Annotated in this window: 120 protein-coding genes and 3 pseudogenes (1 of these 123 running past the window's edge); 69 read left to right on the top strand and 54 right to left on the bottom strand. The window is 47.0% G+C overall.

Annotation, left to right across the window (positions count from 1 at the left end; all coding sequences use genetic code 11):
* Window positions 1–673, top strand: partial view of an IS110 family RNA-guided transposase gene (locus tag DSM107010_RS00575; protein WP_106165820.1) — the 3' portion only. It extends 569 nt beyond the left edge of the window; only the last 673 of its 1242 coding nucleotides appear in the window; the start codon falls outside the window, past its left edge; the stop codon is at window positions 671–673.
* 65 nt (window positions 674–738) lie between these two features.
* On the opposite strand, the gene DSM107010_RS00570 is transcribed toward DSM107010_RS00575, so the two are convergent.
* The 3 genes and pseudogenes from DSM107010_RS00570 to DSM107010_RS39255 all read right to left on the bottom strand — a co-directional run bounded on the left by DSM107010_RS00570 (window position 739) and on the right by DSM107010_RS39255 (window position 2801).
* Window positions 739–1419: a hypothetical protein gene (locus DSM107010_RS00570; RefSeq protein ID WP_106165821.1), complete on the bottom strand. Its 681-nt coding sequence runs from the start codon at window positions 1417–1419 to the stop codon at window positions 739–741.
* A 653-nt stretch (window positions 1420–2072) separates the two neighbouring features.
* Window positions 2073–2195 (bottom strand): hypothetical protein, encoded by a 123-nt coding sequence (locus DSM107010_RS41910; protein ID WP_258183761.1) that lies wholly within the window; start codon window positions 2193–2195, stop codon window positions 2073–2075.
* Window positions 2192–2801, bottom strand: a pseudogene (locus DSM107010_RS39255) (RecB family exonuclease). The gene DSM107010_RS41910 and the pseudogene DSM107010_RS39255 overlap by 4 nt, the downstream one beginning before the upstream one ends.
* Before the next feature lie 303 nt (window positions 2802–3104).
* Here DSM107010_RS39255 and DSM107010_RS00560 point away from each other — a divergent pair.
* Window positions 3105–3539 carry a GFA family protein gene (locus DSM107010_RS00560; RefSeq protein WP_106165822.1) on the top strand — a complete coding sequence of 145 codons (435 nt, stop codon included), beginning with the start codon at window positions 3105–3107 and terminating at the stop codon, window positions 3537–3539.
* 277 nt (window positions 3540–3816) lie between these two features.
* Here the strand turns inward: DSM107010_RS00560 and DSM107010_RS00555 are convergent, their stop codons facing one another.
* Window positions 3817–4776, bottom strand: coding sequence for a hypothetical protein (locus tag DSM107010_RS00555; RefSeq protein WP_106165823.1), 960 nt, complete (start codon window positions 4774–4776; stop codon window positions 3817–3819).
* Between the two features lie 53 nt (window positions 4777–4829).
* On the opposite strand from DSM107010_RS00555, the gene DSM107010_RS41905 reads away from it, so the two are divergent.
* Entirely contained in the window at window positions 4830–4958 is a 129-nt protein-coding gene (locus DSM107010_RS41905) for a hypothetical protein (protein WP_258183762.1), read from the top strand.
* Between the two features lie 104 nt (window positions 4959–5062).
* Here the strand turns inward: DSM107010_RS41905 and DSM107010_RS00545 are convergent, their stop codons facing one another.
* Complete coding sequence (locus tag DSM107010_RS00545) at window positions 5063–6322, bottom strand: RNA polymerase sigma factor (RefSeq protein ID WP_106165824.1); 1260 nt, start codon at window positions 6320–6322, stop codon at window positions 5063–5065.
* A 274-nt stretch (window positions 6323–6596) separates the two neighbouring features.
* Here DSM107010_RS00545 and DSM107010_RS00540 point away from each other — a divergent pair, with 274 nt between their 5' ends.
* The 6 genes from DSM107010_RS00540 (at window position 6597) to DSM107010_RS38055 (ending at window position 9555) form a co-directional block, all read left to right on the top strand.
* Window positions 6597–7301 (top strand): glutathione S-transferase family protein, encoded by a 705-nt coding sequence (locus DSM107010_RS00540; RefSeq protein ID WP_106165825.1) that lies wholly within the window; start codon window positions 6597–6599, stop codon window positions 7299–7301.
* Window positions 7298–7651: a YciI family protein gene (locus DSM107010_RS00535; RefSeq protein WP_106165826.1), complete on the top strand. Its 354-nt coding sequence runs from the start codon at window positions 7298–7300 to the stop codon at window positions 7649–7651. Before DSM107010_RS00540 ends, DSM107010_RS00535 begins: the two co-directional genes overlap by 4 nt.
* A gap of 41 nt (window positions 7652–7692) precedes the next feature.
* Window positions 7693–8103, top strand: a complete 411-nt coding sequence (locus tag DSM107010_RS00530) for a VOC family protein (protein ID WP_106165827.1) — start codon at window positions 7693–7695, stop codon at window positions 8101–8103.
* Window positions 8104–8169: 66 nt separating this feature from the next.
* Window positions 8170–8571, top strand: a complete 402-nt coding sequence (locus DSM107010_RS00525; RefSeq protein WP_106165863.1) for a GFA family protein — start codon at window positions 8170–8172, stop codon at window positions 8569–8571.
* Between the two features lie 154 nt (window positions 8572–8725).
* Window positions 8726–9244, top strand: a complete 519-nt coding sequence (locus DSM107010_RS00520; protein ID WP_106165864.1) for a DUF1579 domain-containing protein — start codon at window positions 8726–8728, stop codon at window positions 9242–9244.
* A gap of 137 nt (window positions 9245–9381) precedes the next feature.
* Complete coding sequence (locus tag DSM107010_RS38055; protein WP_158631709.1) at window positions 9382–9555, top strand: hypothetical protein; 174 nt, start codon at window positions 9382–9384, stop codon at window positions 9553–9555.
* A gap of 28 nt (window positions 9556–9583) precedes the next feature.
* Here DSM107010_RS38055 and DSM107010_RS00515 read toward each other — a convergent pair whose 3' ends face one another.
* The 5 genes from DSM107010_RS00515 to DSM107010_RS39245 form a co-directional block, all read right to left on the bottom strand.
* Complete coding sequence (locus DSM107010_RS00515; protein WP_106165828.1) at window positions 9584–10189, bottom strand: DUF192 domain-containing protein; 606 nt, start codon at window positions 10187–10189, stop codon at window positions 9584–9586.
* Between the two features lie 94 nt (window positions 10190–10283).
* Complete coding sequence (locus DSM107010_RS00510) at window positions 10284–11954, bottom strand: ATP-binding protein (protein ID WP_106165829.1); 1671 nt, start codon at window positions 11952–11954, stop codon at window positions 10284–10286.
* A gap of 283 nt (window positions 11955–12237) precedes the next feature.
* On the bottom strand, window positions 12238–12714 hold the full coding sequence (locus DSM107010_RS00505; RefSeq protein WP_106165830.1) for a hypothetical protein: 477 nt from the start codon (window positions 12712–12714) through the stop codon (window positions 12238–12240).
* Between the two features lie 459 nt (window positions 12715–13173).
* Complete coding sequence (locus tag DSM107010_RS00500) at window positions 13174–13803, bottom strand: siphovirus Gp157 family protein (RefSeq protein ID WP_127022073.1); 630 nt, start codon at window positions 13801–13803, stop codon at window positions 13174–13176.
* Window positions 13804–13893: 90 nt separating this feature from the next.
* The gene (locus DSM107010_RS39245; protein WP_181246268.1) at window positions 13894–14070 is read right to left on the bottom strand and encodes a hypothetical protein; all 177 of its coding nucleotides are present in this window, start codon (window positions 14068–14070) and stop codon (window positions 13894–13896) included.
* A gap of 539 nt (window positions 14071–14609) precedes the next feature.
* On the opposite strand from DSM107010_RS39245, the gene DSM107010_RS00495 reads away from it, so the two are divergent.
* Window positions 14610–15188 carry a Uma2 family endonuclease gene (locus DSM107010_RS00495; RefSeq protein ID WP_106165832.1) on the top strand — a complete coding sequence of 193 codons (579 nt, stop codon included), beginning with the start codon at window positions 14610–14612 and terminating at the stop codon, window positions 15186–15188.
* 105 nt (window positions 15189–15293) lie between these two features.
* Window positions 15294–15797 carry a methyltransferase family protein gene (locus tag DSM107010_RS00490; RefSeq protein ID WP_106165833.1) on the top strand — a complete coding sequence of 168 codons (504 nt, stop codon included), beginning with the start codon at window positions 15294–15296 and terminating at the stop codon, window positions 15795–15797.
* 106 nt (window positions 15798–15903) lie between these two features.
* Here DSM107010_RS00490 and DSM107010_RS00485 read toward each other — a convergent pair whose 3' ends face one another.
* Genes DSM107010_RS00485 through DSM107010_RS00475 form a run of 3 tightly spaced genes read right to left on the bottom strand, consistent with a single transcriptional unit; the run spans window position 15904 to window position 20372 of the window.
* Window positions 15904–16611, bottom strand: a complete 708-nt coding sequence (locus DSM107010_RS00485; RefSeq protein WP_106165834.1) for a hypothetical protein — start codon at window positions 16609–16611, stop codon at window positions 15904–15906.
* Between the two features lie 48 nt (window positions 16612–16659).
* Entirely contained in the window at window positions 16660–17463 is an 804-nt protein-coding gene (locus tag DSM107010_RS00480) for a hypothetical protein (RefSeq protein WP_106165835.1), read from the bottom strand.
* 53 nt (window positions 17464–17516) lie between these two features.
* The gene (locus DSM107010_RS00475) at window positions 17517–20372 is read right to left on the bottom strand and encodes a DUF3987 domain-containing protein (protein ID WP_127022070.1); all 2856 of its coding nucleotides are present in this window, start codon (window positions 20370–20372) and stop codon (window positions 17517–17519) included.
* 1036 nt (window positions 20373–21408) lie between these two features.
* Between DSM107010_RS00475 and DSM107010_RS00470 the strand changes: the two genes are divergently transcribed.
* The 6 genes from DSM107010_RS00470 (at window position 21409) to DSM107010_RS00445 (ending at window position 27158) form a co-directional block, all read left to right on the top strand.
* Window positions 21409–22467, top strand: a complete 1059-nt coding sequence (locus tag DSM107010_RS00470; RefSeq protein ID WP_106165865.1) for a hypothetical protein — start codon at window positions 21409–21411, stop codon at window positions 22465–22467.
* 453 nt (window positions 22468–22920) lie between these two features.
* A complete protein-coding gene (locus DSM107010_RS00465) occupies window positions 22921–23736 on the top strand; it encodes a nucleotide-binding protein (RefSeq protein WP_106165837.1) in 816 nt (271 codons plus the stop codon).
* Window positions 23737–24489, top strand: coding sequence for a P-loop NTPase family protein (locus tag DSM107010_RS00460; protein WP_106165838.1), 753 nt, complete (start codon window positions 23737–23739; stop codon window positions 24487–24489).
* A gap of 13 nt (window positions 24490–24502) precedes the next feature.
* Window positions 24503–25093 carry a DUF6753 family protein gene (locus tag DSM107010_RS00455; protein WP_106165839.1) on the top strand — a complete coding sequence of 197 codons (591 nt, stop codon included), beginning with the start codon at window positions 24503–24505 and terminating at the stop codon, window positions 25091–25093.
* A gap of 126 nt (window positions 25094–25219) precedes the next feature.
* Window positions 25220–26566: a cytochrome P450 gene (locus DSM107010_RS00450; RefSeq protein WP_106165840.1), complete on the top strand. Its 1347-nt coding sequence runs from the start codon at window positions 25220–25222 to the stop codon at window positions 26564–26566.
* Between the two features lie 7 nt (window positions 26567–26573).
* Window positions 26574–27158, top strand: coding sequence for a TetR/AcrR family transcriptional regulator (locus DSM107010_RS00445; RefSeq protein WP_106165841.1), 585 nt, complete (start codon window positions 26574–26576; stop codon window positions 27156–27158).
* A 339-nt stretch (window positions 27159–27497) separates the two neighbouring features.
* On the opposite strand, the gene DSM107010_RS00440 is transcribed toward DSM107010_RS00445, so the two are convergent.
* Both DSM107010_RS00440 and DSM107010_RS38050 read right to left on the bottom strand, forming a co-directional pair.
* A complete protein-coding gene (locus DSM107010_RS00440) occupies window positions 27498–28232 on the bottom strand; it encodes a response regulator transcription factor (RefSeq protein WP_106165842.1) in 735 nt (244 codons plus the stop codon).
* A 99-nt stretch (window positions 28233–28331) separates the two neighbouring features.
* Complete coding sequence (locus tag DSM107010_RS38050; RefSeq protein ID WP_158631708.1) at window positions 28332–28484, bottom strand: hypothetical protein; 153 nt, start codon at window positions 28482–28484, stop codon at window positions 28332–28334.
* A gap of 848 nt (window positions 28485–29332) precedes the next feature.
* Here DSM107010_RS38050 and DSM107010_RS00435 point away from each other — a divergent pair.
* Together DSM107010_RS00435 and DSM107010_RS00430 are read left to right on the top strand one after the other, a co-directional pair.
* Window positions 29333–30439: a sensor histidine kinase gene (locus DSM107010_RS00435; protein WP_106165843.1), complete on the top strand. Its 1107-nt coding sequence runs from the start codon at window positions 29333–29335 to the stop codon at window positions 30437–30439.
* Window positions 30440–30502: 63 nt separating this feature from the next.
* Window positions 30503–30751 carry a hypothetical protein gene (locus DSM107010_RS00430; protein ID WP_106165844.1) on the top strand — a complete coding sequence of 83 codons (249 nt, stop codon included), beginning with the start codon at window positions 30503–30505 and terminating at the stop codon, window positions 30749–30751.
* Window positions 30752–30802: 51 nt separating this feature from the next.
* Here DSM107010_RS00430 and DSM107010_RS00425 read toward each other — a convergent pair whose 3' ends face one another.
* Window positions 30803–31459: a hypothetical protein gene (locus DSM107010_RS00425; protein ID WP_106165845.1), complete on the bottom strand. Its 657-nt coding sequence runs from the start codon at window positions 31457–31459 to the stop codon at window positions 30803–30805.
* 7 nt (window positions 31460–31466) lie between these two features.
* Window positions 31467–38012 carry a hypothetical protein gene (locus DSM107010_RS00420; RefSeq protein ID WP_106165846.1) on the bottom strand — a complete coding sequence of 2182 codons (6546 nt, stop codon included), beginning with the start codon at window positions 38010–38012 and terminating at the stop codon, window positions 31467–31469.
* Between the two features lie 30 nt (window positions 38013–38042).
* Between DSM107010_RS00420 and DSM107010_RS00415 the strand changes: the two genes are divergently transcribed.
* On the top strand, window positions 38043–38618 hold the full coding sequence (locus DSM107010_RS00415; RefSeq protein WP_106165847.1) for a hypothetical protein: 576 nt from the start codon (window positions 38043–38045) through the stop codon (window positions 38616–38618).
* 229 nt (window positions 38619–38847) lie between these two features.
* Here the strand turns inward: DSM107010_RS00415 and DSM107010_RS00410 are convergent, their stop codons facing one another.
* The 6 genes from DSM107010_RS00410 to DSM107010_RS00390 form a co-directional block, all read right to left on the bottom strand.
* Window positions 38848–40413 carry a relaxase/mobilization nuclease domain-containing protein gene (locus DSM107010_RS00410; protein ID WP_241994066.1) on the bottom strand — a complete coding sequence of 522 codons (1566 nt, stop codon included), beginning with the start codon at window positions 40411–40413 and terminating at the stop codon, window positions 38848–38850.
* A 184-nt stretch (window positions 40414–40597) separates the two neighbouring features.
* Window positions 40598–40729: a hypothetical protein gene (locus DSM107010_RS41900; protein ID WP_258183766.1), complete on the bottom strand. Its 132-nt coding sequence runs from the start codon at window positions 40727–40729 to the stop codon at window positions 40598–40600.
* A 292-nt stretch (window positions 40730–41021) separates the two neighbouring features.
* Window positions 41022–41258, bottom strand: a complete 237-nt coding sequence (locus tag DSM107010_RS00405) for a hypothetical protein (RefSeq protein ID WP_106165848.1) — start codon at window positions 41256–41258, stop codon at window positions 41022–41024.
* Between the two features lie 18 nt (window positions 41259–41276).
* Window positions 41277–41516, bottom strand: coding sequence for an MmgE/PrpD family protein (locus DSM107010_RS00400; protein ID WP_106165867.1), 240 nt, complete (start codon window positions 41514–41516; stop codon window positions 41277–41279).
* Between the two features lie 249 nt (window positions 41517–41765).
* Entirely contained in the window at window positions 41766–42149 is a 384-nt protein-coding gene (locus DSM107010_RS00395) for a plasmid mobilization protein (RefSeq protein ID WP_106165849.1), read from the bottom strand.
* A gap of 1028 nt (window positions 42150–43177) precedes the next feature.
* Window positions 43178–43459 carry a hypothetical protein gene (locus DSM107010_RS00390; protein WP_106165850.1) on the bottom strand — a complete coding sequence of 94 codons (282 nt, stop codon included), beginning with the start codon at window positions 43457–43459 and terminating at the stop codon, window positions 43178–43180.
* 176 nt (window positions 43460–43635) lie between these two features.
* Between DSM107010_RS00390 and DSM107010_RS00385 the strand changes: the two genes are divergently transcribed.
* Complete coding sequence (locus tag DSM107010_RS00385) at window positions 43636–44079, top strand: hypothetical protein (RefSeq protein ID WP_241994065.1); 444 nt, start codon at window positions 43636–43638, stop codon at window positions 44077–44079.
* A 70-nt stretch (window positions 44080–44149) separates the two neighbouring features.
* On the opposite strand, the gene DSM107010_RS00380 is transcribed toward DSM107010_RS00385, so the two are convergent.
* Window positions 44150–45295: a ParB N-terminal domain-containing protein gene (locus tag DSM107010_RS00380; RefSeq protein ID WP_106165868.1), complete on the bottom strand. Its 1146-nt coding sequence runs from the start codon at window positions 45293–45295 to the stop codon at window positions 44150–44152.
* Window positions 45296–45457: 162 nt separating this feature from the next.
* On the opposite strand from DSM107010_RS00380, the gene DSM107010_RS00375 reads away from it, so the two are divergent.
* On the top strand, window positions 45458–45694 hold the full coding sequence (locus tag DSM107010_RS00375) for a hypothetical protein (protein ID WP_106165852.1): 237 nt from the start codon (window positions 45458–45460) through the stop codon (window positions 45692–45694).
* A gap of 214 nt (window positions 45695–45908) precedes the next feature.
* Here the strand turns inward: DSM107010_RS00375 and DSM107010_RS41895 are convergent, their stop codons facing one another.
* Window positions 45909–46031, bottom strand: a complete 123-nt coding sequence (locus DSM107010_RS41895; RefSeq protein ID WP_258183767.1) for a hypothetical protein — start codon at window positions 46029–46031, stop codon at window positions 45909–45911.
* A 116-nt stretch (window positions 46032–46147) separates the two neighbouring features.
* Here DSM107010_RS41895 and DSM107010_RS00365 point away from each other — a divergent pair, with 116 nt between their 5' ends.
* Window positions 46148–47464 (top strand): ParM/StbA family protein, encoded by a 1317-nt coding sequence (locus DSM107010_RS00365; protein WP_127022066.1) that lies wholly within the window; start codon window positions 46148–46150, stop codon window positions 47462–47464.
* Window positions 47465–47585: 121 nt separating this feature from the next.
* On the opposite strand, the gene DSM107010_RS00360 is transcribed toward DSM107010_RS00365, so the two are convergent.
* Window positions 47586–48011 (bottom strand): hypothetical protein, encoded by a 426-nt coding sequence (locus DSM107010_RS00360; RefSeq protein ID WP_106165855.1) that lies wholly within the window; start codon window positions 48009–48011, stop codon window positions 47586–47588.
* A 232-nt stretch (window positions 48012–48243) separates the two neighbouring features.
* On the opposite strand from DSM107010_RS00360, the gene DSM107010_RS00355 reads away from it, so the two are divergent.
* The 4 genes from DSM107010_RS00355 (at window position 48244) to DSM107010_RS00345 (ending at window position 50046) form a co-directional block, all read left to right on the top strand.
* Entirely contained in the window at window positions 48244–48870 is a 627-nt protein-coding gene (locus tag DSM107010_RS00355; RefSeq protein WP_106165856.1) for a type IV toxin-antitoxin system AbiEi family antitoxin domain-containing protein, read from the top strand.
* A gap of 10 nt (window positions 48871–48880) precedes the next feature.
* Window positions 48881–49132, top strand: coding sequence for a hypothetical protein (locus tag DSM107010_RS00350; RefSeq protein WP_127022063.1), 252 nt, complete (start codon window positions 48881–48883; stop codon window positions 49130–49132).
* A gap of 81 nt (window positions 49133–49213) precedes the next feature.
* Window positions 49214–49372: a hypothetical protein gene (locus DSM107010_RS38045; protein ID WP_158631707.1), complete on the top strand. Its 159-nt coding sequence runs from the start codon at window positions 49214–49216 to the stop codon at window positions 49370–49372.
* Window positions 49366–50046, top strand: coding sequence for a Uma2 family endonuclease (locus DSM107010_RS00345; protein ID WP_106165858.1), 681 nt, complete (start codon window positions 49366–49368; stop codon window positions 50044–50046). The genes DSM107010_RS38045 and DSM107010_RS00345 overlap by 7 nt, the downstream gene beginning before the upstream one ends.
* 13 nt (window positions 50047–50059) lie before the next feature.
* On the opposite strand, the gene DSM107010_RS00340 is transcribed toward DSM107010_RS00345, so the two are convergent.
* From DSM107010_RS00340 to DSM107010_RS00300, 10 genes are all read right to left on the bottom strand, one after another.
* Entirely contained in the window at window positions 50060–50251 is a 192-nt protein-coding gene (locus tag DSM107010_RS00340) for a hypothetical protein (protein WP_106165859.1), read from the bottom strand.
* A gap of 409 nt (window positions 50252–50660) precedes the next feature.
* Entirely contained in the window at window positions 50661–51263 is a 603-nt protein-coding gene (locus DSM107010_RS00335; RefSeq protein WP_106165860.1) for an RES family NAD+ phosphorylase, read from the bottom strand.
* A gap of 3 nt (window positions 51264–51266) precedes the next feature.
* Window positions 51267–51974, bottom strand: a complete 708-nt coding sequence (locus DSM107010_RS00330; RefSeq protein WP_106165861.1) for a hypothetical protein — start codon at window positions 51972–51974, stop codon at window positions 51267–51269.
* Window positions 51975–52185: 211 nt separating this feature from the next.
* Window positions 52186–52674 (bottom strand): hypothetical protein, encoded by a 489-nt coding sequence (locus DSM107010_RS00325; protein WP_127022060.1) that lies wholly within the window; start codon window positions 52672–52674, stop codon window positions 52186–52188.
* A gap of 198 nt (window positions 52675–52872) precedes the next feature.
* The gene (locus tag DSM107010_RS39240) at window positions 52873–53046 is read right to left on the bottom strand and encodes a hypothetical protein (protein WP_199755331.1); all 174 of its coding nucleotides are present in this window, start codon (window positions 53044–53046) and stop codon (window positions 52873–52875) included.
* Between the two features lie 182 nt (window positions 53047–53228).
* The gene (locus DSM107010_RS00320; protein WP_106170909.1) at window positions 53229–53459 is read right to left on the bottom strand and encodes a hypothetical protein; all 231 of its coding nucleotides are present in this window, start codon (window positions 53457–53459) and stop codon (window positions 53229–53231) included.
* A gap of 126 nt (window positions 53460–53585) precedes the next feature.
* On the bottom strand, window positions 53586–54470 hold the full coding sequence (locus tag DSM107010_RS00315; protein WP_106170911.1) for an ArdC-like ssDNA-binding domain-containing protein: 885 nt from the start codon (window positions 54468–54470) through the stop codon (window positions 53586–53588).
* Window positions 54471–54560: 90 nt separating this feature from the next.
* Window positions 54561–54953, bottom strand: coding sequence for a DUF3268 family zinc-finger domain-containing protein (locus DSM107010_RS00310; protein ID WP_106170914.1), 393 nt, complete (start codon window positions 54951–54953; stop codon window positions 54561–54563).
* Between the two features lie 5 nt (window positions 54954–54958).
* Window positions 54959–55489, bottom strand: a complete 531-nt coding sequence (locus tag DSM107010_RS00305; RefSeq protein ID WP_106170916.1) for a hypothetical protein — start codon at window positions 55487–55489, stop codon at window positions 54959–54961.
* A 48-nt stretch (window positions 55490–55537) separates the two neighbouring features.
* A complete protein-coding gene (locus DSM107010_RS00300; protein WP_127022057.1) occupies window positions 55538–56050 on the bottom strand; it encodes a methyltransferase domain-containing protein in 513 nt (170 codons plus the stop codon).
* Window positions 56051–56407: 357 nt separating this feature from the next.
* Here DSM107010_RS00300 and DSM107010_RS00295 point away from each other — a divergent pair, with 357 nt between their 5' ends.
* From DSM107010_RS00295 to DSM107010_RS00280, 3 genes are all read left to right on the top strand, one after another.
* Complete coding sequence (locus tag DSM107010_RS00295; RefSeq protein ID WP_106170512.1) at window positions 56408–56641, top strand: hypothetical protein; 234 nt, start codon at window positions 56408–56410, stop codon at window positions 56639–56641.
* 240 nt (window positions 56642–56881) lie between these two features.
* Entirely contained in the window at window positions 56882–57934 is a 1053-nt protein-coding gene (locus tag DSM107010_RS00290; protein ID WP_106170510.1) for a Fic family protein, read from the top strand.
* A gap of 531 nt (window positions 57935–58465) precedes the next feature.
* On the top strand, window positions 58466–59218 hold the full coding sequence (locus DSM107010_RS00280) for a Uma2 family endonuclease (protein ID WP_199755330.1): 753 nt from the start codon (window positions 58466–58468) through the stop codon (window positions 59216–59218).
* A 67-nt stretch (window positions 59219–59285) separates the two neighbouring features.
* Here DSM107010_RS00280 and DSM107010_RS40880 read toward each other — a convergent pair whose 3' ends face one another.
* Complete coding sequence (locus DSM107010_RS40880) at window positions 59286–59438, bottom strand: hypothetical protein (protein ID WP_206751807.1); 153 nt, start codon at window positions 59436–59438, stop codon at window positions 59286–59288.
* A 303-nt stretch (window positions 59439–59741) separates the two neighbouring features.
* Entirely contained in the window at window positions 59742–60725 is a 984-nt protein-coding gene (locus DSM107010_RS00270) for a tyrosine-type recombinase/integrase (RefSeq protein WP_127022054.1), read from the bottom strand.
* 251 nt (window positions 60726–60976) lie between these two features.
* On the opposite strand from DSM107010_RS00270, the gene DSM107010_RS00265 reads away from it, so the two are divergent.
* Both DSM107010_RS00265 and DSM107010_RS00260 read left to right on the top strand, forming a co-directional pair.
* The gene (locus tag DSM107010_RS00265; protein ID WP_039710331.1) at window positions 60977–61537 is read left to right on the top strand and encodes a hypothetical protein; all 561 of its coding nucleotides are present in this window, start codon (window positions 60977–60979) and stop codon (window positions 61535–61537) included.
* Window positions 61524–62198, top strand: a complete 675-nt coding sequence (locus DSM107010_RS00260; RefSeq protein ID WP_127022051.1) for a hypothetical protein — start codon at window positions 61524–61526, stop codon at window positions 62196–62198. Before DSM107010_RS00265 ends, DSM107010_RS00260 begins: the two co-directional genes overlap by 14 nt.
* Before the next feature lie 200 nt (window positions 62199–62398).
* On the opposite strand, the gene DSM107010_RS00255 is transcribed toward DSM107010_RS00260, so the two are convergent.
* A complete protein-coding gene (locus DSM107010_RS00255; protein WP_127022048.1) occupies window positions 62399–63352 on the bottom strand; it encodes an AraC family transcriptional regulator in 954 nt (317 codons plus the stop codon).
* Window positions 63353–63568: 216 nt separating this feature from the next.
* Between DSM107010_RS00255 and DSM107010_RS00250 the strand changes: the two genes are divergently transcribed.
* The 13 genes from DSM107010_RS00250 to DSM107010_RS00200 all read left to right on the top strand — a co-directional run bounded on the left by DSM107010_RS00250 (window position 63569) and on the right by DSM107010_RS00200 (window position 76341).
* On the top strand, window positions 63569–64690 hold the full coding sequence (locus DSM107010_RS00250) for an alpha/beta hydrolase (protein WP_127022045.1): 1122 nt from the start codon (window positions 63569–63571) through the stop codon (window positions 64688–64690).
* A gap of 43 nt (window positions 64691–64733) precedes the next feature.
* Window positions 64734–65705 (top strand): quinone oxidoreductase family protein, encoded by a 972-nt coding sequence (locus DSM107010_RS00245; RefSeq protein WP_127022042.1) that lies wholly within the window; start codon window positions 64734–64736, stop codon window positions 65703–65705.
* Window positions 65706–65765: 60 nt separating this feature from the next.
* Window positions 65766–66551 (top strand): SDR family oxidoreductase, encoded by a 786-nt coding sequence (locus DSM107010_RS00240; RefSeq protein ID WP_106167100.1) that lies wholly within the window; start codon window positions 65766–65768, stop codon window positions 66549–66551.
* 233 nt (window positions 66552–66784) lie between these two features.
* Window positions 66785–67834, top strand: coding sequence for an NAD(P)-dependent alcohol dehydrogenase (locus DSM107010_RS00235; protein WP_106167121.1), 1050 nt, complete (start codon window positions 66785–66787; stop codon window positions 67832–67834).
* 80 nt (window positions 67835–67914) lie between these two features.
* The gene (locus DSM107010_RS00230; RefSeq protein WP_106167102.1) at window positions 67915–68559 is read left to right on the top strand and encodes a TMEM175 family protein; all 645 of its coding nucleotides are present in this window, start codon (window positions 67915–67917) and stop codon (window positions 68557–68559) included.
* Window positions 68560–68629: 70 nt separating this feature from the next.
* Window positions 68630–69403, top strand: coding sequence for an SDR family oxidoreductase (locus DSM107010_RS00225; protein WP_106167104.1), 774 nt, complete (start codon window positions 68630–68632; stop codon window positions 69401–69403).
* A gap of 550 nt (window positions 69404–69953) precedes the next feature.
* Entirely contained in the window at window positions 69954–71321 is a 1368-nt protein-coding gene (locus DSM107010_RS00220) for an IS4 family transposase (protein ID WP_106167106.1), read from the top strand.
* A 65-nt stretch (window positions 71322–71386) separates the two neighbouring features.
* Window positions 71387–73903, top strand: coding sequence for a Mu transposase C-terminal domain-containing protein (locus DSM107010_RS00215; RefSeq protein WP_127022039.1), 2517 nt, complete (start codon window positions 71387–71389; stop codon window positions 73901–73903).
* A 21-nt stretch (window positions 73904–73924) separates the two neighbouring features.
* Window positions 73925–74197, top strand: a complete 273-nt coding sequence (locus DSM107010_RS39235; RefSeq protein WP_199755329.1) for a TniB family NTP-binding protein — start codon at window positions 73925–73927, stop codon at window positions 74195–74197.
* Window positions 74185–74628, top strand: coding sequence for a TniB family NTP-binding protein (locus tag DSM107010_RS39230; protein WP_199755328.1), 444 nt, complete (start codon window positions 74185–74187; stop codon window positions 74626–74628). Before DSM107010_RS39235 ends, DSM107010_RS39230 begins: the two co-directional genes overlap by 13 nt.
* A 28-nt stretch (window positions 74629–74656) precedes the next feature.
* Entirely contained in the window at window positions 74657–75304 is a 648-nt protein-coding gene (locus DSM107010_RS00205) for a hypothetical protein (protein ID WP_106167109.1), read from the top strand.
* Window positions 75305–75515: 211 nt separating this feature from the next.
* A complete protein-coding gene (locus DSM107010_RS38040; protein ID WP_158631706.1) occupies window positions 75516–75680 on the top strand; it encodes a hypothetical protein in 165 nt (54 codons plus the stop codon).
* Window positions 75667–76341 (top strand): hypothetical protein, encoded by a 675-nt coding sequence (locus tag DSM107010_RS00200; protein ID WP_106167111.1) that lies wholly within the window; start codon window positions 75667–75669, stop codon window positions 76339–76341. Before DSM107010_RS38040 ends, DSM107010_RS00200 begins: the two co-directional genes overlap by 14 nt.
* A 370-nt stretch (window positions 76342–76711) precedes the next feature.
* Here the strand turns inward: DSM107010_RS00200 and DSM107010_RS00195 are convergent, their stop codons facing one another.
* Window positions 76712–77686 carry an AraC family transcriptional regulator gene (locus DSM107010_RS00195; protein ID WP_106167114.1) on the bottom strand — a complete coding sequence of 325 codons (975 nt, stop codon included), beginning with the start codon at window positions 77684–77686 and terminating at the stop codon, window positions 76712–76714.
* A gap of 307 nt (window positions 77687–77993) precedes the next feature.
* Here DSM107010_RS00195 and DSM107010_RS42775 point away from each other — a divergent pair.
* From DSM107010_RS42775 to DSM107010_RS00090, 20 genes and pseudogenes are all read left to right on the top strand, one after another.
* Window positions 77994–78383, top strand: a pseudogene (locus tag DSM107010_RS42775) ((R)-mandelonitrile lyase).
* Between the two features lie 29 nt (window positions 78384–78412).
* Window positions 78413–79471 carry an NAD(P)-dependent alcohol dehydrogenase gene (locus DSM107010_RS00185; protein ID WP_106167116.1) on the top strand — a complete coding sequence of 353 codons (1059 nt, stop codon included), beginning with the start codon at window positions 78413–78415 and terminating at the stop codon, window positions 79469–79471.
* 13 nt (window positions 79472–79484) lie between these two features.
* Window positions 79485–80336 carry an aldo/keto reductase gene (locus tag DSM107010_RS00180; protein WP_106167118.1) on the top strand — a complete coding sequence of 284 codons (852 nt, stop codon included), beginning with the start codon at window positions 79485–79487 and terminating at the stop codon, window positions 80334–80336.
* A gap of 87 nt (window positions 80337–80423) precedes the next feature.
* On the top strand, window positions 80424–81605 hold the full coding sequence (locus DSM107010_RS00175; RefSeq protein WP_199755327.1) for an aldo/keto reductase: 1182 nt from the start codon (window positions 80424–80426) through the stop codon (window positions 81603–81605).
* A gap of 37 nt (window positions 81606–81642) precedes the next feature.
* The gene (locus tag DSM107010_RS00170; RefSeq protein ID WP_199755326.1) at window positions 81643–82569 is read left to right on the top strand and encodes an FAD:protein FMN transferase; all 927 of its coding nucleotides are present in this window, start codon (window positions 81643–81645) and stop codon (window positions 82567–82569) included.
* 630 nt (window positions 82570–83199) lie between these two features.
* Window positions 83200–84183 (top strand): aldo/keto reductase, encoded by a 984-nt coding sequence (locus tag DSM107010_RS00160; RefSeq protein ID WP_127022036.1) that lies wholly within the window; start codon window positions 83200–83202, stop codon window positions 84181–84183.
* 85 nt (window positions 84184–84268) lie between these two features.
* A complete protein-coding gene (locus DSM107010_RS00155) occupies window positions 84269–85021 on the top strand; it encodes a carboxymuconolactone decarboxylase family protein (RefSeq protein ID WP_127022145.1) in 753 nt (250 codons plus the stop codon).
* Window positions 85022–85138: 117 nt separating this feature from the next.
* Window positions 85139–85885, top strand: coding sequence for an SDR family oxidoreductase (locus tag DSM107010_RS00150; protein ID WP_127022033.1), 747 nt, complete (start codon window positions 85139–85141; stop codon window positions 85883–85885).
* Between the two features lie 84 nt (window positions 85886–85969).
* Window positions 85970–86833, top strand: a complete 864-nt coding sequence (locus DSM107010_RS00145; RefSeq protein ID WP_127022030.1) for a (R)-mandelonitrile lyase — start codon at window positions 85970–85972, stop codon at window positions 86831–86833.
* Window positions 86834–86944: 111 nt separating this feature from the next.
* A complete protein-coding gene (locus tag DSM107010_RS00140) occupies window positions 86945–87760 on the top strand; it encodes a 2Fe-2S iron-sulfur cluster-binding protein (RefSeq protein ID WP_127022027.1) in 816 nt (271 codons plus the stop codon).
* Window positions 87747–88739, top strand: coding sequence for an FAD binding domain-containing protein (locus DSM107010_RS00135; RefSeq protein WP_127022024.1), 993 nt, complete (start codon window positions 87747–87749; stop codon window positions 88737–88739). The genes DSM107010_RS00140 and DSM107010_RS00135 overlap by 14 nt, the downstream gene beginning before the upstream one ends.
* Window positions 88740–88757: 18 nt before the next feature.
* Complete coding sequence (locus DSM107010_RS00130; RefSeq protein WP_127022021.1) at window positions 88758–90992, top strand: xanthine dehydrogenase family protein molybdopterin-binding subunit; 2235 nt, start codon at window positions 88758–88760, stop codon at window positions 90990–90992.
* 61 nt (window positions 90993–91053) lie between these two features.
* Window positions 91054–92241: an XdhC family protein gene (locus DSM107010_RS00125; protein WP_199755324.1), complete on the top strand. Its 1188-nt coding sequence runs from the start codon at window positions 91054–91056 to the stop codon at window positions 92239–92241.
* A complete protein-coding gene (locus tag DSM107010_RS00120; protein ID WP_106166347.1) occupies window positions 92228–92899 on the top strand; it encodes a nucleotidyltransferase family protein in 672 nt (223 codons plus the stop codon). The genes DSM107010_RS00125 and DSM107010_RS00120 overlap by 14 nt, the downstream gene beginning before the upstream one ends.
* Window positions 92900–93016: 117 nt before the next feature.
* Window positions 93017–94074 (top strand): annotated as a pseudogene (locus DSM107010_RS42770) (aldo/keto reductase).
* A gap of 235 nt (window positions 94075–94309) precedes the next feature.
* The gene (locus DSM107010_RS00110) at window positions 94310–96799 is read left to right on the top strand and encodes a Mu transposase C-terminal domain-containing protein (RefSeq protein WP_106166348.1); all 2490 of its coding nucleotides are present in this window, start codon (window positions 94310–94312) and stop codon (window positions 96797–96799) included.
* 28 nt (window positions 96800–96827) lie between these two features.
* Window positions 96828–97547 (top strand): AAA family ATPase, encoded by a 720-nt coding sequence (locus DSM107010_RS00105; protein WP_106166349.1) that lies wholly within the window; start codon window positions 96828–96830, stop codon window positions 97545–97547.
* Window positions 97548–97812: 265 nt separating this feature from the next.
* A complete protein-coding gene (locus DSM107010_RS00100) occupies window positions 97813–98079 on the top strand; it encodes a hypothetical protein (protein WP_106166350.1) in 267 nt (88 codons plus the stop codon).
* Between the two features lie 31 nt (window positions 98080–98110).
* Window positions 98111–98761 carry a hypothetical protein gene (locus DSM107010_RS00095; RefSeq protein ID WP_106166351.1) on the top strand — a complete coding sequence of 217 codons (651 nt, stop codon included), beginning with the start codon at window positions 98111–98113 and terminating at the stop codon, window positions 98759–98761.
* Window positions 98762–99254: 493 nt separating this feature from the next.
* Window positions 99255–99890: a hypothetical protein gene (locus DSM107010_RS00090; RefSeq protein WP_181246289.1), complete on the top strand. Its 636-nt coding sequence runs from the start codon at window positions 99255–99257 to the stop codon at window positions 99888–99890.
* Between the two features lie 112 nt (window positions 99891–100002).
* On the opposite strand, the gene DSM107010_RS00085 is transcribed toward DSM107010_RS00090, so the two are convergent.
* From DSM107010_RS00085 to DSM107010_RS00075, 3 genes are all read right to left on the bottom strand, one after another.
* Window positions 100003–100533 (bottom strand): hypothetical protein, encoded by a 531-nt coding sequence (locus tag DSM107010_RS00085; protein WP_106166352.1) that lies wholly within the window; start codon window positions 100531–100533, stop codon window positions 100003–100005.
* A gap of 146 nt (window positions 100534–100679) precedes the next feature.
* Window positions 100680–100895, bottom strand: coding sequence for a hypothetical protein (locus DSM107010_RS00080; RefSeq protein ID WP_158631704.1), 216 nt, complete (start codon window positions 100893–100895; stop codon window positions 100680–100682).
* A gap of 154 nt (window positions 100896–101049) precedes the next feature.
* Complete coding sequence (locus DSM107010_RS00075; RefSeq protein ID WP_127022018.1) at window positions 101050–102510, bottom strand: toprim domain-containing protein; 1461 nt, start codon at window positions 102508–102510, stop codon at window positions 101050–101052.
* Between the two features lie 57 nt (window positions 102511–102567).
* On the opposite strand from DSM107010_RS00075, the gene DSM107010_RS38030 reads away from it, so the two are divergent.
* Window positions 102568–102741 (top strand): hypothetical protein, encoded by a 174-nt coding sequence (locus tag DSM107010_RS38030; protein ID WP_158631703.1) that lies wholly within the window; start codon window positions 102568–102570, stop codon window positions 102739–102741.
* Between the two features lie 274 nt (window positions 102742–103015).
* On the opposite strand, the gene DSM107010_RS00070 is transcribed toward DSM107010_RS38030, so the two are convergent.
* The 3 genes from DSM107010_RS00070 to DSM107010_RS00060 all read right to left on the bottom strand — a co-directional run bounded on the left by DSM107010_RS00070 (window position 103016) and on the right by DSM107010_RS00060 (window position 105031).
* Complete coding sequence (locus tag DSM107010_RS00070; protein WP_127022013.1) at window positions 103016–103204, bottom strand: hypothetical protein; 189 nt, start codon at window positions 103202–103204, stop codon at window positions 103016–103018.
* Between the two features lie 132 nt (window positions 103205–103336).
* The gene (locus DSM107010_RS00065) at window positions 103337–103585 is read right to left on the bottom strand and encodes a hypothetical protein (RefSeq protein WP_106166355.1); all 249 of its coding nucleotides are present in this window, start codon (window positions 103583–103585) and stop codon (window positions 103337–103339) included.
* Between the two features lie 69 nt (window positions 103586–103654).
* On the bottom strand, window positions 103655–105031 hold the full coding sequence (locus tag DSM107010_RS00060) for an RNA-guided endonuclease TnpB family protein (protein ID WP_106166356.1): 1377 nt from the start codon (window positions 105029–105031) through the stop codon (window positions 103655–103657).
* A gap of 45 nt (window positions 105032–105076) precedes the next feature.
* Here DSM107010_RS00060 and tnpA point away from each other — a divergent pair, with 45 nt between their 5' ends.
* Complete coding sequence (gene tnpA, locus DSM107010_RS00055; RefSeq protein WP_106166365.1) at window positions 105077–105475, top strand: IS200/IS605 family transposase; 399 nt, start codon at window positions 105077–105079, stop codon at window positions 105473–105475.
* A 90-nt stretch (window positions 105476–105565) separates the two neighbouring features.
* Here the strand turns inward: tnpA and DSM107010_RS00050 are convergent, their stop codons facing one another.
* From DSM107010_RS00050 to DSM107010_RS00015, 8 genes are all read right to left on the bottom strand, one after another.
* The gene (locus DSM107010_RS00050; protein ID WP_106166357.1) at window positions 105566–106552 is read right to left on the bottom strand and encodes a ParB/RepB/Spo0J family partition protein; all 987 of its coding nucleotides are present in this window, start codon (window positions 106550–106552) and stop codon (window positions 105566–105568) included.
* Complete coding sequence (locus DSM107010_RS00045) at window positions 106483–107112, bottom strand: ParA family protein (protein ID WP_158631702.1); 630 nt, start codon at window positions 107110–107112, stop codon at window positions 106483–106485. The genes DSM107010_RS00050 and DSM107010_RS00045 overlap by 70 nt, the downstream gene beginning before the upstream one ends.
* A gap of 404 nt (window positions 107113–107516) precedes the next feature.
* Entirely contained in the window at window positions 107517–107936 is a 420-nt protein-coding gene (locus DSM107010_RS00040) for a hypothetical protein (RefSeq protein WP_106166359.1), read from the bottom strand.
* Window positions 107937–108042: 106 nt separating this feature from the next.
* Window positions 108043–108438 (bottom strand): single-stranded DNA-binding protein, encoded by a 396-nt coding sequence (gene ssb, locus DSM107010_RS00035; RefSeq protein WP_106166360.1) that lies wholly within the window; start codon window positions 108436–108438, stop codon window positions 108043–108045.
* A 115-nt stretch (window positions 108439–108553) separates the two neighbouring features.
* Complete coding sequence (locus DSM107010_RS00030; RefSeq protein ID WP_106166366.1) at window positions 108554–108739, bottom strand: hypothetical protein; 186 nt, start codon at window positions 108737–108739, stop codon at window positions 108554–108556.
* Window positions 108740–108926: 187 nt separating this feature from the next.
* On the bottom strand, window positions 108927–109862 hold the full coding sequence (locus DSM107010_RS00025) for a hypothetical protein (RefSeq protein ID WP_106166361.1): 936 nt from the start codon (window positions 109860–109862) through the stop codon (window positions 108927–108929).
* 120 nt (window positions 109863–109982) lie between these two features.
* Complete coding sequence (locus DSM107010_RS00020) at window positions 109983–111173, bottom strand: PcfJ domain-containing protein (RefSeq protein WP_106166362.1); 1191 nt, start codon at window positions 111171–111173, stop codon at window positions 109983–109985.
* 328 nt (window positions 111174–111501) lie between these two features.
* On the bottom strand, window positions 111502–111873 hold the full coding sequence (locus DSM107010_RS00015; RefSeq protein ID WP_106166363.1) for an ArsR/SmtB family transcription factor: 372 nt from the start codon (window positions 111871–111873) through the stop codon (window positions 111502–111504).
* A 92-nt stretch (window positions 111874–111965) separates the two neighbouring features.
* Between DSM107010_RS00015 and DSM107010_RS00010 the strand changes: the two genes are divergently transcribed.
* Together DSM107010_RS00010 and DSM107010_RS00005 are read left to right on the top strand one after the other, a co-directional pair.
* Entirely contained in the window at window positions 111966–112415 is a 450-nt protein-coding gene (locus tag DSM107010_RS00010) for a protein tyrosine phosphatase family protein (RefSeq protein ID WP_106166364.1), read from the top strand.
* A 48-nt stretch (window positions 112416–112463) separates the two neighbouring features.
* Window positions 112464–113660, top strand: a complete 1197-nt coding sequence (locus DSM107010_RS00005) for an MBL fold metallo-hydrolase (protein WP_199755322.1) — start codon at window positions 112464–112466, stop codon at window positions 113658–113660.
* The last annotated feature ends 27 nt before the right edge of the window (window positions 113661–113687 follow it).

The following is a 113687-nucleotide window of genomic DNA, read 5'->3' as shown; positions in this document are numbered from 1 at the left end:
AGAGCTTGCTATTGGGCGGCTACGAAATAAGCAAGAACAGTTAAAGCAAGCTCTAGAAGGACGAGTGCGCTCGCATCATCGCTTCATTCTGGCAGAACTGCTATGTCACATTGATGGTATTGATGAGACGATTGAGCGCTTTAATCAAGAGATTGAAGCATTCTGTCGCCCGTTTGAGGCGGCGGTACAACTACTAGATACCATTCCTGGAGTGGCAAGGCAGACTGCTGAAATCATTGTCTCAGAAATCGGCATTGACATGAATCGCTTCCCCACTGCCAATCATCTAGCTGCTTGGGCAGGACTTGCTCCAGGGAATTATGAGAGTGCGGGAAAGCGGCTTTCTAGTAAAACGCGGCGCGGCAACCGAGTGCTGCGCGCAGCATTGGTACAAGCAGCTCATGCTTTGACCCAGACCAAAACCTACCTTGCAGCCCAGTTTCGACGTTTAACCCCACGACGTGGCAGGAAACGAGCAGCAGTGGCAGTTGCTCATTCCATTCTGGTGATTGCCTACCATTTGATCGAACGCAATGAGCCTTATCGAGATTTGGGAGCGAATTACTTTGACCAGCAGCGTCCAGAGGCAGCAACCAAATCTTTGGTGAAGCGATTGGAAAGACTGGGCTACCAAGTCTCACTTCAACCCCAAGCAACTGTAACAGCAGGTTAACTGTGGGGTGTATTTTCGAGTCAGATAACGATCTTCTGCCTTCGTTTACTCATGCTCATTCTCCTTTAGCGCCGCGACTGCCGATTGGTGGAATTGTTCTCACAGACTTGCTGCCACCGAGTTTCCACAATTTGCTCTAACTTTTTGAGATCGGTGACTAACTTGACTCCTGCCCCTATATTTGCTAGCCAACGACCGACAGCTGCCACTGGACGACCGATAGTACGCTGTAACACCTGAAACACGACCCAGCCTAATGCACTACACCAAAATGCTTGCCAAAAGCCGATTCCTAACGCTACTGGCAAACCAGTCAGAAACGCGCTGAAGCTCCAGACTGAGAGCAAGACGGAGATTGGTACGCCTAAATAGGGCAAGGCAACAAAAAAGCTCAGCATCAGAGGTGCATAGGCTAGTCCTAGAGTTCGCGCTACTGCTAAATAAGAAGCATTCTCCCAAAACAAAAGATGACTTGCTATCCAGGTGCTAAGCGTCCAGAAGATGAAGCTAAACGCAAATAAAATTGATGCAATTAGCAAGCTGAGAACGAAGCGAAATGGCTTAACTCGGTTGATGAATAAGACAATAGCCTGACCGATCGCTTGGGAAAAGCCAGCCAGTATGACGATGTATAGAGCTGTTCTCGTACCCCAAGGAAGCGTTTGAATCAGTTCAAATGCCCCAGGATTGAAGGTAATTGTCCCTAATATCAGCTCCCAAAATCGCTCGAATGCCGTTTCAGCCATGTTGACTCAAGTTGATAATTTGACGCAGTTATATACTTAGGAAAACAAATTCTTTTTTAAATGCACAATTGATAATATTGCCTATAAATCAGGCATGTAATAGAAGCAACTGAAATAACGCTACCCCTTGCTGCCACTGTTGCCAAAATGAAGCGATCGCGCTTAACGATGCTCGATCCCAAGGTATAAACGTTAACAGTTTTCAAATAAAAATGGCAACGAGCGTACCCAAAACAGGTAAATTAATTCCAAGCGCGTCTGGAGTTGTATCCGTAAATTGTCAAGTCTATGCGTTTGACAAGAGTTCCCAGATTGCTTCAAGGAAAGCTCCGAGGATGCTTACTAACGTTGTTTTGCGAAGATTACTTCCTAGTAAATATGATGTAAAGCTCTAGTAATTGCACTAGCAGCTAAACTCAAAATCGATCTAGCAACAATATTCATCGCTCTAACTGTTTTTATAAATTTTATTAATAGTATATTGTATTAATTAAAACATTTATTTTGCTCCTCCATACGGAGGAAAAATGAGAGCCTCAAGAAGTATGTGCTTGATGGTAATGGTTTGCCAGATTAATTTTGCTAGGAAGAGAGATTGAGGGCAGACTGGCTCTAAAGTATAATTCACATCTGATGCTTAAACGATCGCGATTCTAAAGAGCCAACACCAGTTGTAGCTGAGGCGGATGATTCTTAACATCATCTGGCAGTGGAGCGGGACAATCCTGCACGGCTCTCGCAATAGCGCGAATAGGTGCAGCATTAACTACGCTCACGCTTCGCTAACGCACTGCTCCCCTGGCTGCGGTTTCCACTCACAATCCGTCCGCAATTGCCAAGCTAACTCTCCGATGACATCCTCCAGCCGTTGCTTATGGTTGGAGCTAGCATCGAAACTGATTTTCTCCCCCGTTCGTAGATAAATCAAACTCAACTTCCGCAAGCTTTGACGATACCTCTGCTCTAGAGCCAAGTAATAAAGACCGATTTGCAAGTCGATTTCATCTTCTGAGGGTGGCTTGACTTCCTTGGTGGATTTGTAGTCAATCAGCTCTAATCCGTCGCCCAGGTAGTCGAGGCGGTCGTAACGTCCCGCGATTGCAAACTCAAGATTCGCCACCTGTAAGCTTGCCTGAATTTTCCCCTCTACCGCTAGAGGTTGATGAATTGCAACTTCAGAGGCAATGAAATTTTGGTAGTAGGTGTGGAGCATCTGCTTGCCTTCCTCCACTTGGGTAGGACTGAGATTGTTGCAATGCTGCTCCCAATGCTGCCGAGCCAAAGAACGCATTGTTTTTCAGTCCTAACTCGTACCTGAACTGATATGCCTGCGGACAGCGATGGTAGGTTTGCAACTTGGTGGCTGAAATTTGGTAAGCCATAAGCTGGAGGTATGAAAAGCAGCTTTTGGGTCATCTTACATTGTTTTCTGCTGCCATTGAAATTATCAGACAGCAAAACCCAAGGCTAAAGGGTTAAGCAGTGCCGAGTTTTGGAGATATTTTAGCAGTAGCGATCGTGGTGAGCGATCGCCATCATCAGCAGATGAAGGTCGAGCGGCGATCGATTACCAGGTTTGATTAATTAATGTTTAGTGTCAGTCATCTGACTTAAGGCGCGGTATAAAGAACGCAGCAGAATAAATAGTTATGTTGGGTTAACACGTAATTGCAGGAGAGCAGAAGATGTCTAATTCAAGTATTGCAAAAGGTAGCTGTTTATGCGGAGCGGTAAGCCTTTCTACAACCAGCATCGATCGTCATATAGCAGCGTGTCATTGTAGTATGTGTCGTAAATGGGGTGGAGGAGCTTTGTTAGCAGTTGAGTGTGGCAGCGATGTCAGCTTTAAGGGTGAAGAAAATATCGGAATTTATCAATCTTCAGAATGGGCGGAACGTGGGTTTTGTAAACAGTGCGGTAGCCATTTATTTTACAGATTGAAACAGAATAACCAATACTATCTACCAGCTGGAATTTTTGATAATGATGAAGGACTTATGTTCGAGCATCAGGTTTTTATCGACGAAAAACCAGCTTATTACTCCTTTGCCAATGAAACTAAGAACATGACAGGGGCAGAGTTATTTGCACAGTTTGCACCTCCATCGTCCCAGTCATAACTTTGGTTCAAAAAGCTGCAATGAATCTACGCTATCTCTCGTGAGTAGTTAATTACAAGTTTTCGATCGTTGTTTTGAAGTGTCAGTTATTTAACTGGGTCGGTATTGCACCGATATGGCTGTAAAAACCTGCAAGATGACTTGGAAAGGCTGATGTTTCATTGCCACTGGATCTTTTCTACCACCAGTACAGCAAATTATTAAATCTATGGACGGTAAGGCTTGACAAACCATCTTGCCGAAAAAAATACGGCTGTAGGCTCAATGTCACAAAGCCTCATGGCGCTCTTCCAAAACAAGAAACAAATCGTTCGCTGCCAAGTCCACTAATCAGTAGGCGTTCTTTGCGATCGCTCAACAATTGCTGCGTCCAATCTGTGAAGCCACCATCTACCAGAAAATACTCAGTCCCAGCGCCATCTCGAGCATAAATCCCAAATCTCACGCCAGTGTAATACCCACGTTCTTGCTGTTGCACTGGCGTGTAACTCCACTCAACTGCGGCATATTTTTGAGCAAGTTTATCCAATACTTCAGCTTTCAAGACTTCATGCCGGATGTCATCAAAAACTGTTAGTTGAATTCGGATTGCTTTCAACCCAAAGCCCGATTGTCGAACAAATTGCAACAGGCGCAGGTAGAATTCTAGATGTTCGGTCAGTGCTGCGATTTCAAAACGGTAAGAGCCGCGATCTCTTCCTGCTGTAACCAAACTAAAGATCCGAAAATGTGGAAATGTGCCTGGTCGATTCGGTGCTTGGGGACGCAACAATCGATGACTGGCACAAAGCTTTGTGTCTGCTTCTTTTCGGTGTTCTCTGGCTCGTCGCCGTCGCGCACACTCTAACGCCAGCACGTTCGTGGAATCCGAGCAGACCTCACTATTACGAATCGTGGTGACGGTTTGGTTTTGATCGAGGGGAGCGACGATCGAGTTTGTACCAAGCGGACATACGGGAGACAGTTCCAGCACCTCAAACGAGGGTGGCAACACTGAGTAAGCTATGCGGTCGAATTCTAGCAGTTGTTTGGGGCTAGTGGCAGCTGGCTGCACCAAGCGATTTCGTTCGTATTGCTGTAGTAAATGTTGAGGCATTAAGCATTGCGATCGCACTCGGTAGACTCCCAGCAATAGAGATTGTAAATCTGACTGACTTAAGCGTTGGGTGAGGACTTCTAACAAGTCGGGGACTTGCGCCTGGCTTAGGATGCGTTTGATGAGTTTCTCATTCATCATCTCTATCTACCGCGCTGTTTACTCTTGAGTAGATTCGTCCATTCTAGATTTGTGTGACGCAAATTGGCATTGGGTTTGTTAAGCGTTATGACGCTCGTTCTCGATCGATGCTTGCAGAGGATTCAGAAATTCCCTCAGTTCATCCCATTGCGACTCCAGTGCTTGGCGGGCAGATGTTTTAGCGACGATTTCCAATCTAATTCCGTCTGGGTCTTCAAAGAATATGGCGTAGTACTGGGGGTGATATTCGGGATATCGTTTACGTATGCGCGGCGAGCATTGCTGACTATGAGGGCTGCACTTCGCGCAGCCGATACTCTAAAAATCGGCGTTCGCTGTCATTGGTGACCAGTGTTAGCGCCCGCGTGTAGCTGTGGGCAGCTGACTCTAAGGCTCCCACACGTCGCAGCAGATCGGCACGGGTGGCGTGGAACAGGTGATAGTCGTCGAGTTGGGTGGCAAGCGCATCGACCAGTCCGAGCGCCGCTGAAGCTCCATCTACCATTGCGATTGCCACTGCCCGATTCAGCGACACGATTGGTGAAGGCTGCAATCGTTGGAGTAGGTCGTAGAGTCGCACGATCTGCGCCCAGTCTGTTTCTTCGGCTCGTGCCGCTTGACAGTGGAGTGCCGCGATCGCCGCTTGCAACGCAAAAACACCCGTGCCGCCGCGCAATGCCTCTTCCACCAGTGGCAACGCCTGGGCAATCTGTTGCTGGTTCCAGCGTTGACGGTTCTGATCTTCGAGCAGCACCAGATCGCCTGCCTCGTCCAACCGAGCATCGCGCCGCGAGTCGTGCAGCAACATCAGCGCCACCAGTGCCGTGACTTCTGAGGGTGGTTGCGGTGACATTAACTTCCGCACCAGTTGCCCTAACCGAATTGCTTCCGCGCACAGGTCAGCCCTTACCATTACCTCGCCTTTGGTTGCCGCATAGCCTTCATTAAAAATCAGATAAATCGTCGTCAGCACCGCATCTACCCTTGGGGATAGATCGCCGATGTCTGGCACTTTGTAGGGAATCCCTGCATCTCGAATCTTGCGCTTGGCACGCACGAGCCGTTGTGCCATCGTTGCTGTGGGTACGAGAAACGCGCGGGCAATTTCGTCTGTTTCCAGTCCACCCAACATTCGCAGCGTCAGAGCCACTTGAGCTTCGATCGCCAGTGCTGGGTGGCAGCAGGTGAAGATCAGTCTTAGTCGATCGTCTGGAATTTCTTCACTGTCGTAGGTCGGTTCCTCACTGGTGGGAATTAACCCAGAGGCGGCGTACCATTCCAGTTTTTCCGTCAGCCGCGTCCGGCGGCGGAGGCGATCGATCGCTTTATATCGAGCGGTTCGGATAATCCAGGCACGAGGGAGATCGGGAACGCCGCTGGAGTGCCACTGATTCACGGCAGCCGCAAAAGCCTCTTGCGCTGCTTCTTCAGCTATGTCGAAATCACCAACCAGCCGGATCAACGTAGCGACGATTCGCCCCCACTCCGCCCGATAAACGGAGGCGATCGCTTGAGTTACATCTGCTGACTTTGCGTTTGGAGTCATATCCGATCCAAAAAATTTTTGCGCTAGGTGTCGATTTGAGCGATCGCCGTTCGACTAACCGATCAAGGGAAAAACGCAGGCAGATCGCGATTCGGATCTGATGATAAAAAATTTTTGCGCTAGGTGTCGATTTGAGCTAGTACCGTTCGACTGAATTAATAGAAGAACAATTCGTTGAGTTCAACATTCCGTACAGGGTGAATTGCGAAAAAGAAGCCCTAAATCCTAGTTGGACAGCACAGCACACAATGGAGCAAACGAAAGGAGCTGCTGAATGACCGATCTGATTCTCACCACGTTCGATTGGGTTCCCGAAACGCCACGAGGCTATGTGCGTGACATCCGTGTGCGTTGGGCACTGGAAGAGGCTGGGTTACCCTATCGCGTCAATAGCGTGCCATTCCGCGATCGCGGGACCGAGCATTTTTCGCACCAACCCTTCGGCCAAGTGCCGTGGTTGACTGATGGAGACATCTCTATCTTCGAGAGTGGTGCAATCCTGCTTCATCTTGGTAATCGTAGTGAAGTCCTGATGCCCGCCGATCCGAGTGGTCGCAGCGAAGTTATACAATGGCTGTTTGCGGCGCTTGCTTCGGTCGAGGCGGCCAGCCAGCCTTGGTCTTTCTTCAAGTTTTCCGGTGACGCCGACGAAACGCCGATGCGGAAGTTTTTTGACGACTTCCTGATGAAGTCGCGGTTGCCGCATATGGAGACGGTGTTGGCAGGACGCGAATGGTTGGCTGGAACCTTTTCCGTCGCCGACATTCTCATGGCAGATGTGCTGCGCCTTGTCGATCGGTTCGACGGGCTGGCGGCATATCCCACCTGTCGTGACTATGTTGCGCGCGCCACGGCACGCCCGTCGTTTGTGAAGGCATACGCAGACCAGATGGCGCATTTTGCAGCAGCTGAGCAAGAGCAGTTGAATCAGTCCGGTTTAACTGATTCACCAAGGTCAACCAAGGAGTTTAGTCTATGAAATATATGCTGCTGATTTACCTGGAAGAAAATGCTCTCAGTGAGGCTGAGCGAGAGCAATGCTATGCAGACTCCGCTCAACTCGCCCAGCAATTGCATTCCAAGGGACAGTATCTTGCAACCGCTCCGTTGCACCCTGTCGCCACAGCAACGAGCGTCCGAATGCGTGAGGGCAAGTCATTCGTGACCGATGGACCGTTTGCGGAAACCCGTGAGCAATTGGGCGGATTTTTCTTGATCGATGCTTCGGATCTGGATGAAGCGATCGCGATCGCTACCCAAATTCCAGCCGCCAAAGTCGGCACTGTCGAAATCCGCCCAGTAATCGAAGTTGCTAACTTGCCAGAGTGATGTCCTAAACGTTACCTAAGTAAAAACCAAAGGAGCACAGTATGAAATTTAATCCTTACCTCATGTTCAATAGCAACTGTGAGGCAGCGTTCAAATTCTATCAGCAATGTTTCGGCGGCAAGATTACCATGATGATGACTCACGGGGAGGCACCCTCGGCAGAGCATGTCTCCCCTGAATGGCATGACAAAATCATGCACGCTTGCCTCGAAGTCGGCGATCGCTTTTTGATGGGGTCTGATAGTCCGTCTGGGTATTTTGAAACACCCCAAGGCTTCTACGTGCAAATTAGCGTTGCCGAACCAGCCGAGGCAGAACGTATTTTTTCCGCTCTGGCAGAAAATGGCAAGGTGAAGATGCCGCTGGAACAGACCTTTTGGTCTGTCCGCTTTGGTATGTTGGTCGATCGGTTCGGCACGCCGTGGATGGTTAACTGCGAGCAGACGACATAAACCTTCGCCATCTCCCTTCAGCTGACAGTGGCTAAACTCAAACGCTACATCGACGGAGACTCACAAATGAAGAAGACATACATCGGCAGCTGTCACTGCGGTGCAGTCCGCTATGAAGCAGACATCGATCTGAGCCAAGGTACCTTCAAATGCAATTGCTCGATCTGCATTAAGACGAGAACCTGGCTCGCCACAGTCAACCCAGATGCTTTTCGGCTACTTGCAGGCAAAGCTGAATTAACTGAATATCAGTTCAACACGCAGACAATTCATCATTTATTCTGCAAACACTGCGGAGTACGATCGTTTGGCTGGGGGGATACGCCAGAAGGCGGCAAGTTCTATGCCATCCATGTCGCCTGCCTCGATGACGTAGAGATTGACGAACTCGTGGGCGCGCCGATTACTTATATCGATGGGCGTAATGATAACTTTCAGTCCCCGCCAGTCGAGACGCGACACCTTTAAGCCAGTTTCAACCTGCTTCGTATCTCTTTCTTAAGCAAAGAGCTTGTCGAGCAGCAGAGCGAAGATAATAGTATTTATGTACTACCAAAGTTTTGAATTTCTATCATTTGGCGCGATCGCATTCTCTAAGAATTCATCACAAGGAGCTAAAACAATGGAGACAACAAAAACACAACAGGACTCAACCATGAATACCGCACCACAACAGGAACATCAGTGGCTGCAAAAACTCATTGGTGAGTGGACGTATGAGATTGAAGTCAAGATGGGAGCGGATCGACCTGCCGAAAAATCGACGGGAACTGAGAGCGTGCGATCGCTCGGCGGACTCTGGATTTTAGCTGAAGGACAGGGCGAGATGCCTGGCTGCGGTTGCGCTACCACTCTGATGACTCTCGGCTATGACTCGCACAAACAACGATATGTGGGCACCTGGATTGGGTCGATGATGACACATCTCTGGGTGTACGACGGTGGCGAACTGGACGAGGCTGAAACGGCGCTAACGCTCAATTCTGAGGGACCGGCAATGACTGGCGAGGGGAAGATGGCAAAGTACAGAGACGCGATCGAGTTCAAGAGCGACGATCGCCGAGTCATGACCTCGCATGTGTTGGGTGATGACGGGCAATGGCATCACTTCATGACCGTAAATTATTGGCGGAAACAATAACAGAAAGCCAAGGTTGAACCGAGACTAGCGACGGGACGATCGGAAGCATTGTACTTGTTCCCCGCTTCGTTGCTAATTTCGATCGAGTAGTGATGAGTACCTTGAGGGCGATTAGCATTGACGTATAGATTTGGACGATGCCACAAGTAGTTGCCCAGTTGATTCCGTTTGAGCAAGACCGCGATCATGCTGCCTACAATCCAGAGTATGCTCAATTGATACGTTGGCAGTCGCTAATACTGCTAGATGAGTGGCGATCCAAACGCTATACTGCTATGACAATAGCACTTATATTATCGGAGCTAACATAGCTCGTACCTTGGCGAAAACATTTGGCATTTACCTGAGCGGCGTGTACGATGCTGCGAGCGCGCACCTACTAGCTTCATAACACGATCTCTTTCTCGCTTTGGTAAACTTAACATCCAGTTTTCTACCTGGTTGTATACCAAGTCTATTAGCACTGCCTGCTGGTAACTCTAGGACATAGCTGACTGGTTTAACTGAATCGTAAATCGGGCAACTTTTCCATCGCGGACAGGGAGGAGCATTTTTGACTAAGGACGTAACCGTACCACTGCGAATGAAAATGATATCTAGTGGTACTAATACATCTTTCATCCACAGTTTGACTGGTTTGGGTTTGCTGACCACAAAAAGCATACCGCGATCTAGCGGTAGGGAGGAGCGAGACCTCAGACCAGCAGCCACTTGTTCTGGCGTTCGTGCCACTTCAAGTTCGATCTTTCGCGCTGGCATCGGCAGGTGAGCTTCGATGGGTAGTTGTTGTGCTGGGGGAGGAATCAAGGCAAAAGCAACCGGAACGACAGCAACGAGAATACCTGCGACTGGTCCAATACAGTTGAGAATTTTCAGGTAAACTTCATCGGCGCTGCACTTGCCTACCTGACGGGAGCTGTGGCTAGCAGCAGAGTTTTCTTTCATAGCGTTTAAAGATTGAGAAGCAAATCGCGATCGCGCCCTGTAGCATTCCTACGGCTACTAGCGATACTGAGAAGCAAGTGCTGAGGAATCGGTTCTACCTAAAGATCTCAACATTGCCATTAGCATAAATACTGTCGTCAATGGGAGAAGAAGGAAGTCCTTGGATATCTGCTTTGTTACGCATAGACTCTACTCTGTCTGCTTCCCTAATCGCCAAAGGATTCATCTGCTTGCGTTCGGACAGCAGTGCTTCAACTGTGAGTTCTAGTTGAGGTTGACAATTCTCATCAATTCCACCACTAGCTAGCATTTCGTAGAAAGTGGTGGCTGCTGCTCTTTCTACAATTGTCTGGATCTCTGCACCTACACATCTATTTGTGGCTTTGAGCAGTCGTCGCCACTCGGCTTCAGTAAAGGGATCGCCACCATTACGGAAGCGGCAATCGAATCGAGCAGCGTGCAGCTTGAAAATAGCGTGGCGCTCGCCGTTGTTGGGCAAGTCTACTTTGTAGATATAGTCGAATCTACCAGCACGAGTGAGTTCTGGGGGCAACCATTCCATGCGATTGACGCTGGCAATGACTACCACATCACTCGTGCGCTCTTGCATCCAAGTCAACAGTTGACCCGCCAGCCGTCTCGATAGGTCGTCGTCTCCGGCAAATCCCTTATCTAGGTCGTCAAAATAAACGACGATTTGGTTGAGGCGATCGGCAAGCTTGAGCAACTTTTGCAACTTAACTTCTGCCCGATCGCCCTCACTTCTGAAATTTCCCCAATCAACCAGGACTAGCGGTACTCCCATAATTTGAGCGCAGACTTTTGCTGCATGAGATTTACCAGTTCCTGGAGGTCCGACAAACATGATACCTTTCGGCACTCTCAAGTTATACTGTTTAGCTGCTGGCGATAGCAAAACCTTAAATTTTTGGAATGCTTCTTGCATTAGTTCTAACCCTCCAAGCTTTACTTTTGGAGGTGGCACGAACTCTATATTATAAAGTTTGTTCAATAAATCTATTTTATATTCAAGTAATTGCTTAGTTGCTTGTTTGACAATTTTTTCTCCAGCACTTGCAGTCAACTCTAAGTTGAATTCTTTGCTGAAAGATGCTAAACCACGTATTATGTCCGATGCGTACAATCCTAGTCCCGCTCTAGCAATTTCTGACCAATCTTTTTCTTCTAAACCGACTGGAAGTATTTGGCTATGCCTGAGTACGCTGACAATCTCGCTTATCTCAGGTAACTCATGAGAAATTAGGGGAATTTCTCCTACCATGTCTTTAGAAAGGCTAGCAGAGTCTCCCAGCAATATTAGCGTTTTTCTCGCTTTATTGTTATGAAGCTTTAGGTTTAACAGAGATGATTTTAGCCATTCTGACATCAATAAAAAATCTGTGTGTTTCGTTACACTTTCCGATTGCAGCCAAGGATAAATATTTTCAACAATCAATACTGCATTCTCTAACTGAGTTTTCCAAAAATAAAAAATCTCTAAATATTTTTCTTGTTTTTGCCCAGTAATACTAGGCTGATAACCATTAAAATCCTGAATAGCTAGATTTCCCTCAATGGAAATGCTAACTTTCTTAACTGTACTTTCTCCCAAGTTCCACAAATAGCAGTTTTTACCTAGTTTGTGACAAATTTGAGCAGCACTCAGGAAAAAGCGCAGCCGTTCCTGAAATGGTGATTCGCAAGCAACAAGTGGGCTATTATTGAGGATATACTCTTCAAGAGCGTGGAATACGTTTGACTGCATGTAAGGAAATGTTAGTTATTGTAAGATTATTGAAATAGTAAATTATGTGGCGCACTACAGACATCTAACAAGTTTCCGATCTTTTTGCTGCGTTTGTATCAGAAGAATGCTATAGAAAAAATCAACGTTTAATCAATAAAATAGATTTCAGTATAAAATTTTATTTGTAACCATTGCAAATATAGACATATCTCAGCAAAAAACTGTTGGTGGAGATAGAAAAAATATAAGTAGAGGTATTCCTATTTATATTTGGTAATTGAGCGTCAGTATTTTCATAACTTTAAAGAACTCTATTAATATTAAGGATTGTCTCGCAGTTATCTTTAAAAGCGATCGCGTAATCATAAATTAGTTTAGGCGCACCAAAAATACCCCATAAACCGTTGATTATAATTTCAAGTAAAATCCTGACAATATCAGCAATTAGGTTGGTTCTATAGATTTTAATTTCAGCTCGTGCATACGCATATAACTCACGATCTTCTGTCCTTCTGCGAACTGCTCTTTCTTCTTGTTCTTGGTAGTAGCAATCGCGAACTTTGTTACCCCAAGGTGCCATACCACACAAGAATCCAAACATCCAAGACCAGGGATAACCCCAACCCCAGTATATTGCTAAACAGCAAGCGAGAACGTAGAGCGCTAAACCGCTTGCAGTGCGTGAAGTTAGCACCCAAAGAATGTACAAATTGTCTAGGAGTAGCAAACGGCGCATTCTTCTTAGCTCTTGACGCTCTTCTGGTGCTACCCATGACATAAAAATTTTAGCTCCTTTTTAGGATATTTATAGTTTTTTTACCTAAGATTAGCGAGTGCTATTAGATGGTGAGTGATTTCTACAGTATCGCTTGACAATTCAAATAATTCCTTGAATTCTTTATGAAGCTAACAACAAACTTGATTAAAACTTAGTAAATTTCAGTCGTTAATTTTTATATAACTAAAAATAATGATACTCACAATTTAGATGAAAATGTTTTTAAGTGTACTTGATAAGATTGTGCGGTCAAATCGTCTTATTTTTAGATAATCTACCTGTAGAAGGAAGCTTGAAAGTAGGGAACGAACGGCTTAAGGAAAGCCACCCATAAAAGGATTTTCCATTCACCTCCACTGGAAATCCTCTCCTGCTTCTTTAGGTGAGTAATACCGTCTTTGCTATCTACATCTGTGGGAAGTCATACTTCCCACAGCTACGAGGGGAAATCCTAGACCTCTAACTTTGGAAGTGTTTGATTTTAGTACGAGAGGATTGAAACTTAAACCGCACTTGTTTCCCAATTTGAATCTCAGCAAAGCTGCTAATATCTCTCCCAGATTTATGAGCATCAAGAATCGCTTGAAGGTCTAGCCTAGATTTTAATTCTTGCACTCGAAATTCATCTGGAAGTTGGGAGTCATCGGCAGCTACTTTAGGTATAACTTTAGGATTGTTATCTCTAATTTCAATTTCTCTCTCTTTGCCAATATTACGTTTTGGAATTAATCCTTGAGCGTGCAACCACAACAATCCCTGCTTGATGCCTGCTAACTGAGCTTCCTTTCTGGCAATGAATCGCTCGTGCAGTTCTATAACTGCATCCAGACGTTTTTTAGCAGCATCAATTTCAATTTTTAGATAATCTACTATCCAAGCAATGTTATCAATCTTGGATTCAGTTGCTTCTTGGACTTGCCACAGTTGTTTGACAAGGTTTTCGACATTTTCAGCTCCTGATTCTGAAGCATCTTCAATCTGGTTCCACAACAAAGCAGCTTCTAGGGATAGCTCTCGCAGCGATCGCTCGGTAATGTCTTTGGGTTTTGTGTCTACCCGATCTGTATTAATTGTTTTATCTTGTTTCATAAGATTTCCAAGTTGGTATTATCGCTCTGCCTGTTTCGGTATGCATTGATATTTGTAGGGAATTTTCATCAGTGCCGATCAAACAATTTTTTAGTATTGGCTGTAGGCAAGGTGATAGTAATCGTGCCGTTCTAGCGCCTGTTTTGCTTCTATTTCCAAGCTTGCTGTTTCTTCGATAGATGTAGTTTGTGTTTCTTGTTCTGCCTGTGAATTAGTCACTGTCTGAGTTTTGTGTGTTTCCTCAGAATTGGATAGCTGCGTCGTCATAGTCGCACTGCACGAAAATTAACATCAGTGCAACAGGTGCAAAGCACTTGTACGTTGTTTCTAAAGTGTTGGCAGTAGTTGAGGAGATATTAGCAAATTTAGGAGCAAAATTTTGTCACGCCTTATCTATAAATGTCTGTTTGTGATTCAGTTGAAATTAAGAACTTGTAACTTGCCATCTCCAAGTTGCGTGGTGCACAAGGGCGAAGCTTTTAAACACGGACAGCACTCAAAGAACGCGATCGCGATGTTCGTTTGACCAATACTATCTCTGTATGGCAGAGGTAACATACAAACCTTGATGAAATTTAAGCACAACGCATAAAGAGTGAATTTAAGCAGCTGCCATGACTGCTAAACCAGCTCACCTTAAATTAAGGTGAGCGACCGGAGACCGAAGCAACACCCGATTGAGGTATTGCAGTATGTCTAACCCTGCTTCAAAGAGCCTTTCTAGTTAAACTAAGAATTAGGGATAGAAAATCTTAGTTACTTTAGTAGCAATGCCATATTAATTCCTTGACTTGGAAAGACGCAATATGACTGTGACTACTGCTAAATGGACGCTTGAAGACTATCATCGCATGATTGAAGTCGGTCTTTTAGAGGATCGTCACGTTGAGTTATTGAACGGAGAGATCGTTGAAATGCCCCCAGAGAGTCCGGAACACGCCTACCTTGGGGATGAAGTCGGCAAATATTTAAGGGATCTTTTAGGCGATCGCGCTCAAGTCCGCGCAGGTCATCCCGTTACATTGCCCAACGACTCAGAACCAGAACCAGATCTTGCTATTGTTAAACCCCTTGGGCAAACTTACCGCCAACACCATCCCTACGCCGAAGATATTTTTTGGCTAATTGAGTATGCTAATACTAGCCTCAACAAAGATTTAGATGCCAAGCGAAAAACTTACGCAGTAGCAGAGATCCAAGAATACTGGGTTGTGGATTTGAAGCATCGACAGCTCAAAGTGTTTCGCACACCTTGCGAGGGTGACTACACATTAGAAAAAACTCTCATAGCGGGAGAAATCAGCCCAATAGCATTTCCTGACGTTATAATTTCAGTACAATTATTGTTCGGCGGCTGCAATCCTATAGCAGATCCTCTCATCTAATTCACAACATCTTCGGATCGGCACAAGGGTTAGTTCCCTTTTGTATGGCATTCGCAGCTGAGCGGCAGCTCTAGGTGAACGTCCTTCGACTTGGAGGAGCTTCGTATGACAAGCGACGATCGCAGCAATAAAGTGGAGACAGGCATGGTGCCGGAAGCCGCAAACATCGGGATCGTGCGACCGCCTTTTGTCTACCTGGGCGCGATCGCCCTAGGTCTGTTGCTGCATTTCGCCTGGTCAGTTCCGCTCGTGTCTCGTGCCGTGAGCGTGCCACTCGGAGGCATTGTAGTGCTTGTCGCCGTCGCTCTGTTCCTCTGGGCTGTTCGCACGTTTCGGACCGCTGGCACGCCCGTTCCAGGCAATCGTCCCACCACTACGATCGTACACACGGGTCCCTATCGATACAGCCGCAATCCCATCTATCTGTCTTTCTCGCTGCTCCAGCTCGGTGTCACATTCTGGGTCAACAGTCTCTGGCTACTAGTCACCCTCATACCAGCGGTGGCGCTGATGTCGTTCGTGGTCATCCCGCGAGAGGAGCACTACCTGGAGAGCCGCTTCCCGTCGGACTACTTGCCCTATAAGGCTTCTGTTCGTCGCTGGTTATAGACAGCCGCCGAGCAAGGGCATGGAGCTGACACGCAGGAGCGCACATCTCATCGCTGGTGTGCTTGTACGCGATCGCAACATGTGTCGTAAACTGCTTCCATTACACTCATTTGTCGTAAACTGCTTCCATTGCACTTAACACTTGCTTTTGCCTTGGGGTGAACCAAGGTCGGCGGCAGAGAAATTCGATTTGTGCCTCATCAATTGGATCTAACTGGCATTTAGTAAGTTCAACAAACCGTCGATGCATGGAGAGAATTTCTTGACGCTCTTTCGATGAAAGATTTAAGTTTTTAAGATGCTGGTTTGCTACAACAATCTGTCCATTCCACAACTGAACTTTACAAGCATAGTCGTAAGTCTCAGTTACAATCGCCCAACATCTGTTATATCTAAGCAATTGGGAGCAGCACAAACTCGACAACGAGCAAATATCATCAATCTGATAAGTATTAGGTACATTCCAAATTTTTTGTTCAAAAACAAGAGGATCTCCAGGTTCCCAAAAGATAATCTCTACACCAGCTTGTTTAGAAGTATTTGCCATTATCTCTAGCTCTCTATCCTTAAGACGTGACAAGCAAATTACTTTAGCATCCAGCTTTTTATTTATTGATTCACGATAAAGCAATGCCTGACCGATAGCTTTAAATAAATCTGCCCTCTCTACCCAGTGCTTTACTTCTATCACTGCGTTGTCAACAACGAGGTCAGCAATTCCTACCGAGCAATAAACATATTCCTGGCATTGAAATCCTTGTTCTTCTAAATGTAAAACAAGTTGCTTCTGAAACTCCTTCTCGTCTTGAACCATACCTTATGAAAGCTAGTTATTTGCTGTTTTAAAGATACATACATTGTATCAAGAATCACTCGTTAGAGCGTAATCTTGTTCCATTCTAGATAGAAGCAATTTCTGTCTTTCTGTAAACCAAAGGCGGCGTTTCAAAACTTCTAAAACAGCGTCGTCAGCAGGGTCTAGATCGCACTTTTTTAGGTCAGAGATTCGCTGATGTATCTCTTTAATGTCATGCCAATAACTGGGATCGATGCCTTCTAAGAACTGTGGATGCACGGTATGTTCCTCGTTTGCAACTGCTATAGTAACTGTGTAATTGTTTACATTTACCACAATTGCCCAACGTCCGTCATGTTTGCGTAAATCTGGATTGCCCATACCGCGAACCATTACCACGTCACCCTCCTGGTAGAGAATGTTTGGCGGTGGAGCATTTCGATTCTTGTATCTGTTGACTTGCGCTTTAACAACTCTGCCACTGGGTAACTGGCCATTCTTTGTCAACTCGCTCCAAATAGAAAGCTGCTCGTTAGGTTCAAGTTCGGCAAGTGGAAGACACTGGCGCTCTGATGTAGGCAATTTTTGTAGAGCATTGCTCAACAAATTATCTATAACTTCTGCGGCAGCAATTTTGTTATAGGCAGAAAACCGCGAAAACCCAAACCTATCCTTGCAATACAGCTCAAAAGTTTTATGAGTGGAGCGGTACAACTTTCTGTCTCTCAATTCCCTCAGAGCTACCCCTGCTTCAAAAAATGCTCTTTCTACCTTTAACTCTAGGCGATGTCGTTCTCGCTCCTCGTCAGGAGTTAATTCCTCCAAGATTTCGACTGGAGCTGGAGTAGGTTCAATCCCTGCATTCAACATTGGCGTAAACCTTTGGTTAATTTGTAACAAACCATAACGATTTCCAGCTAGTTTTAGGCAAGAGCAATACTCTCTATCGCATTAGCTATCTCGACATTTGATAAAGAAATTTCATCGCCACCAGGAGCAAGAAACATCCAGCATTCTTCCGGCGTGCCTATGCAAGCCACTGAAACAAATTTACACCCCTCGACTATCTGCCAACCAGCAGTACGATCGCTCGTCAACTGCGTTACCTGTCGAATTGTAAAAGTTAGCCGTTCCAGAGCAGCGCTAAGTAACTTTTCTGGCAGCCAAAAGAGTCGATCCAAAGCATGGGAATTAGAACATAGATACGTCCTTAGAAGACTAGCAATCCACTTGCGTTGCTCGGAAGTCATCTGTCTGGCGGCTTTCGTCAATTTCCTTGGATTGCTATTGACTATCTGCACCAACTCTACCCAAGTAGTACATTGCAGAATCGTCGTTGCTAGCTCTCGTGCAGCGAGTAAACTTTGCGCTTGAGCTGGCGAAGCTTGGGCGATTGGGATTGAATGAGGGCGATCGCTAAGTATTTCTATTTCAGATGGTATCCCAGTAGAATCGCTGGCGATCGCTACACCAGGAACGGACGCTTCCACGTTTCGCTCGATCGCTCGTTCGCTATCTGGCTCGCTGCTACTCGCTTCATTCACTAAGTTCTTTGGAGGATCGCTTTGAGTATGCGAACCATTCATACCGTTGCAATTGGTATCTGCACTCAATTGCCCAGTCGAAAGGTTTGTCACTGGTGACACTTCATTTTGAGGTGACGCTTGTAACTGTTGTACTTGCGTGGTTTCAGGAAATGTCTCTACTGTCACCAGCTCTATTCTATTAACAGCTGGCTGGGGTGCATTCACCGTGCCAGCAACGAAACGCACAACGCGCCCGCTCTTTTGCACGATTCCCTTCCCCATCGCTGCTAATTTGTAATACAAATCAATCGTGTAGGCAGCAACATTTCGCCCTATCTCCTTGGCACGGCGTTGTAGTGCCTTGATGCTACGATAAGCATCCCGCACTGCTAAACCATCAGGGGAAGTTGCAGCCAGATCCCAAATCTTGGTCAAGACAGAACTGATGGAATCGCTGTCTGTTGCTGAGTGCTGCACTATCTCAAAAGTAGAGCGGTAGTAGCGGCAGAAATCTACAGCACGATTTAACGTATCTAACTGAATTTCGTGTTGTGGACGCTGTGGCTCGTGATAGCACTCGATGATATGCAACGCCAACGCAATTCGCAGTAATTGCGTTGGTAGTTTTCGCATCCAAGCACGAATTGCTGGTGTTTCGGCTAATTCTGCCTGTTGCCCGATCTGCTCGTAAATTGTACCGTAACGAGCATCAGCAGCAGGTGAAAGTTTGACGATCCCTGCTGGAAATTGAGTGTCTATCCAACGATAAAATCGGGGTAGTTGCTCGGCTAATCGGCAGTATCCTTCCACTCTTTTAGCTGGTTGCACTTTTGGCAGTGCAAATAGAAACCGCGCTTGTAGCCCTTGAGCATCGTCAGGATCTTGAAAGATTTTGCGAAATACCCCTGGTTGGAGTCCACCAGCTATGCTCAGGCGAGATGAGGCTAGATAGTAACTATCTTCATGCATGACCCGATCTACTGGAGCAGAAGCACCGTCCCACATTGGTAAAAGGCATTCTAATCCTTCACCTTCGCCTTTAGTAGTAAACTGACCTAAAGATTTGAACAGCCCTGCTATTTCGTCTCTCGCCCACAGAGAACCGTTTTCGCCTTGCTCTGACAAGCGTTTCATCACTGCCTGAATCGTGGCAACTTCAAATAAAAACTTACGTTCGGGCATTGGAGCTGCTGACTCATCGCCATTGTCTTTTTTATTTTGAGATTGCTTGTACTCTTGCCACTCGGTTTTGAAACGATTGTGTTCTTGTTCTTGCCAACCTTTTAAGGGAGAAAGGATCAGCCCTTCCGCTCTGCTTTTTCCCGTGCCAGATTCCGCTACAGAACAAGTCCAAGCGATCGCCGGAATTTTGTGGGAACCAACATCGAGAACGTTTTTCTTTCCTACCAAAGACAAAATTGCACATAGCAAGTATTGCCACAGCATAATCGGGTCGATATTTAGCACGCGCCCATCGTGGAGTAGGTCTTCTGCTAGGTGCGGCAAAGTTAGTTGAAAATCTAGCTTGTAGTCTTTCCACTGGATGAATCGGTCGAGCTGCTGTTCGTCCTGCGGCATCACCTCTTCAGATGGAATGCGCTGGGATGCCACCAACTGCCAAAATGCTGCCTTGGAAATCCCCGATCGCTGTTGCAGAGCATCGAGATGGGCTTGTTCCTCCCACTCAGGCAATCCTTTGGCTAAAAGCTTGGTGACACTGGTGACAGTGGTTGAAAGAACTGTTGGGTCTAGGTTTAACTCGTCACTGCCACTGAGACTGTCACTGGTGACACTACGAATTCGATCTAGCTCTGACTGCAACTCTTCCACGGCTGAAGTCAGATTATTTCCTTTTGTCGCCAACTGACCCATCCGATCGATGCGATCGAGCAGGAGGTGACGATGGTATTGTTCTAGAAGTAGACTGGCGTACTGTTTGATATTTCCAGAGTGAACCATGCGCCCCAGAATCAGTGCTAGCTTGGTTCGTCCCCCGATTGACTCCAAAGCTCCCTGCTCCGATAGGCGGAAAGTTACTGCTAACAAGTCGGGTTGTAAGCCAGAGCGGTGCAATTCCAGCATCACCATAAAAATTTTGCGGTGAGCGGAAACAGAGAAGGCTTGTATAGATAAACCCTCCACCGTTGCGATCGCATTTGGATCGAGCAGAATTGCCCCTAAAATGTTTTCTTCTAGCTCAACAGCTTGCAGGGGGACGAGTGGGGCAGGATAAAAGTCAATACTGGCAATCATCGCAGCACCTCGCCAGCCACCGCATATAAGGGAAGAGATGCTGCAACTAGCCACTGGCTCGAACGGCTGTAGCTAAGAAAATTTCTATTTTGTTGTGAAAAGTACTTGTCAAATGCCGTGCAGAAACGGCACAATGTAGCCATATGAAACATCGTGTCTTAACCCCCGTAGGTAAACAATTTTGGGTTGAGATTGTCCGGTAGCGACTGGTAAGGTTTGTGTCAGCATTCCTTACCGTACAGCTCCGGCACTTTTATTTTGTTTGGCGAAGCTAGCAGAAGCAGCAACTTGGTTATTTGCTTCATTCCTCTTCTACGGTGTTGCTGGAGAGACTTTTCAGCACCGCCGGAAGATCGATTCTACTTTCAGAGAAGATAATTGACTACAGTAATTTCGCTGTCAACCTCCTGTTGAGTTGCGACAAGGTGCAATACGTATATTTGATGAGAGCTTAGCACTGATACGACTTAAGCTCAAGAGGGGGTAAAACAGCTATGCGCCGGAGTTACAGGTGGCAAATACGCCGGAGTTACAGGTAAAAACATACGCCGGAGTTACAGGTGAATTAGCATGACATACGCCGGAGTTACAGGTAAAGTAACATCCGACACATTTCCTTTTTGGCTCTGAAAGACTTATGAGATGGGACTTTGCGATAGTAAAACTTCAAAAACTATACGCCGGAGTTACAGGTCAAAAACATACGCCGGAGTTACAGGTGAATTAGCATGACATACGCCGGAGTTACAGGTAAAAACATACGCCGGAGTTACAGGTGAAGGCTAAAAAAACATACGCCGGAGTTACAGGTAAGCCGCTTTATCCTCGAATCGAGAAATGCTGGACGTACTCTCTTGCAATATCTTCAGGTGATAGAAAGAAGAGTATTAAGAATTCTTGCAATAATTTGTGGTGCTATGTGCATATAGAAAAGTTAGAGCTATTGGAGTATAAGAAAAGTTAGAGCTAAAGGTGCCATATACAGGTGAACGAGAAGAACGAAGAAACAGCATTTCCAGTGGACGGGCAACTGTTAATGATATTGCCTAGAGCAGGAGCTTCCGTCAAAAACCCTGACGTGCGCCTACCCGTATTGCGTTCTGATGTAGATGGCTACTACATAGAGATGAAGGTCGAAGCTGATGCCACAGATGCGAGTGAGGTGGCGTTGACTCGTCGCGTGCCATTAGAAGACCTTTCTACTGAAGAATGGGAAGAGTTAAAACAGCAGTATTCTAGGCTAGACTTTAAATCCTGCGTCGATGAAGGAATTCATAAAGGACTAGAGAAAATCCAAGACCGCAAAATTCAGCGATTGTTCTTGGCGCTACTTACCTTTCTCAACCCTAGGCAAGTATCAATCGTGCTGTACCTCTACAAGCAGGCAGCAAAGCAAGGAAATGGACCAATAGTGTCATTTCGCTCTAACGATTTGCTAGAAAGTTTAGGTTACACCCGTACAAAAGAGGGCGGATTTGCTTCCAAGCTGCGATCGCAACTCAATCAAGATTTAGTAACGCTGCATCGAACGGAATTGATATTAGCTCAGTCACTTAGAAAAGGAGATAATGTTGGTGCAAAAGTGACTATCAAGAGCGTATTGCGAATCAAAGATTATGAAATTGATAGCGTACCGCGTAACTTCGATTTGATTCAAGCTGCTGACTATACTTACGAATTAGCAGATGCTTATACAGTTTCGCTTGAATTTTTTGAAGGTCCGAGTCGCACCGGAGATTACGTACTTTTTGCTAATAGTTTAGACATAAGCCAAAGGCTAGGTAGCAATGCTAAAAACGACTATAAAACAAAGCTTTTAGTTTATCTTGCCAGTAGAATGAAGTGGGATAAACTGCAAGATGGCAAATACTTAATAATTTCTAAGCATTACATACTTAAAAATTTAGATTTATTAGGTAGTAATCCATCTAGAAATAATCAGTTATTATGGCGAACAGTAGAAGAATTGAAACAGGAAGAATACATATTTGGGGCGCAAGAATTACCAGGAAAGAGAAAAGCTGTTAATATTCAATTTCAAATCAATACTGAGAAGATTTACTATCATCAACTTCTAATATCTGAAGACAACTAGACAATAGCTGTGAAATACAACAGTTGTCGAATGATTGCTAGCAAACTGGGATAAAGGCAGAATACTATTAGAATTGTCTCAAATATTGATTTTTATTTTTTCATTCAGTTTCAGACTACTTCTCAAAGCTAAATACGATTGTTTAAAACATATAAAGCATTCTCATTGAGAATAAATCAGATAAAATTCTGAGGAAATTTAAGAATTTTATCTGTTTTTATTAAAAGATAGTTGAAAGTAAGATGAGCCAAGTGTAGGAATTAAGAATATTGAGAAATAACGCTCACAACAATTTTTCAGTAAAAGGCTTATGAATGCCAGCCACTCGAAGCTATCGTTAATACAGCTTAACTTATTAACTACTTTTAATTCAGTATTACCGAGCAGTTGGAAGAAGATTAAAATCGCTCGCATCGGAGCTAAGAGTAGCTTTATTGTATTCATTAAATATTTATGACTAAAAGAAGAGAAAGTACAGCAATGTCTACAGAACATATATCTAACGAAGCTAGTGATGAGTCTAATGTAGAAAATACAAACTTAGAATTGCAGAAAGCAAACCAAAAGCGTTTAGTAATAGTAACGGGTGACAAAGGAGGTGTAGGAAAAAGTACGTTTTCTAGAGGATTATTACAGGTATACGTTAATAAAAAGATTAATCTTTTAGCCTACGATGCTGATAAACGCAATCCTCAGTTAGAGCGATATTACGGAAAAGATACTGTAAGATGCCTTGATATATTCAATCGGGGCGAAGCAGATGTTTTATTAGTAAACTTAGACGAGCAGCAACCGCCTATCGCCTTATTAGATCTACCAGCCCAGTCAGGCAGCTTCTTTGAGACATTTGAGCGAGAGCTAAATATATTTGATTCTCTAAAAGACTGCGGGTATCAAATAACTATGGTTTCCGTAATTAGCCGAGTTAAAGATTCTGTAAGTATTTTAAAACTACTCTACGAATATTGTGGCGATCGCGTTGATTACTTAGTGGTCAAAAACTTATTTTACGGAGCAGAAGACAAGTTTGAACGCTATGACGAATCAAAACTGAGGAAGCAAATGAAAGATAAAGTCATGTGTCAAGAAATAGTTATGCCCGATCTGTTTTATAAAACCTATGATTTTCTTGACGAACACAGTTTGCCATTTTCAGGAGTTTACGAACACGCCAAAGCAAATTTAGCAATCAGGTTGCGAGTCAAATCGTGGCTGGCTGAGTTTGAAAAGAATGCTTTAAAAGCTGCGGCAATGCTTGGTTTAGAATAAATGTTGAGAAAGAGATTATTAGTAACTGCTGGTGATGCTAGAGTAGGCAAATCAACAGTAGCACGATTGCTACTAGATTTACTGTTGGAAAAGCACATCTCTGTCAGGGCATATTATAACGGCAATCGCAACAAATTAGTAGCATATCAAAAAATAGAGAATTTGGGCATTGAAGAATTACAGCTATCGAGAGGCGGTGCAGATAATCTTTTAATAGATCTCGAATCGCTACCAGATTTAGCTGTGGTTCTGACAGACCTGCCAGGACAACATTTATCTGCTTTTAAGTTCTTTGTAGAAGAATTTCTACTATTTGATACCTTAGCATCGCTGGGTTATAGAATGACAGTAATTCATCCAATATCTCATCGGCGTGACTGCGTGGAATACTTGCAAGAATTATGTAATTTTTGTGGAGATAACGTCGATTATATTGCGATCAAGAACAATCATTTCGATACGTATTTTCCCTATTACGATGCAAGTGAAACTCGTAGCTCGATCCAGGCTTTAGGTGCTATAGAGGTGAATCTAGCCAATTTATCGCTCTTTGTCTACCAGCAATGCGAGGATTGCGGGCTACCGTACTCTCAAATCATCAGCGATTTAAAGATTAATACTTTTTATCGCCATCTTCTATTTAATTGGATGGAAAGCTTTTTCCAACAGTTCGCTCTCGACCCGAAGGCAAGCGATTATTTAGGTCTGAATTGGAAAAATTATAGTTCTACTGCTAGCGAGAGTAGTTTTTAAAGGAGATTTATAGATGAACGTTGCTACGATAGATCAAGTGTTATCGGAGTTCTCAACTGAAGAAAAAGAGAAAATTACTCAACTGATTTTGCAATCGGGCATTAATCCTCGCGATCCTTTGATCGTGACGATGGCAACTCTAGCAAAAATAGATAGTCGCATCGACAAAATTCCAGAATCTTTGGGAACAATAGTTAGCACTTGGACGGAAACTATTGACACTAAATTATCGCAGATCTTTCGGAGCGCAGTAGTGCAGCAGAAAAAAGCACTCCTAGAGACTGTTAAGGAGCTGCTAAATAAATCTTCTCCGACTCATTTTGCTAGTTTGCCCATGCTGCACTCACTATATTTGGTTGCAACTTTAGGAGGTGTATTGGCTCTAGGAACTGTTATCGGTACATTTATTTCTGCCAATACAATCGTTAAATTTGTTGCTCCCAGCAATTTAAGTTCTCAAGATAAAACTTTGCTACAATGGGCGCGGTCGGCTGAAGGCAAGCAAGCTAAAGACCTTCAAAAGATTAATGCAGATGCAATATCTTTCTGCAAAAAGCAAGTAAAAGAATTGAAAGGAAAGTGCGTGATATCCATCCAAAAATGAGGTTCTTTCGCTCTTTTGATGAAAGGGGGCGAGAGCGAAAGAACCTAAATAGCGCCTTACACGATGCCTTAGAACTACTATGAATAATAGAATATTTCATTCATTATTCAGTCAAAGTCCAGAATTATGCCTTTAGCGACAACCCTGCCTGGTCCGTCTAGCTACATTGCCTTCTCAAAAGCCTATCGGGATGACCCTCTCGGAGCGTTTGGTCAAGCCTGGAAAACTTATGGTGACTCGATTCGATTCACAGCACTTCCAGGAGTGGATGTGTATTTTGTGGTGCATCCCGATACCGCAGCGCATGTCCTGACGAGTCACGGGCAGGCGTATCGCAAGGCTCCCAGCGTTCATCAACCGTTGAGTTTGCTCCTGGGAAATGGCATCTTGATTAGCGAGGGAGAAAGCTGGCTGCGGCAACGACGGCTAATGAATCCCGCTTTCCATCGGCAAAGTATTATAAATTTGGCATCGGTCATGACTCGCCTCGCCCAAGAGCGGGTCCAACGGTGGGAACGCTATCCTACTGGTAGTACGCTTGATGTTGCTGAAGAAATGCAACAATTGACGCTGGAAATTGTTGGAGAAGCGTTGTTTAGTACAGGGTTAGAAGCGCAGAGCGATTCGTTTTCCACTGCGTTTCGTCGTGCCGCAGAATTTATTAACGATCGCATCAATGCCCCGTTCAAAATGCCGATGTGGGTTCCGACAAAGCCGCATCGACAGTTTATGAAAAACCGCGCTCGCTTGCAGCAAACTGCTATGCATCTGATTGGGCTGCGGCGACATCAAGAGAACGTGCCGCTCGATCTGCTCTCGATGTTAATGGCTGCCCAGGATGCAGATACAGGGTCGCAAATGAGTGACTCAGAACTTTTAGATGAAGTCATGACCCTATTAATCGCAGGTCATGAAACCGTTAGCGTCACGCTTTCTTGGGCATTCCATCTTCTGGGAAATCACCCCCAAGTGTTGCATCAATTGCAAGATGAACTGGAAACTGTCCTGAAGGGAAATCCGCCTAGTGCAGAGGATTACATGCAGCTTCCTTACACTCGAATGGTCGTTGAGGAAACGTTGCGTTTGTATCCTCCAGTTTGGGGGCTTTCCCGCGAAACGACAAAAGCAGATGAAATCCAAGGCTATTCCATTCCGCCAAGATCGTTTGTCATAGTCGGCACCTATTTCACCCATCGGCATCCTGAGTTTTGGACTGCACCGGAGCAATTCAATCCCGAACGGTTTATAGAGGATGAAGTCTCAAAACGGCACAAGTTCGCGTACCATCCTTTTGGCGGAGGACCGCGAATCTGTATTGGCAATCAATTTGCCCTGATGGAAGCAACCTTAATCCTTGCGACTTTAGTTCAACGGTTTCACTTAGAGCCAGCTTCGGCTCAACCTGTAGAAATCGATCCAACCTTCACTTTGCGCCCCAAAAACGGGCTGACAATGAGGCTAGTGCGACAATAGCCCGAATATGCAGAAACTCGATCCCGAAAAGAAACAGTCCATCATTGCCGCAGCTAGAAGCCGTTTCCATCGTTATGGCATTCAAAAGACGACGATGCAGGAAATTGCCCGAGACGCAGGGCTATCGGTGGGCACGTTGTACCTTTACTTCAAAAATAAAGATGAAATCCTGCTCGCTTGCACCCAAGTGTTTCGGTCAGAACACGAGCGTGCTGCACGTCTAATTTTGCACTCAGATCGTGCGGCTGACGAGAAATTGCGGCACTACATTCTCGACCGATTTCGCGCGGCTAAAGCGACTCGTGAGGGAACAGATTGCGCGGCAGAAATTGCCAGAGCAGTGATTCGCTTAGATCCTCATCGCATCGAAGCGGAAGCAAGCTTAACGATGTTGACGATCGGGCAGATTCTTCAGCAGGGCTGTGAAACAGAACTATTTCATCACGTCAATTTGGCAGTAGATGTCGAGGTGTTTGCCTATTCCATTGCTTACTTTTTTCCCATTGCTGGAAAAGAACCCGATCCGCCGCCTGAAGAAGAAAAGCTCCTAGCGATCGTCAATTGGTTTATTGCTCAATGGCAGCGTCCTTAGATATTTAGCTAACTTGTCGATCGATTTTCGAGTCTTCCGCAATTTTTGCCAAGAGCCAAAATTGTGTAATTATTATTTCTATTAGCGTGAATAGAGTGAGCGATAGGTGCGGATGAGCTACGATTGCGCTATCAGCACCAAATTCTCATACCATGCGTCCTGTATGTCAATCGTGGCACTTGTCATAATTTTCAAAGCATTGTAATTCCACTACTAATGGAACGATCGCGCGATCGCTATTCCCAAACCTTACTGCTCAAGTTTTTATTTATGGAGACAATTGCAACAAATAGCATTGCTTGCTTATTACTGTCGAGAGCTTGAGTTTGATGCTCTTTACTATTCTTTATTGTATTTTCGTCTAATTCTAGCTATGGTTTCCGTATCGACCAAACCTCTTTCTATAGCCACGCGCATGGCTTGCGTTCGACTATTAACATTGAGTTTTTGAAAGATTTTGTGCGTGTGAGTGCGTACCGTTCCAGGAGATATACATAGATTAGTAGCAATTTCTTCATTGGACATACCCGCGCAGATCAGTTGTAGTACTTCGAGTTCTTTTGCTGTCAGTCGATCCGGACGTAGCATGTATTGGTAAAAATTTTGTTCGCTAAATTGAACGACTTCTTTTCTATTCGTTCTAAATTCTTCTACTATTGGCTTGCTAATCTTAGAATCTACCCACGATTCTCCCCTAGAAGTTGCATATACTGCTTCCAACAACTTTTCGTCTTCTGCTAGTTTTGAGCAGTAAGAGTCAGCGCCATTACCAAAAGCAGATTTAACGATCTCTTTTTGAGTTTCACCCGATAAAACGATGACTTTAATATTACTGTATTTATACTTAATTTCTTCAGTAAGTTCTAAACCATTCTTGTCCGGTAGATTAATGTCAATAATGACGATATCGGGTTGGTGTAATTCAACCAGATTTAGTCCCTCTGCTGCTGTTGCAGCTTCTCCACAGACCTGAAGATCGGCTTTGGTAGATAGCAATGTGCTAATTCCGAACCTCGTAATCTTATGATCTTCTACCAGCACTATTTTTATTGTTTGCGTTGCTATGCTTGTCATACGTACTTAACCACTCCTGCTTCATCACAGTTATAACAAGCATCTATCTAAAGGTATAAATCTTTTACCTTAGCTATAATAAAATTACCTACGTCCTAATCATTTCTTTATATAGATTTTTGCAGCAGTCGCCTCAAATCGCAGAGCGAGCGATCGTCTATCTCTTTCATGGCTAGCGACTACTGGCAACCAATCGGAAAAACTACTGACATTCAGCGCCGCTAGATTTTTCAGCGATTGCACTGCTGACATACTACTGAGCGAGCAAATACGATCTTGATGGATGTGAATGATGCGCCTATTACATTAAGTAGCGCACTTGGAGGAGTGAGGTCGGACATCAGGTATGAAATCGCTAGCACTAGATCGATTGAAGAAATTACAACTTGACAAACTCGCACACGAACTATGGGCGTTGAAGGAGTTGATAGAAGAACAACTCGCCTCTTGATAGTAGTCCGTCAGCTTTGATTTGATAGTTAGTGATTTTGCGAAAGCAGTTTTTGGCAGTTTTTCCACGGCTAAGTCATCTATCTAGGACTTACGCAGCCGATCCCCCAACCCAGTTATAAAGGGGGCTTTAAATGCCCTCCCTTAAAAAGGGGGGCGGTGAGTGGGGAGCGAGATCTCAGATTTCAAGTGCGTAACTCCCGCTATCAATTCTTTCTTGATAGACCACTGGGTTTGATCGAGAAAAAAGCCAGGAGCCAGGAGTCGTGTGGGACAAAAAAGCTCTTGGAATTTTTGATGTCTAAGGTTACGAACCGGAGCCAAATCAAAGAGCTTGAGGGGAAATTTGCGTCGAGGAGTTCCAATCCCCGACTTTCTTCCTCAGCTTGCCATGTAGTAGCTTGCTACCATGCTGCAACAGTTGGACGTAAGCGTTGCGAGTAGGTATCGCAGTAATAATTTATCGAGCGAGTAACAGCTGGATCAGACGTGCATGGTACAAAGCACTGTGACTAGCCGAGCTAAATCTCGACAGTTAAAAGCGACCTGCGGCTGAGCGAGCATCGGGAGTTTACGCCCAAGCGCAACTGAGCGGCTCGATTGGCAATATTTCCTTTATAGTCGTCTCTTGTCAATTTCAAAAATTAGAAATGGAAAATATAGCTTTGTTCAGGGGTGAAGATAGTAGCGATGAGTTGGCAGATATTCTATCAAAAGATTATAACGTTGTAGAATTTGATACTGTATACAAATTTTTATATCTTTGCCGTCATAGCTTCGTTGGTTTATTAGTAATAGATTCTAGCTTTGAGGAAGATATTTGTCTTGTCATTTCTACTTTGAGAAAGCTATTTACAGAACGTATACCTATTTTATTAGTATGCCATCCCCAAGAATTAAAAGCTATTAATCCCACCCAGAGCGATATCGATAGCTTTGTTTTATATCCAGTGAATCGAGCCGAGCTAAAATTAAGAATCGATTTATTGTTTCGATTCAGTCATTTCGTGCAAGATAAGCTGCAAGACATTCGCCACCGTGATGAATTCTTTGGTAGGATCGGTCACGATATGTCTAATCCTTTAGTAGCCGTTAATCGAGTCCTCAAGCATTTGAATCAAGGTTTATACGGTTGTTCGTTAGCAGATATTTCTTCCGTAGTTGACAGTGTAATTGAGAATAATAATGCATTGTTAAAGTTTTTAGGTTCTATGTCTTCACAGGCATACTTATCTGCATTAGAATGCGATTATCAAAAAGTTGAATTGGTCGATATAAAAGAAGTTATGACTACGGTTGCCAAGCAAACGCAGCCGCTAGCACAAACAAAAGAATTAGAATTGAAAGTAGAATTTGCCACCGAGTTTGTTAGCGGTACTAGGATTTGGGCAGAGCCAACCTTGATTTGGCGAATGGCTTTTAACCTCGTACACAACGCAATTAAATACACCAATAGAGGTTGCATTCTTCTATCCCTTTACAATTTAGAACGAGATTTGGTATTGCACGTAGAAGATACGGGTGTAGGGATCGGTGAAGAACAGCTTCGGTTTTTGGTCGAACCAGTGGTATCTATTGGTAGGCAAGGCTTGAGAATGGGGTTGCGAGCGATCGACTCGATCGCTCAAGTGCATCAAGCCAACTTACAAGTGGCTTGTGCTTTGAGTGGAGGTACTGTATTTTGCATTCCGTTTAGGCAAAACTCCGATTGTAGCTATGGTATCGAGAAATACTTGATGCAGGATCATTCCTACTGAAGGATTCCCCTGTACATCCTATTCGGTATAATATAATACTAATTCAATTGGTTATTGTAACCCATGTCGGCGAAAGGTTCTGCTAATAAGCTCGATCTCTTCTTATCCAAATTAGAAGATTTAATTTGTTGGTCGCTGTTTGGGATATTGCTAGTTGTCGCCGCGCACGCGCTCTTGCTGTCGCAGATTGCTGCATGTTATTACGCTGCTACTGCCGTGCTGATTTTTCCTCGCACTCCTTTACAGAGTCACCTGAGAGTAGCTTTAGTTGTTTTAGCTTTTATTATTGGCATAGTATTCGGTTTGATTTGACTTAGTTTGACGAGCTTGCCAACAGCATTGATTCGGGAGAAATTAAAAGTATCAATCTCCCATTTCCGGTTGCGATTTTTTTGATTTTAAAGCTCTTTGTTCTGCTTCAGCTATCGTCAAAGCTCTAAACTTGTCTAATTCTTCTGCTTGAATATCTGCTGAGCTACTAGCAGGGAGACCAGTTGTTGTTTCTGCTGACTGGCTGTTGTCTGGTGTTGCTATTTGTTTTGGTTTATCTTTGGAGATAAATCGACGGAAGGCTAAACGAAGAAAATCTGCGAACGGTTCTTGCTGCTGTTCTAGTGTAGTGTTAATGTGTTGTCTGTTTGCCGAACGCTCTTGTAGCAGCGTTGCAGTATTACTATTGCTGTCATTCGCGTCAGATTTATCTTTGTCAGCTTCTACTTCAAGCGTTTGGTTGTCTGTGCGCTCGTAGCGTCGTTCCTTACCGGAAAAGCTCTCTCGTTCTGCTAACTTTATTTCCAGCAGTTCTACTTTAGTACTAATGTTTTGGATATAGAGCGCTAGGTCTGCGATCGCATTTTCTTGAGTGCGGCGATCGAGGGTTTCGACGCTTTCATAGTTTGGTGGAACATCTGATGCTATTTTAGAAATAATTAATGCCACTTGTTCGTAGGGCAGATTTAGACGAGAACAGAGAGTGGTAAAAGCTAGCTCGGAACTAAGAACTGGAGTAGTTTCGCTCATGGTATTTTTATGGCTCTAAAAGATTTTTTTGAACGTTTTTGAGGGCAGAATCGATTTGTGCTTCTGCTATTCTGAAATACTCTGTAATTTCTGGTGTCAATCGTTGTTGGTGAATTTTACCATCTTGAATGTCGAGAATTTTATTGCCATTCTTATCTGAAATCGACAAATTTTGTTTTTGGCTGTCAAGCAGTACGTCGTATTGTTTGCCAATTACTTGCAGGGAATTATTTGGCAGGCAAGTACCAAGAGTTTTGGCAATTTTTTCAGCACGATAAGCTAATTCGTTTGCCATGCAAAGCGTTGCTATGTCAGCTTGCATTGTCGAGCGAGCCTTGTCACTCAACCTTCCAGTTGCTTCCCATTCTGCTTTTACTGCCTCAATGCGTTGGATGTATGGAGGAGACTTGTCGAGAATTGCAGCTACCTTCAGCCAATTATCAATACTTCTTCTGTCGGTGATGACGGCAAGATTTTCGCTGCCAGACTCGTTCCAACTTAAAACGCTATGCATTCCAGCTAGGCTCGGTTCGGAAGTTAGGAGCGCGTTGGAGTCAGGAGCAGCGGTAGCAGGCGTGGAAAGGGTAGTTTCGCAAGTTTGCGTGTATCCTCTCATCAGAGCGCGTAGAAAAGGAGATCGATCGCCTCGACCTTCCCAATAGCTGTCGTGCGTGGCGGTGACGTAGTGGGTGCAATTTTCCAACCACTGGACTCCGCCGCGTTCGGCGATCGCTTGATAAAGTTTGGGGTGTTGAGAGAGTTTGGCTTGAATAATTTCTGCCATCAGTTCGATCCGTTCTTCGCCTAGTGGTAGTGCTGTTTTGTAGTGTTGGTACGCTTGTTCGGCAGAGGCAAAAGGAACGCCAGCTGGTTTGTCTTGACTGTAGGTTTCAGGTCCGTAAGTACCAGCTTTCACTTCTGGATTATCTCGGAAGGAAACAGGGTAGTCACCTTGGATACGTCCTTTGGCTTTCGATTTGACTGTGGGATTTGTCAGAGCTGCCCCTAAAGGGTCTTGGCTGCCAGAGCTAATGTTGATGCCAGGATGTACTTGCGATCGCAGTGTTGGTGGAGCATTTGCTCGCTCCGTTTGCTGTAACGCTGGAAATGGGACGATTTTGTCGTCAATGTAATCGCCCAGCGGTTCCATAAATAGACCGTAGATTTTCCCCTTATTGGCTTGAGTTTGGGTGAGTTCCTTGACTGAATGTTTTTCCCAGGCTGCCCAGGCTTGCTGGTAGGTTGGATCGGCGATCGCTTCGGTTGAGATCTCGTACTGCTTGCCAGCGCGGAATGCAACTTGCCGTCCATCTTTACCTACAGCAATAGCAATATCGCCTTCTTTGATACCGTATGCTTTTTCATAATCAATACCTCTAGTGGTATGCACTCTGCCATATCCCCGCATGGCATCGATAGTCGTATTAACGGGTAGGGTTTTGGGTTCATCGTAGGTGTGAAGGTCATATACCATTGGGACTGGTTTTCCAGAGATTATTGGATCTTCTGGTATTTGGGGATTAGTAGCGCGAGTGGCAGTTTGGTTGCCATATGCAACAATCTCTCGAATGCTAAGTTGAGAATTCTGTTCTGCTGTTGGCTGTCCTGTAGAAACAGTGATTGGCTCTCGCTGTGTATCAGTAAAGCTGGCATCTGTAGCTTGGGTTGCAACCGGATTATTACTATCGGATGATCTGCCAGTAGGCTGTTGAGGTGCTGCTGGCGTGTTTTCTGCGACGGTGAATTCCATTTGTCCGAGCAATTCTTTAGGTCTTGTAGGCAGGCGATCGATAATTTGCTGATATTCACTTTTCGTTGATGTATTAGCTTGAGACATGAGACTGTCAAACTGACTGAGGTTTTCATTCAATTCATTTAGTTTTTGCTCGTACTGCTCGTAGCCTTCTACAGTGCTAACGTCAATTGCTTCTCCTAATTTAGATATAATTTTTTGCTGAATAAATTGAGCGTTCGACTCATTTTTATCGATAACAAACGCGATACAATTATTTTCAATAAAAGATTTGCTTTTAATACCTTGGGAAGATAACCAACTACTGACTGCAATACTGTCTTGAGCAGGTATGACTAATCCATAAGCTTCCGATCGAATAATGGTATTGGCATTACTACTTGAGTAACTCTGATGAGGATTATAAAACAAGATAGATTGCTCTGTAATAGGAATATCTACTACATGCGGCGTTGCATCTGCTACTTTGCCAAATTTAGTGTTAAGGTTTTCAAGGATTTCTGGACGAATGGTGCTACCAGAGAGCATGAATACTGCCAAGCCTTTTTTACTTTCTCTTTTAGCTTCTGTTAGCGGAAGCTGAGAGTATTCAATCCCTACTTTTGTCAGCCAACCACTAACTGTGTCAACTTTACGACTATCAACAGCTAAACCTACTAAACCGAGCATTTTATCTTCTTGGCTTTGGAAGAGTATTGTAGGGCGCTCTGTAATGACATTGTGGATTTGGCTATGAATTTGCTGTCGATTTTTTTGGTTGAAGTTTTGCTGAAGATCGATTGTGGTATTTAATGAGCTTTCTTTTACCCATGTTTCTGGATACTGGACGGTAGTACTGTCTACTGTGACAATACAGCTAGTAAAGTTACTTTGTATCTTACAGGGTAGCGTACTGCTGCTACCATTAAATAGCCCTGCCGTTTTTAGCGCATTGAGAGCAGCTACAGATTCTTTAGTGTTGTTTAGTACGCCAACTGTTTTATTGTCAATTGCAAAGAAAACTCTTTCTTTGTATCCCCTGGAAGAAGCAGAGAGCGTTCTAAATTCTCGGTCGTCATAACTAACTCCTTTAAATTCATCATTGATTTTGTTAATTTTTAGTAAGCTACCATTTGGTGTTTCAGCAATTAAGTAAGCCCCCGCACCTTCAGTAACTATAGATTTAAATTTAAGCCTTAGCTGGGTACTACCATTTTTATCAAGTTTAATCCATCCTTTTGCTTCAGCTTCTTGAGCTGATTCTGCATCGATACTGCCAAATCTTTTCCCGTCAATATAAATATCTATTTCGTTATTCTTTGGGACTTTACCGCTGACAATCTGGAGTTTTACTGTTTCTCCATTAAAGTTTGTATCTGCATATTGAAACTTTTTAATCTCATTAATTTTGAAACTAATTTCTGGCTTACCAGGAACTTGAACGATGGCTGTTGCTGTAGCGGCTTTTTCGAGGACAACGCTGACAGCGGCAGTCGTGCCTAGAGGTAGCCTTGGTGTTTGAGCTTGCAGTATGCCAAGAGTAGTATACTCGCCATTCTCGTACTGAATTTTTACAACTCTTTCGCCATTTTCTAGATCGAACTTTGCTTGATAAGTTTTGCTATCATTTTCAGACTTTAGAGCTTCGCTTTCTGCTTTTAAACTAACGAGCGTAAAATCTTTAAACTGTAATTCCTTTAATCTTTCAATTAACTCATTTTTAAAAGTGGTGAAGACAAAATTAGAGACTTTGTTAGTGCTATTTTGTACTTTATCTTCGCTATTGTTGATACTTGTCTCGCCTTGCTGTTTAGTGGTTGATATTTCCCAGGTAGCAGCAGCCATTGTCATTCGTTCTGCTTCTGGAACTCCAGAGTAAAAGTTTTCAGCTACTTCTGATGCTTTTTGAAATAAGATTTTAGCTTGTCCTTCCGAGATCTCTGGTCTGAGACCAAAAGCAGTAGATGTAAAGACTGCGCCTGTCTTGAGGTTCAGGTTTTCGCTCTCTTGACTCAGAGTTCCTAGTCGGCGGAAATAGGGTTGACTGTTTTCGTTGAGTTCGCCATTAATTTGAGCTAAGACAATAAATTGATGCGGTCTGTCAAAACTACGCTTATGTTTGGGAATTTCCTCAATTTTAAATTTGATTTCTTGGGCTTGCCATATACCAGGATGGTTATACCTAATTAAATTGGTAACTTCAATTTGTTTGCCACTTTGACCGTTGATGACTAGGTATGAACCCTTCTCAATTTCTCGGCGTTTTTTGATTTGAGTTGCTTTACCGAATCGCTCGTCAAATTCTTTTTTAGCTAGAGTAACTTGTAATTTGTCTTGATGAGTAAATTCAACTGAGTCAAATAGTTTACTAAATTGAGAAGTTGGGCGAGATTCGAGTTTAGCTTGCTCAAAATATTCATTAGTTTTACTAATAATAACTTCTACAGGGGAATAGCCATTAGCCTGGATTCCTCTATCTATGTATACGTTTTTATTTTTCTTATCTCTAATATAGTTGACTTCTCTGTAAAGGTAGCGACTATTTTCAGCGATCGCTTCCATATCTGGTTTTTTGGCACTTTTGAATAAGTCAACGGCAATTTGGTTTTGAAATGCTGCTGATTGAATCATTTTCCGATACATCTGGCTGTTAACGGAAAAAGCTTTTTGGATAATTTCATTATTTCTATTCCTAACAGATGCAAGCTCTACAAATTCTTGCATATATTGAATGTAATCTTGTTTAGCTTGCCGCGTTCGCTCGTTAGGATTTCTTTCACGCTGCTTTTGTTCTGATTGAATAACAGTAGGCAGAATTTTTTTATAGTGCTTGGCAACTGCGTCGAGATATGCCGATTTCTCTTCAGCGGTGCTGTAATTTTTGAGGATAGTAATCTCTGACTCTAGTGCTTCAATCGCGGTGAGGTGATTGTTGATCGTACCAACGCTGATCCCATCGCTCATGTGGATAGCAATTTCTTCAAATTCTGGCTGCGATCCATCTGTCCCGTAAAAAGATTGTTTTTTCAGCTTAGGAGTAGGAGCGTAGGCATTTTCTAGCTGGTTTCTATATTCTGCTTCTTCTGCAAGGTAGGGATAGCATTTAGCTAAGGTAAATCCGATGCAGTCGCCGTCGTAGTCGCGACCTTGCCGTTCTTGCTCTGATTCTAAAACGAGCGATTCAATATTCAGACCTAGTTGATTTAACCGCTCGATTTCTCTATTAAAGTTAATAGCAAACTTTATTTTTTCTGAAACATCTAAAGCATTAATATTGGTATTGAGATAAGCTTGAATCTCATCGCTGTTAAATGTAGCATCTCGTTCTCTTACCTGGGTAACTGCATCTTTAACTTGCAAGAGAATGCGGTTGTAGATTTGAGTGAATGTTTCATCACTAACTGCGATCGCCCCATCCAAAGGATTTCTGTCTGATCCCAGTATGTCTTCTACAACTTTGTTAGTAGAAATGCACAAGCCATTTGAATTGAGGAATGGCGAACGAAAGTTAAGAACTTTTTCTTCTGCGTTATACCAAGGTATGCAGATTTCGCCGTTCTTTAACTCTTTAGAAGGAATCACCATTGCTCGCTCAAATAGTAAACTCTTACCAGTGGCAATGTCCTTCCATTCATTTTGTACGAACCTAGCTAGCTCTTGCTGTACTTTTTCTGTTTCTAAAATTTGGCAATGACTCATCAGGTCGGCTTTGATGAGTCGGTACATAATTAGATCTTCTCTAGGCTCGGTTTCTTCTAAATTACCCTCATGATCTATTTCATATTTTTCTAACTGCTTGCTGTATTGTTCTATAAATTCCGGCAATTGATTCGATTTTATAGCTTGTTTGACATCCTTTTCCAACTGAGTTTTCTGTTCTTCATTAAATTCCTGACGTTTTTCATATTTTTCGCAGTATAACGCTGCTAGTTTTCGCGGATCGTCTTGGGCTTCTTTGAGTCTTTTGGCTTGAGCTTCTAATTCTTCAGCAAAATCTTTGATTCCGATGGGGAATGAAGCTAACATTTGTGAAATAGCGGTTTTTCCTCGTTGGGATTGTGACTTTTCGCCCAGCCAAATCTTTTGTTTATACAATCCAGGCTCTATTTGTGGTTTTAGGGGAGTACCAGGTCTGTCCTTGTCCGTTCCCTTGAAAGAGGATAGAGGTAAGATGAGATCGATTTTTGGCTTGTTGTTTGGCTCTAGATATCTTAGATCGTCTAGGTTGTTAGGTTTTAGAGTGCCTTTGCCAAATCTAAACTGGGTGTCATCGCCATCTTGAGATGTCCAGCCAAAGCGGTGTTGGATGACGCGATAAGGTGCTTTTGTATCGTTTTCTCTATTGGTGAGGCGGTTGTAAATCTCTGTAGATATTTGTCCGTAGCAGTCACCTGTAAGCCTACAAGCTTGTTCGTCATCAATGATGCCACCATTTCTACCACTAGTGTCATCAACAACTAGAATGCTAAGTTCTTCAGTAAGCGCATTTTCGCAAGAGCCAAGGAAAATTGACCCGTAAGCACCCCTGTCTTTGCGGTCGGGGCATAGTTTATCTATAACTTCCAAACATTCTTTGGGTCCGTAGAGTAATCTAGACTTAGATGAAAGGAGTAGTACGTGACTGTCTGGATGGTTTTTGAGTTCTGTGGCTGTTGAAGTTTCATCCATGTGACCGAATGAAAATTCAGTATTGGGAAGAAAATACTCTAGTAACGTATTATTTAATTCTTCATCTAGTAAAGATTCAGCATTATTGAGGTCATTGTCGATGTGAATCCATTGGTTTAGTTTAGTATTGAAATGCTTAGCAGTAATTGTCATAGTTGGACATTTCAACAAGGAGATTTAATAATGGTGCAGTATTCACGCTTAAAACGTTTTTTAAATCAAAATAAAAAGGAAATAAATTCTGACGGTAGTTTGAAGGCAGAATGTGCTGAGGGTATGCGTTCTCGTGGTATGTCAGAAGCAGCTATTACAGATTTTGCTGCCAGATTGAAAGCCCAGTACGAAAGACTGAAGCAGCTTGACGAAACCGACCCCGAACAGTGGGTTGTTTACACTGCCTACGATGTTATCTTCACAGAAGAAGAGAAGCAGCAGTTTAATCCTGATGGTTCTTTGCGCCAGGAGTACCAGCAAGACATGCAACGGCGCGGTTACAGCGAAAATTGGCTGGAAGAGAAAGAGCGTCTGAAAAAAATTGAAGTCGAGAACTTCGAGCAATTGTCGGTGCAATACGCCCAGGTAGGAATTAATTTCCCAGAGCAACAAGCGATCGCTCGTGCTAGTAATTTTGCTCGACTTCAGAATCCAGCTCAAATGTATAGGCTTCGACAAGACATTCGTAATGCCGAAAAGATATCCGAACTTTCTATAGGTTTGGAAAGCGACGATTACGAACAACAGCGCTGGCAGCAGTTTTAACATTCCTTTAGCGATCGCTTTAAATGGGGTCAAAGCGATCTTAAGAGAATTGTTATCTCTACTGGATCTAATAAAATTCTGATTTTATCTCAGATATCTGTTGATTCTCGATCGGGTGATGTAACACTAAAACCATAAATATGAATACAAAAGTGACTGACTGAATGTTAAGAATAAATAGCAAGCGGCTCCCAACCGGATTCATTATCAGAATTTCTATAAAACTTCATTAATAACTGAAGTCAACATCTTTTTTAGCTGCTTTCAATTGTTGTTTTTGCAGTTGTTGAATTGCTGGAACAATCTTATCTAGTATTGTTGCATCTTGCTGGGTCAGTTGCGTTGCTTCTATTTCTTGCCATTGCCCATTGGTGTATGCAGTTTTTAGAAGTTGTTCTCCATTGGAGTTGCGGGTCAAAGTGAGTATATTATTATCGAGCTGGGCTGAATATCTGTTACCGCTAAAGAAAGTCGTGTTAAGTGTCAGAAGGTATGCTGTCACTATAGTAGAGTAATGGGAGTATGACGGTATAGGGCTGATACAAGGCGTAGGGTGGTAGGTGTCCCTAGAGCTACTACCTTCCACGCTTGTTGGTATTGGTTTGACATCGGATTGGGCGATCGCATTTAGATGCGATACAGGAATCTCTGTTTCCTTCTTAGTTTTTGTTGTTTGTTGTCTCTCGTTACCACCTAACTGAGTTTCGTGTATCCAATTGGGAACTCCTGCTAAGTTTACTTCTGCGATCTGTGCTGAGACGATAGGTACTGTGACTTGACTGGGGTTATCTTCAACAGTGTCAGAACGAGCGCCTTTGGCACCATTGCCGCTAGCAATCTCAGTTATGGTAGGGGATATAGTCGATCCCCCTGCTTCGACATTTTGCTTTTTGACATTGCTTCTCCTCTTCTTACCCTTAATGGCTGTTAATTGGGGATGCCGAGCTGCAACAATAGCTGGCATATCTTTAGTTGGATCGAAGGATAAGCCGCGTTGGATTAACTTAGGAAAGGTGTAATTGCTGCCAATAGAATATCCAGCAATCTGCCAACCATCTTTGGAGTAGCTAAATCCACTCATAAATCTGTCGCCAGAAAACTTAGGTAACACTGCAATACCATGTTCCCGTTCCAGGCGTTGAATAAATTGACTGACAGTGGGCGAAGTTGCAACCAGAGCGTCGATGATTTGGGCAAACTGTTGCGTTAGTGACTCCTGATTTGAGGTGTGGTGCTTCTGTCTGATGCTAGGAGCGCGGCGGGTAGTATAACCAGTTTCGATGCCATGTTGTTTTTTAACAGCTGCTGCTACTCTAGAGTTGCTACATAAAAGGATTTCCAACCCATACTCTTGCTCCAACTTGCGGAGGGTAACTTGAGATTTCCACCAGTCCCAAGAATCGTTGACTGTTGTACCATCCATCCTCACCCTACTCGCGACTATATGAATATGAGCGTTGTTTGCGTCGTCGTGGCGAACGACGAGCCACTGACACTCGTGAGTTCCTTCTCCCACAAACCCCATTGCTTGTAGGTAACGCTTGCTAATTTCTGCATATTGCTTGTCTTCTAAACGTTCGCGGTATCCGGCTCTATCTGGCAGCGAGAGAATGATGTGACTACAGGTGCGCTGTACGTTTGGATTGAGGTCGCAAGTGACTCTCAATTGGGCTGCTAGCTGTGCTGGTGTTGTTCCCATCATGTTAGTAGCAATAGTGACAGGATTTTTCCGTTCGTTCAGAACGTAAGCCAACGTTCCCCAGAAGCTTGCGTGCTTGTAGTTCTTGCCTATCACTACAATTATGAGTTTTGTTGAATTAGAGTTGCATTTTATACAATACTATTTTTGCTAGCAGAGTGGAGACAAAATAAACCAGGAAAAATTTCTGGGTTGAGGATTAGTGCTAGTCATGAGAAAGCATAGGATACTCAGACAAACGCAGGTGGTTGGAAACGTGCTTTGTTTTAATATACGTGGACTAACTGTTGCAGGCGATCGATATCTTGAGATCGTAGAACTGGATAGCGATCGCAACTGTGAGCGATGGCTGCCAGCTCTTGCGTTCACTGCTTGTAGGTAGAGTTGCCGATGATGCCTTCAGCTGCCTCATTATCTAGCTTGTAGTTCATTGTCTACACAATTGGGAAAATCAAATTTGACAATAATTATTTGTCGCTTAGAGTTTATCGGATAACTACGATATAGGCTTATACATTGTTGCTTTACGCTGAACGAGCAGCAATTGACTATCAATTAATTCCTTTTTGACTTTTAATCTGTCTATTTGAGTTATTTTATTGATAATATCTGATGAAATAAAGTGAATTATTTAGGATTTGACCAACCACTTCTCTTTGGAAGTTCGTTCATCTGTATTAAGTATTAAGTTGTTCAGTATTATTTTACTGCTTGTTTGAGTATTCAATGATTTGTCCTATTCCTTGACCGTTACACGATACAAAATTTGTAGGTAGATGTATGGTGAGGTGGAAGCCACTGAATTCTAAATGGCGATCGGGGCAATTTTGGTAAAACCACTGTTTTGCCTCTTCTTCTGTGCTGAAAGTTTGCTGGGCAACTTTTTCTGGGGGTAGGTGCCAAGCGTTATTGGAATCTAGGCTACAAATGTATTTTGGCACGAGCGAACTCTCAATGACTTAATACTTAATATTTGCATGGCATTTTGATTTTTCTACTTCGCTCACAATCTGAATCTTTCCATCTTGCAGCCGATATTCAAAGCAGCGTCCATCAGGTAGTTCTATAATAGTCGTACCATTTCTTTCGTAAAAGATTGAGCGATTGCTAGCTTTGTGTTCGGCAATTTCTTTTTGTACGCCTGCTTGTGCTAAGCGTTCCAGTTTTTTGCCCCATTCGGAAAATTTACTATTGTTCATAGTTTTATCTATTTTGCTAGTTGAGAAGCAGCAAAGTTTTTGTGCTGCAAGCAGAGCTTTATTAGTTGGTTGTTCTATTTTGACAAATTGCAACCGAACTGAGAATCGTGCTGCAAGGCTTTCAAGCATCAATACACTTTTTTTAGGGAAAGCTGTTGGCTAGTATACTGTTAAGTGTATGTACATATATGACTGATTGCGAGAGAGATTCTTGAATTTATCGAATCGGGAAAATTTCCTTCAAACTCGTTATGCCACGTCTTCTCTATTCTTGCTAGCAGTTTCTAGATTATTCCGCATCTTCCCTAACCCATAAGCTTCCATTCCAGCTGCTTGAATGTGGTTTTCAATAGCTTCTAGCAGAGGCATAATTTCTGCAATTGGTACTGTGCGATCGCCATACAGCTTGCATGTATTGCGAATGGTAAATATGAGTTCTCTAGCTTTGCCCAGATTTTGGTAGACAAGGATTTGATCGATCATGGGGGGAGTAGGGAGTTCCCTACGTAAGGCAGATCTTTCTATATATTCGGCAACGGTAGTATTAGACTTCTTTGCTTTCTTTTTTACTTCGGTGTAGTCATCATCATTGAACCTTACTGTCACTCTATTGCTTTTTTTCTGCTTTCCCATCTTTGCTTACAGAGTTATTTTTTATACATAACTATTTCATTTATAGCATCTTCAAACATAGCTGGCGCAATGGCAGCAGTAGGAAAATGCTAAGTTTTCATGGATAAGATAGCGACCCCGTAGCTATAGCAAGTGTCGTTCGACGGCGATCGCTCTCAAAAATACTAGTTATAAAAATTACAAAAAACATACTGAGAAGCAGAATTCGCGTACTGAGATTTTAGTGCATACACTATTCACATTGTTAATAGACAACCCCTGCTGCCACAAAGCTCAGAGTATTGATGAAGGCAAGGCAATCGAAAATACTAGCACGCGATCGTAGTCTTGTTGCTCGGTAGTTGATGACTTAATTAAGTGTGTATCAACGGTAGGAAAGTCACATAGTATGATGCCTAGGAATAGTTGAGGTGCAATCGCTGCTATACTGCAAAAAAATACAATCGTAATACAAAAGCCACGCCCGTTATTGTCAGCAGTGAAGCTTATTGAGAATAGCTGAGGAGAAGCGAGATGCTGTAAACATAGCTGGCGCAAGCGTGTAGGGCTGTTGCGGCAGCGCCGTACTGCGGGTGGTCAAGCGGGGCTTCAAAAGCTGATGAGGAGAGGAGTCTATCCGTTTTGTCTGCCTTAGAATAACTAAAATCGAGATTGGGGAATGTTCCTGGAATATCCAGGGAATATTCCGGGAATAGCAGGGGAATAGTAGGAGGGTTAGGGATAGGGTAGTGTAGGGAATATTAGGAGAATATTCCAGGAATAGCAGGGGAATATTCCAGGAATAGCAGGGGAATTACGGAGGACGATTCGCCATTGCTTGTTTAGAGTGATGTTACGTATGCGATCGATGAAAATTGTTTCAAGGCAATTCTTAACTCGAAGCTGTTGTGCGATCGATAGTTAGCGCGCTAACAATATTGATGCCCTGTTGAGTTGCAATTAATAATCTATGAGAGGTTTTGCGATCGTTAAAAAATTAGCAGCTTTACATTAGCTGCTAGTGATGGAAGGTGAGAAGGATTAAAAAATTAGCAAGCTTGAATTGTTAGTAATTTGTGAGTGTAGTAGAGGGCGGCAATGTCGTCAATCGCTTTCATAGTCTCCCGCCAGGGGTAGTAGCAGTCGCCGATAATCCAACTGGTATTGGTAGAGAACAGTTGTTTGCGAAGTTGGAATTCGTAATAAAGGCTGTTGATACTAGCAATTTCAATCTGGTTGGACGAGTCGATGCAGTCGAAGCGTTTGAGCAATTGGTAGAGTGCTTCGTTGATGGAGGCAACGCGATTGTTAGCAGTAAAGATACCGTACATCTGAAGATTCCTCGATAGTGTCTTGCTAGTAGGTGCAAAGCGCTTGAATGTATTAACAGTTCGCTAGTCACTCCTGAAGGGCGATCGAGTTGAGCGGTTTTAGTATTTTTTGAATTAAAAACTTTAAATTCATGCCAAGGAAGATACTTCGACAGGATTTTATAGAATTGGCGGTGATGCGTAAGCGTGATAGCGACGATGGAATTGTCATGAGCTATTTGCAAAATCGTCGCCGAGGGCAGACGGAGTTGGCGTGCGAGGCTCTGCGGGCATATTATTTACCCCTAGCACTCTTGGATGCGGGGCTGTCAGGTAAAGAGTTACGGGAAGTAGCCATCGACGCGATCGCTCAACTAGAAGCGCAGATTGGAAAGATCGAGCGGATGTGTGACTTAGAGAGAATGGCACGAAGATCGGTGCAGCCGCCGACAGAACGACCGACTGCAAAAGGCGACACAGATGTTGCTGCATTGCCGCAGCAGGTATCAAGTGCTAAAATTGCATCTAGAGATACGGGCGGTACAGCTACAGGCGAAGAGCCAGACGAAGATGAAGAGGGACAAGCGGAGTTACCTCATGACGAGGTTTGGGATGCCATGTCACAGCTGCGACTGGAATAAAGTTGTGACACTCCGCCAGAAGAAGATTTCCTCTGACTCGCTATCAGTTGCTTTGAAAGCACATTAACAATCAATCCTCCACGATTCCATGACGCTTCTCGATGTGAGCCAAGTATTCTAGCTCAGTCGGCGTAAACACTACAGGTCGCTCCAGCAGATTCAGAATCTCCACCTCGAACGGGTCTAGATTACATTCCCGTAACTTGGCTAAGCGAGCGCATATTTCCTTTAACTGTGGTTCCTCTTCCGATGATAAAGGCTTAACCTGCTGATGTTTGAGAATATGGCTGTGCATCATCATCCTATCTACATCCCTCACCCAAACTTCAATAGTGCTTTCCCCGACAGCAGCAATCCGCCCCCTATATCCATGAATCCTTTTGTTGTCAGGCGCATCGATCTCTAGCAGCCCACCTTCACGTAAATGCAACTGCGGGGCAATAGCAGATTTCAAGTGCTTGAGATTAATTAACTCTCGTTCTCCTGTGTCAAATTCCACAATAGCAGAGTCAGAGTTAGGTAGATCCCAGATTGTACCAGACTGACTGGGGAAGAGGGGATGAGCGATGGTAACAATTACGCGATGGTCGCGGAGCGAACCGCCTTCGGCATCGCCGCTTTGTAGCTTCTCTGGTTGTGTAAGAGTCGTCTTACCAATGCTAGCAGTGTTCATCTTGGCAACAGTGCCATGTTTGGTCTTGTATGTCCGTGTAGAATCGTCACTTCGGATTTCCGAAGTGAGAGTCTTGCGAATGTTCCTAACAGTCTTTTCGTCTACTCGGCAGGCTTTAGCAATTTGGGTGTTACTCCACTCCTGCCACTCCTGGTCGCAAAGTAAAGTCATAACTGCACGGCGCTTGTCTTCCCGACTGCGGGGCAAAGCGGGTTTATGGTCAGCATTAGCCCCGACAGAGTACAGGACTGCATCTCGCCTTGAACCCTGATAAATGACGCAGGCGATCGCTTCTTTTTCTTGATTGCGATGGGCGTGCCATCGATGAAAGCCATCAGCCAACCAGTAGGATTCGCCATCGAAAAAAACGATAACAGGCTCTAGTTCTTTCCCGTCTCCTATCTGCTCCTCTAGCAGCAATACGTGCTTTAAATCTATAGCAGCTCTCGGCTGCGTTCCACCATCGCAGCGGATTTCGTCAAGTCCCAAGTACGAGATAGGTAGCGACTCTAGAGCGCGTGAATCATCTTCTGTTTGAGCCATCGCATCAACAGGGGGTTTCCTTTCCCCTTTAATCAAGTGCTGCCCAATCTGCGATTAAACGCTATTGGTAATACTATTATAGCAAGTAATACTTGCTATAATAGAGTAATCTAACCTCGTATGACAAAATAAAGATGAAGCATCTTCAGACTCACACAGAGAATGGCAGGAAAAGGACAGCCCAAAGGATTCGTCGGTAATCCGATTGGGAAGAATCAATATGTAGACAAAGCTGGTATGGGGGAGCGTACCAAGACGCTCAGCGTCCGCGTCACCCTAAATATGGATCAAGCAATCAGAGATAGCATCAAGGCTAAGGGAATAACTCTCACTCAATGGGTGGAGGATGCGTTTGAGAGGAAACTCAAAGATCTTGAGCAGGAGTCCAAGGATGATTGATATCCTCACGGTTCGCGTATGGAAAGGATTTCAATTAATCTAATTCGGGCAACAGGGGTGAAACGATCGGGGCATTTTTGTCCAGCCAAGCTTCCGAGTTATGTGAAGGTAAAATTCACGTTCCAATTCATTGTTCGACTTCAAGTCAGTCTGTAATTCTTGCCGCGAAACATTCGTCTGGTGGATTCGCAAGATTTCCGCCATTTGCTGTTGGTCAGTTTGAGCGAAGCTGCTGGCGGGACATTTCTTCGGCTACTAGCTCGGCAGAGCGCTGCTCAATTTTCTGCCGTCGCTCTGTTGGCAAGCGCGACAGTTTTTCTTTCAACGTTATTGCCACGATTTTTCTCGCTCTCCTTTAGGTTAGGCTAAATCAGCAGCAATCTAAGATATAACAGAGTAGAGATTTTTGCGTTATCTTCTTCCCAGTGTAAGGAAGAGTATGAGCGATCGAGCATGACAGCAGCAAAGACCAAGACCGTACCCGACATAGTAGTAACGCTCGATCTAGGTGCCAGTAGGACGAAGGCGATCGCCCAGCAGTTCGGGAATGCTGCACCTGTAGTGGTGAGCATGGAGCCAGAGTTAGCAGATATTTCCTCCGAGTCAGTCAAAGATTTAAACAGCGAGGGCATTCCCGAAAATAGTTGTTGGGTGGAAGTGCCTGGGGTGGATCATTTTGCCGTGGGTTACTTGGCAAGGACTAGATTTGGCGGCATTTCCCAGTTGCGGGATCTCAAGTATGAATTGGCAGTGCCTAAGATTGCGGGTGTTTTGTGGGTTTTACAGCAAAAGCTGGGCTTAGCGGCACGTTTTAGCGTATCGATGTCATTGCTCTTACCGCCAGGAGAAGTCAGCCAACACGATAAGGTATTGTTGCTATCGAAGCTAGCAGCATCTTTAGCCAAGTTTGATACGCCCAGCGGTCAATTGCGCGTGAAGATTGTAGATTTTGAGTTGATGCCAGAAGGTGGAGGTGTTTTCGGTTATCGAGTCGGGCAATTAGGTGCAGATTACAAGCAAAAGACGATTGCCTTAGTCATGCTGGGCTACAGAAATGCTAGTTGCTTCATCTGCGATCGCGGCAACCTCAAACCTGGCACGAGTAGCGATCTAGGTATGTTCTGGATGGTGAACAACTTCGTCGGTCGTGCCAAAGGCGGGTTGTCTAGAGACGATCTGCAAGTCGTGCAGGCTTTGGTTGGTGCTGGAGCCAATGGCAATCTAGAGGTGCTGCAAGGGTTGTCGAGAAAGCGTTCTGCTAACGATATCCGTATAGATGGAGAAGCATTTGCCGCCGCTGCTAGGATTTCTCGCGACGAATACGCGCGGGCAGTCGTGCGCTGGATTAAGTCTCTTGCCCCAACCGAACTGGATGAGGCGATCCTGACTGGCGGTACTGCTGAATATGTAGCACCAGAACTAGACGCTTATTTTGCTAAAGAAGGCATAACAGTAATTTGGAATGGCGGTGTGATGGTGTCGCCAGATCTACTTGCTGGGGAGTCCCTGAGCAGATACGCTGATGCATGGTCACTACACGCTAAGAGTTTTGAACGGTTTAGTGCCAAGTACAAAATACCTACTTTTAGTAATCCTACTCCATCTGTAGCTGCTAAAAAAGCTAGCAATGTAGCTGTCAATAATTCTCCTGAAAGAAATGATGTTTCTGACGGTAATAACACTTCTACTAGTAATGGCAATTCTGCAAAAAAGCAAATCACAAAATATGTTAGACCTAAAGATTTTATAGAAATGCCTGATAAACTGTAACATTCTCCACGCAAGCTAGAGGGCGATCGCTTTCTGCTTCACAACAGCAGTGTTAAAAAGCTGAAAAAAAATCAGCCCTGAAAAGGCTGGTTTCTATAATTTCCGGAGAAATTTTTTCGGTTTAGTAAGCAATTTCTTCCGCAGCAACTTCAGCAACAAAACTACTGTCACCCCTAGTTATTGGTTGTTCGACGAGTTCGAGTTTCCGGTATGTCGCTTGCCGTTTTAGCCATTGTTCGCGGCGCTGCCAGCTGCGTTGATTGTACTCGATCAACTTTTCTAGGGAATAGTCAAACTTGTCTTTAGCAAATGCAAGTAACTGTTCCATAGTGTACTTGCGTTCTTCAGCTTTACCGAAGCTAATTTCAAAGTGTTGTTTGAACGTTTCCCAGTCAAAGGCTTCCCCTAGCTGCCGCTGGGCAACTTTACCATACAGTTCGCGGATAGAATAGAAGACTGCATTATACTTGCGGGAGTCGTAAGCTTCGATCCGGTACTCGCCCATAGCAGCATCGTTAATTAGAGATAGTTTCTTGGTGTTAGCCATAGTTGTGTCCTCTACAAGTAGCAAGAGTGATTTTTTCCGTACAGGCGCAGCCTTTTTTGGCGCTGTTAACCTGCACGAATAGTTAAGCTTTTCTGTTTGTCTAGGCGCAGCCTTTTCACTAACTAGAAAAAAGAGAACGCCTCTATCCAGATATTGAAAGCAGGTGTAGGCGTTCTTTGTGGTTTAAAAACTAGGTAAAATAATATAACTACCGAGTATTTCAACCAAAGCTATGAGTAAAACTAAGTTAGAGCAAGCTTTGGAGCTAGTAAACAGCAGAGGTGTCGTCGCACCCAAAGACTTTGAGTCGCGAAACATTCCCGTCAGCTATCTCCAGCGTTTAGAACAGCAAGGAATACTGATGCGCTCCAATCGGGGCGTGTATACCTCTATGAAGTACTCCGTCACGGAGAAACACAGCTTGGTTGAAGTCTGCAAGCGAGTGCCAAATGGAGTGATTTGTCTGCTTTCGGCACTACAGTTTCACTCCTTGACTACCCAGTGGCCGTGGCAAGTTTGGCTGGCAATCCAGAACAAAGCACATCGTCCCAAGATTGATTATCCACCCGTACAGATAGTTTATATGTCTGGGGAGGCATTCACGGTGGGCGTTGAAACACATGAATTTGAGGGAGTGACAGTACGAGTGACGAGCGCGGCGAAAACAGTGGTGGATTGTTTCAAATTCCGCCACAAGGTAGGGCAAGATGTGGCGATGGAAGCGATACGAGACTACTTGCAACAACGACGTTATTTGAATGAAAAATGGGGTCCACGCAGCGAACTGCACTACTATGCCAAAATTTGCCGAGTTGAAAACGTGATGAAACCTTACCTGAAAGCATTTTCATTTTGCTAGAGGTATACTTATGAAGAACGTAGCAGCCTCGGTCAAGCAGCGCTTGTTAAACTTCAACCGCTCCCAGGCACAGCCAGAAGAGTTTCAAAAACTACTAGGGCGTTACGCTTTGGAGCGGTTGCTGTATCGCTTGAGCCTTTCAAGATCGATTTGGTTTCGGCTCTCGATCCATTCAATTTCTATATTGCCAAGCGCGTTCGTAAGTGCGATCGCCTTCAAAATTCCGCTCCTTTGGGCGTGCTACAATCCTCCCAACAGCTAAACAAGTGGATTATGGACTTAGTTTTCGATGACTGGCTACGGCAGCAGGAACTAGAGGCTTTTCGCTTAGCGAATTCGACAATTGCAACGCGAGCTTGCCCAACACCGGACTCGACTTTTTGCGCCACAGCCAGTAACTGAGTTTATGGCTGACTCCGCTCAACCCCAGTCAAAAAGCAAACAGGTGCGTTTTGTTAATGCTAGCCAATCACTCGATCGGAGTCGTGGCAACGTATGGTGACTTTCCAACTGAAGCAAATTGATGTCCTCCCAGGTCAGCGAGTCGTATTGCGGCACGTCAACTGGCAGCTGTTTGAGGCAATCTTGGCAGAGTTAGGCGAGCATCGCACTATCCGTTTGGCTTACAGCAAAGGAACGTTAGAAATTGTGGCTCCCCTACCAGAACACGAGCAATCCAAAGTCGTCATTGCCGATTTATTGAAAGTGCTGCTGGATGAACTAGACATGGACTGGGAGCCATTAGGATCGACGACTTTCCGGCGAGAGGATATGCAAGCGGGGATCGAACCGGATGAGTGCTTTTACATTCAAAATCACGCTTTGATGATTGGTAGAGAGCGCATCGATCTCAGTACCGATCCACCCCCCGACTTGGCAATTGAGATCGATCTCACATCTAGTACGCAGTTAAGCGCCTACGAAGATCTGCGCGTTCCAGAAATCTGGCGTTATCAAAATCGTCAGTTACAAGTCTACGTACTGAGTGAAGGAAGGTATATTGCATCTTCCACTAGTCTCATTTTTCCCGACTTTCCCGCGATTGAGGGCATTTCTCAGTTTTTCGCCTTGAGTCGCACCGCAGGCACTCGTCCTGCTTTGAAAGCTTTTCGTACTTGGATAAAAGAGCGGCAGCAAGCGCAGGAGCGATCGTCCGAGCTAGGAGGGCAATTCTAACTAAAATCGGTTGTTAGCCGCTCTTTTCCAAACAGATCTCATACGCGCACCGAACGATCAAATCGCGATCGCAAGCATCGTCAATCGCCAAAATTAAACCAAAAATTTCAGACTTGGCAATTGTAAACGTTTCGCCCGTGCTGAGGCGAACGAGCGCAATTCCTTTATCTGTCTTTGTTACTATTAAATCTCGAACTAAATTCATTGTTAGTAAAAGTTGCTAGAACTCTCCGATTGGCTATTTGATACCTTCCCCCAGCAATCTCCTTGAAATCAGAGAGGATTTCGTTGAATCTGTAAATCTGCAATAGTTGCTGTACGGGAATTCAACATTCCTGTAGTAGCGATCGTGTTTTGTCAACATAGAAATGAGTGCGTCCGAAGTATACGTGCTTGAGAAACTTGGAAGTGTTTCAGAACTTTAATTTTACCGATAAATATGAGTCAGGCAGTCGAGAATAACAAATAACATGAAATTAACAGAAATTGTGTTCGGCGCAGCGATTGGGTCTTTCGATCATTCGATCGGACGCAGTATGCTAAAGCAAATAGATTATCAATCCCAAATTTATCCTAGCCGGACGGCTTATGGTTTCTTGGATACAAAACCGGAATTAGTTGAGCAGAGTGAATTTGTAGTAGTCAAGAATTTGCCCAATTTCTTCAATTACGCTTAAGCCGTTCAATTGACCGATATCTGCAACATCTAGTTCTACTGAAGCATTCTCAAACAGAGCATAACAAACTCTTTGCGGATCGTGTCTAGAGATGTAGTAAATCCCATCTGGCTGGCTCGGATGCAGACACAAAGCACGACTCCACCTTTGACTTAGATGGCGATCGCGTCCAGTACATATTTCGGCATCAGCTCCAATATGTGCCAGCCCATTTCCTGTTAAGTCAACAAACCGTAGCGGTCTGTTGCTGGTAATACTTGCAAGATTGCGCGTAGACAACGATCTTTCACTAATGTCTCTAGATCCCGTTGACCAACCCAGGGTTTCGATGAAGGCACCGTAGAGATCGCCAGCACAGTACAGAACACCATACTCTTTTTTAGGATCGTCGAATCTGTTGATTGCATCCTTGGCGAAGTGGATAGCTCCATATTTGCTTTTATGAATGCGAAACCAAGGTCCGCTAAAGTTAGTTAGTAGCAGTTGGCGATCGTTCAGGTCATCAGGTGGATTTGGATGGGCTGCGACATTTTGACTCAAAGTTTAAGCCGCTCCTTGCTCTCCAGAGGCGCGTGCCGCTACCAAAACATCCTCTATTTTTCCCTGCCGCAACATCTCTAGGGGACTTGCTCCATCCAGCCAGATATTGGGATTGAGCATAAATGCAGCTTGCATCCAAGGCTCTGACTCGTCAAGTGCGGCAAGCACCGACTCTAGCCCAGAAAGAACACCATTTTCAGTAAATTGCCATTTGGGGAAAAGGTAGCCGCGCTTGCTGGTAGTTAGGGCAATCAGCTTACCTTTACTGCAACGCTTATGGATAGCTTGACGACTGATGCTAAGCAATTCTTCAACTTGGGATATGGTCAACGAACCTCCTTCTGCATTGAGCAACCGCTCTCTAGCAGCAATGCCGCGTAACCTAGCCCTTTCTAAAGGGTCTGCCGCATCAATCGCTCGATGGGCTTCTGTCTCTTGCATGAGTTTGACTAACATCTGGGTGCCAGAGGTGGGGTTTTCAGGCAGTCGCTCGACGGGGTATTGCTCGATGGCTTGCAAAACAGTATCGAGGACAAGATCTACTAAAGCCGCCTTTTTTGGTTGACTGCTGAGGGAGCGGAGCTGAGAAACATGCTTTTGGAGAGAGGTTTCCTGCTGTTCCCGATCTTGTGGAGTTTCCTGTCCTGCTCGAACGGCAGCTGGAGCAGATCTTCTTTTTGCCCTGCCAGTTTTATGTTTTTTGGTAAACATGATATCTTCTTGACTCTAAATCTAAAATAATTTATTTTCGTCAACTTCGTCAACCAGAAAGAGAAGGCGGGTTGAGAATGAGACAGCAATCGCGCTAAGAAAGCATGGCATCAGTTCTCCATCTGATGCCGTATTGCTACCAGGGGATTGTGACGTTGCAACTTTTCTTGGCGCTCGGATTAAACGATGCCCTCCGAGATAGGCATTAGTATTAGGTAGCCAGCAGTTTTTCTAGGTCAATCAGCCGCACCACATCGCGCTTGTGCAGTTTGTAGCGTTTGATTTGGGCAGGAATCTCAATCGGTATGTCTGCTACTTTAACAACGCTGTAATTATGTAGCTTATAGAGCTTGAGCGTTGCCAGGTCAAGCATATCTAGCATCGGCTGACGCGCTCCTGGCAGTAGCAAAATCTGGGGAGAAGGTATGACGGCACTCGCTGCTATCGTTGCTATGACTGCGGAATCTGCCAGCCATGGATCTTCTATCGGCTCTGCGTTTAGCTGTAGGAACGCTCCTGGTGCGATCGCGATCTTCCGTGAGGGAGACTGCACGAGTTGTTGTTGTATGCTAGGAGCAGTTGATTGCTGGAAAATCGACTTGAATAACTCCACCGCTCCAACGGCGAAGTCAATTGCCATGACAATAGCAAAAGCAATGATGGTGAGTTCGATGACAATGGTGAAAAAATTCTGTAACATTGGATTCTCCTAAATTGAGCTGGCGGCTGGTGTAGCGATCCGCCAGAGATAGATGAAAGTGAGATCGGGGCATGTGGCGGTTCCCTTGTCGCTCTTCCTCTGGTTCGGCGAAGCCGTTTTTTAGGAGAAAGCTGCGATCGTCAGCAGTAAAAAATTAATTCTTCTAGTTGCTCTAGAAGAATTAGTGTTGGTTTAAGTTTAAAAGAGATCGATAGATCGGGAGAATTCTCGAACAACTTTTAAGTGTCCTAGAGTACGGAGTTGCCGTTGTTGCGACTGATGAATTTCCTTTTGAATTTCAATTCTTTTTTCAAGCAATTGAGTTAATGTTTGAAAGTCATTTTGATTCATATTGCCTCCTTTAATAGGCATTATTTGCTACTGTTGGTGCAAAGCACTTTCTGAAGGAGGTATAATCCAAGGGGCGGGAGTCTACAGTTAACTTAACTCACACTAGCTCTCAACAGGAGTAACGCAATCTCCTGATATTAAACCATTGTGCAGTTTACGTTCCAGGCAATTTGGTAGCACCATTATCTGTGAATTTTCATAAGCTAATAATTTTCTCGACTGAGTTTGCCTGCTCTTACTTTCAACTTGATTGCGTAACTTTTAATGACTGAAAGTGCTGTAGAAACTGCATTAGCATACGTTGTGGAACTACCCTCCGTGACTAACTGTGTTTCTAAAATTTCGCACATAGATTCGTCTTGTAGGTCTATGCGATAACCGTATTCTATACTATCAAACCAAATTTCAATGTGAGGCTGGCTCGAAATGTTCATTATTGTATTTTTTTCTATAAAATTATGTTGAAAAGCTCAGCTCTTGCATCTTGCTTTTGACTTGAAAACTAGAGAATCAAGACTCAAATTACCTCGAACTGTGTGGCAAGAGCTGAGAAAACCTAATTAGATTACTAGCGATCTTTGCTCCTCAATCATGTTAATGATTCGATCGCTGTTGATCTGGATGCAAGTGGCAGATTCTTTCAGTCGCGCGATTGCATCTACGCCATTACCCCAACCCGTAACGTAGCCAATAGAGAAATCGCTACTGTCCAAACCAAAGTAGTTCAACACAAGAAATGCTCCACTTTCTGCTTCTATTTCCATCAATTCTCTGTGCTGGGCGTAGTCTTCTCCTTTATGAGCTAAAGCATGGAATAGTTCGTGAGCAAGAGTTTTAGCTTTGTGTAATGGCTCTAAGTTCTTACTAATGACAATTTTTTCGACGCGCTCGCCAATGCGATCGAACTTGCAGTAACCGTTGCGGAAGTCCATTGACTCCTCAAACACGGGAATTTGGCGCTTCGAGCAGGCTCGGGTCAGAGCAGCGTACAGTCCGGCATCGTCGCCGTGAAGGGGAGAAACCAGTTCGGGTAGCTCTTCGCCATCGGTCTGCGAGAGATCGAATACCGTCACCAAGTTGAAATAAGTAGTTTTCTTTTCCTTACCTTCCTCATCCAATTCTCCGGTTTTCTTTGTAAAGGGGGCGCGGATGGCGATGCCCTTTTCTCCCTTACGAACTTGCCTACCTGCTTTTTGCCAGTCGCGATAGCCTGCAACAACTGTTGCATCTGGATTTTGCATGAGAACGAGTAGGCAATTCTGCCAGCTATAGCGGTTCATAGAAAGGCTCTTCAATCGACTCATCATTGTTAGCCATTGCTGCCAACGACCGGAGTCAAGCAGAGATTGAATGCCCTGTTCGAGTTTCGCCATTGCCGCTTCGCGTTTTTCTTGAGCAAGTTCTATGTCAGTTTTGAGTCGGCGAGATTTGTTTGTGGTTGTCATAGTTGCAAGTTAGTTGGTGACAAAATAAAACCCCTGGATCGTTCCAGGATTTTAGGGGTTGAGGAGAGTGTGGCTGTAGCGCATCTGTTGTTAAAGCTCGTTCTTTTCGTAGCTCTGCATTAACTCCACAACCGCCCGACAGCGATCGAGATCGAACATGGCGATGTGAGTTTGCGATTTAGAAATTCCAAGTTGTTGCGACAACCATTTGTATGCTGCATTGCGAGTCATCTTGCCGGATTGCCACACGGGGTCGAAGGCAGCATGAGCAGCCTGCCGCCATTCCCGCAATTGTCTATTGGCTAAACTTCCTTTGGGAGAGCCGTTTTGATGTGCGCCCACATAGGCATCGCAGTCAGGATATTTGGTACAGATCCAAACTCTACCAAAACCCTTTCTACCGTAAATGTTTTCTGCACTGGCAAGAGTTATTGGACTGCCGCAATAGGGGCAGCAGGTCATTGAGGAGAAGAGCTGTTTCATTACTTTTATCGTTCTTCTGTCATCAGTTGAACGATTTGCAAGGCAGTGTTTGAATGAATAAACTGCAACTTCATAGTTACAGATTCGGCGCTGTCAACTTGACATTGAATGCTACCTTTTTGAGTAATTTGTCTAAACGTATAGCAATCATTTAAATTTTTATTTAGGTAATAATCTGCCCTGCAAGCTACTAGTAGTTTCTTCAGAGCTTCTTGACGTTCCTTTTCCGCTTGCTCTTTGGCAGCACGCTTTTCAAGTAATTGCTGCCATTCAATTTCTGCTGGAGCTATCAATTGCCTCCCAATTTCAGTAAAAATGACTTTAGACGATTTACTTAGACTGATGCCCATCCGAATATTTAAGTCGTGGATTTGAGCAATCAATCGCTTATTCTCTACAGTTAAATAGAGTTCTAAACCATCAGTTCTTGTTAATAAAACTTTGTTTGTTTGGTGGCGATAAAATTTAGATGTCCATTCAGACTTTTGCGAGAAGAGATTCCTGACTTCTAGCAAATTGTTCTCGAACTTATGCATTGTGTTATTTATTCCAAAAATGGTGATAAAGGCAGGTAAGCGTCCTAGTTATTTTTTGTGAATGAATGCAATCCCTGATTTGGGAAATTCAACTCTTACTACTCCCAGGCTTTGAGCAATGAAGCTGCTAAATTCTGCTTGCGAGTAATACTTTTGATACGTGCCTAATCGTGACAATCCTTCGCCTTTGCCATCAGTTCTGACGGCAACAACAAGCGATCGCCTCGTCAATTCCCAGCAGTATTGAAGGACTTCGGTTCTTTCTATTGCGGACTCAATTGTGTTAATGACGTAGATACAACTGATACAGTCAGTAGGCTGCAATAGAGCCAAATCATTTTTCCAGTAGGGATCGAAACCGACGCAAGAAATGTCTAGTTTCTGAAGGTGCTCTAGATCTTCTCCTCTACCGCATCCAAAGTCCAGAAGCAGGCTCGATGGTTTCACTACTCCGTATTTTACGGCGACCTTCATCGGCATGGATAGACCGCGCCGAGCAATCGAGCACTTCCAGCGTGGCGTAGACCACGTTTTGTAGTCGAGCCAAATAGGATATGTCATCTGTCATAATTTCACCAGCCTTACTCCCATGAAGTCCGCCGCTAGGCGTTTGCCGTTGTGCTGGATTGAGGTGCAGCGCTCGCTTTGCTGCTTATTTCTAGAGCGGACGCGGTAATACTTGCAGTGCCAAAATGCCGTTCAAGCAGGAATTAGACATCTAACGCGCGATCGCGCTTTACCCTCGTCGTTTTAGTTACGCCAGAAGAGAAGCAGATCCTAGCTGTGGTGAGAGTCGTATGCGATGCCGAAGGCGGTTCGCTTCGCGACCATCGCGCTGGCGGATGACGATTTCAATCGTGTAGAAAATAATATTTGTAAGTGCAAAAGCCACATGAAGGATAAACTTAACAGGTAATAATGGCAAACTCAATTGAGGATATTTACCCAAATATTGCTCGCTGGGTGAACGATCGTGAAGGCTGGATTGAGATTGGCTGCGCTCTAGACAGTCCCTTAAATTCGTTTATCCGCGCTTTAGATAGTGGTGGGATGCTGTGGCAAGGTAAAGACAGCTATGGCAGTTTAGATGAAGCGTTGCAAGAGTTAGATTCTGGATTGGCACAGGTGTTGCAAGAGATTTATGGCGAATAAGCACAAATCGCCTCGATCGACACAGAGCGATCGACAACGCGGAGCGGCGACAGGCAACAGGAAATCCAGGAGGATTTGCCCTAGCTCAACAAGCAGAGCTTGCGAGCGCGTGAAAGGCTAGTTGCTGCTAGTGTGAAGAGTTTGAAGGCTCAAGCTCACCCTTGCCGCGTAGCAGAACTTGCAGAAAATGGATATAAATGGATATATGTGGATATAAATGGATAGAGAAATGGATATAGCATGAAGATTGGGGCGCTGAGGATCACACCGGAGATCCTGCGGCTGATTGCCGAAATTGATGAATTCAAGGGGACGTGGCGGACTTTGACGACACTCGCTCCAGAGCGGCTAGCCGTGTTGAAGCGCGTCGCCACGATCGAAAGTATCGGCTCCTCGACCCGCATTGAGGGGGCGAAGCTGAGCGACAGGGAAGTAGAAGAGCTGCTCGGTCGCTTGGAACGGCAGGATTTCGTTTCGCGCGACGAACAGGAAGTCGCGGGTTATGCCCAGGTGATGGATGCGGTATTCGATTCCTACACCGCTATCGGGCTGACAGAGAACTACATCAAGCAACTGCACGCGATGCTGTTGCGTCATTCAACCAAGGACGAACGACATCGCGGCGAATACAAGAAGCTGCCGAACAATGTCGAAGCTTTCGACGCAGATGGGAAGAGTATCGGTGTCATCTTCGCCACAGCATCGCCCTTCGATACGCCCTTCAAGATGCAAGAGCTGGTTGCCTGGACTCGCGAGGCGGTGGCAGATGGAGCTTGGCATCCGCTCATTGTCATCGGGCTGTTCGTCGTCGTCTTTCTGGCAATCCATCCATTCCAAGATGGAAATGGGCGGCTTTCGCGAGTGTTGAGCACGCTCTTACTGCTGAAAGCAGGCTACTCCTACGTGCCTTATAGCTCGCTGGAAAGGGTCATTGAGGCGAACAAGGAAGGCTATTATCTAGCACTGCGACGGACGCAAGGAACGCTCGATAGCGAGTCACCCGATTTCGAGCCGTGGCTGAGGTTTTTCTTGCGATCGCTGAAGAGTCAGAAAGATCGATTGGCGACGAAGATCGCACGCGAGCCGCAAGCCGAAGGGCTGCACCCAGACGCGATCGCCATTCTAGAAGCGGCGCGGCGAAACGGTCGCATCACCACGGGTGAAGCCCAGAAACTAGTTGGCGCACCGCGACCGACAGTCAAGACGCGCCTCTTGGAGCTGGTCAAGCGCGGTCTGCTTCAGCGTCAGGGGCAGGGCAGAGGAAGCTGGTATAGTCCACCACCTGCTCGATAGACGTAGTGCTAGAGAAAGCGATCAGCCCGTTGTAGAAATTGAAATGGATCGAGACCCGAAACCAAATCGATCTAAGAAATGTACAAGTCTTGCACAGTAGGAGTTTGAAATTGCTGCCCCAAGCCGGAGCTACAGGGCAAATTCTTCTCAACCTTTTCACCATCTCGGTTTGAGGTGATGATACCGATCTAGATCGAGAGCCAAAACCATTTCGCTCGACTCGCTAGAATTAAATCTATAACTCCAGTCATAAGTCCAGTCTCAAATTCAAGCCTTTTCAGGCTCGCTTTCACTGACTGCTTGATAGAAAGCTTTTTCGGCTGCGATTTGGTCGGCTCGTTTGGTATACCGTTTGAAACTTTGTATTGACTTATGCCGAGTCAGCGTCATTACGTGATAAGTATCCTTATCTGTCCTAAGACAATATGTATAAATAAACCAGTTACAACAGTCGAAAAACCTTTGTACTGTAAAATTTAAGAATCGCTACGGCGATCGATCTACGAGCGTTAAATTGGTTGGCATCTATCTATGTTGAATCGTGTTTCAATCGAGCAGACCGATCCGCCCCGTTCTCCTAAAGAGACGCTGCCGACGATGTACGATTTACCGAGTGAAGACCCCCAGGAGCCAGGATTGCCCGACGAGTTTCACGATTTTCAACCCCAACTGCTGCGCGAAACATTCTCTCCTCCCGACTATTTGCCAGAGCAGATATTTGTCGCCAGCGACCTGAATCTCTATTACGACGTGCGCCATCCACTTTGGTACAAGCGTCCCGACTGGTTTGCCGTCTTGGGGGTGGAGCGGTTGTACGAGGGAAGGGATTTACGCATGAGCTATGTCATGTGGCAGGAAGGCGTAGCTCCTGCTGTTGTCGTCGAACTGTTATCTCCAGGCACGGAAAGAGAAGATTTAGGTCGGACGCAAAGAGAAGTGAGTCAGCCACCGACGAAGTGGGAAGTCTACGAGCAGATTTTGCGCGTTCCTTATTATGCCGTGTTTGACCGTTATAGCGATCGCCTGCGAGCTTTTACTCTGATAGCCGGACAATACCAGGAAGAAATACTCGAACGATCGCGCTTCTTTTTACCTGGCTTGAATTTAGGTCTGGGACTTTGGCAGGGAACTTATCAGGGGATCGAGCGACAATGGCTGCGTTGGTATGATGCTCAAGGTAACTGGATTCCTACTGCAACAGAACAAGCACAAGCAAGAGCCGAACGGTTAGCCGAGCGCTTGCGGGCAATGGGAATTGACCCAGATGCACCCGATGGCGAATAAATTTAAGCACTAATCGATCTAACTCTATCTCCTCTGTGTCCTTCATATTCGTTGGGCGGTGAATCGGTTATGGCTCCATTTCGTCAGCCATTTTTCGTTTGCGTCGCTTAGTTTCATAAAATGCTGCTTCTGCCGCTTGTCGATCTGCTGCCTGAGTGTAGCGACGAAAGCTCTGCACCGACTTGTGTCGAGTCAGGGTCATGACATGGTACGGATTCATCCCATCGAGGACTAAATTCGTCTGTAGAGATCGATTTAAATTGAGATCCGAATCTATATCGAGCCTCAATTTCTGAAACGCTTATTCTGTAAGGGTTCTAAAAAAATGAACCGAGCGCGAGCGTGATGGTATAATGCCTAACCCCTAGATGTGGCAATCGTTTTGCAAGATGAGATCGAAATCAATTGAGATCCAGATCTATATCGACCGAACTCTATCCCTATCTTGCCAAGGGTCATCCTTGAAGCTCCGCTGACGATCGCCCCCCATTCCTAAAATTGCTCCCCATGCGGATCGATTCAGCTAGATGGACATTGAGTTGTTCGGCTCAACTGTCTCATAAAATGCAGTTTCTGCTGCCACTTGGTCGGCAGCTTTCGTGTAACGCCGAAAACTTGCCGTGGAGCGATGGCGGGTCAAAGTCATCACATGATACGGATTCATCCCCTGCAACACCAGGTTTGTGGCAAACGTATGCCGGAACTGGTGGGCGTGAATTGATAATCCGGTCTGTTGCTCGATCGTTTCCACCACCTTCCGAATGCCGTCATAGCTCAAGCGCTTGCCCCAATTCCGGCGGGACTCGGACACAAATAAGGGACTCGTCGGCTCGATCGCGTGTCCCTGCTGTTGCCGCCATGTCAAATAAGCATTCAGTCGGGAGCGCGTTTGGGGTGCGAGCGGCACAATTCCTTTGCTATCTGCCTTAGCTTGGCGAATGAACAACCTTTGCCCGTCGTAATCCTCAAGATTTAGGTTGACGGCTTCCGATGCCCGTAATCCATGCAGCAAGACTGAGACGAGTGCGAGATTGCGTTCGGGGAGTGAAGTGGCGATCGCGGCAGTTAAAATTTGCTCTACTTGCTCGCTCGGTAAATTCTGGGCATCTGGCTCACTCAGCTTCGGTAGCTCGATACTGACCGTTGGATCTTCCGTCACATACCGCGTCTTCAGTAACCAGCCATAAAAATTCTTGAGCGTTCCTAGAATGCGGCACACTGAGCTATCTGCCAACACCCGTTTTCTAGTCTCTAGGTCTTTTCGCAGGAGATACCCCTTGAACTGCGCGACTTGCCGAGGAGTAACGGCTGTCCAACTCGTCTGGGTCCAGCGTAAGAAATGATTTAGATCCTGCCGATAGGCTTTTTGGCTATTGGGGGAGAGCGATCGCGCAAGCAAAAACTCGTCAATCCTCGTTTGGCGCAAATCCGTTGGCTCACTCAAAACAGGCGCGGTTACCCGCTCGATCGGGATTAAAATCGGGTCAGGTACAGATTTTGAGGGCATGGGGAAACTCCAGAGGAACTAACTTCATATTGCATGCTGGGGGACTGCCGACGAATTGAGCTAGGGGTGGTTTCAAGATGCAGCCTACCCGCTCGATCGCCATTTTACCCTACATTCTATATTCCGGATAATTGTTCTTATCTGAAATCAGAATCATCTCAGACAAAGTTGACATTAGCAGTAAAATAAAAGCAGAAAAAATGTAAATGCCTGATGTAGTCTGACTTTCACAGATCTTGAAGCTCGTTCGCATGGCAAAATCTCAAAAAACTCAATCGGATGCCGACTCCAAATCGACCCGCGCTCGGTCGGTTCCCCTCAAATGCCAAAAATGCGCCATGCTCGATGCAGCGCAAGCGCAAGTATTGCATGGCACTCAGGGCGACGGTTGCTGGAATCCCAAGGTGTGCTACAGTCGTCGATCGTATGCCCGACATCGGGATCGGAAAAACCAACAACGCAACCGCCAGCGCCAGGAGGTTGTCATCGAACTGCTACCTCCTGAGATTGAGACTTTCCAGGAGTTGTACTACGCGGTGTTAGTCGTGTATCGTGAATCGGCGGCGGAATCGGTCGTTCATGCCATTTCCGCGCAGGTGTGGCAGGGGCAGATAATGGTTGCTCTCGTGCCGCCGATTCACTGCGTTGGGATGGTGCCGAGTCAAATTCATCGATACGTGAAGAAGCTGCTGGAACTATTAGAAAACAAATACGGCATTCGCAAGTTTGCATCTCTTGAGCGGCTTGACCCGCAACTGTGTCCGATTCGTCCTTGCATTCACCATCAGGATGCGATCCATGCAGCAGGTTGAATGGCTGGATCTCCCGCTCTGGGATGCGCTCCAAGCAGCGATGACTGAGCCTGAAGACGCGGATTTAGCTTCGCTGTGGCAAGAAGTGGAAGCAGCGATCGTGCCACTCGATTGCTCTAGCCAATTGCAGGTAGCAGGCGAGGCAATAGTACGGATTACTGATGTGTTTGAAGCGCGATCGCTCCGAGCGTTTGAAGAGATCCAAGCCACGACGAGCTATGATGGTCCAGTCATGCCATCAGATGCCTTTGATCGCTACGTGCGGCAAACAATGCAAATTGACTTCGAGCAGTACATCGAGCCACTAAGTAATTTACCGCGTAAGGCACCCCAATTAAGTGACGTTGACGGTATTCGCTCAATTGTTGCTCCAGTCGAGCGACACGCCTTAATCGATGCGCTGGCTTTGACAGAATTAATTGACTCAGAAGTGGCATATCAGCAAGCGATCGCCATCTCGCACGAAGAGGATGTTTCCCAGTGCGGGGCAGCGATCTCGACGTGGTTGAATCAGCACGATCGGGCAGTACCATTGCTAAAGCTTGTGCAATCGTTAGAAATGCCGCTGGTGCATATCTGGCTAGGGTTACTGCTGAATGGATTCGTGCTCGAACAACGTGGAGAATTTTACCAAACCAAGCATATTTGGGTTTTGCGATAATGTCAGCATAAAATTCCTCCACTCTCAGGCTGTTTTGGCTGATGTAACTTCACCTAGCGATTAGGATTGGTTTTAGCAAAGGAAAAAATTTGGTCGTTAAGACCCGAACCCAGCCTAGCGTAGCTCTTGGGGTTGCTGTTTCTGTTCAACCCGCTCTCGGTTGAGGTGATAGCGCCCATAGATATTGATGCGATCGTAATTCAACTATCAGTCTCCCTAGCCAACTCCCGAAGTCGTTCCACGTCCCGCATCGGCGGCACACCGAAGAGGCGCTTGTAATCGCGGTTGAAGTGTGAGGTGTCATCATATCCAACGCGAAAGCCCGCAGTCGTCGCGTCCAAAGCCTCACCGATCAATAAGCGCCGTGCTTCCTGAAGCCGCAACTGTTTCTGGAACTGCAACGGACTCATGGCAGTGACTTGCTTGAAGTGATGGTGGAAGCCCGACACGCTCATGCCGATTCTCCGCGCCAACTCCTCAACGTGCATCGGCTTGTTGAACTCACGGCAAATCTTCTCCACAGCTTGAGAAATGCGATGGGTATGCCCTCCTAGCACCGTCATCTGACGGAGTCGGTGCCCTTGTTCGCTGGATAAAAGCCGATAGATGATTTCACGCGAGATCATTGGCAAGAGAAGCCGTGCATCGTCCGGAGAATCGAGCAAGCGAGACAGCCTCACCACGACCTCTAGCAGGGTGGCATCCAGTGGACTGACTTCGATGGCTCGCACTGGCGACTGACTGCGCGGCGGAAGTTGACCCATCTCTACCATGACCGACGCAACTACCGCAGGGTCGATGATTATGTAGACCCCTAGATACGGCTGCTCCTTAGAGGGTGCCAGAATCCGGCTCACGATGGGAAGTTCTGCTGTCGAGAGGAGGTAATTGTAGGGGTCGTATTGGTAACGATACTCGCCGAGAAACACTTCTTTGCTGCCTTGGGCGGTGATGCAGAAGATAGATTCCGACACGCCATACAACGGCTCCCCAGGTTGAGAGAAACGAGCAAGGCGAAGCCCCTTGATTGGCTCAACTATCCCATCTTCGGAAATGGCTCGTGCGATCCGCTCCACCAGTTCTTCGCGGTTGCTCTGTTCCCTTTGCGTCTCGCGTTCTCTTTCTTTTTCGCGTTCTATATGTTTCTGGTTCATGAGATCCAGTTTAACTCCTGCACACGTCTGTTGGTCATTTATTTCCAAAACTTTGGAGAATCGTTCAAACGAGTTGCAGGATCGTCATATCGCTCTTCGTTCCCCAGTGTATAGGATAGATGGTGTCAGAGGAAGTCTCTAGCGGCTGCTCAAAGTACTTCGAGCGCACAAGAGATAAGCTTTACGACCAACACCCGAACAGTGATTAACTTCCGAATGAAACAAATCAATAACATAACTAAGCGAACCAACTTGGGCATCAGTCGGCGGAACATCTTGTTAGTCGGCGTGACCGCTGCATCTGTGGGTGTGATGCCCAACTTCAATACCCCAACTTTCGGGCAGGAAGCACCCCTAAAACCAACCGCAGCTTGGGACAAGATCTTCCCCAAAAGTGACCGAGTGGATCACCAAAAAGTCTCTTTCTCCAACCGTCTGGGAATTACTTTGGTCGCGGATCTATATATGCCGAAGAATCTCGATCGCTCTCGTCGGCATCCTGCCCTCGTGGTCGGTCATCCGTACGGTGGAGTGAAGGAACAGACTTCCGGTCTTTATGCTCAGACGATGGCTGAACGTGGCTTCATCACGCTGGCTCACGACGCATCCTATAACGGCGAGAGCGGCGGTCAACCGCATTTTACTGCTTCTCCTGAAGCGTTCGTCGAGGACTTCAGTGCCGCCGTGGACTTCCTGGGTACTCGCCCTCAAATCGATCGTAACCGCATTGGAGTCCTCGGCATTTGCGGCGGTGGTGGCTTTGGATTGGCGGCTGCCGAAATCGATCCCCGCATTAAGGCGATCGCGACGGTCAGTATGTACGATATCGGTCAAGGACAACGGCAGGGATTGGCAGAAACCCTAGACAAAGCCGCACTCAAAACGTCTCTAGAGAAAATTTCGGCACAACGCTGGGCTGAGGTCGATGGCGCAAAAAGGGCGATGGCTAGTGGAACACCCGAAGTACTCACGAACAGTTCATCGGCGGTTGAAAGAGAGTTCTACGACTACTATCGCACGCCGAGAGGTCAGCATACGCGATCGACCACGGCGATGGCGCTCACAGGCGCTGCTGCGATGTCGCTATTTTGGTCATTCGAGCATCTCGACTGGATCTCCCCGCGTCCCGTTCTGTTTATCATGGGCGACCAAGCACATTCCCGCGTCTTCAGTGAGCAAGCCTTCGAGAAAGCATCAGAACCCAAGGAACTCTACATCGTCCCCGGTGCGGGTCATGTAGATCTGTACGACAAGGTAAATCTGATTCCCTGGGACAAGCTTCAGTCCTTCTTCACAGAGCATCTCCCAGAAACGAGAGCCAGCCAGTCCAAGTCATGAACGCATTCTAAATTTTTATTTAGGCGAAAACGTAGGACGAGAAATGAAAGCAATCCATATTCATAGTCACGGCGATCCAGATGTACTCATCTTTGAGGATGTTAGTATCCGCCAACCTAACGCTGGCGAGATCCTGGTGCGGAACCGGGCGATCGGTGTCAACTTTGTCGATACCTACTTGCGAAGTGGTGCCTTTGCGCCGCCGTGTATGCCATTCATTCCCGGCAAGGAGGGTGCTGGCGAAGTCCTGGCGATCGGCGAGGGTGTTAATGGCTTTGCTCCTGGCGACCGCGTGGCTTATGTCGAGACGCTAGGGGCTTATGCGGAGGAGTGCGTTGTTCCTATGCACTTTCTCGTGCATCTGCCCGATACCATTGACTACGAAACCGCCGCCGCAGTGATGCTGAAGGGTCTGACGGCACAATACCTGCTGCGCCGGACATTCCGCGTTGAGGCGGGTCAGACGATCCTGGTGCAGGCTGCTGCCGGAGGTGTCGGTGTCATCCTGACGCAATGGGCGAAGCATCTTGGCGCGACCGTTATTGGTACGGTCGGCTCGCCAGAAAAGGCGGAGATTGCACACCAAAACCACTGCGATCACGTCATCGACTACTCCAAGGAAGATTTTGTTGTGCGGGTGAAGGAGATCACTGCGGGTGAAGGGTGCCACGTCGTCTATGACGGTGTGGGCAAGGCGACCTTCCCCGGCTCGCTCGATTGCCTCCGACCCTTCGGCTACTTCGTCAGCTTCGGTTCTGCATCGGGAACGCTCCCGCCGTTCGATATCATGCTGCTGCTGGAAAAAGGTTCGCTCTTTGCCACATATCCAGGGCTGACGATGTATTTAGCTCAACGCGAAGATATTCTCACGATGAGTCAGGAACTGTTCGACGCGATCGTGAGTGGCGCTGTGAAGATCCCACCTCCTACGCGACTGCCGTTAGCCCAGGCAGCGGAGGCGCATCGCAGGCTCGAAGCGCGACAGACAAGTGGAGCAACTGTGCTTCTACCGTAAGACAAGGGGATTGCTGCCCAGTTCAATGAATCAGTTTATTAACCTCAAGAGGACAAGTTTATGACATCCAATCAAACTCAACGTTTTGCCGGAAAAGTTGCTTTTGTCACTGGCGCAACAAGCGGCATCGGTCGAGCGACCGCGATCGCGTTTGCACAAGAAGGCGCAAATGTCGTCGTAGCAGACAAAGCTGAAAAGGGCTTGCAGGAAACAGCCCGCCTCATAGAGGAACACGGCAGTAAAGCCCTAGCCGTCAGTTGCGATGTGGCGAAGGCTGATGATGTAAAAGCCGCTGTGGAACAAGCCGTTACCACCTTTGGTCGGATCGATGTGGCTTTTAACAATGCAGGAGTAGAGCAGCCGTATGGTGCCATTGCCGATGTCACGGAAGACGACTGGGATCGCATCGTTGCCATCAATTTGCGCGGCGTTTTTCTTTGCATGAAGTACTTGGTGCCCATCATGCTCAAGCAGGGCGGCGGTGCGATTGTTAACACTTCTTCGAGTGGTGGTGTGATTGGTATTAGTGGGCAAGCGGCTTATGCGGCTACAAAGTTTGGTGTTATCGGTCTGACGAAATGTGCTGCGCTCGACTATGCAAAATCGAACATTCGCGTGAACGCCATCTGTCCAGGAATCATTGACACGCCGATGATCCAACGGGTTGCCTCAGGAGCGCCCGACGGGTATGACAGCATGATTGCTCAAGAGCCGATCGGACGCTTAGGCAAGCCTGAGGAGATTGCGTCAGCGGTCTTGTGGCTGAGTTCGACTGAGGGTGCTTTCGCAACTGGAAGTGCGATGGTGGTTGATGGCGGACAGACCGTTGGCATTGGCGTAGGATAAGCATTCAAGTCAGAAGTATAAGGTTCGCAGCTAGTTGCAACTCAGTGCTATGTGGCTTCTGTCAGCCCCAGTTCTGCTGCATTGATCGACAACCTAGACGGCAGCCAGACTAACCTGGCTGCTTCAAAAATTCATATCCCTACCGATAGAGCAAGTGATGAGTGCCGAATCTCTACGATTGGGGGCAACCCAAACCGCATCTCAAAGATTTTGTATTCTTAGGAGCATTATTCATGTCCAACGCCAAAGCCTACTCTGCTGCCAGTGCAACCTCACCCCTGGCTTCCGATACGATCGAGCGGCGCGATCTGACCGAAACTGATGTACAGATCGAAATTCTCTTCTGCGGCATCTGCCACTCCGATCTCCATGCCGTGCGAAACGAATGGAGCAACACGACATACCCGATCGTCCCTGGTCATGAAATCGTCGGTCGCGTCACTCAAGTCGGTTCAGCAGTCACAAAGTTCAAGTCCGGCGATCCCGTAGGAGTCGGCTGCCTTGTGGACTCAGACGGCACTTGCCCCCAGTGCAAAGCAGGTCTCGAACAGTTCTGCCCCAATCAGACCCAGACCTACAACTCTCCAGATAAACACATTGGAGGAATCACCTATGGCGGCTACTCCGATCGCGTCGTCGTTGACGAACACTTCGTGCTGCGTGTCCCCCCGAATCTCGATCTGGCTGGAGTCGCGCCGCTGCTTTGTGCAGGTATCACCACCTATTCGCCCCTGCACCACCACGGTGTGACGAAGGGCATGAAAGTTGGCGTGATCGGTCTGGGTGGACTGGGACACATGGGCGTAAAGTTTGCCCATGCGCTCGGTGCCCATGTTGTCGTCTTCACCACATCACCCGACAAGAAGGAAGACGCGCTTCGTCTCGGTGCGGATGAAGTCGTTGTCTCCCGTAATGCGGACGAGATGCAGAAACACACGGGTAGCTTCGACTTCATCCTCGATACCGTCTCCGCTGCTCACGACATTAACGCCTATCTCAATTTGCTCCGTCCTGACGGCAACCTCACCCTGGTTGGCGCACCCCCAAAGCCTTTAGAAATTGCGGCATTCAGTCTGATTATGGGTCGTCACAGTCTCTCTGGCTCGAACATTGGTGGCATTGCTGAAACCCAGGAAATGCTTGACTTTTGTGGCGAACACAACATTACTGCCGATGTCGAAGTCATTCCGATTCAGAAGGTCAATGAAGCTTACGATCGCTTGCTCAAATCCGATGTGAAATACCGCTTCTCGATCGATATGGCATCACTCAAATCTGAATAATTGAGGTTTCACCTCGAAGGAGTCGCAATGCAAAAACGCAAACTTGGAAACAGCAACGACTGCTCGCAGAGGAGGTGAGCATGAATACCACCCGCTTGGAGGCATTCAGTGACGGTGTTTTCGCGATCGCCACCACCCTGCTGGTGCTCGAAATCAAAGTGCCACCACCCGATACAGCGCTTGGGGCAGAACTCCTCCAGCTCTGGCCGTCCTACCTCGCCTACGTGGCAAGCTTTGTGGGGATCGGCACAATCTGGATCAACCACCACGGCATGTTCCAGCACATTGTCCGCGTAAATGGAACTCTGTTGCTACTTAACGTCCTCCTCCTGATGCTCATTGCATTCCTACCGTTCCCAACCGCCGTACTCGCCGAAGCGTTTCACCGCGGAACGGACGAGCCAGTTGCTGCTGCATTCTATGGTGGGATCTTCACTGTAATCGGTATCTTCGTCACCTCTATGTGGTGGTACGCGGCTCGCGGGCATCGGCTGCTCGACCCCCATCTCCCAGTGAACAAGGCACGGCAGATCGAACGGCAGTTCCTTATTGGTCCGATCGCTTACGCGATCGCTACCGTAGTCGCGCTGATCGTGCCCTGGCTGGCGCTGCTGCTCTTCATCCTCCTCAGCCTCTTCTATATCTGGCCTCGCTGGGGTCACGAGAGCGCTCCGTCCCACATCGGCGACCCTACTACAAGCAGGGAGCACAGCGAAGGCGGTTGACAATAACGGGAGCGATCGACGACGAACAGTTTTAATACTTTGTTAGGTGAAGAATTGAGGGAGAAAAATAATGACGACGAACGAGAATGGAAACTTCGCGGGCAAGGTTGCGTTTGTAACCGGAGCAGCGAACGGCATCGGTCGAGCTACAGCGCTGGCATTTGCCCGTGAGGGCGCGAGTGTAGTAGTCGCTGACATTTCAGAAGAGGGCAATCAAGAAACAGCCCATATGATTGAGAAACTCGGTGTCCGGGCACTAGCCGTCCGCTGCAACGTCGCTGACGAGGTTGAGGTCGCAGCCATAGTCGAGCAGACGGTCGCCAGCTTCGGTCGTCTGGATGCGGCGTTCAACAACGCTGGTGTGATGATTCCTGCTGTTGAAACCGCGGACACCAGCGGCGACGATTTCGATCGCGTGACCGCGATCAATCTGCGCGGTGTCTGGAACTGTATGAAGCACGAGCTGCGCCAGATGCGCGCACAGGGCAGCGGGACCATCGTGAACTGCTCGTCGATTGGCGGTCTGATCGGTATCCCTGGTCGAGCTATCTACCACGCATCCAAGCACGGCGTGATCGGTCTGACGAAGAGCGCCGCGCTCGAATATGCCTCCCGCGGCATTCGCATCAACGCGGTGTGTCCAGGAACGATCGAGACACCCATGGTGATGGGCATGATGGATAGGGAGTCGATCGCCAGGGAAGACTTTCTACGCGACCTGCCGATCGGGCGACTTGGTCAGCCGGAGGAGATTGCCGCCCCCGTCCTGTGGCTATGTTCGGAGGCAGCATCCTTCGTCATCGGGCACGCGCTCATGGTCGATGGGGGCTACACCGCACAATAAGCCAAACTTTAAGAGCAGTATTGGCACTGGCTCATGGAACATTGACTCAGAAACACAATGTGTACTTTTCTCAGCCCAATTAATCCCTGTCCGGTGCGACGTGACGCGAACCGAGGACGTGAAGGTGGCTCTGGACAAAACCATTGAGACTTTTTCATGTGCTAGGGTCAATCGGTGTAGCGATGGCAATCTAGGCAACACGAGGCTGGAAAACTCGCCCACGATGAGCAGCGATTGCAAAGAAGGTGACTGATAACGGCGCGCTCGATCGGTAGCGAATAATATCAGTTCGACATCTACAGAGAAAAACAAAGTATCATTACCGAATGGCACTAAGATAAGGTGAAATGCTGGCGAGAGAGGGCATTGCAGGCTTTTGTAGATTTCTATAGTAGGCAGACAGGTCAGAGGGATTGCAGATCGCCAAGCGCCGAGCATAAGCGTAGTGACAATGCAAGGGGATTCCAAGTTTTTTACGTAGGTAGAAAAAGCTTACTCGTTCGTGAAATACTGATCGACGACACGAATAAGCTGATACACAACTACTACTGTGACAAATCGCGTGAAAATCCTCAAGGAAAAATTTAGCCAAAGTCTGGGGTTACCGTTTGAAGAGTTATTACCAGTATCTGTAATTGAGCAAGTGATGAACGAGCTAAATATTAAATATCGTCGTCGATTGTTTGACCCAATCGTGACTCTGTGGGCATTCCTATCTCAAGTTTTGGATGTTGATAAAAGCTGCCATAATGCAGTGAGCCGAGTCATTGCTTATTTGGTAAGTGAAAAATTAGAAATTCCTTCAACCGATAGCAGTGCTTACTGTCAAGCACGTGCGAGATTGTCAGAAAAATTATTGCAAAAACTCTTTGGCAAAGTCGCAAGAGATTTAGAAGAGAAAGTGACAGTAGAACATTTGTGGTGTAGTCGTCATGTGAAAGTAATAGATGGCTCAACTGTCTCAATGCCAGACACTGTAGAAAACCAAAAAGCTTACCCGCAACCAAAGAGTCAAAAGCCTGGATGCGGGTTTCCAATTGCAAAAATAGGTGTAGTATTTAGTTTAGCTACTGGAGCCGCTGTTGCCCTATGTATCGATGTTCTAAACACTCATGATATTAAACTTGCTCGTCAGCTCTATCAGTTTCTCAATCCCTCAGATGTGCTTTTAGGGGATAGGGCTTTTTGCGCTTATGCCGATTTGATTGTCATTAAAAATCTTGGTTGTGACGCAGTATTTCGTAAACATCAATCTCGGAAAACAGCCGTGCAAAAAGGTAAAATAACTGGGTCAAGCGATAAGTTTGTTACTTGGTATAAACCGAAGAGATGTCCCGCAGGTTTGAGTCAGTCGGAATTTATGACTTTACCCCCCAGCTTGACTGTGCGAGAAATTTACTATTACATTATCATCCCTGGCTTTCGCACTCAACGAGTGAGTTTAATTACTACTTTATTGGATACAACAATTTATTCTGCCTTGGAAGTTATGAAACTTTATGGTGAACGATGGCAGGTTGAACTGAATTTAAAACATTTAAAAACAACTTTGGGAATGGAGGTTTTACGATGTAAAACTCCTCAAATGGTACGCAAAGAGCTTTATATTTATTTGCTTGCCTATAATCTGCTCCGTACCTTAATGTGGACGGCTGGTAATACTTATGGTACGCCTCCCTTGCGCTTATCTTTGCAAGGAACTCGCCATCATTTCGATAATTTTATTCCGGAATTACTAGCCGCAACTTTAACACAACGCGACCAAATTTATTGCACTTTGCTAAAAGTTATTGTTCACAAGTCTGTTCCCGAGCGCCCAGGAAGAAGTGAACCACGAGTCCGTAAACGCCGCCCTAAATCTTATCCATTAATGAAACAGCCTAGACATCAGTCTGCTGTGCAGTTGCCAACTGCTTGATTCATAAGCCTTTTCGCTTATCTTAGTGCCATTCGTATCATTACCCTCTCCACAACACCCCAAGCATGAAACGGTGGTACTCATCCTTAGAACTAACAGGGCTACCAGGGCTACCCTCACATAGAGGAAACATCACGAGGAAAGCTTTAGCTGAAGGTTGGCATTTTCAACAACGCAATGGTCGGGGCGGTGGTCGAGAATACGCCTATGAAAGTCTACCTGCTCAAACTCAAGCTGCACTACATAAAAGCGATCGCATCTGCCAAAACTATGATGATTCTGATGATGAAACAAATAAACGCAATGAATCTGTATCTAGAAAATTAACTCCTACAGAAGCTTCAGCAATAGCATTTGAGACAATTGATAATCAACCATCAAAACTTTATAAGCAAGCACCTAAAGTAAAAGCTAAAGGAGGACTCGTTGAACAGCGTACTGATGCTTGGCTAGAAATCATCAAAGCTTACGAAACTTGGTGCGAATCATCAAATTGTAACAGTGTATTAATACGCGATCTAGAGTTTGCTAAAGCTTACAACGACAGGCAATTGCGGCTTGCTAACTGGGTGTACCAGTACGTACCCCAAATTAGTCGTTCTACCCTCAAAGCAAAAAATAAGTGCCGAAGAACAGCAAACTCCTTGCAGGCTCTAGGTGGCAATTATGGCAATCGCAAAGGCAAAGGGAAAATTGACTCTAACCCAGAATTAAAACAGGCGATCGAAACCTGCATTGCTGTAGGTGGAAAACATTGGGGAGCAATTCAAATCTATGAGATTTTGTTACTTGAGTTTGGTTACGAATCCCAAGATTTCTCGTTAGGACAACTGCGCTCGTGGATCGGGCAATTTCGCGCAGAGAATCCACAAAAGTGGTCAATGTATATGCAGCCAGATCGGTTTAAAGGAATGGTGGCTCCTGCATTTGGTTCGCGCTCCTATGGAGTTGTACGTCCCAATCAAGTCTGGGAAATAGATAGCCTAAACGTCGATCTTATTCTCAAGTATCAGTGTCAACTTTCACAAAACCTAAAAGTTAAACGTTACTCCTTGATTGGTTGTATCGATCTGTTTACTCGTAGAGCAATGCTGCTACTATCAGATACAAGTAAAGCAGAAGCCGTTTGTCAGCTACTTGCAGCAGCCATTCTTAAGTGGGGAGTTCCCGAAGGCGTTCGCACTGATTGGGGAAAAGAATATCTCAGTCGTCGAGTAAAACGATTTCTTAGCAATTTGGATATTCATACTGATGACTTACGTTGTTTACCAGGGCACCCCGAACAAAAGCCTTTTATTGAGCGATTTAACCGCACGTTTCAACACCGCGATCTGCCAAAATTACCTGGCTTTGTGGGGCATAACGTTGCAGAGCGACAAGCAATCAGAGCTAATCCAGATTGGAACAAAACCGCCGTAGAACTGGCAATGATGCCAGAGGAGTTTCAAACTTGGTGCGATGCTTGGTGCATTGGGTATGAGCGAAGATCCCACGGTCGCCCTGGAATTGGCTTGGAAGGCAAGTCGCCTCTAGAGGTGTTGACCGCCGCCGCAGAGCAGGGTTGGTCAATGGCGCAAATTAGTAATCCACGCGACCTAGATTTTTTGATGATGGCAGCACCAACTAAAGACGGGACGAGGATGGTAGGTCGTCAAGGTATTTCTGTTAACGGGCGATTGTATGTAGCTGGGGAGTTAGGAGGCTGGATTGGTAAACGAGTTTATGTCTGTTTCTCACCTCAAGACCTTACCTATATCTATATCTACAAGTCTTCATCTTTAACTCAATACATTTGTAAAGCTTTCTGGCGAGAGGCGAAAGAAATTGACCTAGCACAAATTGCCAGGCAAGCTACTGTTGCTTATGAACTTATTAGGCAACAAGTTAACCAAACCTGCAAGCGCGGACAGTCATTGCTACGCAAAATTGCTACTAATCCAATATCAGTTTTGGGAAATGTGCAGGAAGTCTTACCACTGGTACAGTCTCATCTTCATGATTATCCAGCCCTGAGCGCGATCGCACTGGCTATTGCATCAACAGAACCGCAGAACACGCAACCACAAATATCTGACCAGCAATACCAAGCAGAACTAGCACAACTAGAAGCAGTTGAGGCAGAGCAACTCAATAGGCAGCAGCAAGCGATTGCTCTTAGTATGCAATTAGAAAAGCTGTTTGAGTTCTGGCAGCAGGGAGGCGATCTCACAGAAATTCCTGCCCAAAGTTTGGCACAAGTAGCTACTTATTTGGAGTCTTCCCAGGGGAAAGGCTATTTAGGAGCGATCGCCGATTGTTCGCAACAAGAGTATCGCTTCAGTTCATGGCTAGCAAGGCAACAAAGCAAACAGCCTGTTGCCGTTGACTCTAATCAATTACTTATGGCGGTATTTGATGCGTGGAGTAAAGGGCTAGAAGCTTCAGCACAGCGACGAGAATTTGTAGCTCATTATATCCAACTTGCCGCAGGTAAGGGGACGCTGAATGCTCTGATTGAAGATAAACACGAGCAGCAACGCTTTTTAGCTTGGTTATCACAATCAAAAACGCTCACCGTGCAATCTACTGAACAAATTTATTGATATTGAATTTGAAGGCATCTCATGCGTTACAAATTAGTGAAAGTCAAAAATATCATCAGCCTTTCTAGTGCCTTTCAAGAATCGAAAGATAGTTCTGCGGCGGTTCCGCGTATGGGGCTAGTCTATGGTTTTACAGGAATTGGTAAGACTACTGCTATTGCTTGGTTAGTTAACAAAGAAAGTGGCATTTATGTTAGAGCGACATCAGTATGGAATCCCAGTGCTATGTTACAGGAAATTCTGATAGAACTATCACAGATGCTCCTAGTTTACCTTCTAAGATGCTTGCTTTAATTGTCCAACAGATGAAACTGAGTCAGCGTCCTTTGTTCATCGACGAAGCAGACTACCTGTTTAATAACCCGAAAATGCTAGAAGCGGCACGAGACATCCACGACCTAACGGCACTTCCTGTGTGGTTAATTGGCATCAATGGTATGGAGAAGCGACTAGCTAGTCGCAAGAAAATTTCTGGACGCACTTCTCAATGGGTAGAGTTTCAGCCTTGCGATTTTGAAGACACCCAGCTTCTAGCCAAAGAACTCTGTGAGATTGAAGTTCACCAAGACCTGCTAGCCAAGCTACATCATGCCTCAAATGGAAGTATTCGTTTAATCACAGTAGGCTTAAGTCGTCTTGAAGCTTTTACCAAAGCTCAAAGATGGCAATCTCTAAGTTATCAGCAATGGAGCGACCGACCATTTTTTCTAGCTAGACAAATGTAACAGTGGCTTAATCAGCCGTCAAGTTAGTGTGAAAAGACGTTCAAAAACAACAAAGAAATTAGCTAAAAGTGCTCGTCAACATCAAGCTAAATTAATTAATCCTGAAACTTTTTATTCCTCTCGTCCTTGGTGTGATATTTGGCTTGATAAGTTTAGTTGCCAACAACTAGAATTTTGGGTGCGGATAAACGATCTTAATTCTGTGAACTTGTTAGCTCAATTAGAGAAAGCAGGATTCTTACGCCGTGTTGATGAAAATAGCGATCTTCCACGATTTTTCCCAGAGTCTTCCTACTATAATGACTTGAAGTTCATTCTTATTGGATACAAGCCTCCTGCTCCGTATGCACTCATACCTCAGCGACGAGTCTTTCATCGTCCGAAATTTATTCGTTCTTGTCATCGTGCGTGGACAAGTATGAGGATTTTACATATTTTCAGTGCCTCCCAGATCTTAATTTGCTCGGAAATTAGCGAACTTGTAGTGCTAGAATTTGTTTATCAAATGCACAAAACTAATTTTCTGCGCTTAGTAGAAGGATGTGATGCAGAAATTTTAGGTAGTGAAAATATTTACCAATTAGTGAAAAATACCGGACCATCAGCCCCGCTTATATGTGCCGACGGCATCGTGTACGATATCAACACTCGCACCATTTACATGACTCAATATTAAATTTTGCTCAAGCAGTGCGCTGGCTTTAGTAGGAAGATACGCTTAAGGATACAGTTAGATACAGTTGTAATGATACAGTTAGATACACTTAACAAATGATTTGCTCTATTTTAATGTTTATCTACCGAAACTCCTAGCTGCTCCAAAGGATGAAAGCTTTGCTATACCTTAATTTTGACGGTTTCATTGTCAAGATACAGTTAGATATGAATTGAGATCCCAAATCATTCCATTTTCTACAGTGAAGAAGCTGCTGGAACTATTAGAAAACAAATACGGCATTCGCAAGTTTGCATCTCTTGAGCGGCTTGACCCGCAGATGTGTCCGATTCGTCCTTGCATTTACCATCAGGAGGCGATTCATGCAGCAGGTTGAATGGCTGGATCTCCCACTATGGGATGCGATCCAAGCAGCGATGACTGAGCCTGAAGACGCGAATTTAGCTTCGCTGTGGCAAGAAGTGGAAGCAGCGATCGTCGATTTCGATTGTTCTAGACAGTTGCAGGTAGCAGGCGAGGCAATTGTACGGATTACCGAGCTGTTTGAAGCGCGATCGCTCCGGGCGTTCGAGGAAATCCAAGCCACGACGAGTCATGATGGACCAGTCATGCCATCAAATGCCTTCGACCACTACGTGCGGCAAACAATGCAAATTGACTTTGAGCAGTACATCGAGCCATTAGTCAATCTGCCGCGTAAAACACCGCAATTGTGGGATGTCGAGCGGACGCGATCGATCGTTGCCTCCGTGGAACCCCAGACACTAATTGAGGCGCTAGAAAATCTAGAAATCGTCGCTCCAGAAGCGGCATACCGACAAGCGATTGCCGTCTCGCACGAAGAGGATGTTTCCCAGTGGGGGGCAGCGATCGCGACGTGGTTGAATCAGCACAAGCAGGCAGTACCATTGCTAAAGCTTGTGCAGTCGTTGGGAATGCCGCTGGTGCAGGTCTGGCTGGGGTTGCTGCACAATGGATTCGCGCTCGAACAACGCGGGGAATTTTATCAAACCAAGCATGTTTGGGTTTTGCGATAATGTCGGAATAGAATTCCTCCACACTCAGGCTGTTTTGGTTGATAGCAACTTCACCTGGCTGCGATTAAGCTTAGTTTTAGCAAAGGAAAAAATTTGGTCGTTAAGACCCAAACCCAGGCTAGCGTGACTCTTGGGGTTGCTGTTTCTTCCTAAGCATCCTATTCAAAATAAAGTGGACAGGGCTTGTTGTCCTCTCTAGATAATATATATAGATTTGGTCGCGTAAATGATGAAGACAAGCGAGCGGTTGCGGAGGAAACCTCCGCAATAAAGCCGCGCCTGTCCACTTTATTCGGAATAAACCCCTAACTTGCTTTTGGTTGAACTGATAGCGCTCGTAGCCCGTAGATATTGATGGAATCATATTGAACTAGCGGTCTCCAAACGCAACTTCTCGCAGCCGCTCCACATCGCGCATCGGTGGTTCACCGAACAGCCGCTTGTACTCTCGGTTGAAGTGCGAGGCATCGTCATACCCCACGCGGTAGGCGGTACTGCTCGCATCGAGATTTTGCCCCAGCATCAAACGGCGAGCCTCCTGGAGTCGCAGTTGCTTCTGGAACTGCAAAGGACTCATAGCAGTGACAACCTTAAAGTGATGGTGGAAGCCTGAGACGCTCATGCCAAGCTCTCGTGCAAGGCTTTCAATCCGCAGCGGTTGGTTAAAGTCTTTACGTAGTCGCTCGACTGCTTTAGCAATGTGGTGGGTGTAGCCTCCCAAAACTGCAATCTGACGAAGCCGATTCCCTTGCTTTCCCATTAGGAGTCGATAAATGATTTCCCGCTTAATCAGGGGAGCTAGAACATGAGCTTCAGCAGGGGAGTCGAGAAGCCTGACGAGCCGCACTACAGCGTTCAATAGATTTGCATCCAGTGGACTTACGTCGATCGCTTTGACACTGGCACCCCTTTGGGGTGAGGAATAACCTGCTTCAACCATGACTGAACCGACCAGGGCAGGGTCGAGATCGAGGCGAACGCTAAGGTACGGCTTTTCTTTGGACGCTTCCAGAATTTGGCTGATAACTGGAAGTTCGGCTGTAGCCAGGAGATAACGCATTGGGTCGTACTGATAGCGATCGCTACCCAGAAGCACTTCTTTGCTACCCTGAGCAATCACACAAAAAGCAGGCATAGAGACACTATGGCAGGGTTCCGCAACTGAGGAGACACGGTTGAAGTGTAATCCTTTCAGTGGCTCAATTTTCCCATCATGATGAATCGCCTGGGCAATCCGTTGAGTCAGTTCGTCTCGGTTGGCTTGCGCTTGGTCTGCCTCACGCTTTGCTTGCCGATCGTTCATTAAATTCGCATCAGACATTTCATTCGTTTTAGTAGCGTTCATCTTTAAGTTTGTAGGATTGTACAAAGATCTTAGACGATCGTTCTATTGCTTGTCCTTTAGGATTCGTAGAATGAAGCTAAGGCAATGAAAAGCAATTCTGGCTTCTTGTATGCATTATAGATTTTTATTTAAGAGAAAACTCAGTTTTGATTGGGCAAGAGATTTGCCTACTGACAATCATGCAAGGTATCAAGGCTAATTTTGCTTCTGAAAAAATTGCATCCCTAATGATAGAGGAGGTGATAAGTGCTTAGTCTCTACCCTTGGGATAACGATCGTGCAGGGCATCACGTGAAGGAATTAAGAAATGGATATCAAACGAAGTGGCTCACAGCCCTCCGCCAGAGGCTCGGACGAGTATTTTACTGGCACTGTCCGCATTGACCCCCTGTTCGAGGCGCACGATCCAGCCCGCACGTCTGGTGCCAGTATCACGTTTGAACCAGGTGCTCGAACCGCATGGCACACTCACCCGTTGGGACAAACCCCGATCGTCACGGTTGGCTGCGGTCTTGTCTAGCGATGGGGTGGATCGATCGAGCAAATTCGTCTGGGGAATGCGATCTGGTTTCCCCCTGGTGAGAAGCATTAGCACAGTGCTACAGCCACCACAGCGATGACACACATCGCTATTCAAGAACAGCTTGACGGCAAGACCGTGGATTGGATGGAACAGGTCAGCGACGAACAGTACTAGGCGGCAAAAGTAAACAAATAGGAGCATTCATGTACAACACCAAAGCTTACTCTGCAGTCAGTGAAACATCACCGCTATCTTCCACTACGATCGAGCGGCGCGATCCAACCGAGCATGACGTACAGATCGAAATCCTCTTTTGCGGTATTTGTCACTCCGATCTGCATTCAGTGCGGAACGAGTGGAGCGAATTCTTGCCCACGACCTATCCGATCGTTCCCGGTCATGAAATCGTGGGTCGTGTCACCCAGGTCGGCTCGGCAGTGACAAAGTACAAGCCCGGTGACCTCGCGGCAGTCGGTTGTTTAGTTGATTCGGATGGTACCTGTCCAAATTGCAAAGCGGGTCTTGAGAATTTCTGCCCGAATCAGATCCTCACCTTCAACGCTCCAGATAAGCACCTTGGAGGCGTTACCTATGGGGGCTACTCCGATAGCGTTGTCGTCGATGAACGCTTTGTTCTGCGGGTTCCCACCAACCTCGCTCTCGCTGGGACTGCACCGCTCCTTTGTGCGGGAATTACAACCTATTCACCCATGCGTCACTGGGGTGTCACCGAAGGCAAGAAAGTTGGCGTGGTCGGTCTGGGGGGATTGGGACATATGGGTGTGAAGTTTGCCCGTGCCTTCGGTGCTCACGTTGTCGTCTTCACCACCTCGCCTGACAAGACGGAAGATGCGCTCCGCCTTGGTGCTGATGAAGTGGTTGTCTCCCGCAATACTGACGAGATGCAGAAGCACGCTGGCAGCTTTGATTTCATCCTCGACACCGTCGCCGCCAAGCATGACATCAACGCCTATCTCAACCTGCTCCGCCTCGATGGTAATCTCACCCTAGTCGGTGTTTCCCCAAATCCCCTAGATGTTGCGGCATTCAGTCTGATCGCGGCACGCCGTAATCTTTCTGGCTCAAACATCGGTGGCATCCCTGAAACTCAGGAAATGCTAGACTTTTGCGGCGAACACAACATCACCGCCGATGTTGAAGTCATCCCCATTCAAAAAGTCAACGAAGCTTACGAAAGGCTGGTCAAGTCTGATGTGAAATATCGCTTTGTGATTGATATGGCATCTCTGAAATCTGAATAACTGGAAAAAAACAATGCAGAAAGTTATATTGAATAACGATCTTGAAATGCCTATTTTGGGTTTCGGTGTCTACCAGGTTCCTGATACCGAAGAGTGTGAAAGAAGCGTATGTGAAGCAATCCGTGTTGGCTATCGCTTGATTGATACCGCCGCTGCTTATGGTAACGAAGAAGCCGTTGGCAAAGCCATTGAAAGAAGTGGTGTCGCAAGGGAAGAGATCTTTGTCACCACAAAGCTTTGGATTCAGGATGCTGGCTACGAAAGGGCAAAAAAGGCTTTTGAACGATCGCTCAGGAAACTGCAATTGGATTATCTGGATCTCTATTTGATTCATCAACCCTATGGAGATGTCTACGGTTCCTGGAGAGCGATGGAAGAATTGTATCGGGAAGGGCAGATTCGAGCGATCGGTGTCAGCAACTTCCAACCCGATCGATTAATGGATCTGATGGTTTATAACGAAGTGATTCCTGCGGTCAATCAGATCGAGACCCATCCCTTCAATCAGCAAATTGAAACCCAAAAATTTTTGCAAGAAAACAAGGTTCAGATCGAATCCTGGGGACCCTTTGCGGAAGGTAAGAATAACATTTTCAGCAATGAACTACTACTTTCGATCGCCGAGAAATATCAGAAAACCGTTGCTCAGGTGATTCTGCGCTGGCTGACACAAAGAGGAGTAGTTGCGATTCCGAAATCCGTTCGCAAGGAAAGGATAGTTGAGAACTTCAACATTTTCGATTTTGAACTTAGCTCTGAAGATATGAATGCGATCGCAACGCTGGATACGAAGGTGAGTAGCTTCTTCGACCACCGCGATCCAGAAATGGTGAAACAGTTGAGTACCATGAAACTTGACATTTAGAATCACTGCGCTCCCGCTTGATTTGGCTCAGACAGCGGTTAACAACGAACGATAGCAGAGCTGCTAACTGCCCTTAAAGGAAAAATTGTGCAAAAACGAAAAGATCGAAGTGGAAAACACGGACTCGCTCTGCCCGGTCGCCGTCAAGTGCTTGGTGTTGGCATTGCGTTGGCTGCAACTTCATTGCTGCCTCGCAACAGGGCGCGGGCGCAGAACCAGAACACGCCGGGTGCCAGCACACCGCCGCAATCCACGCTCGGCGATCGGCGCAGGCTCGGCACCCTGGAAGTCTCTGCCGTCGGTCTTGGTGTTCAAAACATGAGCCGCACCTATCAACAGACCATTCCCACCCGTTCTGAGATGCTCAACATCATTCGGACAGCCTTTGACCGGGGTGTCACCTTTTACGACGCGGCGGAGGCTTACGGTCCGCATGAGGTGGAACGAATCTTGGGCGAAGGTGTGGCTCCGTTCCGAGATCGGGTTGCGATCGCATCGAAGTTCGGCTGGAACATCGACCTCGAAACTGGCAAGCGTCGTCCGGGACTCAACAGCCGCCCCGATCGTATCAAGTTGGTCGTCGAGGGTATGCTCAAGCGCCTCCGCACCGATCGCATCGATCTTCTCTACCAGCACCGAGTTGACCCACAGGTTCCAATTGAAGATGTCGCTGGCGCAGTCAAGGAGTTGATGGAGCAAGGCAAGGTTCTGCACTGGGGTCTGTCCGAGATGGGACCGAACACGTTGCGCCGCGCTCATGCCGAGTTGCCCGTGAGCGCCGTTCAGAATGAATATTCGATGCTGTGGCGTGGACCGGAAGAAGTGGTAATCCCTCTGTGCGAGGAACTGGGCATCGGCTTTGTTCCGTGGAGTCCGCTTGGCGTGGGTTTCCTGACGGGTGCCATTGATGCCCAAACGCGGTTCGCTCCCGGTGACATTCGCGGCGTTGAGTCCCGGTTCTCGCCCGAAAATCTGCCGCACAACCTGGCGCTCGTGGATTTAGTCAAAACCTGGGCTGTGCGGAAACAAGCCACTCCTGCCCAAGTCGCGCTGGCGTGGCTCCTAGCACAGAAGCCGTGGATCGTCCCCATTCCCGGCACGACACAGATGCCGCACATGATTGAGAACATTGGCGCGGTAACCGTCCAATTCACGTCTGCCGAACTCGCCGAACTGAACCGATCGGTTTCGGCGATCCAGATTCGCGGGGCACGTCTCCCAAACGAAGTGCTGGTCTTTTCGGGTGTAGAAGCGCCCTCGAAGCCCTAAACGTTCCAATTCCTCGCACGATCTCAATTCCGCAGCCATGAACACCAGCAACTACACAACCTACACAGCGGACAGTGTCAGCAAATCCATGTTTTCGTTCGACGCTACCGGAACGCAATGGGAGATCGAGACTCTTGAGCCGTTGGAACGGCAATTGCAGCAGCGAATTCTCAGGCGGATCGAAGCGTTCGACACCACGTACTCGCGGTTCCGTCCGGACTCCCTCGTGTCTCAGGTAGCCGCCTCTGAGGGGGGCTGTTTCGACTTCCCCGATGACTCGCTTGCCCTCTTCGATCTTTATGACCGACTCCATACAGCGACCGCAGGTGCCGTAGACCCGCTTGTTGGACGGGATCTCGAACTCCTCGGCTACGACCGGACGTATTCGCTCATGCCTGCATCGAACCTCATCCGTGCCGAGGCATACGCTTGGGGGAGAGCGACTTGGTCGAAGGATGTCCTGCGGGACGGCACATCGATCGTCACATGGTATCCACTTGTAATTGACGTTGGCGCGGTGGGGAAGGGCTACCTCGTGGATATTATCTCTGAGATCCTGCGCGAAGCCGGATTCACCCAGTTCGTTGTCGATGGTAGCGGAGATATGCGCCATTCGGGTGAGTCCAGCCTCCGAGTTGGGCTTGAGCACCCATTCGACCCGCTGCTGGCGATCGGTGTTGCTAATCTGCAAGATCGTGCCCTGTGCGCCTCTGCGGTCAACAAACGCGCTTGGGGCGACGGTCTGCACCACGTGCTTGATGCCCGGACTGGTGTCCCAGTTCGAGATGTGGTTGCGACGTGGGTTGTTGCCGATGATGCCGCGATCGCCGATGGACTAGCGACAGCGCTCTTCTTCACAAGGGCGGATCGTTTGGCAGAGGTCTTTAGGTTCTCGTACGTGCGGATGTTTGCTGATGGTCGAGCCGAAATCTCACAGAACTTCGACGGCAAGCTCTTCTCGTGAACGCGCATTTCTCAGCAGAAACACAGCCAACAGGGTGACACATGAGCAAGCCACACGACTTACAAAGTAAAGGAAAAGGTATGACTAGACTACTGAGCAAGAGGATGAAAGTCCCAATAGCATGGATTTCTGTGGCTCTGCTCGTAGCCGGATGTGCGGCTGTGGATAGGGAAGCCGCGCGTCCGACATCTGCCCCGAATACCGTTGTTACCCGTCCGAGATCGGCATCGAGTCAAGACTCCTCGTACGCAGATGGCGAATACACTGCGACTGGTCAATACGGAAGTCTCCCCTCATCCATTACCGTGACCGCCACCCTATCTAACAACGTCATCACTGCCGTCGAGGTCACTCCCCATGCCACAGATCCGACCTCACTCGACTACCAGGAACGTTTCGCCGACGCGGTTCCGGCAGAGGTGGTCGGTAGACCGCTCGACGAGGTGAGAGTGGGGCGACTCGCAGGTTCCAGCGGCACCCCCAACGGGTTCAACGCCGCGATCCAACGGATTAAGGAGCAGTCCCGTAGATAGGGGCGACAACCCCGAAGTGACGTTTCACAGCCACCAGCCAGACAGGACGGACGACGTGAATGCGTGCCAACTAGTAACACATCAAAGGAGAAAAACAATGCAAAAACGCAGACTTGGAAATAGTAATTTAGAAGTCTCGGCAATCGGTCTGGGCTGCATGGGGCTGGACTATGCCTACAGTCATACCCTCGAAAAGAAAGAAAGCATCTCCCTGCTGCAAGCCGCCGTGGAGCGTGGTGTCACCTTCTTCGATACTGCCGAAATGTATGGACCATTCACGAATGAAGAATTAGTGGGCGAAGCACTCAAACCCTACCGCGATCGCGTCGTCATTGCCACGAAGTTCGGCATCAAGTTACAGGACGGCAAGCAAGTGCAGGACAGTCATCCATCCAGCATCCGACAATCCGTAGAAGGTTCGCTGCAGCGGTTGCAGACCGATGCGATCGATTTGTACTACCAGCACCGCGTCGATACCCAAGTGCCGATCGAAGACGTAGCCGGAACTATCAAGGATTTGATTGGTGAAGGCAAAATCAAACATTGGGGGCTGTCAGAACCGGGAGTACAAACTATTCGTCGGGCGCACGCCGTTCAACCAGTAACTGCGGTTGAAAGCGAGTACTCCTTGTGGTGGCGGCGACCGGAAGAAGCCTTGTTGCCTACCCTGGAAGAATTGGGAATTGGTTTTGTGCCGTTCAGCCCTTTAGGTAAAGGTTTTTTGACGGGCAGTATCAGCAAAGACACAAAATTCGACAAATCCGACTTCCGCAGCATTGTTCCCCGGTTTACTCCAGAGGCGCTCGACGCTAACCAGTCCTTGGTGGATTTGTTGAAACAGGTAGCGAACCAGAAAAAAGCAACCGCAGCGCAAATCGCACTTGCCTGGATACTGGCACAAAAGCCTTGGATTGTACCAATCCCAGGTACAACCAAGCTGCATCGGTTGGAAGAAAATATTGGCGCAGCAAACATCGAACTTACACAAACCGAGTTGCAGAGTATCGATGAGGCATTGACACGAATTAAAGTGGCAGGCAATCGCTATCCAGAAGAGTTGGAAAAGCGAACGGGACTATAAACGGAATCCTTAACCACAGAACGATGACAAAAAAAAGGAGGTGCGTATGACCAATACACCGCAGCAGGACAAAACTCAATCTTCTATGAGAATCAGTGAAGCAGCACATAAACGTCATGAGGAACTCTTTCCAAACCACCAATCGACCCTGAAAGTTACCGACCCCGAACTGATCGAAATCTTTGACAACTTCGCCTTCGATGAAGTCATTGCGCTGAGCAAGCTGGATACCAAGACCAGGGTGATGCTGATTCTGGCATCGATCGTTGGCAGCCAAGCAGTCAGCGAATACAAAGTTATGGTGGGCGCTGCGCTCAATGTTGGAGTAACGCCGATTGAAGTCAAGGAGATCTTGTATCAGGCAGTACCCTATGTGGGGATGGCGAAAGCATTTGACTTCGTTCATGCCACGAATGAAGTGCTGTCTAGCAAAGGCATTCAATTACCTTTGGCAGGGCAATCGATCGCCAGCCCGGAAACACGCTACGATGAAGGCTTGGCAGTACAAAAAGCCATATTCGGCGAGATAATCGATCAAATGTATGAGCGATCGCCCCAAGACCAACTGCACATTCAAAAATTTCTGTCTGCCAATTGCTTTGGCGATTATTACACCCGCAATGGCATAGACATCGGTGTCAGGGAACTGCTCACACTATCTGTCCTCATTGCTCTAGGCGGGGTTGAATCCCAAATCAAGGGTCACATTCAAGGCAACCTAAATGTCGGAAACGGTAAAGATACCCTGCTGGATCTGATTACACAATTGTTGCCCTGGGTGGGATATCCACGAACCCTGAATGCGTTGCAATGCCTAAACGAAGTGGCAACGAAGTAATGACGATGTTAACGATTGAGTTGACATACAAAGTGGCGTTTGTGACAGGAACGTTCAAAGGTATTTCCGACTTCCGCACACGCTTCAGCAGACAAGAGAAAACCCAGTAGAGATTCTATGAGCAACAACATCGAAGGAAAAGTCGTCGCTATCACGGGCGCGAGCAGTGGGTTAGGCGAAGCAACCGCCCAGCTTCTCTCTGCACAGGGTGCCATCGTGGTGTTGGGGGCACGGCGCGTCGATCGCCTCCAGTCATTAGCAGACGAGTTGACCCGCAACGGCGGCAAGGCACTTGCCATTACTACAGACGTGACTCACCGTGACCAGGTGAAGGAATTGGTCGATGCAGCCGTTCAAACCTACGGGCGGATCGATGTGATGATTAATAATGCTGGGCTGATGCCGCAAGCACCCCTTGAACGCCTCCAAATCGACGAATGGGATCGGACGATCGATGTGAACATTAAGGGTGTGCTGTACGGCATTGCTGCTGTGCTGCCGTATATGAAGCAGCAGAAAGCTGGGCATATCATCAATGTCTCCTCTGTAGCGGGTCACAAGGTTGGACCCGGCAGCGCGGTCTATGCGGCGACCAAGCACGCTGTACGGGCTTTATCCGAAGGGCTGCGCCAGGAAGTGAAGCCCTACAATATCCGGACAACAGTAATCTCACCCGGCGCGGTTGCTACAGAGTTGCCGAACAGCGTGACCGATCCGGACACGGCCGATCGCATCCACAAGTTCTATAAGGAGATGGCGATTCCTGCTGATTCATTTGCACGGGTGGTCGCCTTCGCCATGAGCCAGCCAGAAGACGTAGATGTGAACGAAGTCCTGTTCCGACCCACGAGCCAGGCGCTATAAAATAATTCCAACCTTGAATCGCGAAACAAACGATTGCTGCGGCAATACCGCCGAGTGGATAGAAAAGGTGATGGAGAGATGCAAATGAAACGACTCGCGATGACTCTGATGTTAGTTTCTCTGCTTGTTTTAGGATTCGCCCATGCAGGACAGACACAAGTCTCGTCGGGTGATGGCGCACCAACAGTGCAGATTAGGCGAAGCGGTTCGCAGCCTTCTACCAAGGGGCAAGCCGAATATTTTACGGGTTCTGTCCGCGTCACCCCCCTGTTCCAGGCACAGAATCCGGCACGCGGGTCTGGTTCGAGTGTCACGTTTGAGCCTGGCGCACGCGCGGCATGGCACACCCATCCGTTGGGGCAAACCCTGATTGTGACGGCTGGATCTGGACTGGTTCAGCAGTGGGGCGGTCCAATTCAGGAAATCAGACCTAGGGATGTTGTCTGGATTCCGCCAGGAGTGAAACACTGGCATGGTGCTACACCAACCACAGCCATGACCCATATTGCCATCCAGGAAAATCTCGATGGCAGGGTCGTGAACTGGATGGAACAGGTGAGCGACGAACAATACAATGCGCCAGTCCGTCCGCCAGAGTCGTCCGATGCGTCGGCACGCTCTACCACGAGCAGTGTACAACCAACACCAGCCCAAAGAGCGATCGGCAACATCGCCCCCAAGTTAGTCGAGCTTACCGACAACGTGTTATTTGGCGATGTTTGGGAACGTCCCGAGCTTTCAAAGCGCGATCGCAGCTTGGCAACCGTCAGCGCGCTGATTGCCTTGAACCGTCCCGACCAACTTCGATCTCACCTCGCCCTCGCGCGCCAAAACGGCGTAACGCAGGACGAGTCGATCGAGACCATAACCCACCTGGCGTTTTATGCAGGCTGGCCGAACGCAGTAACTGCGATTTCCGTAGCTAAGGAAGTCTTCGAGAAGAAATGATGCCCAAGTGAAGGCGCTTGGGCACCTTCGGTGGATGCAGACCGTTAGAAGAGTCGGTGCGAAAAACAAATACTTGTCCAGGGCTTGTTCGAGGATGTTGCAAGGAGAATCATGGACGATAATCAAGAACAGAAAGATTTGAGTAGGGACGAAGAAACACTACTCGACGAACTCGGTATTGTCGGTGCTGCTCGCCGCAAATTCTTGGGGCAAAGTATGGCTGCTGCACTCGGCACCTTCGCCTTCCACCTGCTGGCTAAAGAGAAAGCCTTTGCTACACTCGCCGCTGCGCCCGACGCCGTGTTCGCCCAAAACGCTGGGGTAGAAAACGCCGTAATGGTCCTTTTGAAAATCAACGGCTCGACCCAACGCCTAGAAGTGGATTCGCGCACGGCACTGCTCGACGTCCTGCGCGAAAGACTGGGATTGACCGGCACCAAAAAAGGATGCGATCAAGGACAGTGCGGCGCTTGTACGGCGATCGTTGATGGACGCCGCGTGCTTTCGTGTCTGACACTTGCCGCGAGCTGCGAGGGGAAAGAGGTGACGACCATCGAAGGGCTGGCTGATGGCGACAATCTTCATCCGATGCAGGTGGCATTCATCAAACACGACGGCTTCCAGTGCGGCTACTGCACGCCGGGGCAGATCTGTTCCGCGGTGGCGCTTCTGCAGGAAGCCAAAAACGGTGACGCGAGTCACGTCACTAACAATTTGCGGACGAGCGCCCAGAATTTAGAACTCTCTGAGGAAGAAATCAGAGAACGCATGAGCGGTAACATTTGCCGTTGCGGTGCGTATCCAGGAATTGTTGCGGCAGTCAGAGAAGTTCATTCTGGGCGCGATATAGCCCAGACCTGGCATTTCGCGACCAATGAAGAAATTGCCGTTGCATTAAATGAGGGCAAAGCCAATGAAATCGTTTAAATATTCAAACACAACTGATGCGGTAAGCGCCGTTCGCACCGTTTCCGCTAATCAAACGGCAAAGTTTCTGGCAGGCGGGACAAATTTGATTGATTTGATGAAAGAATACGTCGAGCGTCCCAGCGAACTTGTTGACATCTCAGGTTTGAATCTGACGCAGATTAGCTCGACCTCGAAGGGAATTTCTATCGGCGCGTTAGCCAAAAATACTGACACGGCTAACCATGCGCTCGTCCGGCAAAATTACCCGCTGCTCTCAATGGCGATTTTAGCTGGTGCCTCCGCGCAGCTTCGTAATATGGCGACCAACGGAGGAAATTTAATGCAACGCACCCGTTGCCAGTATTTTTACGACATCGCTATGCCGTGCAATAAACGCGAGCCTGGCAGCGGATGCGGAGCGCTTCAGGGGCTTAACCGCATTCATGCCATTTTTGGCTATAGCAACAAATGCGTGGCGACTTACCCAGGCGATATGGCGAATGCGCTTTATGCGCTTGACGCGGTCGTGAGGATTCGTGGCACGAACGGGCGAGAACGCACAATCCCGATTCAGGATTTTCATCGCTTGCCAGGTAACACGCCGGAAAAAGATAACAATCTTCAGCATGGAGAATTGATCGTCGCTATCGAAATGCCGAGGAATAACTTCGCCAACAAGTCTTATTACCTAAAAGTTCGCGATCGCGCTTCATATGCTTTCGCACTGCTTGCCGTGGCTGCTGCTTTAGAAATAAGAGGCAACAACATCAAACAGGCACGCGTTGTTTTGGGAAGCGTCGCGCATAAGCCCTGGCGTTCAGCCGCAGCGGAAAGAGTTCTGATCGGAAAACCTGCGACAGAAGAAACATTCAAAGTGGCTGCCGAAGCGGCTCTGAAAGATGCGAAACCGCTCGAACATAACGGTTATAAAGTCGAACTTGGAAAACGCGCCATTGTTCTCGCTTTGCAGCGAGCGATGACGGGCGGTGCTGCGTAAGTAGGGAGGATAAAAGAAATGGCAAGATACATCGGAAAAGAAATGAGCCGCGTGGACGGTGTCGCAAAAGTTACGGGTAAGGCTAAATACGCTGCGGAATTTAAGGTTCCCAATCTCGCTTACGGTTTTATCGTGACGAGCAGCATTGCCAAAGGCACGATTCGATCGATTGACACGAAGGAGGCGAGCCGCGCGCCCGGAGTGATTCGCATTCTCACCCACGAAAACTACCCGAAGCCCGCGCCGCCTACTGCCCCAGAACTAAACTCGTCGACCGGCTTGGATGAACGCGATAAATCTTTTCGCGCGCTGCAATCGAATCAGATTTTCTTTAACATGCAGCCGATTGCCCTCGTGCTGGCTGAGACATTCGAGCAGGCGCGTTATGCCGCACGCCTCGTCAAGGCTACTTACAACGAAGAAAAGCCGACGACCGATCTGGAAAGTTCATTGGACAAGGCTGTTGCTATCGATCCACAGCGTGCTGCCATTCCACGGGATGCCGTAAAACCGCGCGGAAATCCCGTGCAGGCTTTTCAATCTGCGCCTGTGAAAATCGCAGCCGAATACACGATTCCTATCGAGCATCACAACCCGATGGAGCCGCACGGCGCGATCGCTTTTTGGGAAAACAATAAGCTGACGATCTTCGATAAAACGCAGGGCGTTTATGTCGTTCGCCAGCATTTAGCGACGAGTTTTAACATACCCGAAGAAAACGTGCAGGTGATTTCGCCGTTTGTCGGCGGAGCGTTCGGCTCATCTCTGAGACCGAATTATTACCCGGCGCTGACGGCGATGGCGGCGCGTGTCATCAAGCGTCCCGTGAAAGTGGTTTATACTAGGCAGCAGATGTATACGGGACACGGCTATCGCCCGCATACCTGGCAGAAAGTTTCGCTCGGAGCCCAAAGAAACGGAAAGCTGACGGCGATCGTTCACGACTCAAGAAATAATTCCTCAACTTTCCAAGATTGGGTAGAAAATACTACGGAATTTCCGCGCACGCTTTATGCTTGTCCAAATGCGGATACGCCGCAAAGAATTGTTAGAACCAACTTGCCAACTCCTGCCTCGATGCGTGCTCCGGGTGCCGTTTCGGGAATATTCGCGCTCGAATGCGCGATGGACGAGCTGGCTTACGCGCTCAAAATAGACCCGCTCGAATTACGGCTGATCAACTACACCGAAGTCGATCCAGATACTAAAAAACCATACTCAAGCAAGGCTCTGCGCGAATGTTATCGGCTCGGCGCGGAAAAGTTCGGCTGGAAGAATCGCAAATTCGAGCCGCGTTCGATGCGGGACGGACGATTTCTGGTCGGATGGGGAATGGCGACCGGAGTTTGGGGCGCGTGGCAGCGACCGGCATCGGCGAAAATCACTTTGAAGTCCGACGGCACCGCACACGTCGCGAGCGCCACGGCGGACATCGGACCTGGAACCTACACGGTGATGACTTCGATCGCCGCCGAATACCTCGGTTTACCCGCCGAACAAGTGAAGTTTGAACTCGGCGACACGAAATTCCCAGAAGCGCCAGTGCAGGGCGGTTCATTCACCACAGCGAGCGTCGGCACGGCGATTTATGAATCGGCACAAAACATCAGACGAAAACTGTTAGATTTGGCTAATAAAGATACGGCTTCGCCTTTCAAGACAGCGAAAATCGAAGATGTCGAGCTGCTTGACGGAAAGCTGCAAAGCAAAAATAATTCGTCGCAATCGATAAATATTTTCGAGTTAATGCGGCGGAACAATCTGACCGAACTGGTTGATGTCCACGAAGCTAAACCATCACCGGAAAGAGAAAAATACGCGACTGGCGCTCACGGCGCTCAATTTGTGGAAGTCAAAGTTGACCCAGATGTGGGGACTGTCCACGTCACGCGCGCCATTGAAGTGACCGCCAGCGGCAAGATAATGAATCCGAAAACTTCGCACAGCCAGGAAATCGGCGGCGTTGTCTGGGGCATTGGGATGGCGCTGCAAGAGGCGACTGAAATCGACCACCGCTATGGGCGCATCATGAATCCCAATTTACAGCACTATCATGTGCCGGTTAATGCCGATATTTTGGAGATCGAAACAATATTCGTTGAGGAGGACGATAAGATCGTCAACCCACTCGGAGTCAAGGGCATGGGCGAACTTGGCATGGTTGGCATTCCGGCGGCGATCGCCAACGCTATCTTTCATGCCACGGGCAAACGCATCAGGGATCTGCCGATTACACCGGACAAGCTGCTGTGAGTGAGGTCAATTTGATGAATGAAGTGCGCACGGTAGTTGAAGCGTTGGACGCAGCGAAGAAATGAGGCAAAAAGTTAAGATGAACGAAGCTCAAGCAATCCTCAAAGCATTGGAGTTAAGTCAACAAAATGGCGAGACAGTATTCCTAGCTACCCTGGTCAAAGCTCAAGGCTCTACCTATCGCCGACCTGGTGCGCGAATGTTGATGACCTCTAAGGGTCGGATGGTAGGAACAATTAGCGGCGGCTGTCTGGAAAACGATGTTTTCGAGCGTACCCAACAAGTGATGCATTCAGGTAAGCCCATTGTTGTCAAGTATGATACAAGTTCGCAAGAGGATATTATTTGGGGACTTGGGCTAGGTTGTAATGGTATGGTGCAAGTACTGATCGAACGTGTCGAGCTTGATAATGAACTTAGCCCATTTGCATTTCTGAGTCAGTGTCTTCAATACAAGCAGCAAGTTGTTGTCGCTACTGTTTTTTATGTGGAGGGAAAAGTAAGGGTGGAGGTCGGCGATCGCTGCGTGTTACGCGGTCGCAATAAGATTGCTAATATTGAAGATCTACACCTATCTCAAGCTATCCTGACCGACGCACGCTCTGCCCAATGCGATCGTCAGTCCTGTACAAAAACCTACAAATTATCAACAGGTCGCGCGGAAGTATTCATAGAAGTTATTCAACCACCGACATCGCTAGTTATTTTTGGCGCAGGTCATGACGCTGTACCTGTAGCGCATTTTGCTAAAGCATTAGGCTGGGATGTGACTGTTGTAGATAGCCGCGCAAATACTGCAACTCATCAACGTTTTCCCTTTGTGGACAACATCATTCTGACTCGTCCAGAAACCGCACAGCAACAGCTTTGTGTCAACGAACGTACTGTTGCTGTTGTGATGACACATAACTACCTGCACGATCTAGAACTGCTAAAAATGCTTCTTGAGTCAGCTGTGAGCTACATAGGTGTTTTAGGTTCAAAGCAGCGCAGCGAAAAACTACTTCAGGATTTACATGCACGATCGATCGGTTATACCCAAGCACAACTACAACGATTGTATGCTCCGGTAGGGATTGATATTGGGGCAGATACACCCCAAGAAATCGCCATCGCAATCGTCGCAGAAATTCAAGCAGTCCTGGCTAATCGTCAAGGTGGATTATTGCGCGATCGCGCTTCATCGATTCATCCCAGATACGACGACCGTATAACTATTGTATCCGAGCGACACTATGTCAGCATCTAAACCAACTGTAGCTGCGATCGTTCTCGCAGCGGGTGCATCTACTCGAATGGGTAGACCCAAACAACTTTTGCCATATCGAGGCCGCAGCTTGCTTCGGCATATTGCAATCGAGGCGATCGCTTCCCAATGCTATCCCATTATAGTTGTGTTGGGAGCCTATGCTGAGCAAATCAAACCTGAAGTCAATAACCTTGACTTGCAAGTCGTTGAAAACCAACAATGGGCAGAAGGAATAGGAACTTCAATCCGTGCTGGTATTGCCAAGTTAACTGCTACCAGCCAAACCATACAAGCAACGATTGTTATCCTTTGCGATCAACCCTTGGTTTCCTCCCAACAGCTCGATCGACTTGTAAAAGCGTACTATTCTACCCATAGTGCGATCGTTGCTTCAGAATACGCAGAAACTTTGGGTGTGCCGGCCCTTTTTAGTCGTGAATTGTTTGCCGAATTGATGATGCTCGATGTAGTAACGGGAGCCAAGCGGGTAATTGGGCAGCACATTCAGGAAGTCTATCCAGTTTCTTTTCCAGCAGGAGCGATCGATCTAGACACCCCAACCGATTACGAGCAGTTTGAGAAAATGCTTAACAGTCATGTAGATGGGTTACTAGAAAAGCACTCTAATTGGTCGTGCATCAGGAAAGCATGGGATTGATATTAAGGAGACACAGATATGAGCAAAGCACCGATCGAGCAAGCTGGAGCCAATAGTTTCTTCAGACTTCATCGCCGCGAGTTGCTCCTAGCAGGACTGGCTACGGCTGCTACGGTGATGTTCCCTCGCGTCGGCGTTAGTGCTCCAGCCACCCAACCGATTGTAAGCGAGCGCCGCAAGCTGGGTTCACTGGAAGTCTCGGCGATTGGGTTGGACTGTATGAGTATGAACAGTGGTAACTACAATCCGCCCAAGGACAAGCGCGAGATAATTCGGCTGATTCATGCAGCCGTGAATCGAGGCGTGGACTTTTTCGATACGGCGGAAGCCTATGGTCCGTTCATCAACGAAGAACTGGTCGGTGAAGCCCTCTCGCCGATCCGGAACAAGGTTGTGATTGCAACCAAATTCGGCTTTGATATTAATCCCACGACGGGACGGCGCACAGGAGGCTTGAATAGCCGCCCAGATCGCATCAGAGCAGTTGTGGAGGCATCCCTCAGTCGTCTCAAGGTAGAGGCGATCGACCTATTATACCAGCACCGCGTAGACCCGACCGTGCCGATCGAAGATGTAGCAGGAGCGGTAAAGGAACTGATTGAGTCAGGGAAGGTGAAGCACTTTGGACTTTCGCCAAGCAGGCGTGCAAACGATCCATCGCGCAGATGCCATTCAGCCTGTGACGGCACTTCAGAGCGAATACTCGCGCTCGGTGGAGAAAGCCTGAACAGGAAGTAATACCGACTCTGGAGGAACTCGGAATCGGCTTTGTCCCGTACAGTCCACTGAGCAAGGGCTTTCTCACGGGCAAAATCGACGAAGACGCCACCTTCGACAGTTCCGACTTCCGCAGCACCCTGCCGCACTTCACGCCCCCAGCGCTCAAGGCGAATCAGGCTCTGATTAATCTGCTCGGTAGCATCGCCTAACAGAAGCAGGCAACCCTTGCTCAGATTGCACTTGCCTGGCTGCTGTCTCAAAAGCTCTGGATTGTTTCAATCCCAGGCACTACGAAGCTACATCGCCTGGAGGAAAACATCGGGGCAGTCTCGGTCGAACTCACGCCCGACAATCTGCATGGCATTGATGAAGTCGCTTCCAAGATCGCGGTACAAGGGGCACGGTACCCCGAAAAGCTGGAGCAAATGACTGGTCAAACACGCCCCAAACGGTAAGCTTATCCAGCAGCAGCAGACATTTGCTCGGCTGCTGGGCATTCTAGGCAACCGCAAGAAATTGCCTCAACCTACCTCTATCTGGGAGCAGATGACAGTAGTTTTACCAGCGGTAGCCTCGTTGAAGTCACGGGTGGATGGATTGGCTGGTGAAGATAAGAGTGTTAAAAAGCGCTGGAAGCAGCTGTACCCGTTTTTTAAGCATTGTTCGCCGCTCGCCGCAAGGGTGTAGCCAATGGCGATCGGTACTAACAGCATTACGATCTCATCATTTCATAACTTGAAGCGTCTAGGGAGCAATTCGCGTGGAGCCATGAAACAGTGGTACTCAGCATTTGAGTTAGCTGGGTTGTCAGGACTACCATCCTTGCCCAACAATGTTACAAGAAAAGCCAAAGCTGAGCAATGGCAGTCTCGGCAACGAATGGATCGCGGCGGTGGCAAAGAGTACGCTTACGGCAGTCTTCCGAAGCAAACTCAGGAAGCACTAATCGAGAAAACCGCTCATACTGCAATGATGATTCCTTTAACCGTGAATCAAACGTTGCCACGACAAGTCCAGTCTAAAGTCAAAACGACGAGCGAGCAACGCACGGATGCTTGGCTGGCAATTCTCAGAGCCTACGAAGCTTGGTGCGATTTCAATACCTTCAAAACGGTACTTGAGCGAGATACAGCATTCGTTCAAACCTACAACAATCAACAGTTGGCATTGCCCAACTGGGTTTATGCTTATCTTCCCCATCTTTCTCGGAGTCAGCTAAAAGCAAAGCAGAAGCTTCGTCGCGAAGCAGAGAAAATTACAGCTCTCGGCGGAAAGTACGGTCATCGTCGTGGAACTGGAAGAATTGACTCAGATCCAAATTTGCAAATAGCGATCGAAGCCTGTCTTGCTGCGGGCGGCAAGCATTGGGGCGCAAGCCAAATCTACGACATTTTGCAGCTTGAATTTGGCTTAGATCCAGAGAATTGCTCCCTCGGACAATTACGTGAGTGGCTGAGACGATTTCGCTCCACTCATCCGCAAAAGTGGGCATTGTACATGAGTCCCGATCGCGCAAAAGGATTGGTGAGTCCGGCGTTTGGATCGCGATCGCAAAACGTATTCCGACCCAACCAGGTGTGGGAGATCGACACAATGCGCGTGGCTGTCGAGTGCCAATCCGAACTAGCAGGCACAATTCGACTCGAGCGCGTGTTTGCGCTCGCTTGCATTGATGTCTTCACTCGACGAGTGATTCTGCAAGTATCAAAACACACCCATGCTGAAGCCGTTTGTTTAACAATCGCGGCTGCCATTCTGAAGTGGGGCGTTCCTGAACAAATTCGCACGGATCGTGGCAAAGAATATCTCAGTCGTCGCGTTCAACGCTTTCTTGCGAATTTGGGTGTCGATACCGAGGATTTACGCTGCTTACCCGGACATCCCGAACAAAAGCCGTTTGTCGAACGCTTCAATCGCACGTTTCAACATCGCGATCTGGTCAAAAACCCGTTCTTTGTCGGTCATGGCGTGGGAGATAGTCAATCCCTCCGAAAGTCCCCCAGTCGCGATCGCCGTTGTATTGAACTCGCGATGTCGATCGAATCGTTTCAGCGATGGTGTGACTTGTGGTGTGTGGAATATGAGCAGCGTCCACATGGGCGAGCCGGAATCGGACTCGAAGGTAAATCCCCACTGGAAGTGTTGGCAGAAGCAGCAAATGGAGGCTGGAGCAAACGAACGATTCAAAATCCGCGTGAGTTAGATTTTCTCATGATGGCAGCACCGAACAAGCAGGGAACGCGAAAAGTGGGGCGACAAGGCATTTCGGTTGGAGGTCGGCTCTATGTTGCCGCAAAACTATCAACCTGGATTGGTAAATACGTCTATGTTTGCTTCGATCCAAACGAGCCTCGCACTGTCTATGTCTACAACAGTGCCGAGTTAACTGAATTTATCTGCCAAGCTGTGTGGCGACAAGCAGAAGATGTCGATCTCGCGGCGATCGCAAATCAAGCCAGACATCTGTATGAAGTCCTGCTGCGCTCCGTGAACCAAATTCACAAACGAGGAAAAGCCTTGCTGCACAAATTAGCAAGCGATCCGTATCTACCGATTGGTCAGACAGCTCAATCGCTCTTGCAAACCATTCAATTCCAAATTCACGATTATCCTGCAATTCAAGCCATAACCGAGGCAATCGCGGCGGCTGATTGCTCTTCAGAAGATCGCCCCCTGGCAATCGACCTCGAAACCTATCATCACGAGCTACAGCGCTTGGAGGCAGAATTTGAAAAACAAGCTGTTCAGCAAGAGCAACAGAGAGCGCGCCAGCAACAACTGGAAGAGTTAGTCGCTCGTTGGCAACAACAGCAAATTCTTCCTGCCTTGGAACCGAGTGAGTTGGAGAAATTAATCCAGCATTTGTCCTTACCCGAAGGACAAGGCTTTCTCACGGCTGTGACGACTTCGCCATCAGAAGAACAGCGATTTCGGGATTGGCTCACAGGTGGGGCGATCGCGCCCGTTGCGATAGTGGATTGCCGCCCTCTGTTAGAAACTGCTCTTGCCCAATGGCGGACTCAACAGGAGATGTCGTGGGAAGACAAACAAAGCCTCCTGCACTACATTGGAGAACCTGAAGGATTAGGAGTGCTCAAAGCGTATACCAACGCTTCAGAAGAGCAGCACTTTCAAACCTGGTTAGAGCAGGGACAACGATCGTCATGCGTCTCGAATTAATTCACAACAACATTTAAAAATCAGAACCATGCGATATAAAATTGTCACTACGAAGAATATTGTCAGTCTATCGAGCGGCTTTCAAGAATCCCAAAGACGCGAACCAGGGATTCCCAGGATGGGCTTGATTTATGCTCCAACTGGCTTTGGTAAAACCACCGCAGCAGCTTGGCTGGTGAATCGGGAAAACGGCATTTACGTGCGGGCAGTCTCATTATGGTCGCCCACCACAATGCTGATGGCGATTCTAGCAGAATTATCCATCGCACCCCCTCGCTTTCCAGCCCAAATGTTGCAGGCGATTGTCGCTCAAATGAAGCTGAGCCAGCGCCCGTTGTTTATTGATGAAGCCGATTATTTGTTGCACAATCCGCGCATGGTCGATGCAGCACGCGACATTCACGATCGAGCCGAACTTCCCGTGTGGCTGATTGGTTCGCAGAAACTGGAAAAACAGATTGCTCAGCGCAAAATTGTCGCAGGACGGATCTCCCAGTGGGTTAAATTTTCGCCCTGTGACTTGGAAGACACCCAACGGTTAGCCAAGGAATTGTGTTTAGTCGAGGTGCAAGTTGACCTGCTCGAACGATTGCACCAAGCTGCTAAAGGTAGTATTCGCTCGATCGCAGTCGGACTCAGCCGCATCGAAGCATTTGCCAAAGTGCAGCAGTGGAACGAGATCGATGCCAAACAGTGGGCGGATCGCCCATTCTTTTTCACGTGGCAAGTAGACTATCAGGAGGAGTAAGGCAACCCGATTCGCTTACATCTTCGCGCTAATTGCTCACACGCAACTGTTGCGCTCTGCAATCGAGGTTTTGGGTTGCGGTTAAATCAGCGATCGGTTTTACAGTGACCAGTGACCACTTTTTCAAATGGGGATTTCAACCCCACATGAATTGCTCCACCTGTAAGAAGTGGGGGACTCTAACTCTCAATAGAAAAAAGTTTTTTTGCTGGTCACTGGTCATTGTTTGTTGAGCGGCTCAACTACACAAACTTGACGATCGCAAATGAATATTAAACGTCGAGAGCCTGCCTGCCAAGCTCTGGTGGGCGTGTTCTTCTGCACGCAGTTACCAAGTGAAATTCCGGCTTGGATCGAGATTGAAGCTCGCGTGGCTGAACCGGGCTACTACGGTCAATTCGATTGGCAGAATGAGCACATTCAAGGGTTACTGGCTCAATCCGTCGATTTTATCGAAGTTCTACTCACCTATCTTTCATCTTTAGGTTTTGAAGGAGTTGGCGCTGTGGAATGGAGAACAATCGATATCTGAGGTTTATTCAAGCACGCTAGAGGTTATAATCATGATCGCGGCGATCGCTGCAACTTTCGAGCAGCCCGAAGAGTTTTATCAACAACCTTGTTGGCTTGATGTGTGGCTTGCAACTTATGATGGCAACCAACTCGCCTTTTGGAGCCGCCTAAATGAAATCGAAGCTACCCTATTGCTCTCTCACTTGGAAAGTGCAGGATTCCTGCGTCGCCTTGGCAATTCCTCCCCAGTTGAAAGCGAGAGTCGCACTCCGGCTCGATTTCAAGTAGATCCTACCTACTATTCAGAGCTGAAATTCTACCGCCTCAACTCTAAACCGCTAGTGCCAGGGGTTAAGAAGGCTAAACCCGTTCGACATACCTTCCGCTTTCGGACTGCACTCCAGCGTATCTGGACGAGTATGAGGATTTTGCAAACGTTTAGTATCGGTCAACTACAAGCCTGCTCGAATGCGAGCAATGAGGTGGTGCGAACCGTGGTGGCTCAGCTTTATCAGCTCAACTATGTCCAACTGAAGCATTATTGCCATCCGTTTTTTGCAGGCAATGAAGATATCTATCAACTCATCCGCGATACTGGAGCCAAAGCACCTTTCTTATGCACGGATGGAATCCTCTATGATTCTAATACTCATTGTATTCATCAAATTGAAGGGAAAGCAAAACGCCCAAGCAAGACATAGACTTGCAGAAGTTTTTACGTTCAGGACAGTAGAATGCCCAGCTTAATATCAGTGAGTCTTGGCAGCAGGGTTTATTTCTGCGCTAGAGGTATTGCATTGAACCAGATAGAGAAAGATAGAGTTATGGATAGTCTTGGAAACGGACAGATAGAGTTAGCGATAGGGTTAAGTCACGTTTGTTAGATTTATTTAGTTGAGTTACACCTAGAAACGCTGCCTCTGTTTAGGAAATCGGCAATAAGAGAAGCGATCGTGCTTCTGCAAAACAATTTCAGATCGAACGAAATGTCAGGCATTTCCAGCCGCTTGATTCGAGTGGGTTGCAAAATGATAAATTTGCCAAAAGCACCATCAGTTCGAGATTGCAGCGATTAAAGGCTAAGTGCCACAAGCTTGATCGAAGATAGGGATTGATATAGATTCGGATCTCAATTTAAATCGATCCCTACAGACTGAGCCGGAAGACGCGGAGCTGGCTTCGCTGTGGCAAGAAGTGGAAGCAGCGATTGTCGATCTCGATTGCTCTATACAGTTGCAGGTGGCAGGCGAGGCAATTGTACAAATTACCAATGTGTTTGAAGCGCGATCGCAATTGACGTTTGAGGAAATCCAAGCAACGACGAGCCATGATGGACCAGTCATGCCCCAAGATGCTTTCGATTGCTACGTGCGGCAAACAATGCAAGTTGATTTCGAGCAATTCATCGAGCCTTTACCAAGTCTGCCCAGAAAAACACCCGATCGTCAGCCCAACCAGTTTCCCGATGACGGTTGCTCGGTTGTAGCTGTCTTGGACAAGGAAACACTGCTACAAGCTTTAGAAGAAGAAACTGATTCTGACTTGGATAGCGATGCAATGAAGCAAAAGCTGCTTGACATTGCCCATGCAGAAGATATAGAGGTTTGGGTACGGGCGATCGCCAATTATTTTGAGAACAGAAAGGCAGAGTGCTTGGCGCTAGCCCAGTTGGTACGAGAAGTGCAGGATCTAGTTGCGCCAGAGAATGAGGTTAAAGGTTCGTCGCCACTAGTTAATATTTGGTTAGCCTTATTGTTGGGAGGATTTCAACTAGAACAGCGCCTGGGATTTTATGACTTTGAAGGCATCTGGGTCTGGTTAAAGCAGTAACTATGAAAAAATTTAGCTTTATGGACGGAGTTTTTGTGAACCGCAGCTTTCCGATTGAAAGAAGGTAATATCGGTCTGCAAGCACAGACTGATATTACATATGACAGGGTTACTAATGTTGCAATAGCTGTAAATACTCTGGCTTGAAGTGACGGAATGTCAAATTGTAGCGTTCAGTTGAGATCTGTTCGGCACTATGGATGAGTTTAGTATTGATAGATACGACTATGCCATCAGTAAGCTTGTACTCTTGCCAACTGCTATCGTCGTTACGCCGCAATTGCTCTCTATAGATAGCTTCGCCAAGATTGATGAGTATGGCATGTCCTTGAAAGTGGGTGTGGTCGCGGTGATTTGAGATCGTGGTAGACGTGCCACTGTGGCGATCGCCACTGCATACAAGTTCGCTGTGCCATCCAGGTAAGAGTCTGTCGCCGAGCTTGACGATCCGTCTTTTTGGTTCATCAGTGCGAAATACTTTTTCTGCGTCACCGCTACGTAGATTGCTGCCTGCTCGATACCATTTTTCCAGCCGGTGGAGTGCATAAGTAGATTTCACTTCATGCTTGAGGAGTTGTAGTTCGCACCAAGCATACAAGTCATCCAAGCCAGTATTAATTCTGCCAATAACTTTTAGAGACATCGTGATGAAGACTGATATTTGTCAAATATGCGTGCGCTAGCACTGTCCCTATTTGTCGTTTGGCTCGTGTTAAGGAAGTGCGACCAGATTGAAAATGGAGATGATATTGAAATTGGAGATGATTTTGCACTACAGCATAAAAATAACTACTTGCCTGACATTTTCTTCCAGTCAGGAGCGGTTTTAGTACAAGCCATGCATAAACTCAACATTTGCTTGGGTCCAACAGCCATCACTTGCTGTTGACTCAAACCAAAATAGTAGTCCATCCAAAAAGGTGCGATCGCCCTCGTCATTGCTACTTTGGCAGTGAAGGATGTACTGCTTTTCCTGGGACGTAAAATCGCGCGGTTCTTCGCCACAGGCTGAATCAATGGCTTGATAAATGGATTTTTCGTTCATGAGTAAGTTGCGATCAATATATGAGTAAGTTGCGACCAATCGACGCTTTTATAGCTGTTGCAAAGCAATTTTTTAGATTTTTCCGGATTGGATTTGCAAATGTAGACCTTACAATTACCGCAACAATTCAATATCCTGCTGCATTTGCAGTAGTATTTCTGCGGTTAGAGGTAAGGGGTGTTGCTCTGCGTAAAAAGCCAAAGCAGTATCGGCAATTTGTTGTAAGTCGTCAGCAGTTTTATCTAGCATGACGGCGGCTCTCCACCATTTCCATAAATCGGCTCCAATCTCTCGCCACTGACAAAAGTCTCGCTCCATAGATGCTTTAGCCTCTTTTGACAGAGGCTGACCGCTTTCTACCTCAGCCGCCACAATTTTTACTCTTTGGACGTACTTGTTTGACTTGCCTATCGCCTGCGCGATCCGCCACCACTCGGAAGTCTTGCACCATCGTTCTAACTGAGTTGCTGTCACTGTTGCTTGGAGGAATTCGTTCCAATCCTTACCAAGGTTTGGCGCGGCACGGATAATATTGCCTTTACCTAGAGCCTTGACGACATTCCACGCCTGTTTCTCTCCCGCTCTATCGGCATCCTGGGCTAGAATAATTTGCCCTCCCCGTGCGAGACAATCGCGCAGTAATTCGAGTGGCAGCGTACCAGTGCCGTCAGTAGCGATGTAGAGAGTGGTTAAGTGCTTGTATTTAGTCAAGGTAGCCACCGACATTGCATCGATGGCTGACTCGGCAAGGGCGATCCGCTGTACTTCCCCTTTCCCCTGCACGAAGAAAAACCAACCTATATCTTTTCTAGAGCCTTCCGCCAGTCCTTTGAATTTACCCCGCACGTCTCTGAGCGAGGCTCCTTTAACTTCGCCGTGCAAGTCTTGCCTGGTAAATACAGCATTGGTCAATTTTTTGCCATTTTTCCCTTGCTGTTGCAGGCTTTTGAGTACGGCTGGCGCAATGCCACTGGCGTAAATTTTTCCTTCTCGATGGAGTGCCTCTACTAGCTCCAGAGGTAAAGCTCGTTGTGACACCAGATAGAACTGAACTTCCATCCACTTGCTTTCATCCGGTGTGGGGACGACGAACGAACGACTTGTTCGCTCTTTTCTCGTGCTGGCTATCGGTTTACGCCGTTGTCTAGTAGCAGCAGAACTGCATGAGGAGACGCAGTAAAATGGACGCGATAATCCGAACTGGACTGCCAACCAATCCCTCGCTGCTCGTCGGTCTATTCCTAGAACGTGCATCGCCAAGCTCGTAGCATTTTTCCCGCCCACGCCTGCATTCCAGTCGTACCAGCCTTTACCTGCTGTCAGGGAAATGTTTCCCAATTGCTCGTTACACCACTTGCCTTTCTCTCCTTTCTTAGGTGCCATGCCCAATCGGGTCGCCACGTCTTCTAAAGGCAGTGCCAGGATTTGCTGCGTTAGCAATTCTCGTTCTCTTTGCCTTTCTCTAAAGTGGTCGAGGGCAGCTCGATTGAAGGCGACAGTTGGTTTTGTTGTTGGCTGCGGCAGAAGTTGTTTCTTAACAGCGTCGGGTTGGCTAGGCGTAACTGATTCAGGCATAGTTAGTGTGTTGTCGCATTCGGGCGATATTTTCACTCGCTCGAACCTGGAGCGTTAGTGCGTGGAATAGTTGGAATACTTGTGCTAAATGCTGATGTTTTCTGTTTTTCTGTATTGCAGCTTTGTTGCCGACAGAAGCCGCAAACGGCATCTGACAAGCTAGATACAATTGCTGTGGAAAAGAAAGTTATCCTGGAATGGCGATCGCGCTTTGCAGCAGATGGAAAATAACCCTTCCCAGAAGTAGGCGACTGCTGTTACCCCACCCTACTGCCCTCGAAACTGTGGGCGCAGAGAATCTTCAGTTAAACTCAATTCAAACTGTCAGCGATCGCGATGAACTTGCCAACTTGTCAGAGTTGTGGTTGTAGATTTAGCTATTTCTAAACTTTGGGAAAATTACTATTTTTCTGAGAACACCCTATCTGTAAATATTTATACCAGATTCATTGAGGCGTGGCAATCTCTGAAAACAGTTTTTTAGCTCGGTTGCAGTAGGAAATCGCTAGCGACAAGATTGCTTTTCTAAGATTGCTGTCAAGCAGCTAGCGATCGCTCCTGGCGTATACTTTTTCATCTGAAGGTGGAACAGGGCAGAACGATTGTATTCGAGCTTAGCCTTAACGCTGTGCCAGCCAACCTCTTTCCGCCCTTTCTGCTGCTGCGCTATGCAAGATCGCTTGCATTGTTCCAATACCTCACCCGTTGTAGTGAGGTGGCGAGACCATCAGCAGCTTGTCTGGGTATAGGGAACGACTAACACCGCACTATCAATACATCGATCGTCAACGGATTTTTCCCATGACTGCAATTAATCCGCAAGGTACTAAGACTTTGTTTTCGACTTCGATCGTTTGACCAAGATGGGTCTGGGTTTGCGCTTTTTCAACTTGCTCGCGTCTTGAAGCTGGTGTGGTGGACGACAAGTTTCGCAATAAAGCGGTCTGGGACCATAAGATTCTCTTTCTGTAGGCTGTTGGCACTGCTGGCAGATCAACTTGAATAGGCGAGTGTGAATTGTCCGCTCGTGGGCGCGGACAGTGTATTCTCTCACGAAAACCTGTTTAGATGGCATGGAATAGGAAAGTCTGGTTGCTGTGTAAACGCTATGATAACGAAAGAATTGACACTCCCACGACTGCACTCACTGCGCTGCCGCTTCGTTCGTAAAAGTCGTGGGATTCTCTTGTCTAGCCCGGCTAGAGGTACAATCGAATAGAGACAGTTGCACGTACTCTACTCTCCCTTCAGCCGTATTCATAGAGTTGCAGTTACCCGTTTCTGGTTGGCTGGCAATATTAATACAAGGAAGGCTTGAAAAAGTGGCGGAACCTTCAGACCCCGCCGACAATTCACAACTAGGCACAGATCCTTCAAATAAGGTTCCGCCACTTTTTGCTTCGCCAAATCGTATACTGCGGGGATTGTCAAAAGCCCCGTTCTCTAAAACCTGTGGTTCTAGAGAACAAGTTCTACCGTCCCACATAGCGATATTTCTGGCTGCGTTCCAATCAGAATTGCAGCGAACGCCTGTGGGAGCGTAGAACCAATGTCCATCACGTCTACCCAACCTCCCATCATAGGAGCTGGTTTTTGACGTGTAGGCAGCAGGTCGAATATGTACTTCTCGTCCAACTTGGGCGAGTTTGTAGGCGATTTTCAGTTCCAGGTCGTAGTACGCCCAGGCATGGCGACTATCACCCGCGTCACTACGAGATTTTTTGGTCTGTCTCATTGTCTGCCGACAACCAGACAAATCCTCTAACACCACATCGGCATCGTGCTTAATTGCAAATTCGACAATGCGACGACTGATGGTATGGTTAACTTCAGACATCCATCTTGTCTCAGACCTTCGCAACTTCTTCACGGCACGATACTTACCTGCCTTCTGTAGCTGATGCCTGAGACGCTGGAATTTACGACGGCGATGCTTGACTTCTCTGCCTCGAAAGAAGAGAGATTTGCCCTGTGGCGTAGCAGCTACAGCGATTTGATTTTGTCCCCTATCTACTCCTACTCGATTAGTAGACTGTACTTCAGTAACGCACTGAATTACTGATAAACAGGCATACCACTTATCCCGATGTTTAATTAGTTTTAGCGTGCCACGTTGGATGCCTCCTGCTAGCAGCTTTTCTAGTATCGGTTGCCAATGGTTGCCTACCACCTCTAAGGGAACTCGCTTTGTCCCCTGAATCGTAGGGAAACTAACCGAATAAGTCTCGCCACACTTATGCAACTTCCAGTTTTGGTTATTCACCTCTGGGGGCAGCACTTTGTAGTTTTTGGTTTTAGATCCCGCCAAGCCTTTAACCTGTCGAATTACCTGATTGGCAAGAGCTGACCGCAATGGCGTTACCACCTTAGCTGTGGTCAGTTTTTGCCGTTCCTCGATCTTCAACTTGAGCAACTCGTTGGCAAGAGCAGTACACTCCGCCGTCATCTGCTCGAATAGTTGAGCTTTAGCGTGATTCAAGTTCAAAAACTTAATTTTTAGCGTGGTCGTGACTTGTTTCATGTGGTCTACAATACCATAGCAGTAGACCAAAAATCAATAGCTTTTATGGGGCAAAAGTACAGACACGCTAATACTTCAGTGAGTTTATTGAATTATCACTTTGTCTGGATTGTCCGCAGACGAAGAAAGATTCTATCAGGAGAATTAGACACGAGACTCAAAGAGTTGATTCAAGATATCGCACCACGAATTGAATGCGAGATTTTGGCTGTAGAGACAGACTCTGACCACGTCCACTTGTTTCTTAACTGCCCGCCTACGCTAGCTCCTTCACAAATTATTCAAAGAATTAAAGGTGCTACTTCTCACGCACTTAGAGAAGAATTTCCTTGGCTCAAACAAAAACTTCCTAGTCTTTGGACTCGCAGTTATTTTGTTTCAACGGCTGGTAGTGTTTCTAGCGATACTATAAAAAAATATATCGAGTCGCAGCGATCGCGCTGAATAGTCGCTCTACGCGGCATCGAGCCGCTTGACCGACGCGGCGTAAAGCCCACGCACTTCTAGTCGTGGGCTTTACGCCGCTTTCTGTAATTATTTTGAGGCTAATGCTTCTAATTCTGCTAGAAGCTTCTCTAGTCGCTTCTGCTTTTTGGGGTCTGCCCAAATTTTTGACTTTTTCACCAGGCGGTAGGTCGCATCCATACGATTTTTCAATGATGAAGTTTCGCTGCTAATTGAATTTGCCTGCTCGTCAGCAATACTGGCTACCCGTTCTCTAATTTGATTTAGAGATAAGTCTTCGGCGATCGCTGTCTCTAACAAAGCTTGTCTCTGCTCTTCATCCTTGACTCTAGCAATCGCCTGAGCTTTTGTATAAGCAATCTTTCCTTGGCGTAAAGCCTCTAGAATGTCGCTAGGGAGATTGAGTAAAGGCAAGCGATTAGTCACGAAAGATTCCCAATCCATCAGCCCGATAGCTTCAAATGTAGCTTGGACGATCTGTTTTGGCAGACTACCCATAACGTTATGGGTAACTTTTCCTTTCGCTTCGTTCTGCATTCGGTATAGTAGCTTCGCTACTTCCGGTAGACTTATTTCTAACTTGAGTGCTAGTAGTTGTAAGACTCCCTCTGTCTCTTCTACAGGGTTCAGATCTTCTCGCTGCAAGTTCTCAATTAGAGCTAGTTGCAAAGCAGTTTCGTCACTAAGTTCCCTCACGACGACAGGGACTTCGACTAAGTTGGCTTCTTTAGCAGCATGGTAACGCCGTTCTCCTGCAACTAATTCATACCTCCCTTCAGGGAGAGGGCGCACGAGTAGGGGCTGAAGAATGCCATGCTGTTTGACCGAACTGGTTAACTCTTGTAAAGCTTGAGGATCGAAATAACGGCGTGGTTGCTGTTGCGGCAGACAAATCTCGCTCAACCCAATTTGATGCTGGCCGTCAAAATTTATCTCATCTCGCTCGGCATTGGCTGCGATCTCTGATAAATTCTCTGGGACAAAGTTTAGGATATCTCGGAATTTATCAGCTCGGATATCGGACTGAGTTTTGCCAGTTCTATCCAATCCTGCCATGCTTTTTTACCTCCTTTCATACTATTGATAGGTAGCCCTAGTGCTGCTGCATCTTTGTAGACTTTCAGCAATCTAATGCTATGTTTTATAACAGGAAAATCTTTTTCTTGCAGCACCTTGAGCGCGTCTTCTCCGTCTCTCTGAGGTGGCGGCGGCACCATCGTCAGGAGGATATGGTAATTTGTTCCTTGGGGTAAACTTTGGCTGGTAAGCATCATTGCTTTCATGGCGAGCGAGTCAGGAGTTGTAGGAAGTAGTAGTAAATCGCATCCTTCAACTAGCTCCTGCATTTCCGCTTCGGCAGGTCGGGCAGGCGTGTCGATCACGACGAAATCAAAGTGAGTTTTTGCCATCAGCCTTGTTGCCGTGTTCTCGGTTGCTACCTTAAACGGTAAGTTTCCCGCACTTGCCCAAGCAGTTGCCGAGCGATTTGGATCGGAGTCAATTAGCATAACCTGTCCGTAGTTGGAAAACAAGCAACTCAGACAGACGGCACTAGTCGTTTTTCCCACACCGCCTTTGTAAGAAGTCAGAGTAATAAATTTCGTACTTGGTTGCACAAGAATACTTCTCCTCGTTGTACAGACAAATTTAAACTGCATCAGTTGTGCGGTCAACAAAAAAAACAAGGAACTTCATTTGGGTGAAGTATAACTATCGATTCGTTTCTCGCTTCGAGTGCTATGTTTCTTGTTTCCTTCCTAGTTAAGAAGCATCTAATCATCTAGCCAGTAAGCGTGTTACAAAGCTCAGTTATTATTGCCACAAAAGACGATTGTCTAGGCAGATACGCCAAAAGCGATTTTCAGCCCGAATATTTGCTCGACGAACTCCATACACTTGCTCCAATGGCATGACTTGGGAGCAAACTTCATTTCACATTATGTTGTTTAACAGAAAAAAAGAATTAATGCCAGCACGAAGGCGACACTAATTCTGTATATTTTGTTGAATTGATCGGCGATTAGAATGGTATATTCGTGTCGGTGTCGTCCTCTATCTGAGGAATGCTGCCATTACCGACCGCCGCACTGACTCCTGCAAGTACGGGTTCGGGTGCGTCAGGCGCGGGCGTAGCAGAGATCGTATCCGACTGGCTGGGAATGAAGCTATCGATGACAAGGCAGGGAATCTTTTCTTTGTAGGTGTCTTGGTTAACGATAATGAAATCTACGTAGCCGATAGCTATACCTTGAGCGTTTGTACCTGCTGCACCGACTTGGACAGCACCAGCGCCTCGGCAGCGGTAGTTAATTTGTTCGGTCACGGGACCGTCTTTTGAGTAGGTTTGAATCGACGCGACACCGTTGCAGATTTTCATGCCTTCGGTGTCGTGTTGTTCGTTAATTGTTTCTACAGCGATCGTCAGAGTGGCGATAATCATGAGTTAATTTGGATAGTGTTTGACGTTGGTAATACGGGCGCAAGCCCTTTCCCCAATTTCCACTCTTAAGGAGATTGGGGAAATGGTACAGTTGGAGTTGTTGAAATTAGAACTGGGCGTTGGCGATAGTGGCGAGGTCTGGCGTTGGAATCTCGCCGATCGCCGCACCAGATTCTTGCCGTTCGCGGGGTGAACCTAGCAATTCGAGCAGCTTGACTCTGATGAATGCTTTGCTGCGAGGTGCGCCTGTGTTTTTATCAACCCAATGGTCGAATACCAGTTCGCCCTTGACGGCTAACCCAGTCCCCTTGCGAACGTAGTTAGCAATCACTTCTGCCTGCGCTCCCCAGGCTTCTACGTCAAACCACTGCGGTTCTTCAGCTTTATATGGCGGACGTACAGCCATCGAGACCGATGCCTTGACTGCTCCGCTTTCAAAATAGCGCACATTGGGATCTTGACTAACTCGACCGATGACTGTGACGGAATTTAGATATGTCATATACCCGTGTTGAGATGAATGGTTCCGATCGGGCGTGCGAAGCACTTAATCGCCCAGAATCCCGACTGTATTATTGTTTGAGTCGCTCTGTGCGCGGGCACGGAGAAAACTCAGGTCAGGATTTATCCAAAAGCTTTGTAACATCTGCAACTGGTGGTTTTTTGAGAATAATTTGATAGCGGTCTTTTCCGGCTTTTTTGACTGAAAATACTGCGCCTGCTTGTCGCAGCCTGTTGGATATTTCGTTAAGTGCATCGAAGGATAGTGTAAGTGTATTGTTTGTCGTGGATGAAACGTTCATATTGTTGGCGATCGATAACTTTTCTCGTTCGTGCAACGCGCTTCGAGTTATTGCAATTTCTACCAGTTGCTAGAAATCAGATTAGGCAGTAAAAAATTGACTCAAAATACTGCATCATGCCAATCCTTGACTAGATTGGATACAAACTCACTATCCTCGTCATGTTAGCAAGCAAACAGTAAGGCAGTTAGCACTGGAGCTGGAATAGCCCAGATGCTGCTAGCGTACTCGTAGCATGACTGTGTGCTAGCAGTAGTTGATTAAGGTTGTGAGCAAGTCTGCCGACATCATGCTGCCTGCTCTTGCCGTAATATCTGGGATCGATTTGATACTGGCGTAGAATGTTGCAGGCGCGACAGCAGCATCTGGGAGCGATCGCCTTGGTATCGGTTCTAGCGGCGGGATAGCGAACAAGCCTGCCAGCTTGATTCATCAAGAAGTTACGAGCTATAAATGCTTCTTTGGCGTAGGTGGAGCCGTCGAAACTGACTCCTAGCTGGTGAAAAGCTTTGGCATATCTTGGGCTACAAAGTCCAAAAACGTGAAAGTGAACGTTTGTGTCAATCTGACGTATTGCTTCAATAGTTGCCGCGATCGCAATTAGGCTGCTGTTAAAATCTCTTGCCGCTGCCAGTCCTCCAATCCCAATGGCACGATATCCTATCTCATATAGTTCGCTCGCTCGTTGGATGCGTTCGGCTAGGGTAAGTCCGTGAACGGCTGCCATTGGCACTTGCTCGGGCAACTGCGATACAGCTAGTTTAATAAATTGAATTGCCTGTTCCCAATTAAATTTTCGGCGCTGGTCAATCTGACTGCCAATCAGCAGGCAATCTGGTGCGACGATCGCATCTCCAGGTTTACTCAAACGTGCGTAATGGTAGATACAAAAATGTGCGGTCACGAATCTACCGCGAATTTGAGGAATGTCGAGATTTCGGTAGCCAAACGCGCCGCAATCCCAAATCATTGGCTGGCGGTCGGGCATCACTGTGGGTCGGCTGGTGAGCGATCGCAACCAACCCGTAGGATGCTCGTCGAGCAGTTCCCAAATGGGTATTCTACGCTTGTTTAAGCGTATGTAGTCGCTGTTGCCAACGACAGCATAGAAACCTGGTTTCATATGAATATATCCTGCACTCTTACTGGAGAGAGTGCAGGCACTTTCGTTGTTAGAAAAAAATTAGACCTCTGCCTTCGTGGGTAAGGCAGAGATCCTAGGTGCGTTCTTTAGCGAACGGGTTTAACTTGCGATCGCCTGTGACTTGCTGGGAAATAGTTCTTCCAGCCTCGGTTGCAGAAATGCTTCGACTGCCGCTCGATCCTCAGCATCTGGGCGGCTGTTTCTCCGACCGCTAAACTGCACGATTCGACCTTGACGGTCGATCTCGATGGCATATTTCAGCTCTGCTTCTGCGATAACGCCGAGCAAATAACAGTGCCGTTTAATGGCTTTGTCGGCGTAGCTACCAATACAAATATTCAGAGCGTTTCCCCACTCAATAAGCGTCCGAGCGGTTCTGGGGATGACAAAGACAAGACCGTTGACTGCCATGCCGTCTAATTTTCCCAGCATTTTGATCGGCAGGCGGCGTTTTTCTTCTCGTTCGCTGCGAAAGCGATTGTAGTCGCGTTGTATCCAGTCGTGCAACTGGCAGAGCGTTCGCGGACGCGGGGGCAGTTCGTAGTGGGGCAGCTCCTTTGACATCTGCCAATACATGTTAGCTGCATCTAACAGGTAGCTGCCATTGTACTCTTCTGCTACCGACTCCAGCAACTTCAGCACCCGCTGGGGAGAATATTGTTGCAATAGGTGATGCACCTGTTTGGGATCGATTTCGACTGGCTTGAGTTCTAATAGGGTGTGGATGTAGTCGAGCTGCCACTGCTGGGCGAAGGATACTGCTAGCGCCAACCAGTTACTTTGAACTTGCCACAGACATTTCCTCTCATATTCTACTTGCGCTTCCAGCAGTCGCGCCACGAGTTTGAGCAACTGCCTGCTATCCCTACCAAACCAGATTTTGACAGCATCCTTAAGATTTTCTCGTTTCAATCCCTGCCGCAGTATGGCGGGAATCGGAGGAATGCAATCGTATTGTTGGAGAAATGGTAATACCTCAGCGATAGTTGTTTCGTAGAGATTGCGGCATTTATCGATTTGCAACAGTTCGGCTACGGCTTGCTTCGCCAATGCTATCGGTAGATTCCGAGAGTCAGAACCACCCACACGCGCCGCTTTCGCAAGTCTGTAAATAATGCACTCGATGTCGCTGTAGGTAATATCGCGCACTCCATATCGCTTGCTCCACATATAGACGCGCAACTTGCCCGTTCTCAGGGAAAAGCAGAGCCATTTGGTAGTTTTAAACTCGCCTTTCACTTTTTGGCGCAACCGCAACGTCACTTTATTTTCTGCACGGTCGAGAAACAAGATGCCGTATTTCCCCTGCCATTAAATGCCACCGTTGGCAGCAATTTTGTAAGTCTTGTCCATTGTCGCGCTCCATCGATATTCTCTATGTCGATGCACAGCATTTTTTATCTATGGCGAGCTGCGAACGAACCTGTCAATTGATGCCACTCGTGCAGAAGAATGATTCAGCAGATACGACAAATAATTGCCGTCGTGTCAGTATTTTTTGTCTAAAAGACAGGAACTTCTGCCGCCAGGAAGCTTCGCGAACTTCATGCGGTGGATTTAGCCGGACTGGACTTTGGCATATTGTCAATTCAAAGACAAAGAATTCCTTTAGGTAAATTTAGCGATCGCGTAAGTTTTGAAGTTCCTCTAGCTGTTGGGTTTGTTCCTCAAGTCTTACTGCTAGGCGATGTCTGACGACAAGCCGCTTTGCGTCTACGCAGACTATTTCGCAAAGCTCAAACACGATTGGATCGGAGATTTCGTAAAATACGCTAATTCCCTGCGGACGGCGAACAACCATACCTGCTTGCGTTAGCATCTTGAGCTGTTTGGAAACATTCGCTTGTCCTAGCCCAGTTGCGGCGATAATTTCCGTCACGTTTTTCGCTCCAGACTTAAGACAACACAAAACTTGCAACCGACTAACTTCGGACAAGACTTTGAAAAACTCCGCAACTGGGGTAAGGGCTTGAGGAGAAGGCTTTAGCATACAAACCTAAAAACAACATCTAACTAACGCAGAAACACTACTATATTACCAGTTGGCAATATGGTGAGTATATCAAGACTAATAAGGTAAGCATGGAAAACATCAAACAGATCGATCGCGAGCTATCAGTGGCAGGACAGGTAACACCAGAGCAGTTGCAGCAGGCATCTACCGAGGGTTTCAAGTCCGTGCTGAATTTGCGATCGCCTGACGAGCAAGGTTTTCTTCACAACGAGCAACAACAGGCAGAAGCCACAGGACTGCAATATGCCAATATTCCAGTCAAGCCAAACGAGATGACTGACGAGTTAACTACCCAAGTTTTAGAGCAGATCGATAAATTACCTAAACCTGCTTTGATTCATTGCGCTAGCTCTATGCGGGCGGGTGCAATGGCGTTTATGAACCTGGCAACACGCCAAGGCATGACACCAGAGCAAGTGTTTGAGAAAGCAGGCGAAGTTGGCTTTGACTGTAATGCCAATCCTCAAATGAAGCAGTTTTTAGAGCATTACGTTGCCACACACCAGCAGCAGAAATAAGCCAGGTAGAGTGCGATCGCCTAATTTACGATTGCAGGAGAAAGTAAAATGGCACTAGTTTTTGAACAAATCAACGCCGAGGGATTAGCCCACCTATCCTACATTGTGGGTGACGATAAAGCAGGAGTCGTAGCAGTTATCGATCCCCGCCGCGACGTAGATATTTACATCCAAAGGGCAAGAGAACTCGGTGTGAGAATCGTGCAGATTATCGAAACTCACATTCATGCCGACTTTGTATCCGGTTCTCACGAACTGAAAGCGAGAACGGGTGCGCCGATATCCGGTGGTAAGAGTAGCGATTACCAGTTCGAGATACAACAGCTGAGTGAAGGCGACGAATTAAAACTCGGTAACGTGACCCTACGCGCCTTACATACCCCAGGACATACACCCGAACACGTCTCCTTTTCGATCTCCGATGCCAAGCAGGGTGAAGCACCATTTGGCATTTTTACGGGCGATACCTTATTTAACTTAGATGTTGGGCGACCCGATTTATTGGGTGGAGGGACTGAGAAGAAACTGGCAGCACAACTATATCATTCGTTATTCGACAAACTCGTGCCACTCGGCGATCGCTTGGAAATCTATCCCTCTCACGGTGCGGGGAGTGCCTGTGGCAAATCGATTGGCGATCGCAGACAAAGTACGATCGGTAACGAGCGAATCTTTAGCGAAGCATTCAAAGAACGCAGCGAAGCAGAGTTTGTGGAGTGGATTTTAGGCGGAATGCCAGAACCACCGACGCACTACGCTCGATTAAAGAAAGTCAATGCCAAAGGTGCAAAGGTTTTAGGTGACGTGCCAATTTTACCGCCGCTGTCACCTCAAGAATTCCAGCAGTTGATGCAGGATGAAAACACCGTTGTCATCGATGCCAGATCCATCCTCGCCTTTGGCGGCGGACATATTCCTGGAGCAATTAACATTGCCCTGCGTCCTGAATTTCCAAATTGGGTTGGTTGGACGATCGACCCTGAGAAGAAAATTTTATTGGTGTTGGAAAGCGAACGCGGCGTGACTTTAGCTTCCCAACAGTTATTCAGACTCGGCTATGACAACATTGCTGGCTATCTCCACGATGGCATGACGAGTTGGCAGAACGCAGGTTTACCCCTGAAACACCTGGGCGAATGGACTGTGCATGAGTTGAACCAGCACAAAGACGATCCCAATGTCACGGTGTTAGATGTAGCGAACTGCAAACATCGAGAGATGAAACTGCAAACAAGGCGATTTTGAAACCACATTCTCTGCAAATAAGGGGGG

The organism is Chroococcidiopsis cubana SAG 39.79 (genome assembly GCF_003991895.1).
In the GTDB taxonomy this organism is placed as follows: Bacteria; Cyanobacteriota; Cyanobacteriia; order Cyanobacteriales; family Chroococcidiopsidaceae; genus Chroococcidiopsis; species Chroococcidiopsis thermalis.
The sequence above is the reverse complement of the archived record's forward strand: the minus strand, read 5'-3'. Positions and strand labels throughout refer to the sequence as shown.

Bases quoted from the DNA above. Each gene is read 5' to 3' on its own strand.
- DSM107010_RS00110 (WP_106166348.1), top strand. From the start codon at position 94,310: ATGGCGATCGGTACTAACAGCATTACGATCTCATCATTTCATAACTTG.
- DSM107010_RS00490 (WP_106165833.1), top strand. From the start codon at position 15,294: ATGACAAGCGACGATCGCAGCAATAAAGTGGAGACAGGCATGGTGCCG.
- DSM107010_RS00500 (WP_127022073.1), bottom strand. From the start codon at position 13,803: ATGAAACAAGATAAAACAATTAATACAGATCGGGTAGACACAAAACCC.
- DSM107010_RS00455 (WP_106165839.1), top strand. From the start codon at position 24,503: ATGAACGTTGCTACGATAGATCAAGTGTTATCGGAGTTCTCAACTGAA.
- DSM107010_RS00155 (WP_127022145.1), top strand. From the start codon at position 84,269: ATGAGAATCAGTGAAGCAGCACATAAACGTCATGAGGAACTCTTTCCA.
- DSM107010_RS00505 (WP_106165830.1), bottom strand. From the start codon at position 12,714: ATGTCATGGGTAGCACCAGAAGAGCGTCAAGAGCTAAGAAGAATGCGC.
- DSM107010_RS00255 (WP_127022048.1), bottom strand. From the start codon at position 63,352: ATGAACCAGAAACATATAGAACGCGAAAAAGAAAGAGAACGCGAGACG.
- DSM107010_RS00435 (WP_106165843.1), top strand. From the start codon at position 29,333: ATGGAAAATATAGCTTTGTTCAGGGGTGAAGATAGTAGCGATGAGTTG.
- DSM107010_RS38050 (WP_158631708.1), bottom strand. From the start codon at position 28,484: ATGTCAGCAGTGCAATCGCTGAAAAATCTAGCGGCGCTGAATGTCAGT.
- DSM107010_RS00250 (WP_127022045.1), top strand. From the start codon at position 63,569: ATGAAACAAATCAATAACATAACTAAGCGAACCAACTTGGGCATCAGT.
- DSM107010_RS00295 (WP_106170512.1), top strand. From the start codon at position 56,408: ATGGCAAACTCAATTGAGGATATTTACCCAAATATTGCTCGCTGGGTG.
- DSM107010_RS00245 (WP_127022042.1), top strand. From the start codon at position 64,734: ATGAAAGCAATCCATATTCATAGTCACGGCGATCCAGATGTACTCATC.
- DSM107010_RS00535 (WP_106165826.1), top strand. From the start codon at position 7,298: ATGAAATATATGCTGCTGATTTACCTGGAAGAAAATGCTCTCAGTGAG.
- DSM107010_RS00265 (WP_039710331.1), top strand. From the start codon at position 60,977: ATGGCAAAATCTCAAAAAACTCAATCGGATGCCGACTCCAAATCGACC.
- DSM107010_RS00420 (WP_106165846.1), bottom strand. From the start codon at position 38,012: ATGACAATTACTGCTAAGCATTTCAATACTAAACTAAACCAATGGATT.
- DSM107010_RS00215 (WP_127022039.1), top strand. From the start codon at position 71,387: ATGAAACGGTGGTACTCATCCTTAGAACTAACAGGGCTACCAGGGCTA.
- DSM107010_RS00120 (WP_106166347.1), top strand. From the start codon at position 92,228: ATGTCAGCATCTAAACCAACTGTAGCTGCGATCGTTCTCGCAGCGGGT.
- DSM107010_RS00150 (WP_127022033.1), top strand. From the start codon at position 85,139: ATGAGCAACAACATCGAAGGAAAAGTCGTCGCTATCACGGGCGCGAGC.
- DSM107010_RS00330 (WP_106165861.1), bottom strand. From the start codon at position 51,974: ATGTTTACCAAAAAACATAAAACTGGCAGGGCAAAAAGAAGATCTGCT.
- DSM107010_RS39245 (WP_181246268.1), bottom strand. From the start codon at position 14,070: ATGACGACGCAGCTATCCAATTCTGAGGAAACACACAAAACTCAGACA.
- DSM107010_RS00560 (WP_106165822.1), top strand. From the start codon at position 3,105: ATGTCTAATTCAAGTATTGCAAAAGGTAGCTGTTTATGCGGAGCGGTA.
- DSM107010_RS41900 (WP_258183766.1), bottom strand. From the start codon at position 40,729: ATGAGGCAGCTGAAGGCATCATCGGCAACTCTACCTACAAGCAGTGAA.
- DSM107010_RS00225 (WP_106167104.1), top strand. From the start codon at position 68,630: ATGACGACGAACGAGAATGGAAACTTCGCGGGCAAGGTTGCGTTTGTA.
- DSM107010_RS00400 (WP_106165867.1), bottom strand. From the start codon at position 41,516: ATGAACAATAGTAAATTTTCCGAATGGGGCAAAAAACTGGAACGCTTA.
- DSM107010_RS00100 (WP_106166350.1), top strand. From the start codon at position 97,813: ATGAATATTAAACGTCGAGAGCCTGCCTGCCAAGCTCTGGTGGGCGTG.
- DSM107010_RS00395 (WP_106165849.1), bottom strand. From the start codon at position 42,149: ATGGGAAAGCAGAAAAAAAGCAATAGAGTGACAGTAAGGTTCAATGAT.
- DSM107010_RS00130 (WP_127022021.1), top strand. From the start codon at position 88,758: ATGGCAAGATACATCGGAAAAGAAATGAGCCGCGTGGACGGTGTCGCA.
- DSM107010_RS00380 (WP_106165868.1), bottom strand. From the start codon at position 45,295: ATGGCTCAAACAGAAGATGATTCACGCGCTCTAGAGTCGCTACCTATC.
- DSM107010_RS00025 (WP_106166361.1), bottom strand. From the start codon at position 109,862: ATGAAACCAGGTTTCTATGCTGTCGTTGGCAACAGCGACTACATACGC.
- DSM107010_RS00200 (WP_106167111.1), top strand. From the start codon at position 75,667: ATGCAGCAGGTTGAATGGCTGGATCTCCCACTATGGGATGCGATCCAA.
- DSM107010_RS00515 (WP_106165828.1), bottom strand. From the start codon at position 10,189: ATGAAAGAAAACTCTGCTGCTAGCCACAGCTCCCGTCAGGTAGGCAAG.
- DSM107010_RS00010 (WP_106166364.1), top strand. From the start codon at position 111,966: ATGGAAAACATCAAACAGATCGATCGCGAGCTATCAGTGGCAGGACAG.
- DSM107010_RS00185 (WP_106167116.1), top strand. From the start codon at position 78,413: ATGTACAACACCAAAGCTTACTCTGCAGTCAGTGAAACATCACCGCTA.
- DSM107010_RS00350 (WP_127022063.1), top strand. From the start codon at position 48,881: ATGAAGAACGTAGCAGCCTCGGTCAAGCAGCGCTTGTTAAACTTCAAC.
- DSM107010_RS39230 (WP_199755328.1), top strand. From the start codon at position 74,185: ATGCTTGCTTTAATTGTCCAACAGATGAAACTGAGTCAGCGTCCTTTG.
- DSM107010_RS39240 (WP_199755331.1), bottom strand. From the start codon at position 53,046: ATGCCTATTAAAGGAGGCAATATGAATCAAAATGACTTTCAAACATTA.
- DSM107010_RS00260 (WP_127022051.1), top strand. From the start codon at position 61,524: ATGCAGCAGGTTGAATGGCTGGATCTCCCGCTCTGGGATGCGCTCCAA.
- DSM107010_RS00065 (WP_106166355.1), bottom strand. From the start codon at position 103,585: ATGCCATCTAAACAGGTTTTCGTGAGAGAATACACTGTCCGCGCCCAC.
- DSM107010_RS00355 (WP_106165856.1), top strand. From the start codon at position 48,244: ATGAGTAAAACTAAGTTAGAGCAAGCTTTGGAGCTAGTAAACAGCAGA.
- DSM107010_RS00510 (WP_106165829.1), bottom strand. From the start codon at position 11,954: ATGCAGTCAAACGTATTCCACGCTCTTGAAGAGTATATCCTCAATAAT.
- DSM107010_RS00460 (WP_106165838.1), top strand. From the start codon at position 23,737: ATGTTGAGAAAGAGATTATTAGTAACTGCTGGTGATGCTAGAGTAGGC.
- DSM107010_RS00135 (WP_127022024.1), top strand. From the start codon at position 87,747: ATGAAATCGTTTAAATATTCAAACACAACTGATGCGGTAAGCGCCGTT.
- DSM107010_RS00060 (WP_106166356.1), bottom strand. From the start codon at position 105,031: ATGAAACAAGTCACGACCACGCTAAAAATTAAGTTTTTGAACTTGAAT.
- DSM107010_RS00450 (WP_106165840.1), top strand. From the start codon at position 25,220: ATGCCTTTAGCGACAACCCTGCCTGGTCCGTCTAGCTACATTGCCTTC.
- DSM107010_RS00195 (WP_106167114.1), bottom strand. From the start codon at position 77,686: ATGAACGCTACTAAAACGAATGAAATGTCTGATGCGAATTTAATGAAC.
- DSM107010_RS00485 (WP_106165834.1), bottom strand. From the start codon at position 16,611: ATGGTTCAAGACGAGAAGGAGTTTCAGAAGCAACTTGTTTTACATTTA.
- DSM107010_RS00340 (WP_106165859.1), bottom strand. From the start codon at position 50,251: ATGAATTTAGTTCGAGATTTAATAGTAACAAAGACAGATAAAGGAATT.
- DSM107010_RS00300 (WP_127022057.1), bottom strand. From the start codon at position 56,050: ATGACATATCCTATTTGGCTCGACTACAAAACGTGGTCTACGCCACGC.
- DSM107010_RS00495 (WP_106165832.1), top strand. From the start codon at position 14,610: ATGACTGTGACTACTGCTAAATGGACGCTTGAAGACTATCATCGCATG.
- DSM107010_RS00445 (WP_106165841.1), top strand. From the start codon at position 26,574: ATGCAGAAACTCGATCCCGAAAAGAAACAGTCCATCATTGCCGCAGCT.
- DSM107010_RS00040 (WP_106166359.1), bottom strand. From the start codon at position 107,936: ATGATTATCGCCACTCTGACGATCGCTGTAGAAACAATTAACGAACAA.
- DSM107010_RS00180 (WP_106167118.1), top strand. From the start codon at position 79,485: ATGCAGAAAGTTATATTGAATAACGATCTTGAAATGCCTATTTTGGGT.
- DSM107010_RS00170 (WP_199755326.1), top strand. From the start codon at position 81,643: ATGAACACCAGCAACTACACAACCTACACAGCGGACAGTGTCAGCAAA.
- DSM107010_RS00030 (WP_106166366.1), bottom strand. From the start codon at position 108,739: ATGAACGTTTCATCCACGACAAACAATACACTTACACTATCCTTCGAT.
- DSM107010_RS00145 (WP_127022030.1), top strand. From the start codon at position 85,970: ATGAAACGACTCGCGATGACTCTGATGTTAGTTTCTCTGCTTGTTTTA.
- DSM107010_RS00270 (WP_127022054.1), bottom strand. From the start codon at position 60,725: ATGCCCTCAAAATCTGTACCTGACCCGATTTTAATCCCGATCGAGCGG.
- DSM107010_RS00325 (WP_127022060.1), bottom strand. From the start codon at position 52,674: ATGTTACAGAATTTTTTCACCATTGTCATCGAACTCACCATCATTGCT.
- DSM107010_RS00095 (WP_106166351.1), top strand. From the start codon at position 98,111: ATGATCGCGGCGATCGCTGCAACTTTCGAGCAGCCCGAAGAGTTTTAT.
- DSM107010_RS00465 (WP_106165837.1), top strand. From the start codon at position 22,921: ATGACTAAAAGAAGAGAAAGTACAGCAATGTCTACAGAACATATATCT.
- DSM107010_RS00005 (WP_199755322.1), top strand. From the start codon at position 112,464: ATGGCACTAGTTTTTGAACAAATCAACGCCGAGGGATTAGCCCACCTA.
- DSM107010_RS00230 (WP_106167102.1), top strand. From the start codon at position 67,915: ATGAATACCACCCGCTTGGAGGCATTCAGTGACGGTGTTTTCGCGATC.
- ssb (WP_106166360.1), bottom strand. From the start codon at position 108,438: ATGACATATCTAAATTCCGTCACAGTCATCGGTCGAGTTAGTCAAGAT.
- DSM107010_RS39235 (WP_199755329.1), top strand. From the start codon at position 73,925: ATGCGTTACAAATTAGTGAAAGTCAAAAATATCATCAGCCTTTCTAGT.
- DSM107010_RS00050 (WP_106166357.1), bottom strand. From the start codon at position 106,552: ATGGCAGGATTGGATAGAACTGGCAAAACTCAGTCCGATATCCGAGCT.
- DSM107010_RS00545 (WP_106165824.1), bottom strand. From the start codon at position 6,322: ATGACTCCAAACGCAAAGTCAGCAGATGTAACTCAAGCGATCGCCTCC.
- DSM107010_RS00430 (WP_106165844.1), top strand. From the start codon at position 30,503: ATGTCGGCGAAAGGTTCTGCTAATAAGCTCGATCTCTTCTTATCCAAA.
- DSM107010_RS00290 (WP_106170510.1), top strand. From the start codon at position 56,882: ATGAAGATTGGGGCGCTGAGGATCACACCGGAGATCCTGCGGCTGATT.
- DSM107010_RS00415 (WP_106165847.1), top strand. From the start codon at position 38,043: ATGGTGCAGTATTCACGCTTAAAACGTTTTTTAAATCAAAATAAAAAG.
- DSM107010_RS00345 (WP_106165858.1), top strand. From the start codon at position 49,366: ATGGTGACTTTCCAACTGAAGCAAATTGATGTCCTCCCAGGTCAGCGA.
- DSM107010_RS40880 (WP_206751807.1), bottom strand. From the start codon at position 59,438: ATGAATCCGTACCATGTCATGACCCTGACTCGACACAAGTCGGTGCAG.
- DSM107010_RS00520 (WP_106165864.1), top strand. From the start codon at position 8,726: ATGGAGACAACAAAAACACAACAGGACTCAACCATGAATACCGCACCA.
- DSM107010_RS00305 (WP_106170916.1), bottom strand. From the start codon at position 55,489: ATGCATAAGTTCGAGAACAATTTGCTAGAAGTCAGGAATCTCTTCTCG.
- DSM107010_RS00480 (WP_106165835.1), bottom strand. From the start codon at position 17,463: ATGTTGAATGCAGGGATTGAACCTACTCCAGCTCCAGTCGAAATCTTG.
- DSM107010_RS00240 (WP_106167100.1), top strand. From the start codon at position 65,766: ATGACATCCAATCAAACTCAACGTTTTGCCGGAAAAGTTGCTTTTGTC.
- DSM107010_RS00310 (WP_106170914.1), bottom strand. From the start codon at position 54,953: ATGAAACAGCTCTTCTCCTCAATGACCTGCTGCCCCTATTGCGGCAGT.
- DSM107010_RS00570 (WP_106165821.1), bottom strand. From the start codon at position 1,419: ATGGCTGAAACGGCATTCGAGCGATTTTGGGAGCTGATATTAGGGACA.
- DSM107010_RS00525 (WP_106165863.1), top strand. From the start codon at position 8,170: ATGAAGAAGACATACATCGGCAGCTGTCACTGCGGTGCAGTCCGCTAT.
- DSM107010_RS00365 (WP_127022066.1), top strand. From the start codon at position 46,148: ATGACAGCAGCAAAGACCAAGACCGTACCCGACATAGTAGTAACGCTC.
- DSM107010_RS00235 (WP_106167121.1), top strand. From the start codon at position 66,785: ATGTCCAACGCCAAAGCCTACTCTGCTGCCAGTGCAACCTCACCCCTG.
- DSM107010_RS00015 (WP_106166363.1), bottom strand. From the start codon at position 111,873: ATGCTAAAGCCTTCTCCTCAAGCCCTTACCCCAGTTGCGGAGTTTTTC.
- DSM107010_RS00375 (WP_106165852.1), top strand. From the start codon at position 45,458: ATGGCAGGAAAAGGACAGCCCAAAGGATTCGTCGGTAATCCGATTGGG.
- DSM107010_RS00385 (WP_241994065.1), top strand. From the start codon at position 43,636: ATGCGTAAGCGTGATAGCGACGATGGAATTGTCATGAGCTATTTGCAA.
- DSM107010_RS00440 (WP_106165842.1), bottom strand. From the start codon at position 28,232: ATGACAAGCATAGCAACGCAAACAATAAAAATAGTGCTGGTAGAAGAT.
- DSM107010_RS00280 (WP_199755330.1), top strand. From the start codon at position 58,466: ATGTTGAATCGTGTTTCAATCGAGCAGACCGATCCGCCCCGTTCTCCT.
- tnpA (WP_106166365.1), top strand. From the start codon at position 105,077: ATGGGGCAAAAGTACAGACACGCTAATACTTCAGTGAGTTTATTGAAT.
- DSM107010_RS00425 (WP_106165845.1), bottom strand. From the start codon at position 31,459: ATGAGCGAAACTACTCCAGTTCTTAGTTCCGAGCTAGCTTTTACCACT.
- DSM107010_RS00105 (WP_106166349.1), top strand. From the start codon at position 96,828: ATGCGATATAAAATTGTCACTACGAAGAATATTGTCAGTCTATCGAGC.
- DSM107010_RS00530 (WP_106165827.1), top strand. From the start codon at position 7,693: ATGAAATTTAATCCTTACCTCATGTTCAATAGCAACTGTGAGGCAGCG.
- DSM107010_RS00160 (WP_127022036.1), top strand. From the start codon at position 83,200: ATGCAAAAACGCAGACTTGGAAATAGTAATTTAGAAGTCTCGGCAATC.
- DSM107010_RS00125 (WP_199755324.1), top strand. From the start codon at position 91,054: ATGAGGCAAAAAGTTAAGATGAACGAAGCTCAAGCAATCCTCAAAGCA.
- DSM107010_RS00475 (WP_127022070.1), bottom strand. From the start codon at position 20,372: ATGATTGCCAGTATTGACTTTTATCCTGCCCCACTCGTCCCCCTGCAA.
- DSM107010_RS00555 (WP_106165823.1), bottom strand. From the start codon at position 4,776: ATGATGAATGAGAAACTCATCAAACGCATCCTAAGCCAGGCGCAAGTC.
- DSM107010_RS00140 (WP_127022027.1), top strand. From the start codon at position 86,945: ATGGACGATAATCAAGAACAGAAAGATTTGAGTAGGGACGAAGAAACA.
- DSM107010_RS00360 (WP_106165855.1), bottom strand. From the start codon at position 48,011: ATGGCTAACACCAAGAAACTATCTCTAATTAACGATGCTGCTATGGGC.
- DSM107010_RS00320 (WP_106170909.1), bottom strand. From the start codon at position 53,459: ATGAACATTTCGAGCCAGCCTCACATTGAAATTTGGTTTGATAGTATA.
- DSM107010_RS00315 (WP_106170911.1), bottom strand. From the start codon at position 54,470: ATGACAACCACAAACAAATCTCGCCGACTCAAAACTGACATAGAACTT.
- DSM107010_RS00075 (WP_127022018.1), bottom strand. From the start codon at position 102,510: ATGCCTGAATCAGTTACGCCTAGCCAACCCGACGCTGTTAAGAAACAA.
- DSM107010_RS00085 (WP_106166352.1), bottom strand. From the start codon at position 100,533: ATGTCTCTAAAAGTTATTGGCAGAATTAATACTGGCTTGGATGACTTG.
- DSM107010_RS00540 (WP_106165825.1), top strand. From the start codon at position 6,597: ATGACCGATCTGATTCTCACCACGTTCGATTGGGTTCCCGAAACGCCA.
- DSM107010_RS38055 (WP_158631709.1), top strand. From the start codon at position 9,382: ATGCCACAAGTAGTTGCCCAGTTGATTCCGTTTGAGCAAGACCGCGAT.
- DSM107010_RS00390 (WP_106165850.1), bottom strand. From the start codon at position 43,459: ATGTACGGTATCTTTACTGCTAACAATCGCGTTGCCTCCATCAACGAA.
- DSM107010_RS00470 (WP_106165865.1), top strand. From the start codon at position 21,409: ATGATATTGCCTAGAGCAGGAGCTTCCGTCAAAAACCCTGACGTGCGC.